The 115,343-nt window shown below is 53.7% G+C and carries 82 protein-coding genes, 7 tRNA genes and 3 pseudogenes (1 of these 92 cut by a window edge); 73 read left to right on the forward strand and 19 right to left on the reverse strand.

Features of this window, described 5'->3' with window-relative positions; translation table 11 throughout:
* On the forward strand, window positions 1–353 hold a 353-nt coding region (locus tag AC6RNO_RS01315), incomplete at its 5' end, for a hypothetical protein (protein ID WP_497104284.1).
* Between the two features lie 145 nt (window positions 354–498).
* Here the strand turns inward: AC6RNO_RS01315 and AC6RNO_RS01320 are convergent.
* Window positions 499–1,392 (reverse strand): LysR family transcriptional regulator, encoded by an 894-nt coding sequence (locus AC6RNO_RS01320; RefSeq protein ID WP_474680859.1) that lies wholly within the window; start codon window positions 1,390–1,392, stop codon window positions 499–501.
* A gap of 158 nt (window positions 1,393–1,550) precedes the next feature.
* On the opposite strand from AC6RNO_RS01320, the gene AC6RNO_RS01325 reads away from it, so the two are divergent.
* From AC6RNO_RS01325 to AC6RNO_RS01345, 5 genes are all read left to right on the forward strand, one after another.
* Window positions 1,551–2,423, forward strand: coding sequence for an EamA family transporter (locus AC6RNO_RS01325; RefSeq protein ID WP_497104285.1), 873 nt, complete (start codon window positions 1,551–1,553; stop codon window positions 2,421–2,423).
* 142 nt (window positions 2,424–2,565) lie between these two features.
* Window positions 2,566–3,369, forward strand: coding sequence for a prolipoprotein diacylglyceryl transferase (gene lgt / locus AC6RNO_RS01330; protein WP_497104286.1), 804 nt, complete (start codon window positions 2,566–2,568; stop codon window positions 3,367–3,369).
* A 171-nt stretch (window positions 3,370–3,540) separates the two neighbouring features.
* Window positions 3,541–3,969, forward strand: a complete 429-nt coding sequence (locus tag AC6RNO_RS01335; protein WP_488438663.1) for a hypothetical protein — start codon at window positions 3,541–3,543, stop codon at window positions 3,967–3,969.
* 169 nt (window positions 3,970–4,138) lie between these two features.
* Window positions 4,139–7,564: an S-layer homology domain-containing protein gene (locus AC6RNO_RS01340; RefSeq protein ID WP_497104287.1), complete on the forward strand. Its 3,426-nt coding sequence runs from the start codon at window positions 4,139–4,141 to the stop codon at window positions 7,562–7,564.
* A 1,056-nt stretch (window positions 7,565–8,620) separates the two neighbouring features.
* Complete coding sequence (locus tag AC6RNO_RS01345) at window positions 8,621–9,226, forward strand: VTT domain-containing protein (RefSeq protein WP_497104288.1); 606 nt, start codon at window positions 8,621–8,623, stop codon at window positions 9,224–9,226.
* A 69-nt stretch (window positions 9,227–9,295) separates the two neighbouring features.
* On the opposite strand, the gene AC6RNO_RS01350 is transcribed toward AC6RNO_RS01345, so the two are convergent.
* Window positions 9,296–13,477, reverse strand: a complete 4,182-nt coding sequence (locus AC6RNO_RS01350) for a sulfite reductase subunit alpha (protein ID WP_497104289.1) — start codon at window positions 13,475–13,477, stop codon at window positions 9,296–9,298.
* A gap of 294 nt (window positions 13,478–13,771) precedes the next feature.
* Between AC6RNO_RS01350 and AC6RNO_RS01355 the strand changes: the two genes are divergently transcribed.
* A complete protein-coding gene (locus tag AC6RNO_RS01355) occupies window positions 13,772–14,167 on the forward strand; it encodes a MarR family winged helix-turn-helix transcriptional regulator (RefSeq protein ID WP_474680867.1) in 396 nt (131 codons plus the stop codon).
* A 75-nt stretch (window positions 14,168–14,242) separates the two neighbouring features.
* A complete protein-coding gene (locus tag AC6RNO_RS01360) occupies window positions 14,243–14,884 on the forward strand; it encodes a 4'-phosphopantetheinyl transferase superfamily protein (RefSeq protein WP_497104290.1) in 642 nt (213 codons plus the stop codon).
* A 79-nt stretch (window positions 14,885–14,963) separates the two neighbouring features.
* Here the strand turns inward: AC6RNO_RS01360 and AC6RNO_RS01365 are convergent, their stop codons facing one another.
* Together AC6RNO_RS01365 and AC6RNO_RS01370 are read right to left on the reverse strand one after the other, a co-directional pair.
* Entirely contained in the window at window positions 14,964–16,541 is a 1,578-nt protein-coding gene (locus tag AC6RNO_RS01365) for an esterase/lipase family protein (RefSeq protein ID WP_488438659.1), read from the reverse strand.
* A gap of 258 nt (window positions 16,542–16,799) precedes the next feature.
* Window positions 16,800–17,153, reverse strand: coding sequence for a VOC family protein (locus tag AC6RNO_RS01370; protein WP_497104291.1), 354 nt, complete (start codon window positions 17,151–17,153; stop codon window positions 16,800–16,802).
* A gap of 190 nt (window positions 17,154–17,343) precedes the next feature.
* On the opposite strand from AC6RNO_RS01370, the gene AC6RNO_RS01375 reads away from it, so the two are divergent.
* The 3 genes from AC6RNO_RS01375 (at window position 17,344) to AC6RNO_RS01385 (ending at window position 20,811) form a co-directional block, all read left to right on the forward strand.
* Window positions 17,344–18,207 carry a pentapeptide repeat-containing protein gene (locus AC6RNO_RS01375; RefSeq protein ID WP_497104292.1) on the forward strand — a complete coding sequence of 288 codons (864 nt, stop codon included), beginning with the start codon at window positions 17,344–17,346 and terminating at the stop codon, window positions 18,205–18,207.
* A gap of 363 nt (window positions 18,208–18,570) precedes the next feature.
* Window positions 18,571–19,596: a hypothetical protein gene (locus AC6RNO_RS01380; protein ID WP_497104293.1), complete on the forward strand. Its 1,026-nt coding sequence runs from the start codon at window positions 18,571–18,573 to the stop codon at window positions 19,594–19,596.
* A 282-nt stretch (window positions 19,597–19,878) separates the two neighbouring features.
* A complete protein-coding gene (locus AC6RNO_RS01385) occupies window positions 19,879–20,811 on the forward strand; it encodes a phosphotransferase (RefSeq protein WP_497104621.1) in 933 nt (310 codons plus the stop codon).
* A gap of 72 nt (window positions 20,812–20,883) precedes the next feature.
* Here the strand turns inward: AC6RNO_RS01385 and AC6RNO_RS01390 are convergent, their stop codons facing one another.
* The 4 genes from AC6RNO_RS01390 to AC6RNO_RS01405 are packed head-to-tail and all read right to left on the reverse strand — an operon-like array spanning window position 20,884 to window position 23,609.
* Window positions 20,884–21,696 carry an SPL family radical SAM protein gene (locus AC6RNO_RS01390; protein WP_488438655.1) on the reverse strand — a complete coding sequence of 271 codons (813 nt, stop codon included), beginning with the start codon at window positions 21,694–21,696 and terminating at the stop codon, window positions 20,884–20,886.
* A 12-nt stretch (window positions 21,697–21,708) separates the two neighbouring features.
* Window positions 21,709–22,422 carry a 2OG-Fe(II) oxygenase gene (locus AC6RNO_RS01395; protein ID WP_488438654.1) on the reverse strand — a complete coding sequence of 238 codons (714 nt, stop codon included), beginning with the start codon at window positions 22,420–22,422 and terminating at the stop codon, window positions 21,709–21,711.
* Window positions 22,415–22,963, reverse strand: coding sequence for a methylated-DNA--[protein]-cysteine S-methyltransferase (locus AC6RNO_RS01400; protein WP_488438653.1), 549 nt, complete (start codon window positions 22,961–22,963; stop codon window positions 22,415–22,417). The genes AC6RNO_RS01395 and AC6RNO_RS01400 overlap by 8 nt, the downstream gene beginning before the upstream one ends.
* Window positions 22,947–23,609, reverse strand: coding sequence for a bifunctional transcriptional activator/DNA repair enzyme AdaA (locus tag AC6RNO_RS01405; RefSeq protein WP_474680876.1), 663 nt, complete (start codon window positions 23,607–23,609; stop codon window positions 22,947–22,949). Before AC6RNO_RS01405 ends, AC6RNO_RS01400 begins: the two co-directional genes overlap by 17 nt.
* Window positions 23,610–23,876: 267 nt before the next feature.
* On the opposite strand from AC6RNO_RS01405, the gene AC6RNO_RS01410 reads away from it, so the two are divergent.
* Window positions 23,877–24,596 carry a YebC/PmpR family DNA-binding transcriptional regulator gene (locus tag AC6RNO_RS01410; RefSeq protein WP_474680877.1) on the forward strand — a complete coding sequence of 240 codons (720 nt, stop codon included), beginning with the start codon at window positions 23,877–23,879 and terminating at the stop codon, window positions 24,594–24,596.
* Between the two features lie 51 nt (window positions 24,597–24,647).
* Here the strand turns inward: AC6RNO_RS01410 and AC6RNO_RS01415 are convergent, their stop codons facing one another.
* Complete coding sequence (locus AC6RNO_RS01415; RefSeq protein WP_497104294.1) at window positions 24,648–25,256, reverse strand: TetR family transcriptional regulator C-terminal domain-containing protein; 609 nt, start codon at window positions 25,254–25,256, stop codon at window positions 24,648–24,650.
* Window positions 25,257–25,393: 137 nt separating this feature from the next.
* Between AC6RNO_RS01415 and AC6RNO_RS01420 the strand changes: the two genes are divergently transcribed.
* The 11 genes and pseudogenes from AC6RNO_RS01420 (at window position 25,394) to AC6RNO_RS01470 (ending at window position 36,246) form a co-directional block, all read left to right on the forward strand.
* Window positions 25,394–26,050, forward strand: a complete 657-nt coding sequence (locus AC6RNO_RS01420; RefSeq protein ID WP_497104295.1) for a DUF2306 domain-containing protein — start codon at window positions 25,394–25,396, stop codon at window positions 26,048–26,050.
* A 63-nt stretch (window positions 26,051–26,113) separates the two neighbouring features.
* Window positions 26,114–26,497 (forward strand): annotated as a pseudogene (locus AC6RNO_RS01425) (DJ-1/PfpI family protein); the annotation flags it as partial.
* A gap of 1,577 nt (window positions 26,498–28,074) precedes the next feature.
* Window positions 28,075–28,785, forward strand: a complete 711-nt coding sequence (locus tag AC6RNO_RS01430) for an HAD-IA family hydrolase (protein WP_497104296.1) — start codon at window positions 28,075–28,077, stop codon at window positions 28,783–28,785.
* Between the two features lie 20 nt (window positions 28,786–28,805).
* The gene (locus tag AC6RNO_RS01435; protein ID WP_497104297.1) at window positions 28,806–29,672 is read left to right on the forward strand and encodes an SIS domain-containing protein; all 867 of its coding nucleotides are present in this window, start codon (window positions 28,806–28,808) and stop codon (window positions 29,670–29,672) included.
* Window positions 29,673–29,690: 18 nt separating this feature from the next.
* A complete protein-coding gene (locus AC6RNO_RS01440) occupies window positions 29,691–31,271 on the forward strand; it encodes an ABC transporter substrate-binding protein (RefSeq protein WP_497104298.1) in 1,581 nt (526 codons plus the stop codon).
* Between the two features lie 13 nt (window positions 31,272–31,284).
* Complete coding sequence (locus tag AC6RNO_RS01445) at window positions 31,285–32,229, forward strand: ABC transporter permease (RefSeq protein WP_474680883.1); 945 nt, start codon at window positions 31,285–31,287, stop codon at window positions 32,227–32,229.
* 4 nt (window positions 32,230–32,233) lie between these two features.
* Window positions 32,234–33,052, forward strand: coding sequence for an ABC transporter permease (locus tag AC6RNO_RS01450; protein WP_474680884.1), 819 nt, complete (start codon window positions 32,234–32,236; stop codon window positions 33,050–33,052).
* Window positions 33,053–33,068: 16 nt separating this feature from the next.
* Window positions 33,069–34,049, forward strand: a complete 981-nt coding sequence (locus tag AC6RNO_RS01455; RefSeq protein WP_497104299.1) for an oligopeptide/dipeptide ABC transporter ATP-binding protein — start codon at window positions 33,069–33,071, stop codon at window positions 34,047–34,049.
* Complete coding sequence (locus AC6RNO_RS01460) at window positions 34,046–35,017, forward strand: ABC transporter ATP-binding protein (RefSeq protein WP_488438509.1); 972 nt, start codon at window positions 34,046–34,048, stop codon at window positions 35,015–35,017. Before AC6RNO_RS01455 ends, AC6RNO_RS01460 begins: the two co-directional genes overlap by 4 nt.
* A gap of 23 nt (window positions 35,018–35,040) precedes the next feature.
* Window positions 35,041–35,850: a metallophosphoesterase gene (locus AC6RNO_RS01465; RefSeq protein WP_497104300.1), complete on the forward strand. Its 810-nt coding sequence runs from the start codon at window positions 35,041–35,043 to the stop codon at window positions 35,848–35,850.
* A gap of 114 nt (window positions 35,851–35,964) precedes the next feature.
* Window positions 35,965–36,246 carry a hypothetical protein gene (locus AC6RNO_RS01470; RefSeq protein ID WP_497104301.1) on the forward strand — a complete coding sequence of 94 codons (282 nt, stop codon included), beginning with the start codon at window positions 35,965–35,967 and terminating at the stop codon, window positions 36,244–36,246.
* Between the two features lie 221 nt (window positions 36,247–36,467).
* On the opposite strand, the gene AC6RNO_RS01475 is transcribed toward AC6RNO_RS01470, so the two are convergent.
* Window positions 36,468–37,367 carry an amidoligase family protein gene (locus AC6RNO_RS01475; protein ID WP_497104302.1) on the reverse strand — a complete coding sequence of 300 codons (900 nt, stop codon included), beginning with the start codon at window positions 37,365–37,367 and terminating at the stop codon, window positions 36,468–36,470.
* Window positions 37,368–37,499: 132 nt separating this feature from the next.
* Complete coding sequence (locus AC6RNO_RS01480; RefSeq protein ID WP_497104303.1) at window positions 37,500–37,862, reverse strand: hypothetical protein; 363 nt, start codon at window positions 37,860–37,862, stop codon at window positions 37,500–37,502.
* A 396-nt stretch (window positions 37,863–38,258) separates the two neighbouring features.
* Between AC6RNO_RS01480 and AC6RNO_RS01485 the strand changes: the two genes are divergently transcribed.
* The 11 genes from AC6RNO_RS01485 (at window position 38,259) to AC6RNO_RS01535 (ending at window position 51,576) form a co-directional block, all read left to right on the forward strand.
* Complete coding sequence (locus tag AC6RNO_RS01485; RefSeq protein WP_497104304.1) at window positions 38,259–38,816, forward strand: 4'-phosphopantetheinyl transferase superfamily protein; 558 nt, start codon at window positions 38,259–38,261, stop codon at window positions 38,814–38,816.
* A gap of 172 nt (window positions 38,817–38,988) precedes the next feature.
* A complete protein-coding gene (locus tag AC6RNO_RS01490) occupies window positions 38,989–40,134 on the forward strand; it encodes a thioesterase domain-containing protein (RefSeq protein WP_497104305.1) in 1,146 nt (381 codons plus the stop codon).
* The gene (locus AC6RNO_RS01495; RefSeq protein WP_497104306.1) at window positions 40,109–40,621 is read left to right on the forward strand and encodes a hypothetical protein; all 513 of its coding nucleotides are present in this window, start codon (window positions 40,109–40,111) and stop codon (window positions 40,619–40,621) included. The genes AC6RNO_RS01490 and AC6RNO_RS01495 overlap by 26 nt, the downstream gene beginning before the upstream one ends.
* Before the next feature lie 338 nt (window positions 40,622–40,959).
* Complete coding sequence (locus AC6RNO_RS01500) at window positions 40,960–41,922, forward strand: acyltransferase domain-containing protein (protein ID WP_497104307.1); 963 nt, start codon at window positions 40,960–40,962, stop codon at window positions 41,920–41,922.
* Window positions 41,923–42,143: 221 nt separating this feature from the next.
* Complete coding sequence (locus AC6RNO_RS01505; RefSeq protein ID WP_497104308.1) at window positions 42,144–45,263, forward strand: ATP-binding protein; 3,120 nt, start codon at window positions 42,144–42,146, stop codon at window positions 45,261–45,263.
* Window positions 45,256–46,368 carry a response regulator gene (locus AC6RNO_RS01510; protein ID WP_497104309.1) on the forward strand — a complete coding sequence of 371 codons (1,113 nt, stop codon included), beginning with the start codon at window positions 45,256–45,258 and terminating at the stop codon, window positions 46,366–46,368. Before AC6RNO_RS01505 ends, AC6RNO_RS01510 begins: the two co-directional genes overlap by 8 nt.
* 560 nt (window positions 46,369–46,928) lie before the next feature.
* The gene (locus AC6RNO_RS01515) at window positions 46,929–47,636 is read left to right on the forward strand and encodes a glutamine amidotransferase-related protein (RefSeq protein ID WP_497104310.1); all 708 of its coding nucleotides are present in this window, start codon (window positions 46,929–46,931) and stop codon (window positions 47,634–47,636) included.
* A 12-nt stretch (window positions 47,637–47,648) separates the two neighbouring features.
* A complete protein-coding gene (locus AC6RNO_RS01520; protein ID WP_474680898.1) occupies window positions 47,649–48,668 on the forward strand; it encodes a FecCD family ABC transporter permease in 1,020 nt (339 codons plus the stop codon).
* Entirely contained in the window at window positions 48,668–49,480 is an 813-nt protein-coding gene (locus tag AC6RNO_RS01525) for an ATP-binding cassette domain-containing protein (protein ID WP_497104311.1), read from the forward strand. The genes AC6RNO_RS01520 and AC6RNO_RS01525 overlap by 1 nt, the downstream gene beginning before the upstream one ends.
* A 6-nt stretch (window positions 49,481–49,486) precedes the next feature.
* Window positions 49,487–50,473, forward strand: a complete 987-nt coding sequence (locus AC6RNO_RS01530) for an LLM class flavin-dependent oxidoreductase (protein ID WP_497104312.1) — start codon at window positions 49,487–49,489, stop codon at window positions 50,471–50,473.
* 23 nt (window positions 50,474–50,496) lie between these two features.
* Window positions 50,497–51,576, forward strand: coding sequence for an ABC transporter substrate-binding protein (locus AC6RNO_RS01535; protein WP_497104313.1), 1,080 nt, complete (start codon window positions 50,497–50,499; stop codon window positions 51,574–51,576).
* Between the two features lie 896 nt (window positions 51,577–52,472).
* Here AC6RNO_RS01535 and AC6RNO_RS01540 read toward each other — a convergent pair.
* Complete coding sequence (locus AC6RNO_RS01540) at window positions 52,473–53,867, reverse strand: phospholipase D-like domain-containing protein (protein WP_488438493.1); 1,395 nt, start codon at window positions 53,865–53,867, stop codon at window positions 52,473–52,475.
* Window positions 53,868–54,841: 974 nt separating this feature from the next.
* Here AC6RNO_RS01540 and AC6RNO_RS01545 point away from each other — a divergent pair.
* The 11 genes from AC6RNO_RS01545 to AC6RNO_RS01595 all read left to right on the forward strand — a co-directional run bounded on the left by AC6RNO_RS01545 (window position 54,842) and on the right by AC6RNO_RS01595 (window position 66,780).
* Window positions 54,842–55,654 carry an ABC transporter ATP-binding protein gene (locus AC6RNO_RS01545; protein ID WP_488438492.1) on the forward strand — a complete coding sequence of 271 codons (813 nt, stop codon included), beginning with the start codon at window positions 54,842–54,844 and terminating at the stop codon, window positions 55,652–55,654.
* Window positions 55,626–56,450, forward strand: coding sequence for an ABC transporter permease subunit (locus AC6RNO_RS01550; RefSeq protein WP_497104314.1), 825 nt, complete (start codon window positions 55,626–55,628; stop codon window positions 56,448–56,450). The genes AC6RNO_RS01545 and AC6RNO_RS01550 overlap by 29 nt, the downstream gene beginning before the upstream one ends.
* Entirely contained in the window at window positions 56,447–57,313 is an 867-nt protein-coding gene (locus AC6RNO_RS01555; RefSeq protein ID WP_488438490.1) for an ABC transporter permease, read from the forward strand. Before AC6RNO_RS01550 ends, AC6RNO_RS01555 begins: the two co-directional genes overlap by 4 nt.
* 34 nt (window positions 57,314–57,347) lie before the next feature.
* Window positions 57,348–58,436, forward strand: coding sequence for an ABC transporter substrate-binding protein (locus AC6RNO_RS01560; RefSeq protein ID WP_497104315.1), 1,089 nt, complete (start codon window positions 57,348–57,350; stop codon window positions 58,434–58,436).
* Between the two features lie 31 nt (window positions 58,437–58,467).
* Entirely contained in the window at window positions 58,468–59,841 is a 1,374-nt protein-coding gene (locus AC6RNO_RS01565; protein ID WP_497104316.1) for an aminotransferase, read from the forward strand.
* Window positions 59,842–59,847: 6 nt separating this feature from the next.
* Window positions 59,848–61,113: a hydantoinase/carbamoylase family amidase gene (locus AC6RNO_RS01570; RefSeq protein WP_497104317.1), complete on the forward strand. Its 1,266-nt coding sequence runs from the start codon at window positions 59,848–59,850 to the stop codon at window positions 61,111–61,113.
* Window positions 61,114–61,115: 2 nt separating this feature from the next.
* Entirely contained in the window at window positions 61,116–61,997 is an 882-nt protein-coding gene (locus AC6RNO_RS01575; protein ID WP_497104318.1) for a nitrilase-related carbon-nitrogen hydrolase, read from the forward strand.
* A gap of 16 nt (window positions 61,998–62,013) precedes the next feature.
* Window positions 62,014–63,378, forward strand: a complete 1,365-nt coding sequence (locus AC6RNO_RS01580) for an FAD-dependent oxidoreductase (RefSeq protein ID WP_497104319.1) — start codon at window positions 62,014–62,016, stop codon at window positions 63,376–63,378.
* 67 nt (window positions 63,379–63,445) lie between these two features.
* Window positions 63,446–64,741, forward strand: coding sequence for an NAD-dependent dihydropyrimidine dehydrogenase subunit PreA (preA, locus tag AC6RNO_RS01585; RefSeq protein ID WP_497104320.1), 1,296 nt, complete (start codon window positions 63,446–63,448; stop codon window positions 64,739–64,741).
* A 3-nt stretch (window positions 64,742–64,744) separates the two neighbouring features.
* On the forward strand, window positions 64,745–66,172 hold the full coding sequence (gene hydA / locus AC6RNO_RS01590; RefSeq protein WP_497104321.1) for a dihydropyrimidinase: 1,428 nt from the start codon (window positions 64,745–64,747) through the stop codon (window positions 66,170–66,172).
* 377 nt (window positions 66,173–66,549) lie between these two features.
* On the forward strand, window positions 66,550–66,780 hold the full coding sequence (locus tag AC6RNO_RS01595; RefSeq protein ID WP_497104322.1) for a hypothetical protein: 231 nt from the start codon (window positions 66,550–66,552) through the stop codon (window positions 66,778–66,780).
* 12 nt (window positions 66,781–66,792) lie between these two features.
* Here AC6RNO_RS01595 and AC6RNO_RS01600 read toward each other — a convergent pair whose 3' ends face one another.
* Window positions 66,793–67,149, reverse strand: coding sequence for a hypothetical protein (locus AC6RNO_RS01600; RefSeq protein ID WP_474680914.1), 357 nt, complete (start codon window positions 67,147–67,149; stop codon window positions 66,793–66,795).
* Here AC6RNO_RS01600 and AC6RNO_RS01605 point away from each other — a divergent pair.
* Window positions 67,148–67,366, forward strand: a complete 219-nt coding sequence (locus tag AC6RNO_RS01605; RefSeq protein WP_474680915.1) for a hypothetical protein — start codon at window positions 67,148–67,150, stop codon at window positions 67,364–67,366. The genes AC6RNO_RS01600 and AC6RNO_RS01605 overlap by 2 nt on opposite strands.
* Here the strand turns inward: AC6RNO_RS01605 and AC6RNO_RS01610 are convergent.
* Window positions 67,363–68,976, reverse strand: a complete 1,614-nt coding sequence (locus tag AC6RNO_RS01610; RefSeq protein ID WP_497104323.1) for a PucR family transcriptional regulator ligand-binding domain-containing protein — start codon at window positions 68,974–68,976, stop codon at window positions 67,363–67,365. The genes AC6RNO_RS01605 and AC6RNO_RS01610 overlap by 4 nt on opposite strands.
* 182 nt (window positions 68,977–69,158) lie before the next feature.
* Here AC6RNO_RS01610 and ald point away from each other — a divergent pair, with 182 nt between their 5' ends.
* Window positions 69,159–70,286: an alanine dehydrogenase gene (gene ald, locus AC6RNO_RS01615; protein ID WP_497104324.1), complete on the forward strand. Its 1,128-nt coding sequence runs from the start codon at window positions 69,159–69,161 to the stop codon at window positions 70,284–70,286.
* Between the two features lie 535 nt (window positions 70,287–70,821).
* Here ald and AC6RNO_RS01620 read toward each other — a convergent pair.
* Window positions 70,822–71,541 carry a CTP synthase C-terminal region-related (seleno)protein gene (locus AC6RNO_RS01620; RefSeq protein ID WP_474680918.1) on the reverse strand — a complete coding sequence of 240 codons (720 nt, stop codon included), beginning with the start codon at window positions 71,539–71,541 and terminating at the stop codon, window positions 70,822–70,824.
* A 226-nt stretch (window positions 71,542–71,767) separates the two neighbouring features.
* Between AC6RNO_RS01620 and AC6RNO_RS01625 the strand changes: the two genes are divergently transcribed.
* From AC6RNO_RS01625 to AC6RNO_RS01635, 3 genes are read left to right on the forward strand one after another with little or no spacing between them, the layout of a single operon-like run.
* Window positions 71,768–72,772, forward strand: a complete 1,005-nt coding sequence (locus AC6RNO_RS01625) for an NAD-dependent epimerase/dehydratase family protein (RefSeq protein ID WP_497104325.1) — start codon at window positions 71,768–71,770, stop codon at window positions 72,770–72,772.
* Between the two features lie 38 nt (window positions 72,773–72,810).
* Window positions 72,811–74,583: an ATP-binding cassette domain-containing protein gene (locus AC6RNO_RS01630; RefSeq protein WP_497104326.1), complete on the forward strand. Its 1,773-nt coding sequence runs from the start codon at window positions 72,811–72,813 to the stop codon at window positions 74,581–74,583.
* A 2-nt stretch (window positions 74,584–74,585) separates the two neighbouring features.
* Window positions 74,586–76,421: an ATP-binding cassette domain-containing protein gene (locus AC6RNO_RS01635; protein WP_497104327.1), complete on the forward strand. Its 1,836-nt coding sequence runs from the start codon at window positions 74,586–74,588 to the stop codon at window positions 76,419–76,421.
* Here AC6RNO_RS01635 and AC6RNO_RS01640 read toward each other — a convergent pair.
* Window positions 76,418–76,900, reverse strand: a complete 483-nt coding sequence (locus tag AC6RNO_RS01640; RefSeq protein WP_474680922.1) for a free L-methionine (R)-S-oxide reductase MsrC — start codon at window positions 76,898–76,900, stop codon at window positions 76,418–76,420. The two genes, AC6RNO_RS01635 and AC6RNO_RS01640, sit on opposite strands and share 4 nt — an antisense overlap.
* A gap of 182 nt (window positions 76,901–77,082) precedes the next feature.
* Between AC6RNO_RS01640 and msrA the strand changes: the two genes are divergently transcribed.
* From msrA to AC6RNO_RS01730, 18 genes and pseudogenes are all read left to right on the forward strand, one after another.
* Entirely contained in the window at window positions 77,083–78,057 is a 975-nt protein-coding gene (msrA, locus tag AC6RNO_RS01645) for a peptide-methionine (S)-S-oxide reductase MsrA (RefSeq protein ID WP_474680923.1), read from the forward strand.
* A gap of 286 nt (window positions 78,058–78,343) precedes the next feature.
* Entirely contained in the window at window positions 78,344–78,568 is a 225-nt protein-coding gene (locus tag AC6RNO_RS01650; RefSeq protein ID WP_474680924.1) for a hypothetical protein, read from the forward strand.
* A gap of 606 nt (window positions 78,569–79,174) precedes the next feature.
* A complete protein-coding gene (locus tag AC6RNO_RS01655; protein ID WP_474680925.1) occupies window positions 79,175–79,405 on the forward strand; it encodes a hypothetical protein in 231 nt (76 codons plus the stop codon).
* A 339-nt stretch (window positions 79,406–79,744) separates the two neighbouring features.
* Window positions 79,745–79,822: transfer RNA gene (locus AC6RNO_RS01660), tRNA-Glu, on the forward strand.
* Window positions 79,823–79,903: 81 nt separating this feature from the next.
* Window positions 79,904–79,978, forward strand: a tRNA-Gln gene (locus AC6RNO_RS01665).
* Between the two features lies 1 nt (window position 79,979).
* A tRNA-Leu gene (locus AC6RNO_RS01670) sits at window positions 79,980–80,068 on the forward strand.
* 139 nt (window positions 80,069–80,207) lie between these two features.
* Window positions 80,208–80,283 (forward strand) — tRNA-Lys (locus AC6RNO_RS01675).
* A gap of 4 nt (window positions 80,284–80,287) precedes the next feature.
* Window positions 80,288–80,373, forward strand: a tRNA-Tyr gene (locus AC6RNO_RS01680).
* Between the two features lies 1 nt (window position 80,374).
* Window positions 80,375–80,451: transfer RNA gene (locus tag AC6RNO_RS01685), tRNA-Pro, on the forward strand.
* 3 nt (window positions 80,452–80,454) lie between these two features.
* Window positions 80,455–80,531, forward strand: a tRNA-Glu gene (locus tag AC6RNO_RS01690).
* Window positions 80,532–81,856: 1,325 nt separating this feature from the next.
* Window positions 81,857–82,768, forward strand: a pseudogene (locus tag AC6RNO_RS01695) (YVTN family beta-propeller repeat protein); the annotation flags it as partial.
* A gap of 21 nt (window positions 82,769–82,789) precedes the next feature.
* Entirely contained in the window at window positions 82,790–86,629 is a 3,840-nt protein-coding gene (locus AC6RNO_RS01700; RefSeq protein WP_497104623.1) for an S-layer homology domain-containing protein, read from the forward strand.
* A 120-nt stretch (window positions 86,630–86,749) separates the two neighbouring features.
* Window positions 86,750–87,106: a response regulator gene (locus AC6RNO_RS01705; RefSeq protein ID WP_474680927.1), complete on the forward strand. Its 357-nt coding sequence runs from the start codon at window positions 86,750–86,752 to the stop codon at window positions 87,104–87,106.
* Window positions 87,107–87,119: 13 nt separating this feature from the next.
* Complete coding sequence (locus AC6RNO_RS01710) at window positions 87,120–87,386, forward strand: response regulator (protein ID WP_474680928.1); 267 nt, start codon at window positions 87,120–87,122, stop codon at window positions 87,384–87,386.
* Between the two features lie 324 nt (window positions 87,387–87,710).
* Window positions 87,711–87,830 carry a YjcZ family sporulation protein gene (locus AC6RNO_RS01715; protein WP_474680929.1) on the forward strand — a complete coding sequence of 40 codons (120 nt, stop codon included), beginning with the start codon at window positions 87,711–87,713 and terminating at the stop codon, window positions 87,828–87,830.
* A gap of 261 nt (window positions 87,831–88,091) precedes the next feature.
* On the forward strand, window positions 88,092–89,783 hold the full coding sequence (locus tag AC6RNO_RS01720) for a bacteriocin maturation protein (RefSeq protein ID WP_497104328.1): 1,692 nt from the start codon (window positions 88,092–88,094) through the stop codon (window positions 89,781–89,783).
* A complete protein-coding gene (locus AC6RNO_RS01725; protein WP_497104329.1) occupies window positions 89,783–91,726 on the forward strand; it encodes a TOMM precursor leader peptide-binding protein in 1,944 nt (647 codons plus the stop codon). Before AC6RNO_RS01720 ends, AC6RNO_RS01725 begins: the two co-directional genes overlap by 1 nt.
* 261 nt (window positions 91,727–91,987) lie before the next feature.
* Entirely contained in the window at window positions 91,988–93,610 is a 1,623-nt protein-coding gene (locus AC6RNO_RS01730; protein WP_474681043.1) for a sensor domain-containing diguanylate cyclase, read from the forward strand.
* A gap of 177 nt (window positions 93,611–93,787) precedes the next feature.
* Here AC6RNO_RS01730 and AC6RNO_RS01735 read toward each other — a convergent pair whose 3' ends face one another.
* Both AC6RNO_RS01735 and AC6RNO_RS01740 read right to left on the reverse strand, forming a co-directional pair.
* A complete protein-coding gene (locus AC6RNO_RS01735; RefSeq protein WP_497104330.1) occupies window positions 93,788–94,051 on the reverse strand; it encodes a DUF3973 domain-containing protein in 264 nt (87 codons plus the stop codon).
* Between the two features lie 45 nt (window positions 94,052–94,096).
* Window positions 94,097–94,372 (reverse strand): hypothetical protein, encoded by a 276-nt coding sequence (locus tag AC6RNO_RS01740; RefSeq protein WP_474680933.1) that lies wholly within the window; start codon window positions 94,370–94,372, stop codon window positions 94,097–94,099.
* A gap of 227 nt (window positions 94,373–94,599) precedes the next feature.
* On the opposite strand from AC6RNO_RS01740, the pseudogene AC6RNO_RS01745 reads away from it, so the two are divergent.
* Both AC6RNO_RS01745 and AC6RNO_RS01750 read left to right on the forward strand, forming a co-directional pair.
* A pseudogene (locus AC6RNO_RS01745) lies at window positions 94,600–94,734 on the forward strand (DUF1232 domain-containing protein); the annotation flags it as partial.
* A 34-nt stretch (window positions 94,735–94,768) separates the two neighbouring features.
* Window positions 94,769–96,085 (forward strand): divalent metal cation transporter, encoded by a 1,317-nt coding sequence (locus tag AC6RNO_RS01750; protein WP_497104331.1) that lies wholly within the window; start codon window positions 94,769–94,771, stop codon window positions 96,083–96,085.
* 12 nt (window positions 96,086–96,097) lie between these two features.
* Here AC6RNO_RS01750 and AC6RNO_RS01755 read toward each other — a convergent pair whose 3' ends face one another.
* Window positions 96,098–96,334, reverse strand: coding sequence for a hypothetical protein (locus AC6RNO_RS01755; protein ID WP_497104332.1), 237 nt, complete (start codon window positions 96,332–96,334; stop codon window positions 96,098–96,100).
* Window positions 96,335–96,573: 239 nt separating this feature from the next.
* Between AC6RNO_RS01755 and AC6RNO_RS01760 the strand changes: the two genes are divergently transcribed.
* The 3 genes in view from AC6RNO_RS01760 to AC6RNO_RS01770 are tightly spaced (at most 46 nt apart) and all read left to right on the forward strand, a layout consistent with a single transcriptional unit that may run on beyond the window.
* Window positions 96,574–104,412: a SpvB/TcaC N-terminal domain-containing protein gene (locus AC6RNO_RS01760; protein WP_497104333.1), complete on the forward strand. Its 7,839-nt coding sequence runs from the start codon at window positions 96,574–96,576 to the stop codon at window positions 104,410–104,412.
* A gap of 46 nt (window positions 104,413–104,458) precedes the next feature.
* The gene (locus AC6RNO_RS01765; RefSeq protein ID WP_497104334.1) at window positions 104,459–111,985 is read left to right on the forward strand and encodes a neuraminidase-like domain-containing protein; all 7,527 of its coding nucleotides are present in this window, start codon (window positions 104,459–104,461) and stop codon (window positions 111,983–111,985) included.
* 15 nt (window positions 111,986–112,000) lie between these two features.
* Window positions 112,001–115,343, forward strand: the 5' portion of a protein-coding gene (locus tag AC6RNO_RS01770) for a Tc toxin subunit A-related protein (RefSeq protein WP_497104335.1). 422 nt of this gene lie beyond the right edge of the window; the window shows 3,343 of its 3,765 coding nt (coding positions 1–3,343); its start codon is at window positions 112,001–112,003; its stop codon lies beyond the right edge, outside the window.

Consider the following 115,343-nt stretch of genomic DNA (forward strand, 5'->3'; position numbering starts at 1 on the left):
CTGTTGACTCCCCTGCTAGGGAGGCGTATCTGCTTGGTAACGTGGGGAAAAGCTGCGAAAAAAGTCTGTTGACCCCCGCCAGGGAGGCGCATCTGCTTGGCGAGTCGGGGAAAACCTGCAAAAGTGCAGTTTTTTGCTCGCTGGTATGCCAGCAGCGGAATATTCCTGCAAATGTGCAGGCTTTTGCGCGAATATACGAGCTGAGGCTCATATTGAGAAAAAGCCTGCACTTTTGCAGGCTTTCAGCTTGCCAAGCCGCCGCACGAATGGCGGCCCCCAGCCCTTTTCGCGCCGCGCGCAGCTCCCAGTGCGCGGTGCTGCGCCGCATGCCGGCGGTCGGTCGCTGCCCCTAACAGGGCGTCGCGACTTTCTCGGGCGGCCCCGCACTCCAATAAAGTGCCGGCTTCTTGCGCAGCCGGGCGATTATTCCAACGCGTTTGCCGAGCCCGAAGGCAGGGCCTAATTGACGTCATGCCCATCGTCAGCAAAAATACCATTTCAAGTAAGTTTCTTTCGCTCTTGAGCGCTGTCAGCCGCGGCGGCGCCCGGCAGCATGCCTATAAAAGCGCGCAGGGCACTGCTGATAAAGGAATCTTTGCGCATAATGAATTCGGTTTTCATAAGGCTGAACGACTCGGGGATCTCATGAATGTTCAGCGTGCCTTCCACTTCGTGCTTGCGAATTACGGTTCTGGATATTAGCGACATGCCGAGCCCTGCCGATACGCAGCCGATAATCGCTTCAAGCGTGCCGAATTCCATAATGACCGGCTGCGTCAATCCGCTGAACCGCAGCCATTGCTCCAAAATTTCGCGGTAAGAGCAGCCCGAGGTGAGCGTAAGGATCGGCTTTGTTACCGCTTCTTTCAAATCGGAGACAGACGGAGCGGATATGATCACGAGCTCTTCGTCGAAAGCGGGAACGGACTGAAGCTCCGGATGATCGCACTGGTCCCCGATAAAAGCGCCTTCCAACTCATAATGCAGCACTTTCTCGATTAAAAATTGCGTATTTCCCGTCGTCAGCGACAGCAAAACGTTCGGATGCCGCTCGTAATACGCGGCAAGCAGCTTGGGCAGCCGAACGGCGGCGGCGGTTTGAGTCGACCCGATCATGAGAGGGCCGCTGGGCTCGGACGTGGAGGAGAGGGCTAATGACGCTTCCTCCAGCAGACCGACGATTTTATCCGCGTAGGCGAGCAGCGTTTTGCCGCTTGAAGAGAGCGTCATGCCCCGGTTGTGGCGAAAAAACAGCACCGTGCCGAGCTCCGACTCCAGCTGTTGAATCCGGGCAGTCACATTGGACTGCACGTATCCAAGCCGCAAGGCGGCTTTTGTAATCGAGCCTTCGCGCGCGACCATTTGAAATACCCGCAAATCTGCGCTTTCCATAATGACTGAACCTCCGTCCTGGCCGTAAAATATATACTTTGCACTCGTTTCAGTTTGCTATCATAAAAAATGATAATTGATATCTTTAACAATCATTATACATAATTCCGAAGCTCGCTTACAATAGGGTCAAAACCAGCGAGATGGAGGATTCAGTGATGAATAAATACAAATATGTCAGTCTTGTGCTTCTAACGACGCTTATTATGGGCATTGCTTTTCCGGTCGGCAAAATCGGCCTTTCCTACGCGCCGCCGTTCTTTTTGACAGGCATCCGCTTCGTGCTGGCCGGTGCCTTGCTTGCTATTATCGTGGCCAAAAAGCCCCGGCCCCGCGGCGGGAAGCAGTGGCTGCAGATCGCCACGATCGGTCTGGTGCAATCCGCCGGCGTTATGGGCTGCTGCTATTACAGCATGCGGTGGATTACTTCCGGCGAATCTTCGATCATTACGTGCACGAATCCGCTGCTCGTCATCGTGCTGGGGACGCTGTTTGCCGGAGCGGTGTACCGCGGCCGTCAATGGCTCGGCGTAGCCGTCGGTCTAGTCGGCGTCGTTTTTACTTTCGGCTTTCACATGGGTCTGTCGCCGGGCACTTTTATCGGCTTTGCGGGCGCGCTCAGCTTTGCGACGGCCACTCTGCTCATCAAGCGATGGGGAGCCGCGTTCGATATGACCGTGCTCGCGGCCTATCAGATGCTGGCCGGCGGACTCGCGCTGCTCATTCTGTGCGCATTTGCGGAGCATCCGGCTTTTACATTCACCGGCACATCGGTGACGGTTGTGCTGTGGCTGGCGATCGTCTGCTCGATTGTGCAGTTTTCGCTCTGGTTTTACTTGCTCCGGAACGGCGATCCCGCCAAAACGAGCGCATTTCTGTTCCTGGTGCCGCTGTTCGGCGTCTTTTTCAGCTGGCTGCTGCTTGGCGAGCAGGTAAAATGGTATATGGGCGCGGGCGGAGCGCTCATCTGCATCGGCATCTTTTTGGTTAATTGGGAGGGGAAGCCCGCAGCGCGCACGCGTCCGGCGTAACCGGCCATGACGCCTGCGTTGGGCCCGTCTTTTTAAAGTAAGTCCTCTGTGGTATGATCATCTTTGGGAACAAAGGGGAGCAGCGGCTGACCGGCCTTTTTGCGACTTCTTAATTCAAGCCAGCGGCTTCCGGAGGTTAAAGATGCTTCAATTTTTAGGCCACATAGGCGCATTTCCAATACGCTCGTACAGTTTGCTTTTTATGTTGGCATTTGGTTTGGGTGTGGGCGTAACCGTTACATTAGCCAAATTGCAAAAGAAAACCGAGCTGGCCGAACATTTTCTGAACATGGCCGTACCGATGTTTCTGTGTGCGATCGTCGGCTCCCGTTTTTGGCAAGTTTTCTTTTTCGATTGGGAATTTTATTCGCAGCATCCGGGAGAAATTATTGCCATTTGGCACGGCGGTTTATCCATTCAAGGCGGCATCGTCGGCGCGCTTTTGTACGGATTGTGGTATGTTCGAAAGCACCGGATATCGTTTTGGGAGCTGGCCGATTTATGCGCGCCCGGCCTCATACTGGGACAAAGCATCGGCCGGGATGCGAATTTAATGAACGGAGACGCGTTCGGCGATCCGACCGGCGGCAACTGGGGGATATTGTATCCCGAAGGCACCAACGCCCGCGCGACGTTCGGGGACAAGCCTCTGTATCCGGCGGAAGTATGGGAAGGGCAGATGGACGTCATTATTTTTGCGATAGTGATGATCCTTTTGCCGCGGAGATTAAAACGGGGTTATTTGTTTTTGCTGACGAATACGCTGTACAATACCGGACGGTTTCTTTTGGAAATGCTGCGGGGAGATTCGCCCAAATTTTTGTTCGGCTGGACGGCGGCGCAGTGGACTTCGGTCAGCATCATTGTCCTTTGTTTCGCTGCAGCGATCGTTATTTATCTCAAAGATAAACATACGGCGGCCCCGGAGCCGACAACAAGCCAATAAGGCAAGCGGCTTTGCATGGAAGACAGTTTCCGCATACGGAAGCTGTCTTTCTTTTTTTGCGCGAAGGCATTCTCTGGAAGTATTTTCTGGTAGTATAATAGAAGAAATACTTTTGTCGTGTTGTATGGGCCATACGTCGGCAAAACATTCAATAGGATCGCGAGGAAACATATGATGCAAGCTATGCGCAGCAATGGAACGAAATTAGGCGGTTTGATTTTCATCGTTTTGCTGGTTTCGGCTTTTATTTTCTTTTTAGCGGCAGGGCTGGCCGGGACCCGTCTGGAACATAAAGAAATTCACAAAGTGATCGAATCGATGGGCGGCGAGGTCAAAACTATTAGTAAAACGAAATTGGAAGACAGTCCTTTCGCAGGCACGATGGCAAGCAGAGACGGGAAGCGAGCGCAGTACCCGAATACGTTTTATAAAATCGTTTATGTAAAAAGCGGGGAGACCCATGCCGCATGGTATAGAACAGCCGGCGGAATTTTTACTATAAAAGGAAAAACAATCGATATGTACAATAAGCCGGTGGAAGAAACGCCGGAAAACAAACATGTGATCAAATCGTACGGCGAGAAATGGATTTTTGAATAGAGCTGTTGCTACGAAATCGGGCTTTTCACTTGGCGATAAAACCAACCTCTACACGCGGTCGCTCATCATCGAGGGCCTCGGTAGAGGTTTTCTTATTTTTTAACCCAGTTTTAAACTTGGGCTGGTAGATTGATAGAGCGACTTTCAAATTCATAGAGGGAGGACATCCATGTTTTCAGCAAGACTGTACAAAAGTTTGACTCGTTTTCGCATCGTTATGAACGCAACGCTCGCGGTTGCACTTCTGGTTCTGGCCTGGGGCATTCCTCAGCGAGCGGAGGGGGCCGGTATAAACGGCAGCGCATTCAGCGATTTTAGCGCGATCCCCGAGAGCACGGTGTATTTTAGCGGTTATTATTTGGGCTCGGGGAATTATACCAAAGAGACACCTGCTTTTCATTTCGTATTTACTCCTGCCGACAATCTGCAAGCGGGGGAAACTATTCAAATCGTGTTGCCTCCTCAATACAATTTCGTAGGAAACACCGCTTTCTTTTGGTCGGCTAATACATCCGTGCCTGCCGCGAGCTTAAGCACCAAAGTCGATGCGGCGCCAAGCAGCCTGTTTGATACTGTGACAACCCAGTTAAGTCCCGAGTGGCAACCTATGCTGTCTTTCCACTTGTCTGCGGGAATATCCGCCGGGGCGTTTGTGGACATCCGGGTGGCGAATTTCCTGATCACGCCCGATTACCATTACAAGACCGCCGGACTGAAGCAGTATGCGATCAGCACATTGTCCAATACGACGCGGGCGACCTCAAACAGCCCGATGTACGCTCGCAGTGTTGCGAACTATTACCCTGACGCGGATTCTTATGCGGCATCGGCAGTGACCGGCTACCATTTTAAATTCATGGTCATGCAGCAGCTACCGGCCGAAACGAGCAGCATCAACATCACGTTTCCGGCGGAAATGACGCTGCCTTCATCGGTCGATCGGGCCCATGTGAAAATCAATGGAGCAGCAGCCGGTTCAGCAACCGTTTCAGGCAATCAGCTGATTGTTGAGCCGTCGTCGACGTTGTCCAGCTTTTCGGATGCCGTCGTTGATATCGACTCGGCAGCGCAAATCGCCAATCCTTCAGCGCCCGGATATTACAGCTTCTTGCTGGGCACGAGCGTAGATCCGCTGCAGGCGACTCGACGCATCGGCATTATTTCGGCGGCAGGCGCTTCTTTGGCGGATAATCCGTCTCACGATAGCGGGTATGTTTCTCCGGAGAGTGATGGGACCTTGAGGTTCAGACTCGCAAGTCCGACGATTTTGAAAGGCGGAGACACGGTTACGGTTTCAAGTCCGCCGGGAACGATGTTGACCGATCCGTCCATATCTCCAAGCGACGTTAGGGTGGATCTGGTGATAGACGGCCCGTCTATGGATTCCGCGCCTGCGTCGATGACCCGTCTGGCCGATAACAAGCTGCAATTCGTGCTGCCTTCGGATTATTATTTGGATCCGGATTATAGTCTGGTTTTCAAAATACCGAATCTTTTCAAAGATCATTACGGGGTATACGACTTGCAGGTCTCTACTTCGAAGACGGTCATTCCAAGCACAGTCCCGCTTATAATTGCGCCGGATACGATCCAGAACTTCACGGCGACAGCCGGAACCATTGCGCCCGGGGCTTCCAATGTGCCTTACACGTTCCGCTTTCAGACGAACTTACCGTTGTCTGCGGACAATGCGGATTCCATAACGATCCGGTTTCCGGCCGGATTAACGGTGCCCAATTCGATAAACGCGAGCTCTATCACTATGAACGGGCTGCCTGTGCCGTATATCTACTACAGCAGCTTTGACCGCTCGCTTTCGATACGTGTACCGGAAAATATTCCTTTGCTTGGCACGGTCGAAGTGGGGATTAGCGGGGATGCGGGTTTGACGAACCCGGGACTCGGAACATACACGTTCCGCGCTTACCCGGGCGGGGACAGCAGCATGTTGGGCGAAGCGTCGATTGAATATAAGACTGTGACCGGTATAATCGCATCGCCTAAGCCTGTACTGCTGCAACTGGGCAGCACCGTCAGCCGTCAGCTCGCAGTCGTGGAACAAATGTCCGACAGTTCGATCCGGGATGTAACTTCAGCGACATACGGGACTACATACAGCAGCAGCAATGCGCAGGTAGCGACGGTGACCGCGAACGGTCTGGTCGAAGCGAAGCAGGCGGGAGCGGCGGTGATTACCGTCACGAACAATGGGTTTGCGGATACGGTGAACGTGATGGTCGCAGAGGCCCAATCGCCGCCTCCGGTTGTTCGCATGACCGGCATAGCCGCATCGCCTAAGCCGGTGCTGCTGCAGCTTGGCGGCACCGTCAGCCGTCAGCTCGCAGTGACGGCACAAATGTCCGACAGCACGACCCAGGATGTAACTTCAGCGACATACGGGACGATTTACAGCAGCAGCAATGCGGCGGTGGCGACGGTAACAGTGAACGGTCTGATCGAAGCGAAGCAGGCGGGAGCGGCGGTGATTACCGTCACGAACAATGTCTATGCCGATACGGTGAACGTGACGGTAAGCGCTGCGAGTGAAGGTAGCGGAAACAGCGGGGGGAGCGGAAGCAGCACGTCTTCGACTGGTTCGAGCAATTCGGGTACCTCAACGACACCTGCGCAAACTCCGGAAACAGAGAGTATCGAGCAATTCGTCATCGCTTCCGAAGGAGGCACAGTGGAACTTCCTCGCAGAGGTTCCATAATGATTCCCGCCGGCGCGCTGCCAAGCGACGGGAAGATCCGGATTTCAGTCCTGCATGCGGATCAAGCGCCTCCGGCTTCGGAAATCAAGAGCCTTAGCCCTGTGGTGGAATTCGCAAGCAGTACGGGTTCGAACCTGAATAAACCGATGAAGCTGAGTTTGCAGTTTGACGCTTCGCAGGTTGGAGCAGGCTTGAAGCCTGCGGTGTACTATTATAATAAGGTGCAGGAACGGTGGCTGTATATCGGCGGCAGCGTGTCCGGCAGCGGAACCATTTCCGTGGAAACGAATCATTTTGGCTCGTTCGCCGTACTTGCCGTCAATTTGAAAAGCTTCACCGATATGAAAAACCATTGGGCGGCGGTTTACGTCGACCGTCTGGTCGGCAGGGGGATTATTCAAGGGTTTGAGGATCACACTTTCCGGCCGGAAGAAGCGGTAACACGGGCTCAATTGGTGAAAATGATCGCGGATGCCCTAGCCTTGAAAAAAGCCGCAGCTCCGTCCGTATTCACAGACCGCGATGCCTTGCCCGATTGGGCAAAGGATTCGATCGCGAGCGCCGTGCAAGCCGGTGTGATTCAAGGCTACGAAGAGAAGGGCGCACCAATCTTTAAACCGGATCAGCCGGTTACGCGTGCCGAAATGGCCGTCATTATGAGCAGGGTGCTGAAATGGTATTCCATCGGCGCAACCAAGAGCAGCGCCGTGTACGCCGATCAGCGCGACATTCCGGACTGGGCCCAATCGGGTATACAGACGATTTCCGGACAAAAAATCGCGAGCGGCTACCCCGACGGTTCGTTCCGCCCGGGAGGCAAACTAACAAGAGCCGAAGCGGCAAAAATGATTTCTATGCTGCTGGAAGCTTTGCATATTTAGCGCAGCGATACAATGCATACCAACATAACAGGCGTCTATGGAGCCGGTATGTTGGTATGCATTTTTTGCATTCTTTGCAGCTGCGCACCTAAGAGTCTGTCCGATGAACCACGTAGAAAGTATATATGCAAAATGACCGTAATTATGCGGCGCGAGCGGCAATATATGCAGTCATTATTCTCCCGGTATGCACAAAAGTAACTCGTTCGGACAGACTCCTAGCTTTATGGCGTTACTTAGCCGGAACAACCAGTGCCAACTGGCCTACTGGCTGAGGAAGCAGTCAGTAGGCGGTTGCGACTGCCGAAAAACACGCCCGCCGGGGGTCGAGTATCGCACTCGAGCAGGCAGCGCAGAGAAAACCTGCAAAAGTGCATCTTTTTGCTCGTTATGACGCTCATCGCGAAATATTCCTGCAAATGTGCAGGCTTTCGAGCGGATACACAGGCTCAGAGCCATCGTAAGCAAAAATTCCTGCACAATCGCAGGCTTTTCCTCCAAACGAGCCACTTTCACAAATAAAGCCTGCACTTTTGCAGGCTTTTCGCCGTGCCAAGCCGCTTTGCTCACGCCAGCGCCGCGAGCAAAAGTCGACCGGATTTGCGGGCGTCGATTTTCTCAAGGCTGCGGATAGCGCGGATGAAGAAGGTGAGCGGTACAGCGCCTATACCCGCTGGGAGTCGAAGAGCTGTCCCGGTCCTGGACCCTTAAGCGGAGCCTACCGCGAATCCGCCTGCGGCGGGTTGCCGGATTTTGCCCTGCGGCACAAGGTCGCGTTTTGCGGACTGGTTGCGAGTAAGCAGCCCCGGGCGCAGCGCTCACAGCCTCCCGGAAGTCTTTTCAGCGAGGCTGTGAGCATGCGCTAATCGGCGGAGCCACGCGACGATTGCTTAACCGCTTTCGCCAGAGCCAGAGCAGTTAACCCCGGCGTAACATTTAAGCACAGTTCAGGCTTAATTGTGATGCCGTTTATCGTTGCTTTTGGTTTCTTATGGGTTATCGGATTATACTATAATGGTAGGGACTGATAATCTACTGATCATGAGGAGCAGAAATATGAATGTTATCGACTTGGTGGAGCGTTTGTTCGGGCAATACGGATATTTCGTGCTGCTCCTCGGGCTGCCTTTGGATTTTATCGCCTCACCGATTCCGCCCGGCAACAGCACGCTGACCTATACCGGATATTTGGCGTTCAGAGGCGTGCTCGGCACGATGCCGGCTTTTTTGGCCGCTTTGACCGGGGCGGTAGCAGGAGTCACGATTACGTACTGGATCGGCTACAAGCTGGGGATGCCGCTGATCGAAAAGTACGGCAAATGGCTGCTGATAAAGCCGTCGATGGTACGGAAAACGCGTCACTATTATGACAAATACGGGGACAAGCTGCTGCTCGTCTGCTTCTTCATTCCCGGTATCCGCCAGTTTGTCGGTTATTTCATCGGAATTATTCGCGTTCCGTACAAAACTGTAGCGCTTTATGCGTATACGGGGACTTGCTTGTGGGTAGCCGTTTTTTTCATGCTGGGCTACGGTTTCGGGGAACAATGGCAGCAAGTGTTCGGCGTAGTGGAGCGGTATTTGAAACTGTTTTTTATCGGCGTGGGATGTCTTGTTGCCGGATTGCTTCTGAGAAAATGGCTTTTGCGCCGCGCGGGTTAGCAGCCCGTTCCTGCAAACGAAAACTGGGACCCTTTCCAAATAAAGGAATCCCGGTTTTTCTGTGATGATTTAATATACGTCGCGGGCGTATCTCTTGCTTTGCGTCATCTCTTTGACGTAAGCTTCCGCGTCGGCGGCGCTCATGCCGCCGTGCTGCTGAACGATCTTTTTGAGCGTCGAATCGACTTCTTTGGCCATCCGGCTGGCGTCGCCGCAAATGTAGAAGTGAGCGCCCTCCTGGAGCCATTTCCACATTTCGGCGCCATGTTCCATCATACGGTGCTGGACATAAATTTTTTCGGGCTGATCGCGGGAAAAGGCGGTATCCAGGCGGTGCAGGACGCCGTTTTTCTGCATTTCCTCCAACTCTTCCTTAAAATAAAAATCGCTGTCGGCCCGCTGTTCGCCGAACAGAAGCCAGTTCTTTCCTCTCGCTCCGGTCGCCTGCCGCTCCTGAAGGAAGCCGCGGAACGGCCCTACGCCGGTGCCGGGCCCGACCATGATCATCGGCACATCCGGGTTGGCGGGGGGACGGAAATGCGCGGCTTTTTGAACGAAAACCGGAATTTCGCCGTTGGCATCGGAGCGGTCCGCGAGGAAGGAGGAGCAGACGCCTTTTCTCGATTTACCGCCGCAGGAGTAGCGTACGGTCGAAACTGTAATATGAACTTCGCCGGGGTTCGCTTTCGGGCTGGAGGAAATGGAATAAAGCCGCGGCTGCATGGGCTTCAGCATTCCGATAAAATCATCCGCGCCGGCGGTCAACGGAAATTGCTGCAGCAGATCGGCGAGCTGCCGTCCCCACAGCCACTTTTTCAGCTGGGCTTTATTTTCGCTCTTCAGCAGGTCGGCGAGCATGCCGCTGCCCGAGCGCTCCTGCACGAACTGGAGCATGCCCGGCGTTATGCGGGCAATTTCAAAGTGCCGGAGCAGCGCCTCGGCGAGCGGCATCTCTCCGCGGTCTTTCACCGTCACCGGTGCGGACGGACCCAGCTTGACCGCCGTTATAATCTCCTCGACGAGTTCCGGACAATTGGTCGGCCATACGCCAAGTGCGTCCCCGGCCTCGTACTGCAGCCCCTTATCCGCCAGGTCGAAAATATAATGGCGCGTCTCCTTCTCGGAGTCCTCCCGGTTCAGACGCCGGTTGGCAATGACGCGTGTGCGCAGCGGATGATTGCGGTCATATTGCTTTTTTACCGCGATCTCCGGTGCTGCGGCCGATTCCGCATGTTCCAGCGCTTTTTCGATCGCATTCATCCACGCTTCGGCCTGCTCCTGGAAATCCGTATCGCAATCGACGCGGTTCATGAGCCGCTGCGCGCCAAGTTGTTCCAGGCGGGCGTCCAGATTGCGCCCGAATCCGCAAAACAGATCGTAGCTGGAATCGCCGAACGCGAGCACGGCATAACGCAGATCGGGCAGGCGGGGCGCATCGCCTGATTCCAGCTGCTTCCAGAAGGTTTCGCCATTATCCGGCGGATCGCCCGTGCCGAATGTGCTCGCCACGAACAAAACAAATCGTTCTGCGGACAAATCCGCTGCGGATAGGGCATTCATGTTGACAAGCCGCACGCTGTAACCGGAGCTTTGCAGCTTTTTGGCGCAGTCGCTCGCCGCGCCTTCCGCATTGCCGGTTTGCGATGCCCAAACTACGGCGACGCGAGGCTTGCCGGCTTTTTCAGGCTCCGCCTCCGGCGAAGACGAAGATGAAGCGGTAATCTCCGCTACAGCCGGCGGCGCGTGATTTGGAGCGAGCCCGGCCTCGGGAAGGTACGTCCGGGAAAACATTCCTGCGAGCAGACCGTCGAGCCAAAAACGTTTGACTGGCTCAAGCGGAGCGGTGGGGGGCAGCACCGGAATACCGGGAGCAGGCCGCGTTTCTTCGGCGCGCAGGCTCGTTATGAATCCGGCGATATACATTTTCTCGTGATTATCCAGCGTGATCGTCGATGAGGATTGAATGCCGAGCATATTTGCGAGCGTATCGATTTGCGTCATATACACGTCCTCCTTCTGATTGGCTGCCGCTTCGCTTGCATAGGCGTAAGCTTGATTTTCATCGCCCTGAGGCATGGACCGGTCCTGTGCGGAATGCTCTGCGGCACGGACCAGCGAGACGGCGCAATATTTAAATTCCGGCTGAAACGATATTGGATCGATCGCGTCGTTGGTGACGTCGTTAATCGCAAGTTGGTCGCCGAACACATCGTTCCAATGAAAGGGGGCAAAGCAATTGCCCGGCCGCACCCTGTCGGTAACGACAGCCGGCAAAACAGCCAGACCGCGCCGCGAGCGGATTTCTACGCGCTCCTGATCGGCAATGCCGAGCGCCGCCGCGTCTTCGGGATGAATTTCGATAAAAGGCCCCGGATTCAGCTTGTTCAGCGTCGGAATTTTGCCGGTTTTGGTCATGGTGTGCCATTGATGCTGCAGCCGACCGGTGTTCAGAACGAAAGGAAAGTCGCTGTCCGGCATCTCGGCAGGGGGCAAATAGGGCCGCGCCAAAAAGATGCCTTTGCCGCTTTCCGTCGGAAATACGAGCCGCGGGCGGCCGCCGTCGGCATGCTCTTTCAGCGTTTGACTGGTTCCGTCGTTCAAATAGCGGATCGGGTTCCGGCTGCTTTCGCTGTCCGGGGCGCAGGGCCACTGTACGGGCTCTTTGCGCAGCCGTTCGATAGCGGCGCCGCGGATGTCATAGCCGGTTTTGGGGTTCCATGCCCGTTGAATTTCTTTGTAGATATCGGCCGCAGAGTCGTAGGGAAATGCCTCGGCATAGCCCATTTCGCAGGCGACCCGGGCGATAATTTGCCAATCGGGCATCGCTTCTCCGGGCGGTTCGACCGCTTTTTGCATCAACGTCAAGTTCCGTTCGGAGTTGATCATCACACCCTCGGCCTCCGACCATAATGCGCCGGGAAGCAGTATATCCGCATAGCGGTTCGTCTCGGTATCGAAAAACGCATCCTGCGTAATGACCAATTCGGCCGCCTGCAGGCCGGCGATGACGTTTTTGCGGTTGGGCACGGTGGCGACGGGGTTCGTGCAAATGATCCAGCACGCCTTGATGTCGCCGGCCTGCATGCTTTGGAACATCGATACCGTTCCGGTGCCGACTTCGGTTCTGAGCGTGCCCCGCGGCACGTTCCACATATTCTCGATAAAATGCCGCTCGTGCTCGACGAGCACGGAACGCTGCCCCGGCAAGCCGGGTCCCATATAGCCCATCTCCCGGCCGCCCATCGCATTCGGCTGGCCGGTCAGCGAGAAGGGGCCGCTGCCGGGGCGGCATATGGCGCCGGTCGCCAGGTGCAGGTTGCAGATGGCGTTCGTATGCCAGGTGCCGTGCGTGCTCTGATTGAGCCCCATCGTCCAGCAGCTCATCCACTCGGGCGATTCGCCGATCCATGCTGCCGCCCGGCGGATATCCGCTTCGGGAATGCCGGTTATGTCCGCTACTTTGTCCGGCGTGTACGCTTCGAGGAAGTCCGGCATCTGCTCCCAACCGGATGTGAATTCGGCGATAAAGGCCGGATCGGTATGACCGTTTTTGACGATCAAATGGAGGAGGCCGTTCAACAGCGCAAGATCCGTACCGGGCTTGATTTGCATAAAAAGCGTTGCTTTATCTGCGGTCGCGTTGCGCCGCGGATCGACGACGATCAGCTTGGCGCCCGCCTTGACCCGATCCATAACCCGCAGAAAAAGTATCGGATGGCAGTCGGCCATATTCGCTCCGATAACGAAAAACAAGTCCGTGCGGTCCATGTCCTGATAAGAGCCGGGAGGACCGTCCGCTCCGAGCGACAATTTATAGCCGCTGCCAGCGCTGGCCATACATAAGCGTGAATTGGATTCGATGTTGTTGGTGCGGATGAAACCTTTGGCCAGCTTGTTGATGAGATATTGCGATTCCAGCGACATTTGACCCGATACGTAAAAGGAAAGCGCGTCAGGGCCGTGCCGGTCAAGAATCGCACGCAGCCGCGCAGCCGTATCGCGGATCGCTTCATCGATACCGGTTTGAACCGGTTGATCGGTACGGGTCGAACGCCGGTAGGCATATTCCATTCGCCCGGATTCGGCGATTGCCTGAGCGCAGGTGTTGCCCTTCGTGCACAGTCGGCCGAAATTGGTCGGATGTTCTTTATCGCCTGTAACTTTAACGACGCGGTCCCCGGACACTTCGAGCACAATGCCGCAGCCGACGCCGCAATACGGGCAGACGCTTTTCACTTTTTTGGTTGTCATGTTTATTCACCAGCGTTAACGTGCGTGGCACGGACAGATTTCATGATACGAAATATAACTGGATATAACTATTTACGCTCAATATATATCGTATAACGATTTAAGTCAAGATTTTATGTTATAAAATATTACATATAAATATGTTTTTTTGTTCACAAATCATATTTTCATTAATTATATGTAAGGTATTATGACTTTGATCAAACAGACTGAGCTGTTTTCATTTCTTCAGCTTGTTCCTCTTAAGCGAATGCTGTACAGTAAATATATTCCGGTTGAAGCGAGGTGTTGGATATGAATAAGGAACGATTGCCTAAACATGTGTACGAGCAGCTCGCTTTGTTCCGATATCGCATACGCAAATTTATCCGGTTCAGCGAGGAGGCCGCGCGGAGAAAAGGGCTCACCCCGCAGTACCATCAACTTATGCTGTCTATAATGGGTTTTCCCGACCGTGACTATGCGACGCCAAAAGAGCTGGCCGAGCGCCTGCAAATTACTCCTCATGCATGCGTGGAGCTGATTAAACGCTGCGAAGAACTGGAGCTGGTGCAGCGCTTTCCGAACCCGGATGACAAACGCAGTATTTTTATAAGGTTAACCGCAACCGGATTGGGCCTCCTTGAAGAGTTGTCCGAAATTCATATGGACGAATTAATGAGAGCGGGACTGCTTGAGTTTAACGATTAATGAGCCGATTTGAAAAGAAGAGAGGGATCTGCTTTGCTCAAACCGCAAATTTTTGCTGTGCGGGTGTCGGAAAGTATGGATCGATTGAAGCTTGAGCGGATGACGGAACAGTTAACTCCGGAAAAACAGAACAAAGTCCGGCGCATGCTGAGAATCGAAGACGCGGTTCGCTCGGCGATCGGGGAGCTGCTTGCCAAGCATGCGATCGGGCTTGCGGCCAAACTGCCTCGCCATGAGATTCGTTTCAGCTTGAGTGCGTACGGCAAGCCGCAGCTTGACGGTGCGGATGGCGTCTGTTTCAACATTTCCCATTCCGGGGACTGGGTCGTCTGTGCGGTCGATTCGAACCCGATAGGCGTAGATGTTGAGAAAATTCAACCGATAGATCTGCAGATAGCCAGGCATTTTTTTTCCGCAGCCGAGTGCGCATGGATTATGGACATGCCCGGCGAGCATCGGTTGGCCGGTTTTTTTGACATTTGGACGTTAAAAGAAAGCTATATCAAAGCCGATGGAAGAGGGCTCAGTCTGGCTTTGGATTCATTCAGCATCCTCAAGCAGGGGGACGACATCCGTCTGACCGCCGAAAACGATTTGCGGAGCTTCTATTTTAAGCAGTATGAAATCGACCCGGCTTATAAATTATCGTTATGCGCCGCATCGCCCTTTATGCCGGAACACCCTATTCAAGTCGATGCAGACTCGCTGTATGCATAAGCTTCAATAGTTGCGCAATGCGGCAAAAAAAACGGCCCTTTTCGCAAGCTGTGCGAAAGAGCCGTTTTTTCATGGCGTCTTAGTGTCTGTTGCCTTTCTCGTCAATGTAGACGGAACGAAGCAGCGTTCTTTCGAATGGAGCGCCTTTTGCAGTTTGTCCTTTGACGACGAATGAAGCTTGGTAAACGCCTTTGCTGCTTGTGTCAGACAAATTGACATCGCTGTCCGAATCGATGGATTCGAGTTTGGTCATTTTGCGGGTTTGCTTTTTGCCGGCATTGCCGTCTTCGGGAGTGAAATCCACCTGATATTGGATTTTCAGCTTGTCCGCTTTCAGGGAAGCTTTATTCCGCTGAACGTGCATTTTCGTTTTATCGTTGTTGAGCTGCAACTGAATAGACTTGTCCAGTTCCGAGTCGAAACGAACGGTCATCATGTAGCCGCCGGGATTGCCGGATTGCGTTTTGACGGTCCATTCGCCTTGTTTCGGCTGGTTCACTACGGCAACATGATGCCAGGCATTTTTGAACACTTGCTCGTCCTGATAAGATTTGACTTCTACGCCCACTTGCTCGCCTGTAGGTGAAACAAGCTCGACCCGGTTCGCTTTTTGATCGGAAATCCAGTCAAGCGTAATGCTTTTAACGTCGTTTTCTACAGGGAAGCTTTCGCTTGCGGTTCCGTTATGGCTGCCGCCCCGGACTAATACATTTTTGCCGGCAGCGTCGGCATCCTGGGCCGAAGCGGAGGCGGGCGATGCAATGGTGACAAGGTCGTCTTGGCCTGATTGCCCGGCGGAAACTTTGGTTGCAGCAGTCAAATAAGGCTTGAACAATGAGAACGTCTGGGAGCCTTGACGGATCGTATTGTGGTCCCAAGTGCCGACTTTGACCATCGTACCTTTCGGCACATTTGCGCTGCTCACCGTAACGACGCCGTCATTGCTGTCGAAAAGCGACAGGAATATGCCGCCGGCGACATAAGAGCCTTTTGACGAATCCGACCAGCCTGTGCCGGCGAAGGTGTAAAATTTGTTGTAAGCGGTATTCGGGTTCGCGTCGATTACGGAACGGAAGTAGTTCATGTAGGACGTTTGCATGGAATAAGTGCCGTCGTTTTTGTAACCGATGAGGTCTGCCAGCCATCCCGCCCAACTCGTATAAGCCAGATCGGCCAGTTGGGAACCGTGATGCGGGGAGCCCAGCGTGATCACGTTAGTCACGTAAGGGTATGCGTTATACTGAACAAGGGCGGTTTGCGTGTCCACGCCTCCCTTGCTGTGCGCGACGATGACGATTTTTTTGTTGAAATAGCTGGAGATGTCGGCGATTTTTTGGGCCAGCATTTGGCCGTTGTCCCACATACTTTTGGGAGTTCCGCCGGAATCGTTCAACTCGACGAAAGCGGTTTGATACCCATTGTTGTACGCGGTCTGATACATATCATTGGTTTCATACCAAGATCCGGCGTAGCTGTCAAGGCCCTGTACGAACAAAATGACCGGCAGCTTGGGATCGAGGTTGGCGGGCGTTGCTCCGGGCGCCCATGTTCCCGGAACTCGGGACAGGTTGGGATTGCTGACTGAAGCGCTTGCAGGGGTGACTACGAAGCTTACTGTGAGTAAAAATGCCAGGATGAGGGTGTAAAACTTCTTCATAATTTCATTCCTTTCAAAAAATGGATTTTTTTGTTACTCTACTAGTATCTCATTTTTTCCATATATTTGCATTTAAAATGTTTGTGAATATTTCATTTCATCTATTTTTGCATAATATAGTAGGAATTAAGTTTTTCAGGTTTTATTTAACAATTTGAACATATCATCTTAAGGAATTCGCAAAATTCCCCGGGAAAGCAGCAAAAAAACCTCCAAAGCCACTTGACGTGGGGTTGGAGGTTTGCGCGTTGGTTCCGATTATGCCGGCGGTTGATCTTTAACGATGCCAATAATGTTGTTTTCCGGGTCCGTGAAAAGCGCCATCGTCACCGTGCCGGGAATTTCGGTAATCGGCATAATGATTTTGCCGCCCAACTCGACGGCCTTGTCCAAAGTCGCCTGCATGTCAGGGACCGCAACATAAATCGTCACATGCCCCGGGTACTCCGAACCGCCGATGCCTCCGTTAATTCCGCCGCTTTTTGTATCGACCAAACCGTAGTTCATCGGGTTGTCGGCGCTAATCTCCCATTGAAACAGACCTCTGTAATAGCTTTGCAGTTTCGCTCCGTCTTTTCCAAGGATTTCAAAATGTACGACCGGATTTGGCATAAGTGTCATCCCTTCATGATTGGATTGGCAGATACGCTATGAATATATCATAAAAGCAGGATTCAATCGTTTGTTCGTTTTGTAAAAGATAGCGGCACCCATGCTCTTGCTGGCGAAAAAACTGTTTTACTGGGAAAATATCTGTTAAACTACGATATGAAAATAAGATGAAGCGGAGAGAAATCACGCTATGACTGAGAATCACGAATACCACCACATGCAAGCCGATTGCGGAAACTGCTTCGGTTTGTGCTGCGTCGCGCTGCCCTTTGCGGCTTCGGCGGACTTCGCGGCTGACAAAAGCGCCGGACAGCCTTGCCGAAACTTGCAGCCGGACTTCCGCTGCGGCGTTCACGACAATCTCAGACAGTTGGGTTTCCGCGGCTGCACGGTTTACGACTGTTTTGGCACGGGACAGAAGGTGTCGCAAGTGACCTTCAAGGGACGCGACTGGCGGCAGGCTCCGGAGTCCGCGAAGCTTATGTTTGAGGTGTTCCCGATCATGAAGCAGCTTCATGAGCTGCTCTGGTATTTGACCGAAGCGCTGACGCTGCAGCCCGCCCGGCCGATCCATAGCGCGCTCCGAGCGGCGCTTGACGAAACGCTGCGCCTCACGCAGCTCAGTCCCGAGTCCCTCGTGGAACTGGACGTGGCGGCACACCGGGCGGATGTCAATGTATGGCTGCTGCAAACGAGCGAACTCGTGCGTGATGAAGCCCGCCGCCGGCAAAAGGGGCGCACCGGGCGCCAAAAAACTTACGGCCGGGGAGCCGACCTCATCGGCGCGAATCTCCGAGGCGCCGACCTTCGGTGCGCCAACCTGAGAGGGGCGTACCTGATCGCCGCCGACCTCAGGGGAGCGGATTTGAGAGCGGCCGATCTGATCGGGGCCGATTTCCGGGACGCCGACCTGGGAGGAGCGGACCTTACCGGGAGCATTTTTCTCACCCAAGCGCAGCTTAACGCAGCGAAGGGAGACGGTGATACGAAGCTGCCGCCGTCACTCACCCGTCCGCCGCACTGGTTGGCCGCGGGTGGACAATTCCCTGTATAGGAAGTGCAGGGAACCATTTTATGGAACCGCGATGTCCGAGGCGCGTTGAGAGGGGCGCTCTGTTAGCGCGGCCAGAGGGGGAGCGGCTTGGCAAGCCGCAAAACCTGCGAAAGTGCAGTTTTTTCCGCGAAAGTGGCTCGTTTTGGTGAAAAACCTGCAAAAGTGCAGGAATTTTCGCTGAAAGTGAGTATAAGCCTATGTGTTCGGTGAAAAGCCTGCACTTTTGCAGGAATTGCTCATGGCCAGCGATCAAGGACGCAAATTCATGTATGTTTGCAGGTTTTCTTCGCACTGCCAGTCGGATGGGCCGCTCTGGCTGCAACGTGCGAGTTTTTCGACAATCTGAAAATATGAGGTGCTGCAATGACGTCAACCAAACTGTTCTATACGCTCTGGGATGATTGGGAGAAGTTGGATTTGGGGGATTCCGGGGCGCGTCCGGCCGAATTCCTGGGCAGCAAAGCTTTATTGCTTGAAAAGCCGAACTCCGCAGTTTTTCTTCGCGACGAGATCCGTTTCCAGGCTTTTCGCATTCAAGCCGAAGTGGCCATCCCCGGAGAAGTGGGATTCGTCGGATTTGTTTTCGGAGCGAGAGATGCCGAGAATTATGAGCTCGTTTATTTGGCTCCGGTCGAAATTCAATACGATCCTGTCATGAACGGTTCCATGACTTGGCAAATTTATAACGGACCGGCCTATCAAAAGGCGCTGCCCGACACTACCGGCGCATGGCAGCAATTGGCCCTGGAGGTTCAGCCGAACGGGGCGGCGGTGTATTTCGGCGACGATCCTGAGCCGCAGCTTGTCATTTCCAACCTGCAGCACGGCGGTTCCGCGGGAAAAATCGGCTTCTGGAGCTTTTTGCCAAGCTGCATCCGCAATCTTACCGTCGAAGAAATCGAACCGTCGCCGATTGCCGGAAGAAACAGCGATATCAACGCTCTTCAATCAGAATCGTTTGTGACGGAATGGCTTGTTTCGCAGCCGTACCTGCCGGGCGAACAGCCCGCTGCTTTCGAACACAATTGGAGGAAAGCTATCGTGGAAGAGAACGGCACGCTGAACCTCAATCGACTGTTTAAGGCTGAACCGGGCGTCGCAGTCGAAGCGAAGAGCCTGTTTACGATTGCGGAGGAACAAGAGACGGTGCTTACTCTCGGCTTCAGCGACCATATTCGGCTCTGGGTGAATGAACAGGAAGTTTACCGGGGCGACTGGAAATGGAATCCTCCTGCCTCCGACGGGCGCATCAGGCCAAACTTCGCCAGCGTTCCGGTCAAATGGAAAGCAGGGCTGAACACCGTCCGCGCGCAAGTATCGCAAAACGAAAGTTTTGGATGGGGACTGGCGGTCAGAACGGGTTTGTCGAATGTGTCATACAGCCAATAACATGCACGCATTATCGGGAGGATGCAAAGGTCTTCATGGACGTTGCAGTCTTCCTTTTTCATTTGGATATGAAAAAAAGCCTTTGGAATCGGATCCAGAGGCTTTTTGTATGGCTATTTTTTTCGAGACCTTATTCAACATCATAACAATTCATAAAGAAAAAGTCTATACTTTTTGATGGATTATATTTACTATTGGGTTGCCGGCAAAACTTATAAAATGGAGTGTAGATGTTCAATGGACATGACTTGCCACCTCGATCAAGCTGATCTGCAGGAGTATGTGAGAAAGGTTTTAGGTGTCGGTTATTTAGTTGTTAACGTATCAAAAATGCGCGGCGGCGCACAAAAGGTAGTGTACAAGATCGACTGCAGCAATGGATTTTCCTGCGTTTTGTACGTGTGGGATCTTTCCATGAATTATTTTAAAGAAGAAATAGCAAACATGGATACGTGCGAGCGATCCTATGGAAGCGATCATTTTGAAATAAACAACAAGTTTTTAACGCAGCGTGGAATTCGAACCCCCTTTCTTTATGACCTGAATAAGGAAAGAAACCGTTACCCTTTTGATTATGCCCTCGTTGAATACGTAGACGGACAGATGGCGGAACATTATTTCCATCATTCCGATTCAAAAGCTCGAGATAAACTATTCCAGCGGTTGGGGGATATGCTTACCGGCATGCATGCCAACGAAAGACATTTTTTTGGCAAGCCGAATTATAGCGGAATCACCCATACAGAACATTGTCATCTCATACAAATGGAAAATGCTAAAATGCAGTTATCTTATGCCTCCGGCCATATTGATAGCATCAAGTCCAATCAAAGCAAGCTGCTCGATTCTTTGTATGAGCTTGAATCAAGGATTAAACCTAGAACGCAGTACGGATTTATTCACGGGGAACTGGGTCCTGATCATGTTCTGGTTAATGATAAACTGGTACCCTTTTTAATCGATATCGAAGGGGCTGCGTACTTTGATATTGAACATGAGCACAGTTTTTTGGAGCTGCGGTTTGGGGACTTCTACCGGTATTTAAAGAACGATACTCTCGATCCTGACAGGATGTTATTTTATCGATTCCACCACCACATATCGTTAACCTCGGGAGGGTTGAAGCTGCTTCATAGAGGATTTCCGGATCAACAATTTGCAAAAAATCTGGCCGCTCATCATTCCCAATGCGCATTGCGATTTATTGAAAGTTGAAACAAACTATAACCCTGGACATGCCGGGTTGGTCGACCGACCGTCGTCATGCAGCGCCCGCAAGAAACGGCTTTAAGGCTCGAATCCTTTTTGGCTCACATAAATTTGATCCTCGGGAAAAACCTGCTTCAAGCGCTCGTAGACGATGCGATAGGCGGCAGGGTCGTACCAATTTTCCAAGCCCAGCGGCTTGTACAAAGCCTGAAGGCCCAAGCGGCGCGAGCGTTTTCCTTCGCTGCCGTCCCCCATAAAATAATCGTCCACACATACGCGATTGACGAGCGGGCGCAGCAGGGCAGGGAAGTTTTTGCTGCTCGGCAGCATCGGCGCGATCGCCGCTTGGGTTGGCACGCCGGCGTCGGCCAGCAGTCGGAGCGTTTTTAACCTCGCGTTGATAGGAGGGGCCTGCGGCGAAAAATGCTTCCGGATATCATCCCGGTCGGTTTCGACTGTCATGCTGACACGCACCTTATCTCCGAGCCGCACAAGCAGATCGATATCTCTGCGAACAAGCGGACTGCGGGTCTGCACGAATAAAAAATCAGGGGGATCGCAGGCCATAATTTCCAGCAAGGATCGGGTGATTTGCTCCTTATATTCGACGGGCTGATACGGATCGGTACTCGATGACATGAAGATGGTGACGGGCCCTTTGGCTTTCGCTTTTTGGAACTCTTTGCGGAAAACGCCTGCCGCCGTTTGTTTGATATCGACCCACGTTCCCCACGGCGCGTCCCGGAAAGTGGAGACGGGCATTTGCCGCACATAGCAGTAAGAACAGCCGAACGAACAGCCGGTATAAGGGTTCAGCGAATGACTGTAGCCGCGCAAAAAGCCGGTCCCTTTATTCAGAATCGTTTTGGGGTGTTTGTATAAATATTCCATTCATACCTGCCTTTACTTGGCGTCGTGGAAAATAATGCCGAGACTATATCTCGTCCCTGACGTAATTGTGCTTACGCCGTGCCGCAGCGTCGTTCTGTAATAGCCGCGCGATCCCGATACGGGCCGATGATGGGTCGGGAAAATGAGCCCTTCGCCTTGCTCCAGGGCGATGACGTGGCCCCGGCTTTGCGCCCGCGGCCGCTGTTCCACAAGCAGAAATTCCCCGCCGGTGTAATCTTGGCCTTTTTGATTCAGCGCGAAAACGACCTGAAAAGGGAAGAATACTTTTCCATACAAATCCTGATGCAGGCAGTTGTAGCCCCCGGCTTCGTATTTCAAAATCAGCGGGGTGGAACGGGTCTGCCCCTCTTCATGGCATTGCTCCAGAAATTCCGCCAGCGTCTGCGGATAAACGGCCTCGCGGCCCAATTGCTCAAGCCAGCGATTGGCCGTCTTTGACAGCTGCGGATATAATCCGCAGCGCAGCTGCTGCAGCAGAGCGGGGAGGGGAGCGTCGTAATATTTGTACTCGCCGATGCCAAAACGGTATCTGGCCATGTCGATGGTGCTGCGGAAATGCTCTTGCTCCCCGTAGGTGCCGATAATGTCCGTGCACGCCGCCGGATCGAGCAGGGAAGGGAGCTTCGCGTACCCGTCCCTGTCCAGCGACTGCTGCAGCGACTCCCAGTCCAGAGCGGCCATGCGCGCAGCGAGGCGGTCAGGCATGCTGCAAGCCTCCTTCGACCGGAGCGCCGCTGCGTTCCAATTGCAGCAGCTTCGTTTTCATATCCAGGCCGCCGCGGTAGCCGGTGAGCGCGCCGTTTTTGCCGATGACCCGGTGGCAGGGCACCGTTATTAAAACGGGATTCGCCCCAATGGCTGCACCGACAGCCCGTACCGAAGCCGGTTTCCGTATTTGCTCAGCGATATCCGAGTAAGAAAAAGTTTGCCCATAGGGAATGGCGCAGAGCGCGTTCCATACGGCCATTTGAAAGGGCGTCCCGCGCAGGTCGAAAGGAACGGAAAAACTCGTGCGCGTCCCTTGCAAATATTCGGTAAGCTCGGCCGCATAGGGCAGCAGCTTGTCATCGTCCCGAACGAACGCGCTGCCGGGGAACCGGATGCGGGCCCAGTCGGCCAATTCCTCGAAAGGGCGGTTTTGCGACCCTACGAAACAAAGCCCTGCCGCCGTAGCTGCGATATGAATATTCCACTCGTCATGCGCGAGTGCCGACCAATAAATCGGCGAATTAGTTTTGCTGCTCATGTTCAGTTGCCTCCTTTATCATTTGGTGCCGCATTTGGCGAAAGCCTGCCGGCGTATAGCCCGTTTTCTTTTTGAACAAAGTTATAAAATAGGGCGTATTTGACAAACCTACGCTCCGGCCAACCTCGGCAATCGCTTTATCCGTCGAAGCAAGCTGCTCCTTGGCCTGCTCGATCCGCCTCTGCTGGATGTACTCGACCGGCGTGATGCCCGTCACCTTTTTGAACGTCCGATGCAGATGATACGGGCTGCCATGTCCGATATCCGCGAGCATGCCGAGCGTTAAATTTTCCATGTAATGTTTGTCCATGTATGCCGTGACCAGAGCTACCCATTCGTCATCCGGCAGCCGCTCGCCGGTAGGCTTGCATCGCTTGCAGGGGCGAAATTTGGCGGACAGCGCCAGCTCCGCGGTTCGAAACAAGCCGATATTTTCTTTTTTCGGCGGTCTGGATTTGCAGGATGGGCGGCAAAAAATGCCGGTAGTTTTGACCGCATAATAAAAATGACCGTCATACGAAGCATCGTTGCCGATGATCGCTTGCCATTGCTCGTCCGTCAGCGGCTCCATGGTTGCCGGGCCGGCCGCGCCGCCGTCAAAGCTGCGATGAACGATTTTCGGTTCCTGCTTCTTTTGGTTCGTCATTTTCGCTCACCTCCCACGAACAGTATAACCCCAAAAAGGATCGTTTGTACGCATTTTCGAATGTAATAGCAAGATAACGAAATTGCGGGAAATCCGCTCGGCAAGCTCGTCGGCCGTTACAGGCCGCACTTTGTTAGCGGCGTTTTTCATGTGTAATCCGAAATTATAAACTTGTTCAAGTATGGCGCTAAGAGATATAATAGATTGGGTATTAACATGTCCGTTACCGTTAACGAAGATCAAGTAAAATAAGAAAGTGGGATCAGCATGGGTCGTAAGTGGAACAATATCAAGGAAAAAAAAGCCTCGAAGGATGTAAATACGAGCCGCATTTATTCGAAGTTCGGACTTGAAATATATGTGGCGGCAAGGAAGGGCGAGCCGGACCCCGAATCCAACCGAGCGTTAAAAGTCGTGCTTGAGCGCGCAAAAACGTACAACGTGCCCAAAGCGATCATCGACCGTGCGATCGAAAAAGCTAAAGGCAGTTCGGAAGAAACTTATGAAGAGCTTCGCTATGAAGGCTTCGGACCGAACGGTTCCATGCTCATCGTAGATGCATTGACAAATAACGTGAACCGCACAGCTTCGACAGTGCGCTCCGCGTTCAATAAAAATGGCGGCAGCATGGGGGTAAGCGGATCGGTAGCGTATATGTTCAATCCGACAGCGATCATCGGTCTCGCCGGCAAAACGGTGGATGAAGTCATTGAACTGCTGCTGGAAGCGGATGTGGACGTACGCGACGTCGAGGAAGAAGACGATTCCGTCGTTGTATACGCCGAACCTGAACAATTCCATGCCGTACAGGAAGCGTTCAAGAACGCCGGCATAACGGAATTTACAGTTGCCGAATTGACTTTGCTTGCGCAAAACTTCGTAACGCTCCCGGAAGATGCGCAGGCGCAATTCGAAAAAATGATCGACGCCCTGGAAGACCTGGAAGACGTTCAGCAAGTGTATCATAATGTGGAATTTGAAGAGTAATCCCTAATCGGGAAAAGAGGAAAAGCCGCACAGACGCGGCTTTTTATCGTTTTATTCAGCGTTTTGACGCACCGGTTTAAAGCTGTTCAGCAGCCGTTCGATGTTGATTCTGGCGTGGCCGACATGCTTGTTGTCCCGGGTCAGCCGGCTTGCCATAATTCCTCCTTCGATGGAAGAGAAAATGAAAGAGGCGATAGATTCGATATCCATATCGGCGCTGAATTCCCCGTCGGCGACACCTTGCCGCAAAATGTCTTGAATGAATGAGGACATGCCTTCGTAAGCTTCCAGGGCGCGTTCCCGCAGCACGGGGAAGGAGTGGTCGCTTTCGACCGCTGTATTAAGAAAAGGGCATCCGCCCTTAATTGGCGGGTTGTGGACCGTATCGCTGTAAACGTCGCACATGGCGATCACTTTGCCGATTGAGGTAGAAGCGTTTTCGATGGCCGCGGAGAAATGCCCCCATAAAACTTGGCCCGCATACGCGAAAGCTTCCAAAGCGATCTCGTCTTTGTTCGCGAAGTTCCGGTAGATTCCCCCTTTGGTCAAACCGGTCGCATCCATAATATCCTGTATCGTCGAACCCGCATATCCTTTATCGTTAAAAAGCTCCGCAGATTTCATAATGATATGCAGCTTTGTTTTGTCGCTTTTGCGCATGTGCAGCTTCCTCTCACCTGTGGCTTGGACTCTCTCATAATATTGTAACATTTCATAAGTGAATTATAATGCAGTTTGTTGTACAATAAAAGAGACCGGACGGTTCGGTTTCAAAATGAGGAGGGGATGTCTTTTTTATGGGAAAAACGAAATTCAAGTACTTATACCCGCTGATGTTGGCGTCATTGGTTGTTTACATTATTTATGTTGCGTTTATGAATTTGTATCACGACCCGCAGGCCGCCGCATTTTTGGGGCAAAAAATCAATCTGAGACGGGCTCTCAATGTTCCGGTTTGGTTGAGCGTGATGCATATCCACGTCGTTGCCGCTTGTCTGGCTATGTTGGCCGGAGTTCTGAATTTTTCCACGCAGATTTTGCGAAAATATCGGAAATTCCATAGAATCAACGGCTATTTGTACGTTATTTTCGTCCTGATCGTATGTATAACTTCCGGTTATATGGCGCCCTATTCGACAGGCGGGAGGGTTACGAGCATTGCCTTCAATCTGTTGAGCATGGTCTGGTTCGCCATGACGATCGCCGCGATTGTTCAAATTAAACGCAAGCAGGTCGCCAAACATCGCAAATGGATGGTTCGAAGCTTCGTATTTTGTTTTACGAACCTGTTTATTCATCTGATTACCTTTATTCTGCATAACGGGTTAGCAATGAAGTATGAGCTAAGCTACATAATCGGCGTATACGGATCGATACTTGTTAACTTCATCCTCGCGGAGATCGTGATTCGTTTTGTGTATACGAAGGAGCCGAACATAAAAGCTGTTGAATAAGAAAGGAGGGTTGCGATGCACGTATAAATTGTTTTGTTTGACGGTTTTGATCTGCTGGATGCTTTGGCGCCCTATGAAGTGTTCTGCGCGGCTGAAATGTGCTCGGGCGGCGGGAAACTCGATCCGGAACGAGCCGGACTCATTGTTGTACCCGGAGCGTCCGGAGAAGTAAGCGGAGATGGGCTGGATTCCGTCCCGGCCATTCTCAAGAGAGCGATGGAAACACAGTTGACGGATTTGATGAGAGAAGCTTTTCAGCGACCCGATATAACTGTGTCTACGGTTTGCGGAGGCTCTCTTTTGCTTGCGATGGGCGGGCTGTTGGAAGGCCGTCATGCCGTCACGAACCATCTTGGAATGGATGTTCTGGGAGCGACGGGCGCGGTTCCGGTGGCGGCGAGAGTCGTCGATGACGGCAATCTGATAACCGGCGGCGAGCGGACTGCGGAGGCAAGTCGATGGCCGGTGGCGAGCGGATCGCGGCGGCAAGACGATGGTCGGCGGGGAGCGGATCGCGGCGGCAAGACGATGGCCGGCGGCGAGCGGATCGTAGCGGCAAGACGATGGCCGGCGGCGAGCGGATCGTAGCGGCAAGACGATGACCGGCGGCGAGCGGATCGTAGCGGGAAGTCGATAACCGGCGGAGAGCGGATTGCGGCGGCAAGACGATGGCCGGCGGAGAGCGGATCGTAGCGGGAAGTCGATAACCGGCGGAGAGCGGATTGCGGCGGCAAGACGATGGCCGGCGGAGAGCGGGTCGCGGCGGCATGTCAATTACTGGCGGTCGGCGATTTCATCGATGAAAAGGTCATGGCACACTTTTTGTGTGCCGTGGCCTTAATTTTTGTCGACTAAAGCCGCCGCGGATATGTAACAGTGCTTCTCAAGCGCTAATGTTATGCCAAATCAGGTCCTATCAAGACGAATCCGGTTGTCCGATCCACTATTGTTTGCACAACAGCCATGCTTTGCCCGAAAACCTGCGAAAATACAGGAATTTTCGCCGGGAGAGGCTAGTTTGGAGAAAAAGCCTGCAATTGTGCAGGAATTTTCGCTCGTGAGGGGCGGAGCGCTAGATTTATGCGGAAAAGCCTGCAGATTTGCAGGAATTTTCCGGAAACAAGGGCTACGAGGGTCAAAAGCCTGCACTTTTGCAGGCTTTGTGCACACGTCGCTGCCGGCTCACTAGCTCGAGCGGCCCGGGCTATTCAAGCAACGGTCTGCCCTGCCCGAAAACCTGCGAAAATACAGGAATTTTCGCAGGAACCGGCCGGTTTGAAGGAAAAGCCTGCGATTGTGCAGGAATTTCCGCACATAAGGGGGCTGGGCCCTAGGTTTGGACGGAAAAGCCTGCAGATTTGCAGGAATTTTCCGGAAACAAGGGCTACGAGGGTCAAAAGCCTGCACTTTTGCAGGCTTTGTGCACACACGCCGCCGGCGCACTAGCTCGAGCGGCCCGGGCTGTTCTAGCAACGGCCGGCCTTGCCCGAAAACCTGCGAAAATACAGGAATTTTCGCAGGAACCGGCCAGTTTGAAGGAAAAGCCTGCGATTGTGCAGGAATTTCCGTGCATGAGGGGGCGGGGCCCTAGGTTTGGACGGAAAAGCCTGCAGATTTGCAGGAATTTTCCGGAAACAAGGGCTACGAGGGTCAAAAGCCTGCACTTTTGCAGGCTTTGTGCACACGCCGCTGCCGGCGCACTAGCTCAAGCGGCCCGGGCTGTTCAAGCAACGGCCGGCCTTGCCTGAAAACCTGCGAAAATACAGAAATTTTCGCAGGAAGAGGCCGGTTTGAAGGAAATGCCCGCGATAGCGCAGGAATCTCCGCCCATAAGGGCGGAGCCCTAGCCGCCACGGCGCAAAGCTGCAACAAGCATGGATGCCGGATCCATGCTATTTTTTCACCTTAATAAACAATTCATTTTATTCTGACATTCCATTTACACAAGGCAAGTACAATGGCAGTGAGGCAAATCATTCAAAATAAAAAAAATGTAGCAAATGCTTCATTTGGGAGGCGGCAGAGTGGCTTTAACATTCGTATGGTTCGATTTGGGGTATACGCTGGTGGATCGTTACATAGGACGTTTGTATCAAAACATTCTTTCCAGCGAATACCAGATTCAGAAAACGGTTCGCGAAGTCGAATTGGCGTTTCACTGCACGGACAAGCTGTTCATGCGGGAGTACCCGGGAGTGCTGAGCCAAAAAAGCTCAACGTACTTTTTGTGGTATATCGGGGTCGTCAATCATTTTCTCGGCATCGCGATTGATTTGGAAAACGTTGTGGCGCATTTCAGGCAAAATAATTATTTCAGCGTCGATATTTGGAAAGCTTATCCGCACACGAGGGATACGCTTTTGAATCTGAAGCGGGAAGGTTACGGCGTAGGCCTGATTTCCAACTGGGATTTATCGGCCAGACAAGTTCTGCAGGACAACCTCCTTGATGATTTGTTCGACGAAGTGGTCGTCTCTGCCGAGGTCGGCGTGGAAAAGCCCAGTTCGAAAATATTTAAAATCGCCCTCGACAAGCAAAAATTGAAATCGGAGGAGTGCCTATACGTTGGAGACAACTATTACGATGATGTCATCGGATCGCGCAAAGTCGGGATGGATTGCCTGCTCATCAATCGGTTCGGAACGACGGGCATCGAAGAATTATCGTTCCAGGCCGTTATCGAAGATGTAACGGGCGTGCTGCCGTGGTGCCAACGTAAACAGGCGCTGCAGTAAATATCCAGGGGGTAACAAAGTTGAAAATAACAGAGAGAATAGATTTGCATTTCGATTCACTAAGCACCAGCCAAAAAAAAGCGGCGCACTACATTGCTTCGAATTTGGTTGAAATTGTGACGCTGTCTGCACGCAAAATCGCCGAACTGGCGAACGTCAGCGAAGCGACGCTGCACCGGCTGGCGCAAGCTTTGGATTACGCGAACTACAAAGACATGCATGGAGCGATTAAGGAAGCCGTATTCAAGCAAAGAGCGATTTCGAGGCTGCAGCAGACCGCCGACATTTCGGACAGCAGTTGGGTGGACACGCATTACGATGCGGAAATTCATAATATCGAGGCGACGCGCCGGCTCAATGACTACACCGATTTGCAAAAAGCGGCCGACATGCTGCTTCAGGCGAACAAAATTTGGGTGGCTGGATGGCGGATGGGGCTGGCGGTTACGTCATTTTCGGGGTTTATTTTCAAATATTTGTTGGGCAATGCCGAGCTCATCCCGCAGGGGCAAACCGCAGAATACGCGACCTATTTGGATAAGCGGGATGTGATGTTCATCAGCGGTTTTCCGAGATATTGCAGAAGGACGCTGAAGCTTGCGGAGATTGCCAGGCAGCGCGGGCTTCGCGTCATTGTGCTGACCGATTCGAAAATGTCGCCGTTCGTGAAGTATGGGGACGTCAATTTGTACGCCTTGACGAAATCGGTCAGTTTTCTGGACTCTTATACGGCTCCGCTCGCGCTTGTCAACGCGATTTTGCGGGAAATGTCGATTCACGACAAAAACCGCATGCAGGAAAGCATGAAAACGATGGAGCACATGTTCGAAGCTTTTGAAGAAAGTTTCAGTTGGTCGATTGTCGGGAAAACGGATAAAGAACAATAACCAGGAGGAAGAGAAACCATGAAAAAGAAAATAAGCAAACAACCGGTTGTTTTTGTATGCTGCGTTTTGATGCTCGTCCTTATTCTAGCTGCGTGCAGTCCGCAGAAGTCCGGCCAGGACACAGCCGCCGGCAGTCCCCAGCAGAGTCCGAAAGCGGAAACGGCCGCAGCGGCCAAGCAAGGGGGAACGGTCAGACTGCCGATTGCTACGGAGCCTGATAATCTGGACCCGTATTTATCCTCAGCGACGGATACGGCTTCCATGATGGACAATGTGTTCGACGGTTTGCTCGGAAATGACGACAAAGGGAGTATGGAACCCGCAATCGCCGAGTCCTATCAAATTACCGACAACGGGCTTACATACACGTTTAAGCTGCGGCAAAATGTCAAGTTTCATAACGGCCAGCCGCTAACTTCTCAGGATGTGAAATATTCGTATTCCCGTTTGGCCGGTCTTAACGGCGACAAGCCGCTGTCGTCTAAATTCGAGATGGTGAAAAGCGTCGATACGCCTGACGACTATACGGCGGTCATTCATTTGAAAGTGAGCGATTCGTCGTTTATTTCCCGGACGACTACGGCTATTTTGCCCAAAGATTATAAAGATCAAAGCAAGCAGCCGATTGGCGCAGGACCATTCAAATTTGTGGAATACAAACCCGGGCAGTCGCTCGTTCTGGAGAAAAATAAAGATTTCTACAATCCCGATAAAGCCGCCAAATTGGATCGGGTGGAGTTTAAATTCATGACCGATGCCAACGCAACTTTGCTGGCGTTAAAATCCGGCGCCATCGACATGATCCCGTCGGTTTCGGCGCAAGGGCTGCAGCAGTTGGGAGATGGCTTCAATTACGTCAAAGGTCCGCAAAATATGGTGCAGTTAATGGCATTAAATAATAAAGTGAAGCCGCTGGACGACCTCAAAGTAAGACAAGCCATCAATTATGCGATCGATGGGGATGCGATTATTAAAACGATTGTGGACGGAAATGGCACAAAGCTCGGCTCCAATATGAGCCCGGCGATGGCGAGCTTCTACGAACCGGGTCTTGACACGATGTACAACGTGAATGTAGAAAAGGCCAAAGCTTTGCTTGCCGAGTCGGGTTATCCGAACGGCTTCGACCTGGAAGTGACCGTTCCGTCCAACTACAAAACCCATGTGGACACCGCCCAGGTCATCGCCGATCAGTTGAAGGCGGTCGGCATCAAAGTGCAGATCAAACAGATCGAATGGAGCAAATGGCTGGATGATGTGTACACGAAACGCAATTACGTATCTACTGTAATCAGCTTTACAGGCAAGCTGGACCCTTATGATGTGCTAATCCGGTACGACAGTTCTTACGGCAAAAATTTTATTAACTACTCCAATCCGAAATATGATGAGCTTATGAAGCAGGGGACGCTGGAATCGGATACCGCCAAACGGATCGAAATTTATAAGAAAGCGCAGCGTTTGCTGACGGAAGAAGCGGCATCCGTCTATATTATGGACATGAACCAAACCGCAGCGATGAAAAAAGGATTGAACGGATTCAAAATTTATCCGAACCAATTGCTGAATATGGCGGATTTGTACTACACCCAATCCTGATGGAGGGTATACAGTGACCGTTTTTGCCCGAAAAATCGCAACTTTGCTATCTACGGTACTATTCGTATCCGTGATTACCTTTTTCGTATTTCAAATCCTTCCCGGAAACCCGGTGCTCATTATGTTAGGCGTTGACGCCGATCCGAGGCAGGTCGAAGTTCTGGAACAGCAGATGGGGCTGGATCAGCCGGCCATTGTCCGCTACGCCGAATGGATTCAAGCGGCTCTCCACGGCGATCTGGGGATGTCTGTCCGCTATCAGCTTCCCGTCTTTCAGCTTCTGGGCGACCGTCTGCCGGTCACGTTGTCTTTGACTTTCATTTCCATGGGGTTGATCGTGCTGATCGGTCTCCCCCTGGGCATTTTCATCGCAACCCGCAATGGAAAACCCGTGGCCTATCTGTTATCTTTTATCACGCAATTAGGGCTGGCGATTCCTTCCTTTTGGCTGGGCATCGTTTTGATTTTTATATTTTCGGTCGTGCTGCGCTGGCTGCCTTCCGGGGAATATGTGAGCTGGAGCGAAGATCCGTGGAAAGCGTTCAGATCGCTGCTGCTGCCCTCGACGGCGCTTGCGATTCACAATACGGCAGTCCTCATCCGCTATATCCGAAACACCGTCATGGACCAAATGAAACAGGATTATGTGAGGACGGCCAGGAGCAAGGGATTGAATGCGGCCGCCATTTTATACGGACATGTCATCCGCAATGCTTTTGTTCCGGTATTGACCGTGCTCGGTTTGATCGTGGCGGAAACTTTGGGCGGCAGCATTATTGTGGAAAATGTGTTCAGTCTGCCCGGTTTGGGCAGCTTGCTCGTGACGTCCATCAACAGCAGAGATTTGCCGCTCGTTCAAGGAATGGTTCTCTACATCGGCATCACCGTCGTCATGATTAATTTCATCGTGGACATTTTGTATAAAGCAGTCGATCCAAGAATCGGTAGAAAGGGCTAATTTGATGAAGTTGAGCAGATTTTATAAGAACGTCCATCTCATGATCGGCGCCTTCTTGTTCGCTATCCTGTTTATCGTCTTTTTGGTCGGCTTGTTTTACACGCCTTATGCCACGGAGGCGATGAACACGGGACAGCGCCTGGCCCACCCGAGCGCAGCCCACTGGTTCGGCACCGACAATTTCGGGCGGGACATCCTGAGCCGGATTATGGAGGGCTCGCGGATCGTGTTTTATGTCGGCAGCTTATCTGTTACGATCGGATTGACCGGAGGCCTGCTGATCGGTGCGACGGCCGGTTATTTCGGAGGCTGGATCGATGAGTTGGCTATGCGGGTTATGGACGGTATGATGGCGTTCCCGGGCATTTTGTTCGCGCTCATGCTCGTCACAGTGTTCGGGCCGGGGCTGGGCAATACGATTATCGCGCTGGGCATTATGAGCATTCCCGGATTTTCGCGCATCATTAGGAGCGGAGTCATCCAATACAAGGAGTTTGAATTTATCAAGGCGGCCAAAGTGCGCGGTGCGGGTCCGCTCCGCATTATTTTTCGCCACATTTTGCCGAACATGACCTCGCCGCTGATCGTGGCGGCGGCGCTCGCGGGTGCGGGATCGGTTTTGGCGGAAGCCGGGCTCAGCTATTTGGGTCTGGGGGTTCAGCCGCCGCTGGCCAGTTGGGGGAGAATGCTGAACGAGGCGCAGGTATACGTGATGTCGGCTCCCTGGTACACGATTATTACGGGAAGCTTCATTACGCTGATGGTACTCAGCTTGAATTTTTTGGCAGACGGCTTAAGAGATTTGGCCGATAAACGGAAGTAACGGAAGAGGAGGGCGTATGGCTAACGAATTACTTCGCATCGATCGTTTAAATGTCCGCTTTTCTACGGACAAGGGCGAATTCAGGGCGATCAAGGACGTATCTTTTCATATTCGCGAAAACGAAGTGGTCGGCTTGGTCGGGGAGTCCGGCTGCGGCAAAAGCGTCACTTCGCTGGCGTTAATGGGGCTCTTGCCGGCGAACGCGCGCAGCGTGTCCGAACAAATGCGGTTTCAGGGCAGCGATCTGTCCGGACTGGATGAAAAGGGCTGGATGAACGTTCGCGGCAACCGGATATCGATGATTTTTCAAGAGCCCATGACTTCACTCAACCCGCTTATTCCCGTGGGCAGGCAGGTTGCGGAAGGATTAATCCGGCATCGCGGATTGTCGGCAAAGCAGGCCAAAGCAAAAGCGCTTGAAGTGATGCATCAGGTGGAGCTCCCGCGAGCCGAACAGCTGTACGACAATTACCCGCATCAGCTCTCCGGCGGAATGCGCCAGCGCGTCGTCATTGCCATGGCGCTCGTCTGCGGCCCGCAGTTGCTGATCGCCGATGAGCCTACAACCGCGCTGGACGTGACGGTGCAGGCCCAGATTCTGGCCCTCCTGAAAACCATTCATTCCAGGCAAAATACGTCCATCTTGTTTATTTCGCATGATTTGGGCGTTATCTTTAATTTGTGCCAGCGCATTATCGTCATGTACGCGGGCCATATCGTGGAGGAAGCGGATAAGGCCAGTTTGAGCCGACGGCAGCTGCATCCTTATACGAAAGGGCTGATCGAGTCTTTGCCGACCGCCGAGAAAAAAGGCAAGCCGCTCTACACGATGCCGGGCTTCGTTCCCTCCATTCAAGAGGAACAAAAAGGGTGCCCTTTTGCGCCGAGGTGCCCTAAAGCGGACAAGCGCTGCCATGAAGAGCTGCCGCAGTTGGAAGAGAAGGCGCCCGGCCATCAAGTGCGCTGCCATTTCCCGAACATGGAGGCTATCGTATGAGCGAACCGCTTGTTGAAGTCAACGGACTGCACAAATATTTTCCGGTTCCACGCAAACATATGCTGGAGAAGCGCTCGCACGTCAAAGCGGTCAACGGCGTATCGTTCGAAATCCGCAAAGGCGAAATTTTCGGACTCGTCGGCGAGAGCGGGTGCGGCAAATCGACATTAGGCCAAATGCTGGTGCGGCTTTTGCCGATGACAGAGGGGACCTTGGCTTTTCGCGGCCAGGACATTACGAATGTCAAAGGGAAAGAGCAGCAGGAATTGCGCAGGCACATTCAAATGATTTTCCAGGACCCGTACTCGTCGCTAAATCCGAAAATGAAGGTGCAAGCGATCCTGGAAGAACCGCTGATCATTCATCGGATGGGGGACCGTGAGGCCCGCCGGCAAGCCGTCGTACAAATGCTGCGGCACGTAGGTCTGGACGAAACCTATCTGGACCGCTATCCGCACGAATTGAGCGGAGGCCAGCGGCAAAGAGTGGGCATCGCCTGCGCGCTCATCCTGAACCCGGAATTTATCGTTGCCGATGAAGCCGTCTCCGCGCTGGACGTTTCCGTTCAAGCCCAAATTTTGAACCTGCTTCGAGAGTTGCAGCAGCGCTTTGATTTAACGCTGCTGTTTATTTCCCACGATTTGAATGTGATTCAATATATAAGCAACCGCGTCGGTGTCATGTATATGGGGGAAATGGTGGAGATTGCGGACGCGGACTTGATCGGGAGCAAGCCCATGCATCCGTATTCGCAAGCTTTATTTTATGCGGTGCCTGATTTGAACCGGCAGGATGAGGACAGCAATCCATTCCTTGTTCAATCCGGCGCCCCCGCGTCCGGTTATGTGCCTGACGGTTGCTCGTTTCACGGCAGATGTCCTTTTGCGCAGCCGCAGTGCACGCAGATCAAGCCGCAGCTAAGGCAAATTGCGGACAAACATTTTGTAAGGTGCCATTTGTACGAATAAAAAAGCCGAGAGGGGAAAGTCCGATGAAAACAGGCGTAATTTCCGATTTGCATCTGGATATCAATAAGGAGAAGGCGGTTTTGCCCGCTTTATGCGATGCCGTCAAACAGAATGAGTTACAATTGCTGATTATCGCCGGCGATCTGTCGAATGATTACTTGAAAAGCATAGAGGCCGTACGGGAAATCGAAAAGCTTACGGGGATTAAAGTATTGTTCGTTCCGGGCAATCACGATTATTGGTCGGTGAACGGCGAGGTGCAGAATACTTGGGAGACTTACAAAAAATTCCAAGGAGCGCCGGGCTGCCTGAGCGGGGAACCTTATTACCCGAACGACAACTGTGTCATTATCGGGGACTCGGGGTGGTATGACTATTCGTTTGGCGATCCGCGCTATTCGGTTGAGCAGTTTGACCGGATGATGACTGCGGACAGAACGTGGGGGGACAGCTTGCACGTACGATGGGGAAAGAGCAACAAGGAGATGACCGAATTTTTTTACGACAAATTGAAAAACGAGCTGGCGCAGCACAAGGGCAAAAAAGTCGTGCTGGTTACGCACATGCTGACGCATCCTTTTTTCAAAGTGCCGGCGGACCGCGAACCATGGGACTATTTCAACGGTTTTTTGGGCAGCGAAAAGTACGCCGAGCTGTATGAAGACCCCCTTGTCAAATTCGGCATTATGGGACATGTCCATTACAGAAAATCAACTGCCTATGCGCATACGCAGCTGATTTGCGCCTGTCTCGGATACGCCAGCGAATGGAAACGGCCTGACAACGTAGCCGTTGAGATTCATGATGCGCTGAAGGTGATTGATTTGGACTAGCCGGCTACTAGAAACGCGACTTGGAGGAGGCGCCCGCAGGGAAGCGCTGCTAGAGTCTGGCGGGAAATCGGGTGGCCATGCGCAGAAAGCCTACAAGAGTGCAGTTTTTGAAGGATGAGAAACCCACATGCCAGAGCCGACCGCACCATCAGCCTGGTCGCGCGAAGAAAACCTGCAAAAGTGCAGTTTTTGCTCGATGGATACGCTGGCCACGACAAATTCCTGCAATTGTGCAGGCTTTTCGCTGCGAACATGGGCTACGGTTCATTTTCAGCAAAAATTCCTGCACAATTGCAGGCTTTTCGCGAAAATGAACCTTTTTTACGGAAAAAACCTGCACTTTCGCAGGTTTTTCCGTGCCAAGTAGCCTTGCCGCCCACCTCAGCCCCGCAGTGAAGGAGAGGTGAGGCTCACTTCAGCCCTACAACCCCTGAGAGGTCTATTCTAGCTCCGCAACCCAAGCAGGAGAGGCCTTCTACAACCCGTACAGTCGAGGTGGGCCCACCACAGGTCTGCGCAGGAGAGGCGAGAAGGCCCACTGCACCTCCGCACCCCGTATAGGCGAGGCCCACGGCGGGGGACTCTGCGAATATCGCGGCAGCGGCGGAAGGTTCAAATTATTGCTGACGCACTAGAGTCCAGCCTGCGGAAGGGGGTTGGACAACATAGTTGAACAACTGTCCGTCAGCGTCTTCTATGACAATCTTAATGCCGTCCGAGACAGGCAGAATGTGGAGAATTTCACCGTCTTGCACAAGCTCAGCCGCAAGATCGGTTACAGCCGGAAAAAGGGATTCCTCGAGCCAAATTCTTTCCTGATACCAGCGGGGAATCGGCACTGGCACCGGATAGCCTGTGGCGGGAGCTTCCAGTTCCGCCGCAAGGCTTTGCGGGTCGCACGAAAGCTTGCGGCCGGCGCCGATCGCCGCTACGAACCGCAGACAAAGCTCGATCGTATTGAGCACCTCATCGTAGTCCAAGGTGCCGTTCGCATAGCGAATTTCCACGGTGCCGATATCATACCAGGCCCCGACATTGATTCCGCAGCGATGGGATTGAGGGCGTCCCCGATGATGGACTGCGTCCGGACCCGGATCAGAAATAAAGCGGCTCCGCATCTCTCGAGTGAAAGGAGGGCAAAATATAAGCCGATGCTCGCTCGTCTGTAACAGCGCCCGGATCGTATGTTGATACAGTAGCGCTGCATCAATCAGCGGAAGCACGATATCTTGCCCCCACGATTCCAAACCGATATGAACATGGAGTCCGCAGCTCCAATTTACAGATGCTCCCTGCACATGCAGCCGGTTCAACATGACTCGTATTTGTTCCCGGTCTTCCCACAAGATCGGGGGCGTTTTAAGCTCGCTGCCCGAATCTGCGCCCGTCTCGTCAATCTGCAGCTCATCCAATGAAATAACCCATTCGGGCAGCAGCTCCAAATTTTCCGCATCGCCGCCGATAAACTCAATTTCAACACCGAATCTCAAGTCTTTCCAATCAACTGATTTAACCAACACACTCATCCTCTCATTGTCGAATTGAATGGGATAGAAAGCGCAATGAGAGGGGGGACCGCGAGATTACCGGGGGATTTTTTCTCTTGGCACAGCGACTCCTCCTTTTATTTGATGATGATATAAATGATATCACATATCCGTTCGTTCATTCGAGTGAATGATCTCAATGCCAAAATCGATTAACTGTTCGGCTCCCATCATGGTCATTTTCACTTTGGCCCGTTTTTTATGCTTGTCGATTTTTTTGATCGAGCTTTCCATTCCTTTTAACGGACCTGCCTGAACGATTATACGCGATTCCTTGAAATAGACTTGGGAATATTCGATAGTTTCGCTGTGATGAATAAGCTTCAGCACTACGAGTATTTCCTCTTCGGGCACTTTTCTTTTAGGAATCACACAATGCAACACGCTGCTATCAAATTTCAGATCAAGCCACTTCTTGGTTTTCAATTGTGATCCTGATTTTACGAATAGCACGTACCATGACATGAGGTGAAACTCCTTTTTGTTTTTTTTATGGGTATAATACCAAAAAACTATAGAGAAAATGTCGAATCATAGTTTCTATGCGAAGAAACCGATATTATTTTCTTGCAGAACTAGTAGTTTACTGATATAAAAAAATATAGTATTATATGGGTAATTCATTACTTTATGTAACATTAACTTACGTAAACTTAATCGACGTTTCGGCGCGTTAGGTGCGTGTAAGGGCCATAGTCATGCACATGGTGCTGCGTAATGCTTGCGAAGCCTCCCTGCCAGGGGAGGATCCGCAGGCATTTTTATGTTTTCTTTTCCGGCAGGGAGGACTTTTACGGTTGATGGAGCGTCAGATTGAGAATCTGCTGTTCTCTCAAGTTTGAACGGAGAATCAAAAGTTATTTGGCAGGCAGGTACGCAGCCAAGAGAACCGTCTCTCTTCACTTGAAGGAGAACGATTTGCAGCAAATTTGCATTGATCAAGGCATCTTTACCCAGCCGATTGTCGCTCATCGGCCCAATGTTCAGGTCAGCATCACCCACTGCGAGAACCTGGCTGCCGCCGTCGCTTTTTCGGAAAAGCAGCCTTTGGGCATCGATATCGAGCTCATCCGGCCGGATAAGCTGGATATTTTGGAAAGTCAAGCGACTCCATGGGAACTCAAGCTCATTCACTCGCTGCCGTATTCGTTCGAAAGTATGCTGACCGTGTTATGGTCGGTAAAAGAAACGCTGTCCAAAGTGCTCAAGACCGGATTGATGGTGCCGCTTCGCATCTTTGAACTGAATCGGATTGAAATCGGGGAACATGGTTGCATAAGCCGGTATGAAAACTTTTATCAATATGAAGCCGCTTCTTTTTTTCTTCATCCGTTCGTCTGTTCGATTGTTTACCCCAAAGGGGTGGAGTTGGACGCCGATGCGGTCAAAAAGAGCTTAAACATACCTATTCGAATCTAACTGGGAGGATGGTAGAAGCTTATGGTAACTTATGTTTTTCCGGGGCAGGGAGCCCAAAGAAAAGGAATGGGAGCCTGGAGGCATCCGCCCGACAGATGCTTGCATTTGCAGAGCGCGAGCCATCATTTTCTTTGGCGGATTTACCTTTACGCTGCAAGTAGGGAGAGAGCCGATGGAATGCCGCCTCGCATTCGTGGCCGGGAGCAGGGGGGAGCTGATCGACGGTTTCAAATCGTTCCTTTCGGCGGAAGCGTCGACGATACCTATTTTTACGGGAGGCTCCGACCCGGATGACAGGAGCATGGTTTTCGGGCAGCCGGGAGATGATGCTTGGCAAGCGCTTTTGGCGGAAAATAATTTGCAGAAAATGGAATCGCATTGGGCAAATGGAGGCAAAATTCCGTGGGAATCGCTTCATGAAGGCGAAAACCCGCGGAGAATGTCGCTGCCTACGTATCCGTTCGAGAAAAGACGGTGTTGGCCGGAGCCTCATAAACCGGAATCCAATGCAGGACCGGTCAAGCTACCGGTCACAATCAGCAGCCGGGCTGCGGCTGGCGGCATCCCGTCCGACAGCCGCGTTCTTGATATCGCATCCCGCATATTGGGCATGGAACCTGCCGAGATAAATCCGGACATACCATTGGTTCAGTATGGGCTTGACTCCATTGTGCTGATGCAGCTGCAGCAGCAATTGCAAAATCAGGTGAATCCGGAGGTCGACACGGTCCAATTGCAGACGTGCAGGACGCTGCAGGAAATGATCCGCCTCGTCGAGCTTCACGAAGATAATAAGCCGCAGTTGTTCCAACAGCGAGCCAAGACCCCGGTTGCGGCCGGCTGGCCGCAGTTTCCCGAGCTTATTTTGCTGAACAAAGGCCAGGAGGGACTGCCTGTATTTTGGTTCCACGGCGGTCTTGGCGGAGTGGAAATGTATCAATCGCTTGCCCAAAAAAGCAAACGTCCGTTTTACGGAATCCAGGCAAGAGGATGGATGACCGACCGGTCTCCGCTGCAAGGAGTCGGGGCAATGGCGGCCTATTATGCGCACATTATTCAATCCGTCCAACCGGAAGGACCGTATGATTTGGGAGGATATTCGCTGGGCGGAGTGCTGGCCTATGAAGTCATACGTCAATTGCAGGAATTGGGAAGAACCATCAGTTCGGTTGTAATGTTGGATTCGCCTTTCGGCATAGAGTTCCAGCAAGGGGAAATTTCCAGAAAATCGGCGGTATTGCAGGCGGTGAACCTGGCGCTCGCGTCAAAAAATTTCCAAGAGCCGGAGAAATTTGCGCAAACCCTTATTCAGGGATGAATTGGATTTGAACGCGGAGGAAGAACAACTGCTGAAACAGCTTATCGAGCTTGGAAACGAACGCAGGCTCACCAAAACCGAAAGTCAAATCCATTCCATGATAGAAGCAAATATTAAAATCCAGCACGCTTACCAGTTCGACCGTTTTTCCGTTATGCCGCTTTCCGACGCCAAGGCGGTAACCTGCTACTATTTCCGCAATAAGCGCGGTCTTATTTTCGGGGAATTGGAGCCCTATTTTTCAACGACCGAAGACTCGTCCGCTTTGAACAGTGCCCAATATTGGGAGGAATGGGAGCGTCAATTTGCGAATCTGCACATCATCGATATCGATTCACCCAATCATATGGTGATGCTGTCCGAGCCCAAAGTGTATGAAACGATTTTTGAATTTTGCGAAAAGCTGTATGCCGGAAAAGGAGTAACGGGCAAATTTCTCCAGGCTTTTAAAACGAAGGCGAAGCAGCTGCACGGAAGCAAGGTTTGAACGGTTCCGTTCCGATGAGCGCGATTCAGCTATGAGAGTTTACCGGCCGGGGTACGCGAAACCGCGCTTGGCCGGAAGCTTTCTCATGCTCAAAAACGAGCTGGAGGGTCTATGGCAAATTACGAAGTGTTTCCATTGCGAACGGTTTCACACCCGTTTATTAATTCCTGCTTCAGGATTGCATATTTACGGGAGATACCGTTTTTATCGAAGGCTGCGGAAGCTGTGAGTTCAAAGGAAGTTTCAAATCGATTTTTTGCAGCACTTTGTTCATTTTAGAATGAGACCGAACCAGCGCAAAGCGTACAATTTTCAATAGACCTGGGGGTGAAAAAACAATGGGGAAAGCGATCGTGTTTTTGTTTTCCGGGCAAGGCTCGCAATATTATCACATGGGCAGAGAGCTGTACCGCCATCAGCCCGTGTTCCGCCATTGGATGCTGAAGCTGGACAAAATCGTCTGCGACATTTGCGGCAAATCAGTGGTGAGCGAATTGTACGATGAGGCTCGTCGCAGCAGCGACACATTTGATCGTTTGCACTACACGCACCCTGCCATATTTATGACTGAGTACGCCTTGGCGCAAGTTTTTATCGAAAATCGGATCTATCCCGACTATGTGCTGGGCACGAGCTTGGGAGAGTTTGCGTCCTGTGCGGTTGCGGGCTCGGTTGACTGCGATTCGGCACTGGAATCCTTGGTTGTCCAAGCCGAATGCATCCGAAATCAGTGCGAACCTGGGGGCATGACGGCCATTCTTGAGCGCAGCTCGCTATTTGATGCCGAGCCTTCGCTGAACCGGAACAGCGAACTTGCATCCGTTAACTATGACTCTCATTTTGTTGTTTCCGGGGGCGAAGAGGGACTATCGGAAGTGGAAGCGTTTGTAAAGAAAAACAACATCCTCTATCTAAGGCTGCCGGTTTCCTACGGGTTTCATTCCAGGTGGATCGATGCGGCCGGTCCGTCTTACCGGCAATATTTAAGCTCGGTTTCCTTCAAGTCCCCGCAGACTGCGGTTATATCCAGCCTCATGGGAGGGCCCTGTACCAACTTTGAAGCGGAGTTTTTCTGGAATGTCGTCAGGGAACGATTCGATTTCCGCGGCGCCTTGAGCCATGTGAGACCCGAGGAAAATACAATTTTTATCGATCTTGGACCGTCAGGCACGCTTGCGAATTTCGTCAAACGCAATTTGCACGATTTGGAAGGAGGGGCTGTACATACTGTGCTGTCTCCTTTCCATAAAGATATGTCCAGGCTGGAACAAGTCATCGACGCGATAACAACCAGCCGCTGAGCACGCCTAACGGTGTCACGAGCGGGCGGCCGGTCACAGCATGGCGAATCCGTCACCTTCAAAAGCAGTTCGATTCCGGCTTAGGCCCGGTTCGGACTGCTTTTTTTGTTGCCCGGAAGTCATCCCTTACTTGCGCCTATCTTGTGAGTTTTTTGTGAGTGTGCAATGATAGAATGACAAGATCAAGGTCGTGTGGTCGTATTCCGGAAGGGGACTATGTTTTGAAAAGGGGTCATTACCGCAAAATCATCGGAATCAGCTTGATTTTTGCGCTCTCTGTTGCGCTGTTCGCGGCAATTTATTCGCAAACGATACCGAATCGGGACATGCCGCCTGCAAAGCGCGGGGTGCTCGATTTGTCGAATTGGGACTTTCACAAGCAGGGATGGGTCAATCTCGATGGAGAGTGGGAGTTTTACGAAGGCGAGCTGCTGGAGCCTGCCGATTTTCGCGAAGGAACGCGGGCGGAAGTTTCATATTTATCCGCACCCGGCACTTGGCGGGGAAAATCAGCGAATGGCGGCATGAACAGCAAAGGCTACGGAACGTACCGGCTGAAAGTGTTGGTTAAAGATGCGAATGAAGTTTACGGTCTGAAAATAAGGAGCATCCGCATTTCCCACCGGTTGTTCGTCAACGACAAGCTGGAAGGCAAGAGCGGGCGTCCTTCGGCCGGTCTGGAGACGAATCAACCAGGCAATACGCCTTATACTGCGTTTTTTTACACGAACGACAAAGAAATCGATATTGTCATTCAAGTGTCCAACTACGTATTTGTCACCGGAGGCATCGTTAACTCGATCCCGTTCGGATTGGAAAGAGACATGACGAAGCTAAACGGGATACAACTCGGAACGGATATCGGGATTATGTTGATTTTGGGCATGTTCGGCGCGTATCATCTCAGCTTCTATTTCCTCGGGCGGCGAGAGAAAACGTATTGGCTCAGCGGGCTGTATTTGCTGATCCTGATGCTTGAAAAAGTGCTTTACGGCGAGAAAATTTTGCAGCGGGCGCTTCCCGGACTCCCTTTTGACATAGCCTACAAGCTGCTGGATATAAGCGAAGTTGTAAGCGCGGCAGTGATCATCGTGTTTTTCTGTTCCGTCGAGGCACGGCTAATGACGGCCCGGATCATGAAGTGGATACTTGCTCTGCCTGTCCTCTATATTGCGGCGGTTGTCGTGCTGCCTTACCGTATCCATATCTCTGCCAAATATGTTCTCATGCTTTACTTAGGCATAGTTACTCTATACATGATTGGCAGAATGTCGTATTTGTATAGTCAAAGCCAAAGAGGATCGTCCGAGCGGAAGGAATTGATGCTGTTTATTGGCGGATGCGTTTCGCTGGCGATCTTCCTGGTGGACGGGAGCCTCTACGCGGAAAATGTCGTCCCGACCGACCTGGCTGGCAAATTCGGGGTCATTTGCTTCATTATTTTTATCAATATTTTGCTCGCCGTCAGGTTCTCGAACGCTTATGAAAAGACGGAAATCTTATCGCATCAGTTGTCTGCTTCCATTCAGCTCAAAGACGAATTTTTGATGAACACGTCCCACGAGCTCAAGACTCCGCTGCACGGCATCCTGAATTTGACTTCCCATCTGCTGGATGACGAGGCCAACAATTTATCGTCGAAGCAAAAACAAAATCTTTGGCTTATCAAAGATACGTCCGTCAAACTGTCCATGCTGATTCATGATTTGATCGATGTCTCCCGCTTGAAGCATGGCGAGCTGCTCCTGCACCCGACGGTCGTGGATGTACGGGTGGCGGCGCAAATTGTGTTCGATGTGCTGCAATTTGAACTTGCGGGCAAAGCCGTGCGGCTGGACAATCAAGTCGGTTCCGACGTCTGGGTTCTCGCGGATGAGAATCGGCTGCGTCAAATTTTGTACAACCTTGTGAGCAATGCCATCAAGCATACGGACGCAGGGGTGATCAAAGTGATGTCTGGCGTCCGCGGGGATGCCGTAACGATTTCTGTGGAAGATACCGGAACCGGAATTGCGAAGGAAAGGCATGAAGCCGTTTTTGAATATTTTGAGCAGCTCGACGGGCCGCTGCCGAAGGACGGATATACAGGAATGGGGGTTGGTTTGTACATCAGCCGAAAGCTGGTCGAGCGGATGGGCGGACAAATTCGGGTGGATTGGTCGGAGGTCGGCCATGGCACGAGATTGACCTTTACGCTGCCGGCCGCAATCGAGCTGCCGGTTCATCGCGAAACGGCGTACGCCTGGGAAGAGCAGCAGCGGCATACCGGTAAAGAGCAGGATCTGGACAATTGGGAGGGGCACGAACATACGGTCATGATCGTTGACGATGAAGCTTCCAATATCCGTACTTTGCTGAATATTTTAGAGCGGCATCGCTACAATGTCGTCACCGCTTTCTCGGCGAAGGAAGCATTGGAGAAAATCGAAGAGTACCCGCAAATCGATCTCGTCATTCTCGATGTGATGATGCCGGGAATTTCGGGCATCGAGCTGTGCCGGAGACTGCGGAGCAGCCATTCCATACTTGATCTGCCCATTTTGTTCGCGACAGTCAAGGACACGCCGCAGGATATCGCGCTCGGTTTCGGGGCCGGGGCGAACGATTATTTGACCAAGCCGTTCGATGCCGAAACGCTTATTGCCAGAATCCGCACCTTGATCGCCGTGAAAACGTCGCTCCAGGAAGCGATTCGCAATGAACAGGCGTTTCATCACGCGCAGATCAAACCGCATTTTCTCTACAACGCCTTGAGCAGCGTCATTTCTTTTTGCTATACGGACGGGGAAAAAGCGGCGTATTTGCTGTCCATGCTCAGTCAATATTTGCGCTACATTCTGGATATGGATCGCTCCACGCTATTCGTCCCTCTTTATCAGGAAATGGAGCTGATTCATGCGTACGTCGAAATCGAGAAAGCACGTTTCGGGGAGCGCTTCGACTACGAATTTCATTACGACGAACGGATCGGGCATGTGGAAATTCCCTCTTTATGCATCCAGCCTTTTGTTGAGAACGCGATCCGGCACGGTTTGTTCGAGAAGGACGGCCACGGCAAGGTGACGCTGGCGATCAGCGAGGGCGACGGTTATATCCGGGTGGTCGTCGAAGACAATGGCGTCGGCATACCGGATGATCTGCTGTATCGCATGTCCAGAGGGGAGCTGAAGGACAGCGGCATCGGCATCCGCAATATCCGCAAACGTCTGGATTCTTTGCCGGGGGCGACTTTGACCGTCAGCTCCGAGATGGGAAGCGGAACGAAAATAACGATGTATTTGCCTGTAAGGAATAACGATATCGCCGGCTCAGGCGGGCGAGGGAGGGATAAGATTGTTTAATGCGGTCATTGTTGAGGACGAAATACCGATTTTGAATTTAATGAAATATGTCATCGGGCAAAACCCGCACTTCACGATCACAGGCGCGTTCACAAGTTCGCTTGAGGCGCTGGCCAGCCTGCCTGAGCTTCAGCCGGATGTCGCTTTCCTCGATGTGGAAATGCCAAGGATGAACGGGCTGGAACTGGCGGAAAAGATCGCTGAAGTGTCGGAGCATACGAAAATCATCTTCACGACAGCTTACAAGCAATACGCGCTGGATGCGTTCAAGGTGTATGCCTCCGATTATATTTTGAAACCTGTGACGCCCGCCGCGATCGAGCGGGTTGCGAATCGGCTCGTCAAGCTGCATCGCCCGGCCTCCGACGCCAAGCAGCAGGCGAGGCTTGCCTCGATCCAGTGCTTCGGGAGATTCGAAGTCCGAAATCGCGAAGGCTCGCTAATCCGGTTTCCGACACGCAAGACCGAGGAGCTGTTCGCATTTTTCCTCTGCCATCCGGATCAGGATATAAACAAATGGCAATTGGCGGACTTGCTATGGCCGGAAATGAGCGAGGACCGCGCGTCGCACAATTTGCACAACACGATGTATCGCTTGAAAAAACTGTTGAAAGAGCAAGAAATCGGCATGGACATTCAAAAAATGAACGAAGGGTACATACTGAAACCAGCCGATCAAGTGTACGATGTGTTGAAATACGAGCAGTACGGCTTTACCCCTGCGGAAGAGCTGAAGGATACGGCGAATGCGGAACATGTGTGTTCATTGTACAAAGGCCCCCTGTTGGACAGAAAAGATTACATCTGGAAAACTCCGCTTGAGGAAGGGTATTTCAAACAGTACACAGCGCTGATACGCAGTTTGATCCGGCACGATCTTGCAGGACAGGATTGGAAAAGGGCGGAGCAGCGGCTTGAAACGTATTTGACTCTGTATCCGCTGCATGAGGAAATGAATCAGATGCTGCTGGATATTTATGCAAGCACCGGGAACACGGAGCAGCTCGCCAAACAATACGCAAGGTACGAAGCCTCTTACCGCCGGGAAATGGGTCTGGAGCCGCCGCAGGAGATACGGAACCGGGTCGCGTTCTATCTAAAGTAAAGTTGGATCTAACGGTCTCTTCCTTGAGGAAGGGGCCTTTTTTTGCATGTATAGATGTTATAGTGCTGCACCTGCGAAATGCAGTTTTTTTCTCTGAATTTGGACTATTTTGGTGAAAAGCCTGCAAAAGTGCAGGAATTTTCGCTGAAAGTGAATCTGAGCCCCTGTGCGGGGCAAAAAGCCTGCACAAATGCAGGAATATTTCGTTTTCAGCGCATGAACAGGCGAAAACCTGCACTTTTGCAGGCTTTCTCGCGCTGCTGCTAGGCAACCTGGCGGTTAGGCATCCGGGCGAACCGGTCTGTGCGCGCGTTCCGTAACTGCCTGACTTTGCAACGTGCAGGGCAAATCTTTGTTATTTTACATAACACAAAATATCGATTATTCACAGAAACTTAACAAATCTTTCCGCTTTTCGTCATTTTATGTGATGAAAAATGACGCAAATATATCAAACCTGCATTGAAATAAATCGTAGAACGATATATATTGATAATAATTAGTTTGGTTTAGATATAATTAGTTTTATTACCGGATTGGATAAGGAGAGGATGAACAGGATGCGAATTCAATGTGTGCAGCATGTCTTTTTTGAAAACCCGGGAGCAATTACGGATTGGGCCCATGAAAGAGGGCACGAGTGTTCTGTCAGCCGATTATACGCCGGAGAAGAACTTCCGCCGATGGATTCATGGGACTGGATGTTCGTTCTGGGCGGACCGATGAGCGTGCATGACGAGCGTGAATACCCGTGGCTTCTTGGCGAAAAGCGTTACATTGCCGAAGCGGTCCGCAGAAACAAAACCATCATCGGCATTTGCCTGGGCGCACAATTGATTGCGGATGCGCTGGGTGCGATGGTATATCCGAACGAACAAAAAGAAATCGGATGGTTTCCGCTTCAATGGACGAAAGCGGGGCTGAATATGCCTGTTTTTCAGTCTTTTCCCGAGGCACCGATTGTGTTTCATTGGCATGGCGAGACGTTCGATTTGCCGGAAGGCGCGACATTGCTCGCGTCAAGCGCTGCGTGCCGCAATCAGGCATTCGCTTTTGGCCGGTCCGTGTACGGTTTTCAGTTTCATCTGGAAATGATGCAGGATAATGTCCGGTTGATCGTCGAGAACTGCGGTGACGAAATTGGCGATGCGATGTTTGTTCAGACAGCGGAGGAGATGCTGGACGCCGGGCCGCAGATGAAACAATCCGTCGCGCTGCTGGAAAGCTTTTTGAATCGGCTCGAACAAGCCGGCCAGTCAAGCGATTGAGGTGATCCCGGTATGCGGTCCATAAGCCCGATCCGCGACAGATGGGTATTTCTCGTATTATTAGCCGGGCTGGCGGCGCTTGTGCTTTTGTCTTTTATGGTCGGGAGGTTTTCCATTTCCCCCTGGCAGGTGGTCGATGCCTTGTTTTCCCGATTCGGCGCAACCCGTGAAACCTCCGATATTATGAATACGGTCGTTTGGGACATTCGGCTGCCCCGCATCGTTGCCGCAATCGCGTCCGGGGGAGCTCTTGCGGTGTCCGGAAGCGTCTACCAGCGTTTATTTAAAAACCCGTTGGTATCGCCCGATATACTGGGCGTCTCCGCCGGGGCCGGATTCGGCGCGTCGCTCGCCCTTTTGCTGTTATTGCCCTGGACGGTGCTTCCACTGCTTGCTTTTGCATTCGGCCTGGCTGCAGTTGCCTGTTCGCTTTTCGTATCCAGATTAGCATGGAACGGTTCGAATATGATGATCATTTTGAGCGGTATTGTCGTGGCTGCCATTTTCCAGGCTCTGATTTCCATCGTGAAATATGTGGCCGATCCGGACAATACGCTGCCGAGCATCGTGTTTTGGTTGATGGGCGGCTTTGCGAGTGTGAAAAGCAGCCAAGTTTGGATAACGCTCGTGCCAATCGCAATCGCACTGCTTGTTTTACTCGGATTACGCTGGCCGCTGCAGGTCATCTCGTCCGGTGAAGACGAGGCCCGCTCGCTCGGCGTCCCGGTCGCCCGGATCCGGCTCATTGTCATTTTATGCGCGACACTGTTGACGGCCGCCGCCACAAGCTTGGGCGGAATCGTAGGGTGGGTCGGGCTGCTCGTTCCACACATGGCGAGAATGCTGGCTGGAGAAAATATCGTGCGTTCGCTCCCGGTGACATTCATGGCCGGCGCCATGCTGCTGCTCGCTGTTGATACGGCTGCGCGTTCCATCGGTTCGACGGAAATACCGCTCGGAATTATTACTGCGCTGCTGGGCGCGCCGTTCTTTTTATTCCTGCTCATTCAAAAAGGGAGGAGGGATCGGTGATGCTTGACGTACATAATCTTCGTTTTCATTATTCGCCCGACCGCCCTTTGCTTCGCGGGCTTTCATTTTCGCTCCGGCCGGGAGATGTTTTCTGCATTCTCGGTGCGAACGGAACCGGCAAAACGACGCTGATCAAGTGCCTCCTTGGCTTTGTGAAATCTGCGCCCGGAACGATTCGGGTCGGAGGGGCCGATGTGGCCTCTTTGAAGCCCGGAGAGCTTGCCCGGCGCATATCGTACGTTCCGCAGGCGGCGCTGGCCGACATGGACCAGACCGTCTTTGATGTCGTCATGATGGGGAGGAATCCTTACATCAAAATGCTGTCATCGCCATCCGGAGAGGATGAACGAATCGTGCATGACGCGATGGTTCAGCTTGGCATAGCCGGACTAGCCGGCACGCGCTTTTCGCAGCTGAGCGGCGGGCAGAGGCAAATGGCGCTCATTGCAAGAGCGCTGGCCCAGCAGGCGCCTGTCATGGTGCTGGACGAGCCGACCGCGAGTCTGGATTACGGCAATCAGCTTAAAATTCTTCAAGTTATAAAAGATTTGGGCGCGAGAGGCCGTACGGTCATTATGACTACGCACGTCCCGGACCATGCGCACTGGGTTTGCAATATGGCCGCATTCATGAAGGATGGGATCTTCATTGCCCAAGGCGCGCCGGATCGGATTTTGACATCCGCTTTGCTCAGCGAGCTTTACGAAGCCGATATCCGCACGGCGAAGGCGCAGCTGGACGATTCGCCGGACCGGACCGTGCGCGTTGTAATACCCGTAATGGCCGAGAGCGGCATGATAAAAGGGAGGTAATCAACGATGAAATTCGGAATATCGGGAAGCAGCGGAGGGCTTGAATCGCTGCCGCAGGCCCGCATGAAAGCATTCATACCTTTACTCGAGAAAATGGGCTTTACGTCGATATGGATCAATGAGGAACATTTTCAACGAAACGCTGCGGCGCCGGATCGGCACGGTTATTCGCCGCTTATATTGGCGGCTGCTGCAGCGGCATTGTCGTCCCGGCTCCGCATCGGCTTCTCGGCGCTGCTGCTTCCGCTGCATCATCCGCTGCGGCTGGCGGAAGAGATCGCAACCTTGGACCGGCTATCCGACGGCCGAATCGATTTCGGCATTTCTCGCGGGCACGCCGGCCGTTATTTTGAAGCATACGGCGCCGATCCCGAGCAAAGAACGGCACAATTTCGCAACGTGCTGGAAGAAATCATCCGCTACTGGCGCAACGGCATCGTCTCTTTGGCGGATGAAGAGGTTCTTTTTGCGCCACTGCCGGTTCAGGCGCCTCATCCTCCTGTCTATGTGGCTGCGTATTCGGATGAATCCGTCGAATGGATCGCCCGGTCCGGGTATCGGCTTATCCAGCACGGCATTCAGTCCATAGACAGCCTTCGCCGCTGCCTCCACGTGTACAAGGAGTCCGGAGGCGATTCGGAAGCATTGCCTGTAGGGCGGTTCGTTTATGTAGGAGAAAGCGACGAAGAAGCAAGAAGGGACATTTGGCCGACCGTATGCCGGTTAACGGACCTGTTGAAACGGATTCGCACCGAACGGTTCTCGCTTATACACGATGAAGACGATTTGGAGCCGGAACGGTTTTACGATAGTCTCGCCATTATCGGAAGTCCGGAAACGTGCAGCGGCAAGCTAAGGCAGCTTCGCGAAGAACTCGGCGTGAACGATATCAATCTGCTGCCGTCTTTTTTCGGATTGCTTCCTGCCGAGCTGCTGGAAAAATCTTTGGAGCGCTTTTCAACCCGGGTCATGCCTGAGTTAGCCAACTTATAACACCAGAGAAGGGGAGCGACTATATGTTTGAAACAATCAAAAAGCGCGCTGCGACGCGAAGTGTAATGGCTGCGGTGCTGCTGCTGGCGCTGCTGCTGTCCGGGTGCGGCTTAGGGAAAAACGCGGATCCGGCATCGACATCGGGTAACACGCAGACGGATATGGCGGGCAGGCCGGTAGCCGTGCCAAGCAAAATCGAACGCGTGTCAGCGCTGCATCCAATCCCGTCCTACTTGCTTTGGCGGCTTGCCCCGAAAAAGATGGTGAGCAAAGACATGGTTTTTGTATCCCAGTATTTGGCGGAGAACAGCCCGAAGTTGTTTGCCGAGCAAGATTCCGCCATGCTGAAAGCTTTGCCGACGACGGGCGTATTTTTTAAAGGGCTCGATCCTGAGCAATTGCTGCAGGTACGGCCGGACATCGTCATCACGATGACGAAAGATCCGCAAAAGGATCAGTTGGCCGAAAAAATCAAACTTCCGGTTTACGCGATATCCAAAGATACGTTGACCGACTATGAACAATCGATTCGCTTGATCGGGAAGCTGGTCGGCAACGAATCCGAAGCGGCGAAGCTGGCCGATTATTGGAAAAACGCGATCGAAGAAGTCGCAGGCGAAAGCAAGCGCATTCCCGACAGCCAGCGGTTGAAAGTTTATTATGCGAATTCGGAATTGCTTGCAACCCCTGGCAAAGATACGATAATGGCTTCAGTTATCGAGCTTGCCGGAGGCGTGAACGTGGCGAGCGGTTTGTCCGGCAATTCGACGGACGAGAACCTTCCGGTCAAAATGGAACAAGTACTGGAGTGGAATCCGCAGGTCATAATCGTCAAATCGCTCGCGCAAAAAGAACAGATTCTGAAAAGCCCGGAATGGCAAGGTATCGATGCCGTCAAAAAGCAGCGGATTGCGGTGCAGCCCCGCTATGCGATTATGGACGGAATGATGGCCATCATGGGCTTGAAATGGGCGAACGGCGTCATGTATCATCAAGACGACCAAGCTTTCCAGCAGCAGTTCCGGCAAAAATGGACCGAGTTCTACTCGCTGTTCTTTCATTACAATATTACGCCTGAGCAAATGCAGGAACTGTCAAAATAAAGCGGTCGCTTTTGTATTCGCACATTTTGACAGTATGTTCGTCAGGAAATCTCGCCCAACCTAATTCCATGGTGTGATAACTGAAATTTAAAGGCTGCTCCCCCAATTGGAGGAGTAGCCTTTTCTATCTTCACTTACCAATAACCTCTGTGTTCCTCGCCACTTAATTTTCTATGCACTTCTTTGATTAGATAAAACTGTTTAGTGGAACCAATTTTTACGTGCGGATTGATCGTATTAATAATAGCAAGTACTATAGAAATCATTGTAATTACAATACAAGGACGAAGAAGCAAATGAGAGGATAAATGCGAAAGAATTGCATGAATTGCGGCTGGAGGGAAGCTGGAGTAATAGCGCCATCCTCGGCGCGAAGTGGCTCGGGTACAGTGAGGAGCAGACAAAGGAGTTTGTTCAGCCGCCGGATCGCCAACTACTCCCAAAGGAGGTACCTTCGTGCTGCGCCTTCATCCGCTGATCGATGCGTTCCAGATGGCCGCACAGCTCACTAAGCTGCGTTACTTTGGTAACAACTAAATCGGTGACTTTATTTGTAGCTTGTACCTTGTCCAACCTCGAAACGCCATATCAACTTGCGTAGGCTGCGAGCTGTTTGGCCGGCAGCACCGTCTTGTCCCAGTTGCGTCCGCGCACGAACCGGTTCGGCATCAACTTAGCTAATTATTGCGACGCAAAATACATCCCAAAACGAAAGAAGGAACTGTCCCAAAAAAGCTCGCATAGTATGAGAACGGCGCGAAAATCGAGCAAAAGGACCTCAAATTCCACTGCCAAGTGGAGAGTGAGGTCCTTTGGATTTAGGCTAGCAGCTTAGCTTGGTTCAAAATGAAAAAGCTCTGTAAGCGCGGAACTGCCGTCTAGCCTGTAGATTGCCGCTATTCACCGTAAGTCGCCGGGTCCAGGCTATATGCAAGACCTTGCCAGTCGAAGTCTCCGCACGCTTTTCTAAGGCGGTTTTCACCGGCGACGTTGCGGTAGAGCCGAAGGGCTTCGCGGTCGTCCAACTGCACGGTGTCCTGCCCCAGGTGCTCGGACAGAAGTTGACGGCGCAGTGCGCGCACCACTTTTGCATCCCATATCGCTGCGTTCATCTCCGTATGGCCGAATAGTGAATTCGAGTGGAGATTGCAGGACCCGATTGTCGCCCACGTGTCGTCTACAAGCATGATTTTCGCATGTACATATATATCGCTGCGTCCGCCTTGAGCAGTTGGACCGGCAATGCCGACAAGCGTAAAATTGCCGTATCGGCCGAGCGCTTCGATGTGATCGAAAAAGCCCTTGCGGTCCGGGTTCCGGCGGGCTGCGCGCACGTATTCCTCGGGTTCGGCCGGAACGAGGAGAACGACATCGACGCCGCGTTTCAGGGCGTCCTCAAGCCTGGCCGCTATTTCCGGTACCGGGAGCGCCTGATTTTCGATATAGATCGAGCGTCGCGCGGCATCGATCGCCTGTTTGTACTGCTCCAAGACGGAACGCTCGCCAGCGGCAATATCGAAGGAAGAACCCCCGGGAGTCGGGTGGCTATTGCTGTAGCGGCCGGCGTACACGTTCCTTTGGATCTGCACGAGGCTATCGCCCCGCGGCTCGGTGACGCGCACCGGAAAGGGCAGTTCGTCGTCGCCGTCATGGCCCCATACGCCGTTTTCCGCCGTTTTTTCGCTGGCCTCGTTCCACCTCTGGACGAAATTGTGATGCACGTCGGTTGCGGACGGTCCGGTCACTTCGACATAGACATCGTGGCGGTGGCCTTCTCCCGCGTGGCCGGGTTCAAAAGCCTTGAAAGTCGGATTAATCCCGCCGACAAATGCCGTTTCGGACGGTTCGCCTGCATCGATAAGCCAAATTTTTTGGTGTTGGCAGTAGTAGCCGTAAGCACGATCCCAACGTGCGCGGAAACGCGAACCGCGTGCGCCGAGCAGTTCAAAGTCGGCGTGCGATCCGGCAAATGCTTGGCCGTAGCCACTGCTTTCCGGATTGGGACGCCAGAAAATGATCCGCACATCCAAGCCCCGCTCAACCGCGCGGTCCAGCACATCGAAGATCGTGCCCCGGCCGTCCGGCATTTGGAAATCCGGCGCCAGGAAAGTGACCGCAAGCCAGACGCTGTGCCGCGCGGCATCGATCGCTTCGCAAATACGCCGGAAGGTGGGGGCGCTATCCACAAGCGGCCGCACCGCATTGCCGGGGCGGATGGGGTAGGAGGCGGATACAAGGAAAGGCACTTGCGGCTCGGAGCCTGGAACGGCTAAAACTTCGGATGGGATCATCGAATAAACCTCCAATAATCATAGTAACGTAAGCCAACTGCAAAGGTTGATAGAACGGTACGTAGTACAAGTCGTCTGCCGGAACTAACGTATCATGCTGCGCTAAAAACCCGCAAAAGTCAGACAGCTGCCCAGAAACCCACACGCTAGAGCCAACGGCAATTCGCGCGCTAGAGCCACCAGCAATTCGCACGCCAGAGCCAACGGCAATTCGCACGCCAGAGCCATCACTTCATCTACATCTGCCTGGCCCGCGAAGAAAGCCTGCAAAAGTGCATCTTTTTACCCGTTGATACGCTGGCTGCGGAATTATTCCTGCAAAAGTGCAGGCTTTTCGTCGCGAACATGGCTTAGACTCATTTTTATCGAAAATTCCTGCACAATCGCAGGCTTTTTGCCAAAATGACCTATGATTACGGAAAAAGCCTGCACTTTCGCAGGTTTTTGTGCGTTGTCACTGCTTAAGCCGATTGCAAAACGGTTGCGCCGCATTTGACGGCAAAGTCATACTTTTGCTTGGCCGAAAAGGGAAGCCTTCCGCTTGTCCCAACAAGGTGCGGAAACTTATGCGGCGTTTTGATAGACACGGTTTGTCTCTTTAATTTTAATGTATCGGAAATATCATGTATAGGGCAATCACATTCTCGACTACATGCTGCCGAAGCTCGAAGGGGCGTCTGCCCAATGTTCCTATCCTTATACAGACGGCCATCAAGAACGAAAGTGAAGCGAAGGTTCCCGGTTACGCCAATATAGTTTACATAACAAAAATTATGTAAAAAAATCTGCTCACCCTTCAGGACTTCGTTTTCTTTTTTTTACTTCTCACACCATGTTACAGAATGTAAAGTGGAGCAACTGATTTCGAAACACTTTGTATAATGTCATTTTGTAATTATGTTATATAATATAACATATATAGTAATTGAAGTTGACCGTGAATTCACATTTGAAAGTGGATGAGGAGGGGCTTCATGCAATCAGACGGTTTCGGCAAAAAAGTGGAGATTTCGGTGGACGGCGTTTCGATGGTTTTTGGCAAAAAGGGGCGTCAAGTGACCGCGCTTCAAGACACCAGCTTCGAGGTGTATCACAATGAATTCGTCTCCCTGCTCGGTCCGTCGGGCTGCGGCAAATCGACGCTGCTCAGGCTGATGGCCGACCTGCTGCAGCCGACAGGCGGAACCATCTCCGTCCGGAAGGAGCATCCGAGAGAAATTCGTCTCCGCCGTAAGTTCGGCATCGTTTTTCAAAGCCCCACATTGTTTGAATGGCGGACCGTCAGGGAGAACATCGAGCTTCCGCTCGAAGTGCTCGGCCAGACGAAGCGCGAAGCGGCCGGCATCGTCGACGGGCTGCTCGACATTGTCGGACTGACCAAGTTTAAGGAGCATTACCCTTGGCAGCTGAGCGGGGGCATGCAGCAGCGGGTCGCCATAGCCAGAGCGCTCTCGCTGGACCCGCCGATCCTGTTCATGGATGAGCCGTTCTCTGCGCTCGACGAGTTTACGAAAGAAAAGCTTCAGCTGGAGCTGCTTGAAATCAAGAAGAAGACGAACAAAACGATCGTTTTTGTCACCCACAGCATTCCGGAAGCCGTGTTTTTGTCCGACAGAGTCATTGTGTTGTCCCCGCATCCGGGCCGCGTCCATTCCATTTTCGATATCCCGCTCGGCGGCAGCAGGACGGCTCTGATCCGCGAATCGGAGACGTTCCACGCGTGGACGGCCGCCGTTCGGAACTGCTTCTACAAGGAGCGTGAATCCCTTGACGAGCAAATTATTTAGAACATGGAGCCAAGGGACGTCAATCGCCGTCTGGGCCGCAGCCTTGATCATTTTGTGGGAGGCGCTCGCATGGCTTCTGCATCATGGCATTCCGCTCAAGTCCCCCGATTCGAAACTGCCTTACCTTCACCAAATCGTGCTGTCGATGACTGCGAATCTGCCGGCTCTGACGGAGCAAGGGGCGATCACCTTCGGCAACTCCATGCTCGGCTTTCTCATCGGCTCTGTTGCCGGAAGCGGATTGGCAATCGCCATGAGCCTTTCCAAAACGGTCGAAAATACGCTGTCACCCTACATGGTCGCTTCGCAAATGGTGCCGATCATCGGCCTTGCTCCCATCGTCTACGGCATCCTTCATGACCCGGGCATTTCCCGGATCGTCATGTCAGGATACGTTACATTCTTTCCGGTCACGATTCATACGCTGCGCGGTTTGAAAAGCGTTTCGTCCGAGCATCTGGAGCTCATGCGCTCCTATGCCGCTAGTCCATGGCAAAGCTATATGAAGCTGAAGCTCCCCGCTGCGCTGCCGGGCGTATTTGCAGGCCTGAAGCTGGCTGCGCCGCTGGCGATTACGGCCTCGATCATCGTCGAGTTGATGGGCGCGCCCGACGGCATAGGCGTATTGATGGTCAGCTCACTATATTACGGCACAGCGCAAGTCTATATGTTTTGGAGTACGGTGCTGGTCAGCATGGCAATCGGATTCGCATCTTTTCTGGCGCTTTTGTTGGCGGAACGGCTGTTGACGCCATGGCAGCCCGAATTTCGGCAAGCGGGGAGGGATGGCCAATGAAGGAGATGGCGATCGGCGCGGAGCAGACCAGTCCCGCGAAGCCGGCGGAAGCCCCACTCAAACTCAAACGCCCGAAGCCGGCCGCTGCGGCAAAAGCGCGTTCCTGGCCGGCGAAGCTGCTGCCTTCCGCGTTCGGCGTTTTGTTCCTCGTCCTGTGGCAGACGGAGGCGTTTCATAAGCTGTTTCATCTGGAGAGGTACCAGCTGCCGATACCGTACGACATTGCCGCCGCAATCCGGGACAACAGCGATACTTTGGCGCTCTATGCGCTCTACAGCGGCATCGAAATGGTCGGAGGCTGCCTGATCGGCTCTTTCCTCGGGTGGCTGGCGGCCGTGGCCGCGTCCTTTTATCCGAATGCGGGGAAAGGCGCCGTCTCGATCATGGCTTCGCTGAACGCACTGCCCATCGTGGCGCTCGCGCCGATCATGAACAACTGGCTGGGCGACGGCATCGCTTCGCGCATCGGGATCGTGTCCGTCATGACGATGGCGACGATGGCGGTCAGCGCGTACAAAGGATTTCGATCCATCGATCCGGCGTATTTGGAGCTGATGGAGTCCTATGCGGCCGGGAAGCGGCAAACTTTTTTTAAGCTGAGGCTTCCCAAAGCGCTCCCGTCCATGTTCGCCGCCCTCAAGATCAACATGTCGACCGGCATTATCGGGGCGATCGTCGGCGAGTTTTTCATCTCGTCCAGGGGGCTCGGTTATTTGCTATCCGATCAAATCAGGCTGGCCAACATGCCGCTTGCCTGGGCCTGCATCGCAATAGCCGCCGCGCTCGGCATCGCCCTTTACAACATCGTGCAGCTCATTGAAAAACTGTCCGTTCCATGGTCCGCTCAGGACCGGACTTCCTAGAAAAGAACATTATTTTCGGAGAGGGTTGGTCTGAATGTTGAAGGGAGTATCTGCTGTCCGCTTTGCCCTGCTGAGCTGCATATCGTCCGCGCTTGTGATCATGTCCGCCTGCGCTTCCGGTCCGGCTGCCTCGCCGGCGGCCCCGGCTCCTGCCGCTGCAGGATCGTCGCCGTCCGCGCAAGCGCCGTCCTCCGGACCGCTGAAAAAAGTGAAAATTCAGCTGAAATGGGTGCCGCAAGCGCAATTCGCCGGCATTTATGCAGCCAAAGAGAAAGGCTTTTACAAAGATGAAGGCCTCGATGTGGAAATCATCCCCGGCGGACCTGACGTCGTCATCGAACAGCAGGTCGTGAACGGCGCTGCGGATCTTGGCGTGTCGAGCTTCGACAGCCTCCTCGTGAACCGCGATAACGGCTTGCCGCTCGTGTCATTGGCGCAAATCACGCAAAAAAGCTCCTACCGGCTGCTCGCCAAAAAGGCCACAGGCATCGATGCCCCGGCCAAAATGAAAGGCAAAAAAGTCGGCACATGGATGGGCAGCCAGCAGTTCCAGGTGCTTGCTTTTATGGAGAAGAACGGATTGGACCCGAAAAAAGATATTCAGCTCGTCAAGCAGGGCTTTACGATGGACCAATTTTTCAATGATCAGCTCGACGTGGCGACGGCTACGATTTATAACGAGTACTATGTCGTTCTGGAAAGCGGCGTGAAAGAATCCGATCTGAACGTATTCAACTTTGACGATGCGGGCGTTGCCATGCTGGAGGATACGCTGATCGCCAAGAAGGATTGGGTGGACAAAAACCATGATCTCGCCGTCAAAGCGGTGCGGGCCACATTGAAAGGCTGGAAATACGCGATCGATCACCAGGACGAAGCGGTCGACATCGTGATGAAAAGCGTGACGCAGGGCAGCACGACGAAGCAGCACCAAGTGACGATGCTCAAAGAGATGGCAAAGCTCGTGAAGCCGGAAGGTTTCAAGGATGAGCAGGTCGGCGCGTTCGTCGACGAATCCGTAAAACGGACGGCAGATATCGCATTGCAGTACGGATTGATCAAAAAACCGGCCGATTTGGCGGCTTCCATCGACAAAACGGTTCTGGAAGGCGCCGCCAAGTAGGCAGAGGTAGAGGCAGAGAGGGGAGAACGAGATGAACGTCAATCAAGTGAAGGATGCGGCGGTCAAAGACGAACTGCTGGACAAAGACCGCAAATATGTATGGCACCATATGTCTCCCCATAACGACAATCCGATGATTGTCGAATCCGGCGAAGGCAGCTGGATTACGGACATCGAGGGCAACCGCTATTTGGACGGCATGTCAGGGCTGTGGTGCGTCAACGTCGGACACGGGAGAGCGGAAATAGCCGAGGCGGCCGCAGGGCAAATGACCAAAATCGCCTACGCCACGCTAGTCCAGTCCCATGTGCAGGCGATTGAGCTTGCTGCGAAGCTGAACGAATGGCTGGACGGGGAATACCGGATCTTTTTTTCCAACTCGGGTTCGGACGCGAATGAGGTCGCTTTTAAAATCGCCAGACAATATCATCATCAAAACGGCAAGCCGACCAAGCACAAATTTATTTCCCGGCACCGCGCCTATCACGGCAATTCGATGGGGGCGCTCGGGGCGACGGGCCAAGCGCAGCGCAAGCTGAAGTACGAGCCGCTCGGCGTCGGCTTCCAGCACGTTCCGCCGCCTTACTGCTACCGCTGCCCGTTCGGGCAAGCCCCAGGCTCCTGCAAGCTGGAATGCGCCAAAGCCTACGAAGACGCGATCCGGTGGGAAGGGCCCGATTCCGTGGCGGGCGTCATTTTGGAGCCCGTCATCACCGGTGGGGGGATGATCGTCCCTCCGGATGACTATTTGCCGGAAGTTCGACGTATTTGCGACCGCTACGACGTTCTGCTGATCGTCGATGAAGTCATTTGCGGCTTCGGCAGATCGGGCGAAAAGTTCGGCCATCACAATTACGGGGTCAAGCCCGATATCGTCACGATGGCCAAAGGGCTGACAAGCGCGTATTCTCCGCTGTCGGCGACGGCGGTTGCGGCGGAGTTGTACGCTCCTTTTCAGGATAAGCAGGCGGACAGCCACTTCCGGCACGTGAATACGTTCGGCGGCAATCCGGTATCCTGCGCCGTTGCGCTGAAAAACCTGGAGATTATGGAGCGGGAAAATCTCGTCGCCCGTTCCGCCTATATCGGCGGCAAGCTGAAGACCGGCCTCGCACCGCTGCTCGGCCATCCGAATGTCGGGGAGATCCGCGCATTCGGCTCCGCGCTCGGCATCGAGCTGGTGGAGGATCGAAGCTCGAAGACGCCGGCTTCGCCCGAACGGGTGGCGGCGATTTTGAACGGCTGCAAGCAGAAGGGGCTGCTGATCGGAAAAAACGGCGATACGGTTCCGGGTTATACGAACATTTTGACGTTAAGCCCGCCGTTTACGACGACCGATGACGATCTTGCATTCATCATAAGCACGCTGCTTGACGTATTTGATGCCAATCGGGAGAAAGGATGATGCCGTATGAAGACGATACCTGCTCTTCGTATTAATGCTTCGAGGCTGCAGCGGCGTATTGCGGAGCTGGCCCAAATCGGGTGCATCGGCGATACCGGCGTATGCAGGCTGGCGCTGTCCCGGGAAGACCGGGAGGCCGTGGAACTGGTCAAATCGTGGATGGAAGAAGCGGGCATGAGTGCGTCGATCGACCCGTTCGCCAATTTGATCGGGGTCAAGCAGGGCAGCGATCCGGGGGCTCCCGTGCTGATGCTGGGCTCGCACATCGATTCGCAGCCTTACGGCGGCCGGTATGACGGCGTAATCGGCGTGCTTGGCGCTATTGAAGCCGTGCAAACGATGGCGGAGGAAGGCATTGTGCCGGCATGCACGATTGAAGTCGTCGCTTTTTGCGATGAGGAGGGCTGCCGGTTCAACAAAGGCTTGTTCGGCGTCCGGGGAATGACCGGGAGGCTCGAAGAAGGAGAGCTGGAGCGAACGGATAAAAACGGCGTGACCCGCAGGCAGGCGTTGACCGAATTCGGCTGCGATCCGGCGGGATTTGCGGATTACCGGTTCCAAGACGGCCGGATCGGCGCTTTTTTGGAGCTGCACATCGAGCAGGGCCCTGTGCTGGAAGCGCTGGAAGCGCCGATCGGGATCGTCAGCGGCATCTCCGGTCCCTTGTGGCTGACGGTGGAGATGACCGGCTTCGCCGGACACGCGGGATCGGTGCCGATGCCGCTGCGCCGGGATGCGCTGGTCGGCTGCGCGAAAGTGATCGTAGCGCTGAACGAGCTGGCGCAGCGGGAGCCGGGAGCGCCGACGGTCGGCACGGTCGGCTCGCTTACGGTGTTTCCGGATTCGCGCAACATCATCCCGGAGAAGGTGTCCTTCACCGTCGATCTTCGCGATATCGACCTGCAGCGCCGCAACGCGCTGGAATCCGAGCTGCTCAGCGTGATCGAACACGCCGCACAGGAGCACGGGCTCACCTACACGATCCGCGAGGATACGAACAGCGAGCCGCGCTACTGCGCCGACTGGATCAAGCGAACGCTGCGGCAGGAGGCGGCCGCCATGGGCCTGGCTCCGCCGGAGCTGATGAGCGGGCCGTTTCATGATTCGCTGACGATGTCGCACGTATGCGATTACGGCATGATTTTCGTCCGCTGCAAGCAGGGGATCAGCCATAACCCCGAGGAGTTTGCCGCCGGGGAAGATATCGCGCTGGGCGCGGAACTGCTGTACCGGGCGGCGCTGCAAATTTGTTCCGGCAAAGGAGGGCAATAAACGTGAGTATCGTGAAAATCGGGCTTATTCAGGCGGCCAATGACATTCACGGCGATGAGCCGGTTGAAGTCCACAAGAGCCGGGCGATTGAGAAGCATATCCGGCTGATCCGGGATGCGGCGCAGCAGGGCGCGCAAATCGTCTCGCTGCAGGAAATCTTTTACGGGCCGTACTTTTGCTCGGAGCAGACGACCAAATGGTATGATGCCGCCGAGGAAATTCCGAACGGCCCGACGACGAAGCTGTTTCAGGAACTGGCCAAAGAGCTTGGCGTCGTCATCGTCCTCCCGATCTATGAAAGAGAAGGGATCGCGACTTACTACAACACGGCGGCCGTAATCGATGCGGACGGCGCGTATTTGGGCAAATACCGCAAGCACCACATTCCGCACGTTGCCGCCGGCGGCGGTTCCTGCGGCTTTTGGGAAAAATATTACTTTAAGCCGGGCAACCTGGGCTATCCCGTTTTCGATACGGCTTATGCCAAGGTCGGCGTATACATTTGCTATGACAGGCATTTTCCGGAAGGAGCCCGGGCACTTGGGCTGAACGGCGCGGAAATCGTGTTTAATCCGTCGGCTACCGTCGCCGGAACGTCTGAATATTTATGGAAGCTGGAACAGCCGGCCCATGCCGTCGCCAACGGCTATTACGTGGCCGCCATCAACCGAGTCGGCGTGGAAGCCCCGTGGAACATGGGCGAATTTTACGGCCAATCGTATTTGGTCGATCCGCGGGGCACGATTGTAGCCATCGGCAGCAGAGACAGCGACGAGGTTGTCATCGGCGAGATGAACAAAGAGCTGATCCGCGAAGTGCGCAATGTGTGGCAGTTTTACCGCGACCGCAGGCCGGAAACTTACGATCAAATCGTCAGCTTGTAACGGGAGGAGGCTATCTATGAGCAGCACATTTATTTCCATCGAACAGTTGAAACGAAATTTCGCCGAAGTGAAGGCCGGCATGCGGCCGAAGGAAGCGATCGAGGAATCCAACCGCTGCCTGTACTGCTATGACGCCCCGTGCGTGAACGCCTGTCCTACGGGCATCGATATTCCGTCCTTCATTAAAAAGATCGCCTCCGGCAATATGAAAGGCTCGGCGCGCACGATTATGGAGGCCAACCCGGTCGGAGCGAGTTGCTCGCGCGTCTGCCCGACTGAAGAGCTGTGCGAAGGCGCATGCGTGCTGAACCGCTCGTCCAAGCCGATCCTGATCGGCGATCTTCAGCGGTATGCGACCGATTGGGCGATGCGTAACGAGCAGAACCTGTTCCAGCCGGGTCTGCCGAACGGCAAAGCCGTTGCCGTGATCGGCGCCGGGCCGGCGGGATTGTCTGCGGCGCGCGAGCTGGCGCGGTTCGGCTTTGCCGTTACGGTGTTCGACGCCAAGCCGCAGGCGGGCGGCCTGAATACGTACGGCATCGTATCGTTCCGGCTGCCGCAGGATGTGGCGCTGTGGGAAGTGGAACAGGTGCGGAAGCTCGGCGTCGAATTTCGCATGAATACGGTCGTCGGCCGGGATATTCGCCCCGAGGAGCTGCTGCGGGACTATGACGCGGTCGTGCTGGCCGCAGGCATGTCGAAAGTTCCGATGCTCGGCATCGAAGGCGAGCGGCTCGCAGGCGTGCATGACGCCATCGAGTTCGTCGAATCGACGAAGACGGACATCGACGGCCGCATGGCCGGCCAGCGCGTAGCCGTCATCGGCGCCGGAAATACGGCCATCGATGCCGCAACGTGTTCCGTGCGCATGGGTGCGGAGCAGGTGCGGATTATATACAGGCGCACGCAGGAAGAGATGACCGCTTACGACTTCGAGTTCGAATTCGCCAAGCAGGACGGCGTCCGTTTCCAATGGCTGACCGCTCCGAAACGGATCATCGGCAACGAACGCGGAGAAGTGACCGGCATCGAATGCGTCCGTATGCGGCTGGAGGAAACCGAGGGCGGCACAGGGCGCAAACGCCCGGTTCCGGTGGAAGGCTCCGACTTTGTAATCGAAGCCGATGCCGTTATCAAAGCGATCGGACAGACGAAGCATGTTGGGCTTATCGAGGCGCTCGGCCTGGAGCATTACCGCGGTACGGTTAAAGTGAATCCGCAGACGGGCGAAACGTCCGATCCGCGCATTTTTGCCGCCGGAGATGTGACGTTCGGCGACGGGCAAGGGGAAGCGATGGTCGTGAGCGCTGCACAGCAAGGCAAGCAGGCCGCCTTTGCCATTTACAACAAGCTGATCAAGCTTCGCCACGAAACGGCGTAAGAGCGCTGGTTCGCTGTTTGGGCGCCAGGCTTATTCATTTTATCAATCGGAACAGGAGGGATCTCTAATGGCTGATTTACGTATTAATTTGGCAGGCATTTCATCCCCGAATCCTTTTTGGCTGGCCTCCGCGCCGCCGACGAACACGGGCTACCAGGTGCAGCGCGCTTTTGAAGCCGGATGGGGCGGGGCGGTATGGAAGACGCTGGGGGACCCGATCATCAACACTTCTTCGCGCTTTGCGGCGGTGCATTTTAACGGCATGCGGGTAGCGGGCTTCAACAATATCGAACTGATCACCGACCGGCCGCTGGAGGTCAATCTGAAAGAAATTTACGAGACGAAAAAGCGGTTCCCGAACCATGCCGTAGTCGCTTCCCTGATGGTGGAGCCGAAGCGCGAGAAATGGCATGAAATTGTCAAAAAAGTGGAAGCCGTCGGCGTTGACGGGCTCGAACTGAACTTTGGCTGTCCGCACGGGATGGCGGAGCGCGGAATGGGGGCCGCTTCCGGGCAGCAGCCGGATCTGGTCGAAGCGCAGACGATGTGGGCCAAAGAAGCGGCGCAAACGCCGGTCATCGTCAAGCTGACGCCGAACATTACGGACATTACGGCGACGGCCAAAGCGGCCGTGCGTGGAGGCGCCGACGCGATCTCGCTGATCAACACGATCAACTCGCTCGCCGGCGTCGATCTGGATACGTGGAATACGATTCCCCACGTCGGAGGCAAAGGCGCCCATGGCGGCTACTGCGGCCCGGCCGTCAAGCCGATTGCGCTGAACATGGTCGCGGAATGTGCCATGGGCGCCGCTATCGGCGTGCCGATCTCGGGAATCGGCGGCATTTCCAACTGGCAGGATGCGGTCGAGTTTTTGCTTATGGGAGCGACGGGCGTGCAGGTATGCACCGCTGCGATGCATCACGGCTTCCGGATCGTCGAGGATATGATCGACGGCCTGAACAATTACCTCGACGGCAAAGGGCTTGCCAGCGTCACCGAGCTCGTCGGCAAAACCGTAACCCGCTATTCGGATTGGGGCAACCTTGACTTGAACTACCAAGTCGTCGCCCGGATCGATGCGGAGACGTGCATCAACTGCAACAAGTGCCATATCGCCTGCGAAGATACTTCGCACCAGTGCATCGAACGCGTCACGGATGCAAGCGGTGCGCCGATCCTGCAAGTCCGGGAGGAAGACTGCGTAGGCTGCAATTTGTGCTCGATCGTGTGCCCTGTAGACAGGGCGATTACCATGGTGGAAGTTCCTTCCGGGCTCGCGCCCATGACGTGGAACGAAAGACAGGAAGCGATAGCCGGCATGCGAACCGACAAAGAGAATACGACCAAGGAGGCTGTGTAGCCGATGGCCAAACTCATTAAGAACGGCACGATCGTCACCGCCACAGACAGCTATCAGGCGGACGTCTACATCGATAACGGCGTTATTGTGAAAGTGGGAATCGGATTGGAAGCGGAAGGAGCTGAGGTCATCGATGCGGCAGGGCTCTATGTGTTTCCCGGCGGGGTCGACCCCCATACGCATCTGGATATGCCTTTTGGCGGTACGGTTACGGCGGACGATTGGGAGACAGGTACAAAGGCGGCTGCGTTTGGCGGTACGACGACGATTATTGATTTTTGTCTGACGAACAAAGGAGTTCCGCTGCGGCACTCCGTGCAATCGTGGCATCAAAAGGTGCAGGGCAAAGCCGTCATTGACTACGGTTTTCATCTGATGATCGCCGAAATGAGCGATGCCGTGCTGGAGGAGCTCCCGGCGATGATCCACGACGAAGGGATTACATCGCTGAAAGTGTTCATGGCCTACAAAAACGTGTTTCAGGCCGACGACGGCACCTTGTTCCGCACGCTGCTGGAAGCCAAGGAGCACGGGGCGCTTGTGATGGTTCACGCGGAAAACGGCGACGTCATCGAATATTTGGTCAAAAAGGCGCTGGACGCCGGGCAGACGGAGCCGATCTATCACGCTTTGACCCGGCCTTCGGCGATCGAGGGAGAGGCTACGGGCCGGGCGGCCAAGCTGACCGCGCTAGCCGATTCCCAGCTGTACGTCGTGCACGTTACCTGCGAGGAAGCCGTCCGGCAAATCGCGGAAGCCCGCAACCAGGGGCTGGCCGTATGGGGAGAGACGTGTCCGCAGTATTTGGTTTTGGACCGGTCCGCCCTCGAAAAGCCCGATTTTGAAGGGGCGAAATACGTCTGGTCGCCGCCGCTCCGCGAGAAATTTCATCAGGAAGTGCTGTGGAATGCGCTGAAAAACGGGCAGCTGCAAACGCTCGGTTCCGACCACTGCTCGTTCAACTTCAACGGGCAAAAAGATTTGGGCATCGGCGATTTCAGCAAAATCCCGAACGGCGGCCCGATCATCGAAGACCGGTTCTCGCTGCTGTATTCGGAAGGTGTGGCAAAAGGCCGGATCACGATCCATCAGTTCGTCGATATCGTGTCGACCCGCAGCGCCAAGCTGTTCGGGCTTTTCCCGAAAAAAGGCACCATCGCCGTAGGCGCGGACGCAGATATCGTGCTGTTCGATCCGAACGTGCAGCGGACGATTTCGGCCGAGACGCATCATATGAACGTCGACTACAATCCGTTCGAAGGCATGACGGTGACGGGGGAGCCGGTATCTGTGCTGTCCAGGGGCGAGTTCGTTGTCAAGAACAAGCAGTTCGCCGGCACCCCGGGCGCAGGACAATTCGTGAAGCGCGCCGCTTACTATACGCCGTATACGGAGAAGGGGACGCCGGCCAAAGAGCCCGTTCAACTGTAAGCGAGGCGGGAGGACGGAAGGGCGGAAGCCGCAGAATGTGCAGACTCCGGCCAGATCAGGCCTCCGGTCCATCGCCGGCGGGGAGTTCCTGTACCATTGCAGGCTTTTCCGCCAAACGTGCCGGTTCCATCGAAAAAGCCTTCACTGAAGCCGCTGCCCCCTTGCCTACGCGCAGAAAGCCTGCAAAAATCAGGCTGTTGAGAAAACGTATATTGGATAGGCGAATCTCTATAAACGCGTAGACAACCAGCAAAAATCAGATTGTTGATAAAGTGACGGTTTAGAGGAATCAGAGGGGCAGGGGCACCGCCGTTCTTCCGTAATTCATGTCTCTCCTGTATGGGGCGCGGAATTGAAGTAGGGGAAGACAAGGCGGCTTGGCGGAAAAACCTGCGAAAGTGCAGGCTTTTTCCGTAAAAATGGTTCATTTTGGCGAAAAGCCTGCGATTGTGCAGGAATTTTTGATGAAAATGAACCTGAGCCCCTGTTCGCGGCAAAAAACCTGCACCATTGCAGGAATTTTTCGTGGCCAGCGTATCAACCGAGCAAAAACTGTACTTTTGCAGGCTTTCCTCGCGCAAACAAGCAGATTATGCGACTGGCTCTAGCACGTAGGGTTCTCAACAGCCCGACTTTTTCGAAACCAGACCATCAAGAAGCAAAAGGATGCATTTTTGCAGGCTTTCTGCGCGTTGCCAAGCAGATAAACTAGCTCTTGTGAGCGGTTTTTCTCGACAGTCTGGCTTTTTCGGTTTTTTACACGCGATGTTATTGGAGTCGCCCCAGCTCTTACGAGCGGATTTCTCGACAGTCTGCAAACATACAGTTTTATTGCGCTGTAATACACGCACTTCGAATAATTCCTGCATCGGCTCATCACTGGCAGGGAATTTCTTCACCATTGCAGGTTTGACAAGCTGCTGTGCCGCTTTCGAAGCCGGTTTTGCTTCGCAAAACTCTAAGGAGGTTTTTCCCATGTCCGATTTTGAGCTAGCCATGCTTGAAAAACAAAAACTTGACGGGTTTGTCGCCCGTCAATTTAAAATCGTCGCCGTCAAGGAAGATTTGAGCGGTTCCTGGCTCGATCTGGAGCATCCCGGCGGCGAGCAGGCGACGCTGCATTTGCAAACGGCCGAGGCCCGCAAATATTTCGGCGGCGTACTGATCCGGCAGCGGCGCAGCACGCTTTCCTAACGTATCGCGCCGTGAACGTATTCATAGGCATGCAGGGCGAGCTCAATGGAGACTCGCTTCTGCGGCTGCATGAAATCGCCGCCGAGCAGCTGCGCGATTTTGTCCAGCCGGTGGTAGAGCGTCTGCCTGGCGACAAACAGCTCTTTGGCCGTTTCCTGCTTGGAGCCGCACAAAGCCAAATACATCTTGAGCGTTTTCAGCAATTGGCCGTTTTTTTCCTGATCAAAGCTGATGACGGGCCCGATGTACGCTGCGATGAAGCTGTGCAGCATCCCTGACTTTTTCATCATGTACACGATTTTGTGCACGTGCAGGTCGTCATAGAACGGCTCCTCCAGCGCTCCGGCGTCTTTTTGGATCAGGATCGTTTCCTGAGCCGTTTCGTAGCTCTCTTTCGCGAGGGTGAAATCGGTCGTCACCTTGCCGATGCCCAGAAGCGAGGAGAACAGCGCAAGCTCCTGCCGGGCTTCGGTTTTTTGCAGCCTGCGGATCGCTCTCAGTATTCGCTCCTTGAAGCCGGGAGCCTGCAGCTGATCCAGCAGGACGAAAACGATCTGCTCCTGAAGCTGAGCCGGCAGCAAATACATGCCTTCCGCTTCGAAAATCGCGCGGGCGACCATATTTTTCTGGATGAGCAAAGATTCCCAGTCTTTAAAAACGGCGATATCCGCCTGGATGTCGAACACGCATACGGCTAGCCGGCTCAGCTTTGCGGTCGGTTTGATCGAGCCGATCGTCTCGCGAATATTCGGCAGCGAGTGCTTGCCGCCAAGCCATTCGATGACCCACAGATCCTCTTTGTAGCGCCTTTTTTCTTCGATATACTTCGTGCGCATCATCTCCTGGGCGACCGCCGTGGCACAACGGTCCAGCGCCAGAACGTGGAACTCGCTGAGCTCCTGTTCGGAATAAAGCAGCAAATCCGCAAACAGATGATCGAGGGCGAGGATCGGGCGATGCGCCAGCCTGCTTTTGATTTCGGGGGCGTCGAACATTTCGCCGTAGATCCATTTTTGGTAAAAAGCATCCGCTTTGGGCTTCGGCATGAACGGCATGAAGTGCGCTTCCGCGCCAAGCGGGAAAAAGGCAACCTGCGCCCCCGTCGTCTGATGCAGCAGCTTCAGCAGCGGCTTCAAGCCTTTGCCGGAAAGCAGCAGCTGATTGAGCTCCGTGGATAAAGATTCCAGCTCGGATACCATACGGTGATGCTGATTGATGAAATATGCGTGTAAATCCTGAGTAATATCGATATAGCGGACTTCTTCGTGGAAAAAAATGAGGGGAAAGTGCTCGCGCCTCGCAAGCTCTTTCATTTTCTCCAGCGGCTGTCTGGTATACGTGCCCAGCTCGATGCACAGACCGGAGGCGCCGCAATCAATAAGCTGCTGCAGGAAGGAGACGCTTAAATCCTCATCGTCGTGCCATGCGATGCCTGTCGATAAAATGAGCTCGCTGCCGTTAAGCAGATGCCCGACATGGGTGACCTCCATAATATGGACCCAGCGGACTGTGCGGCTGAGCGCTTCTTCGTCGGCGATAGCTTCCGCTTTGCGGAACAAGGGGCGTTGAAGAATGTCTCGCACTGTAAGTTGAAGCCATGTCTGCACCATGAAACACACCGCCTTTATGTCAGGTAAACTAACACAAAAATGAATGAAAAACAGTTTTTCTCATTATACAATGTGTCCAATGGAAGTGGTATACATTTCTTTCGCCCCTATCAGGGATCTTTACGCTATGGCAGAAGAAGGGAATTTGTCGTACTTATTTTTGAGCGAGGAGGGGAGCATGTATGGAAATCGGAATCCCTAAAGAAATCAAACGCAATGAAAACCGCGTGGCGATGACGCCGACAGGCGTACATGAGCTTAAGCGGCATGGGCATCAAGTATTTGTAGAATCCTGCGCGGGGATTGGTTCGGGATTCGCCGACGAGCAGTATGCCGCCGCAGGCGCCGTTATCGTGGCGACCGCCGAGGAGGCGTGGTCCAAACCGATGGTCATGAAAGTCAAGGAGCCGCTTGCCGAAGAGTTCCGGTTTTTTCGCGACGATCTGCTCCTTTTCACGTATTTGCATCTGGCGGCCGAACCTAAGCTGACTTATGCGCTGGCCGAGCAAAAAGTGACGGCTGTGGCTTACGAAACCGTACAGCTTGCCGGCGGGCAGCTTCCGCTGCTCACGCCGATGAGCGAGATCGCCGGCCGCATGTCCGTGCAGATCGGAGCACAGTTTTTGGAGAAATCGCGCGGCGGAAAAGGAATTTTGCTCGGCGGCGTACCCGGCGTCAGGCGCGGGAAAGTGACGATCGTCGGAGGAGGCGTCGTCGGCACGAGCGCAGCGCACATTGCGCTGGGGCTGGGGGCGGACGTAACGATTTTCGATACCGACTTGAACCGGCTGCGCCAACTGGATGAGCTGTTCGACCATCGCGTGCATACGATCATGTCCAGCGCTTCGGCCGTAGCGGCAGCCGTGGCCGAGTCGGACCTGGCCGTCGGAGCTGTGCTCATCCCCGGAGCCAAAGCCCCCAAGCTGGTCGGCGAATCCGCGGTACACGCCATGGACGGCGGCTCCGTCATCGTCGATGTCGCGATTGACCAGGGCGGCATTTTCGAAACGATCGACCGCCTCACGACGCATGACGAACCCGTGTTCGAAAAACACGGCGTCCTGCACTATGCGGTCGCCAATATGCCGGGCTCGGTTCCCCGCACGTCAACCCTTGCGTTGACGAACGCAACGCTTCCGTACGCGCTGGAAATCGCGAACAAGGGCATCTATGAAGCGGCTTTGGGCAGCCCCCCTCTGCGCAAAGGAATCAATGTAATCGGCGGCTGCATTACGCACGAAGCGGTCGCCGAGGCGCACCACCTGGCCTACATGGAGCCAGGCTCGCTATTGCGCGCAGCTTCCGCGTGATTGCGCAGCGGCCAAAACAAAACGGCAGTCCGAACCCGAAGGGTTCAGCTGCCGTTTTGTTTTGACGACCGGCCGCCGTCATGCAGCGCGACACCGCGCGCTGGGAGCTGTGCGCGGTGCGAAAGTCGTCCAATCTACCCGACTGCGCGAAGAAAGCCTGCAAAAGTGCAGTTTTTTGCTCCTTTATGCGCATGCTTCGCGAAATTCCTGCAATTGTGCAGGCTTTTCCTCGGCACAGGGGCTCAACTTTCCATTTTGTCAAAAATTCCTGTACTTTCGCAGGCTTTTCGCCAAAACGAGCTATTTTCACAGAAAATTCCTGCACTTTTGCAGGTTTTCCCGTCGGCCCAGCCAGCCAAGTGCCTCATGCCACCTCGCCGAAATGCAACCGTTCCTGCCCAACACGCGCCTAGCCCGACTCGGGTAGCGACGCCGTAACGAACGCAGCTCCCAGCCGCGCGGTGCGCTCGACCGCCGCCGTCATGCGACGCCGTCAGCCCACAGTGCACAGCTCCCAGCACCCGGTGCGCCCTAATTAAGCGTCCCCTCTAGCTCCACCTGTTTGGATGGCTTTGCGAAGAAAGGCTGCGATCAATGGATGACTGACATGTTTCAAAGCCGAACGCTCAGGTTGAAATAACGTCCCCATAAAGAAAGGATGCTGATCGAGCTCCATGATGCGAACTTCACCATCAAGATCTGTTCCGGCAATGCGCAAGCCCGCTTTTTCTAACATAGGGCCAAATTCGGGGTTCAAGCCGTAATTGCAAATCCCATACTGTTCAACAATCTCATGGGTTCCATAAATATTTGCCGCTTTTGAACCGGGGCTCAGCTTAAACGTATGTATCTTTTCACTGACCGAGCATGTGAGAGGAGCAACCAGTATCAAAGAAGCGGAAGGATTTTCCTCGGCGTGATCGGCTTCAGCAAGTCCCAGGACATTTCTGGCAAACTCAATTATCATATGTTGAAAACCGCCGCACGTGCCTAAAAAGGGAATCCGGCGCTCGCGGGCAAACCGGATGCCATTGAGGGCGCCTTGCATACTGCGGTAAGGGCTGGCAGGAACTACCCAAAGCGCATGATACTTGGCAAGCTTCCGCTCGCAATCCTGATCCAGCGAAGGGGTGGGAACCCATTCAAAATGGATGGAGACACCCAGATCATTTGCCGCCAATTGGATCGCTTGAGGTATCGCTGCATGTGCCGTGACTTCCGCATCGTAATCGCCAATTAATCCGATTTGATACACGCTTACACATCCTCTCCAATTTTACTCGAAAAATTAATTATAAAAGCTGCATATCTTTAAAATCAATAGTTGAATTTCTGAAAGTAATCGATGAGGAACGTCAAGTTTCCCCGGTTTCTCCAGGCTTGTCCGATGAATACCGCATTGTCGGCAGAAGCTTAATCTAGTATCATTGAGGGTACTGCATATTTAGGAATGAACTAGAAATTTTGGGAGGGAAATAGGTATGAAAATATTGTTCATCGGCGGTACCGGACTCATTAGCGAAGCTGTCTCCAAGTTAGCAGTGGAGAAGGGGCATGAGCTGTATTTATTCAATCGGGGAGGGCGCAGCAGCTTTGTTCCCGAAGGAGCGCACATCATTACGGGCGACATTCGCGATGCCGCGGCCGCTTCGCGGACTTTGCAGCCCTACGATTTTGACGTTGTCGTGGATTGGATCGCCTTTACCCCCGACCATGTGCAAACGGATATCGAGCTGTTTCAAGGAAAGACCAAGCAGTACATTTTCATCAGCTCCGCCTCCGCATACCAAAAGCCGCTCCAGCACTATCTCGTCACGGAGCAAACGCCGCTGGACAATCCGTTCTGGCAATATTCGCGCGACAAAATCGCCTGCGAAACGCTGCTCATGGAAGCGTACGGGCGGAACGGGTTCCCTGTGACCATCGTGCGGCCGTCCCATACGTACGGCAATACGATGATTCCGTCGGCGCTGAACAGCCGGCAGCATCCGTGGTCGCTCATAGACCGCATGCGCAGCGGCAAAAAAATCATCGTGCACGGAGACGGCTCATCCCTGTGGACGATGACGCATAACAGTGATTTTGCCAAAGGTCTGGTCGGTTTGCTGGGCAATGAGGCGGCCATCGGGGAGGCGTTTCACATTACTTCCGATGAGGTTCTGTCCTGGAATCAGATCTACGGCTTGATTGGCCGGGCGGCAGGCATGGAGCCCGAACTTATACATATTTCATCCGATTTTCTGTGCGCGCGTTCCCCGGAGCTGGCCGGTGGGCTGTATGGCGACAAAGCGGTCAGCAGCGTATTCGACAACAGCAAAATCAAACGGTACGTGCCGGAGTATGCGGCGACTGTCCCGTTTGCCGAAGGGATTCAGCGCACGATCCGCTGGTTCGAAGCGGACCCGCACCGCTGTATGGTGGATGACGCCTGGAATATGTGGATGGACGGCATGATTCAAGCTTTTGAAACGGGCATACGCTCATAACGCCGGAATTATTTTTTTCGATATTCAGGAGGATTCGCATGCAGCAATCGAAAAGCGTAAATTCGCTTCATCAATATTCCAACATGCTGCAAAAATACTTGCTCCCGCAGCGGAAAGCTTTGACCGTTCTTGCTCTGCTGCTTTTTGTTTCCATCGGCATGCAGCTTGTCAATCCGCAAATTATCCGATTTTTTATCGATACGGCGCAATCCCAGGGGGAAATGACGCCGCTGTACACTGCCGCGGGCTTATTTATCGCGTTTTCTCTCGCGCATCAGCTGATTTCCGTCGCAGTTACGTATTTTAGCGAAAATATCGGGTGGAAAACGACCAATACGCTCCGCGTGGATCTGGCCGCACACTGCCTGTCTCTGGATATGTCTTTCCATAAATCGCATACGCCGGGGGCGCTGATCGAGCGGGTTGACGGCGATGTGAATGCGCTGGCCAACTTTTTTTCCAGCATGATGATTCATCTGGTCGGCAATTTGCTTTTAATGATCGGGATTGTTGTCCTGCTGTTCCGGGAAAATTGGATGATCGGCGCGGGGATGGCGCTGTTCGTGCTTTTTGCGTTTGTTATCATTCAGCGGATCCGCAAATTCGCCGTCCCCGTATGGTCGGGGTGGAGGCAGGCGAACGCCGAGTTTTACGGGTTTATCGGGGAGCATCTGGAAGGCACCGAAGATATTCGGGCCAACGGGGCCGCCGGATTTGTGATGGGACGCTTTTATGCGATGCTTCGCCGGATGCTGCCGCTGCGCATCAAAGCGTTCCTCGGATTTTGCGCGATGTGGAACACGTCGATTCTCGTGTTTGCTCTCGGGAATGCGCTTGCATTCGGCATTAGCGCTTACTTGTGGCACACCGAGCATATTTCGCTTGGCACCGTGTATTTGATTTTCTTCTACACCGAGCTGCTGGCAAAGCCGATTGAAAAAATCAGGACGCAAATGGAAGATTTGCAAAAAGCCGACGCCAGCATCAGCCGCATCCGCGAGCTCTTTGAGACGCGCTCGCGGATCGCGGACGGTCCCGGCGTGCCGCTGCCGCAAGGGCCGCTGGGCGTGGCGTTTCGCGATGTGACTTTCAGCTACGAGAGCGACAGCGACGCCGGAGCGCCGACGATTGAGGAGCTGAACGTGACGCTGCGTCCGGGAGAAGTGCTGGGCCTGCTCGGGCGGACGGGGAGCGGGAAGACGACGCTGGCGCGGCTATTGCACCGCTTTTACGATCCGCAGCACGGCTCCATCGAGCTTGGCGGCGTCGACATTCGCAGCTGCACGCTCAACGACTTGAGGCAACGCGTGGCGATGGTCACGCAAAATATCGAAATTATGCAGGGATCGGTCAGAGACAACCTGACCTTTTACGACGATACCGTGCCTGACGGGCGGATTGTCGAAGTGCTGCGCGACCTCGGCCTGGAAGCGTGGTACGAGTCGCTGCCGGAAGGGCTGGAGACGCAGCTTGCTTCCGGGGGCGGAAGCCTTTCGGCAGGCGAAGCGCAGCTGCTCGCTTTTGCCCGGGTGTTTCTGACGGACCCGGGGCTGGTCATTATGGACGAAGCTTCGTCAAGGCTCGATCCGCTAACGGAGCAGCGCATCGAGAAAGCGATCGGCAAGCTGCTGGCAGGCCGTTCCTGCATGATGATCGCGCATCGGCTCGCTACGGTGCAGCGGGCGGACCAGATCGTCATTTTGGAAAACGGCCGGATTCTGGAGTCGGGCAGGCGCGAGCAGTTGGCTGCGGACCCGTCATCCCGGTTCAGCCGGCTGCTTGCCACCGGCCTTGAGGAGGTGCTCGCTTAGCGATGAAGACGCATCAATATTTGTGGCGGTTAATTATGTACCGTCCCGTTCTATATTGGATAAATGCGGCGGCATGGACGGTCATTTATTTGGCTCCGATCGCGCCCGGACTTGTGACCAAGGAGTTTTTTGACTTTTTGGCCGGCCAATCGGCTGCGGGGTTCGGCGTATGGGGCATTATCGCGCTTCTGCTGGGCGCTGCGCTCGGCCGGATGATGCTGATCCTGATGGGCTTTATTACGGATGTAAACTTCCGCTTCCGCATGGGCATGCTGCTGCGGCGCAACTTGCTGGAGCATGTGCTCAAGCAGCCGGGAGCGCGGGCGATTCCGGTTTCTCCGGGGGAGGCGATCAGCCATTTCCGCGATGACGTCGACCATTCGGAAGAAGCGGCGAGCTGGTCGGTGGACGTGTTCGGGATGACCTGCTTCGCTGCCGTATCCAGCTGGATTCTTATTCGCATCGATGCGCAGATGACGCTGCTTGTCTTTTTGCCTTTGGTGCTTGTCGTATCGGCAGCCCAACTGGCCACCGCGCGATTGCAAAAATACCGCGCAGCCAGCCGGGAGGCGACGTCCCGCGTGACCGGCGAGATCAGCGAGATGTTCGGGAACGTGCAGGCGATTCAGGTGGCCGGCGCCGAGCGGCGGGTCATCGGCCGTTTTGCCCGTTCGGGCGATGAACGGAGAAAGGCGATGATCAAGGACCGCCTGATGAGCGAACTGCTCGATTCGGTCTTTTCCAACTCGGTCAACCTCGGCACGGGGCTGATCTTGCTGTTGGCAGGGCAAAAAATGCGCGCAGGCACTTTTTCCGTCGGCGATTTTGCGCTGTTCGTCTATTATTTGACGTTCGTCACGCAGTTTATTTCCAATGTCGGCAAATTTTTGACTTATTTCAAGCAGATGAGCGTCGCCCTGGAACGGCTCACTTTGCTGCTGCAGGGGGCTTCCGCCAAAGTACTGACGATGGTCAGGCCGCTGCATCTCCGTAAAAGCGGCGGATTCGCCGCGGCAAGCCGGGGAATGGCTGCGGACGGCGGTGAAAGCATCGACCCGGATGCGACGGACGAGCGCTCCGTGAACGCCGGCGCCCTGCGGCGTCTTAGCGTAAAAGGGCTGTCGTACCGCTACGCGGATACGGGGAGGGGTATTGCGGACGTGGCATTCAGCCTCGAGCGGGGATCGTTCACCGTCGTCACGGGAGCGATCGGCTCCGGCAAAACGACGCTCGTCCGCACGCTGCTCGGCCTGCTGCCGAAGGCGGACGGCACGGTGGAATGGAACGGCATGGAGGTCGAAGATGCGGGATCGTTCTTCGTCCCGCCGCGCAGCGCCTACACGGCGCAGGTTCCCCGGTTGTACAGCGATACGCTGCGGAACAACATTTTGTTAGGGCAGGCCGGCGGCGAGGACAGCTTGAAGCGGGCGGTCTACGCCGCGGTGATGGAGGAGGACGTCGCTCATTTGCAGGACGGGCTCGAGACGGTCATCGGCCCGCGCGGGGTCAAGCTGTCCGGCGGCCAGGCGCAGCGGACGGCGGCAGCCCGCATGCTCGTGCGCGACGCCGAGCTGTACGTGTTTGACGATCTGTCGAGCGCGCTTGACGTCGAGACGGAGCAAAAGCTTTGGGAGCGGCTGTTCAGGCTGAGGGGCGATGCCACCTGCCTGGTCGTCTCGCACCGCAAAGCGGCTCTCAGCCGGGCCGACCGCATCATCGTGATGAAGGACGGGCGAATTGAAGCGGAAGGGACTTCCGCAGAGCTTTTGCAGGGCAGCGCCACCTTCCGCGAATTGTGGTACGGCGATGACAGAGGCTCGTCAGGGACAGCCGGCTAACCGATAAAACGAATTAGCTCGCCGACGAATTTTTCCAAATACTTTTGGTCGATTGCATCGAATCTGTCCTTGACGGGGCTGTCGATATCGAGAACGCCGATCAGCTCGTTATGCTTGATCAGCGGGATGACGATCTCCGATTGCGAAGCGGCGTCACACGCAATGTGGCCGGGAAATTGATGGACATCGGCGACCCGGACGGTTTGTCTTTGGAGAGCGGATGTCCCGCACACGCCTTTGCCGAGAGGAATTCGCACGCAGGCGGGGAGGCCTTGGAAGGGACCGAGCACAAGCTCGTTGTTTTTCAGCAAATAAAAGCCCGCCCAATTCACTTCCTGAAGAAAAGAGCGAAGCAGGGCCGACGCGTTGGCCAGATTGGCGGTTTGGTCCGATTCGCCTTCCAATAAAGAGGTCAGCTGTTTGATAAGCGTTTCGTAGTTTTCCTCTCTCGATCCGGTATAGCTGGCAGATTGGAACATGGGAAATCCTCCGTTTTCGTAAGGTGATGGCAGTTTCTTTCTTCAAATAACCTTAGCGCGCCGGAGGCGCCAAGTCAACAGAGCGCGAATACGGAATGCCGCATATTTTTGGCAAGTTCCGCTTTCTTTGTTATCATAGGTCATAGGTACAATATCCAATTAAAGAAAGCGGTGAAAAGTGGATGACAGAGCATACGCATGAAACCGGCGGATATGAGCTGGCGACATTTGCAGGAGGATGCTTTTGGTGCATGGTAACCCCCTTTGAGGAGATGCCGGGCATCGTGAAGGTCGTTTCGGGATATACCGGAGGACACACGGTGAACCCAACGTACGAAGAAGTTTGTTCGGAAACGACCGGGCACGCGGAAGCGGTGCAAATCACGTTTGATCCGAAGCTGTTCCCTTACGAGAAGCTGCTGGACATTTTTTGGCGGCAAATTGATCCGACAGATGCCGGCGGTCAGTTTTATGACAGAGGCTCGTCGTATCGCAGCGCGATCTTTTACCATAGCGAGGAGCAGCGGGAGCAGGCGGAAGCGTCCAAGCTGGCGCTAGAACAAAGCGGACGGTTTGATCGCCCGGTCGCGACGGAAATCGTGGCGGCAGGCGTATTTTATCCGGCGGAAGAGTACCATCAGGATTATCACCATAAAAATCCGCTCCGTTACAAAATGTACCGGAAAGGCTCCGGCCGTGACGCTTTTATCGAAAATCACTGGAACACTGACAGAGACAAGGAAGCGCGCAGGGGCAACTTGACGAAGCTTCAATATGAAGTTACGCAAAATAGCGCGACCGAGCCGCCGTTTCAAAATGAGTTTTGGGACCATCACGAAGAAGGCATTTACGTCGATATCGTCTCAGGGGAACCGCTGTTCAGCTCGCGGGACAAATTTGATTCGGGCTGCGGCTGGCCGAGCTTTACCCAACCTTTGTATGCCGGCACGATCAAAGAGAAGCAGGATTTAAGCCATTTCATGGTGCGCACCGAAGTGAGGAGCCAGGAGGCCGACTCGCATCTCGGACACGTGTTTAACGACGGGCCTGGGCCGACCGGACTGCGCTATTGCATCAATTCCGCCGCACTGCGCTTCATCCCGGTTGACGATCTTGAAAAAGAAGGCTACGGAGCATACCGCCGACTTTTTGATTAATGCAAAAGCTGCAATTCCTCCATCTCAGCATGGAGGGGGCGCGGCTTTTTTGCCTATATAATCGATGAACGTCGGTGATCCGGCGTCATAATTCTCCAACGCGGTCAGGGCTTTGCCGCCCAAAGACGGCGGTGCTGGTGATCGCGCAGCGGCTCTTTTCTCATGCGCGCCTCTCCCGGCGCGGGCTGCAGCGCTGCACGGCGGGCGGTCACGCGCCGGAGAGGCAGTACCGCGCGCAGCTCCAAGCACGCGGTGTTGCGCCGCATGACGGGGGCCGGTCGGCCACATGGCCGGCTTGGGGAGAAAACCTGCGAAAGTGCAGGTTTTTTCTGAGAAAGCGATTCATTTTGGCAAAAAGCCTGCAAAAGTGCAGGAATTTTCGCTGAAAATGAATCTGAGCCCCTGTGCGTGGCGAAAAGCCTGCACAAATGCAGGAATGTTTCGTTTTCAGCGTATGAACGAGCAAAAGCCTGCACTTTTGCAGGCTTTCTCCGCGCGCTCAGGCAATTAGGCGGCCGGGCTCAATACGAATCGGCCGAAGCGCTCCCAAAAGTGCTGGAAATGAGGATGTAGCAAGTGCTTTGTTTGCTCGTACAGTAACGGGACCATCAATAAGTATCGGGTGACAAGAACATGATCTCATTCTTTTTCGCGATTAATCATACTTCTGCTTGACACTGGAGTTGTTATTGATTTATTATGAGGAAAATTTAGGTATGTAGGAAGGAGCGTGAGCGAGGATGAAAAAGGCATTTGGATATGAGCGCATTCAACTGTGGAGCCCATCGGAAGGCGACCATTTATTTATAAACGCCCCAAAGCCTTATACCTCGCCACGCGGCCTTTTTTCGATATCCCTATCTCCCTGACGACAGGGAGGAATTGCAGGCAAAATTGCGTCATTTTTGACGCATTTGTCCGGATATGAAAAGACCGCTGGAGTCCAGCGGTCTTTTTGTTTTATAAGGCGATGGGGGAATAATAAAAAAAGGGTTGACAGCAAAAAAAACCCGTGATAAGATCATAATCAGTAAAGCGGTAAAACATTAAAGTGATAAAGCGCGAAAGCAAAAAAGTGTAACATTGTAAAAACTACGAAGAAAGGAAGGGATAGGCCATGAGAAAGCCATTATTTATGAATCCATGCGAGCAGTCTAATCAGCAACAGCCATTTGGCTATCATGAGATATCGATCATTCATGAGCATGCCGATATTTGGCGCGAGAGCGGCAGTAAAGGGGCATTTAGCAACTTTCTTAAAGCCTATATCCAGCCAATCAAAAGTAGTTTTTACGTGCCACGTTTGGGCCGTGCAATCCTAAAAAGAGGAGGAACGGCGCTAACGTGATCATGAATCGCGGACCGTTCTGAATCTGAATCCGTTGATCCATAGATTTGTACGTAAAAGGCTACTTGCACCCTTGGCGAGTGGTCCATTTGTGTTTGTCGTAATTCCGGACTACCGGGTTAGGCGAAACGATACAAGTGGAACCGCAATGGGCGAGTAGCCTTTTTCACACCGTTATAACGAACATATGTTATATAGGGTGGTAGAGTTCGGTTATTGCACTCGTTTTGAAAACGAGCGCCTCCAAGGGTTCAAAAGACCAAAGGTGAAGCCGGCTAACTCGGCAATCAGCAAAATCGTCGATCACAGGACAAATCCTGCTCGACCCTCCAAATACTTGGCGCATTAGGCAAGCGGTCTAAGCCACAGGACTTTCAATCCTGCATTCGCTCGGTTCGAATCCGGCATGCGTCACCAAAATGCGGAATTAGTTTAACGGAAGAACGGGTGCCTCCCAAGCATTCGGTATGGGTTCGATTCCGGTTGATCTCCCTATATTGCCTCTTAGCCAAGTTGGTAAGGCAGCGGCCTTTGAAGCCGCGATCCCAGGTTCGAGCCCTGGAGGGGCAGCCATGCGGCTGTGATGGAATGGCAGACATACGAGCCTCAGATGCTCGTGCAGCGAAAGCTCACCTGTGGGTTCAAGTCCCACTTGCCGCACCAAAAAGTACATAAATGAACGGTTCGCAGAGTGTGAGTCGACCATGAGTTGGGTTCAGAGTTGTGGTTGAACGAAACACAAGCTGTAAAAAAATCTGTGGGAGACTAACCCGCTCCAAGCAAGGATTTACCGTGTCCACAAGCTGGCGTAGCTCAATTGGCAGAGCAACTGACTTTTAATCAGTAGGTCAAAGGTTCAAATCCTTTCGCCGGCACCAATATGGGAGAGTAGCGAAGAGGCTAAACGCAGCTGACTGTAAATCAGCTTCCTTCGGGGTTCGGCGGTTCGAATCCGTCCTTTCCCACCATCGGGATGTAGTTCAGCTTGGTAGAACGCTAGTTTCGGGTACTAGAGGTCATCGGTTCAAGTCCGGTCATCCCGACCATATGACGTAGTGGTGAAGCGGCATAACACACCTGTCTTTCGAACAGGGATTCGCGGGTTCGAATCCCGTCTACGTCTCCAATTCGGTTCCATAAACGCACTGTTAATGTATGTAATGCAGGTTCGAGTCCTTTCGATTCCACCAATTATGTAGGGGTCCATGTTCCTCGGCCGGCGAGTCTGCCTCCAAAGCAGACTGTGGTGGGTTCGATGCCCACGCCCCCTGCCAATCTTCGGGGTATAGAATGGCGGTGTGAGAGTTAAACCAAAACTTTGCCGCCGCGGCAAGTATTTGCTTTAATAAACTCGCGGCAAACATTTGCTTTAATTGCTGGACCTGTATGCAAGTCGTGGGAACAGGGAGCAATTCAACAGGCATTATGCGAGGTACGAAGCCTTCTATCACCGGGAAATGGGTCTGCAACCGCCTCAGGAGATAAGAAGCCGTATGGCGTCCTATTTGGGATGAAGCGACTAATAGGCATAAAGACTTAAAGCAGAGAGCAATTCTCTCTGCTTTTTTTGTGTTTTTTGACAGAAATCGCGGTTTTGTGAGAATTTTGTGAGAACCGTTTGATAAAATGTGGATGAAGTTGAGCGGGAGTCGTCGATTCCATGGCTAAAGCAAGTTCGATTTGTATACGGAATTTCAGCATCTGCTCTTGCAGGACATACCTTTGTCACAGGTCCCGGAAATTGGAACATCAACGTTTCATTATGGGAGGGAGAGATAGGGAGGGGATGTCGGGAACACGTCCATATTCACACCGATTTCCGAAACCACGGTAATGGCGGAAAACAGGTTTTTCATGGACGGAACAGTCAAGATCAAGTTGATTTCATCTAGGTAGGACTCGGCAAGGGAAAGCTTCAGTTCAGGAAGTTTCTCCTTCATGGAGCTGTGAATGAGTGGTTCGATATCAAAAGAAGTATCGGACGATTGTCCAAGAGCTTGTCAATGATGTTCATGGAGGAGCTTTTGCTGAAGGTATCCGAAACCACATTTCCAAGCTGAATGTTAGCACTACAACGTAGTCTAAAAACGCTGGACATCAACAACAAAGTTGGTGGAAGCGATGCAGGCCACAATAAAGGTTTTGTAGACGTTGATTCCGCAACAGACAGGGTGCGTGCTCGAAGCGACACTTATTTATGCTTGGAAAGGCAATCTACACATATAACCATGCGGTCACTCCGTAAAAAGAGGCGGCCCACTCACCTCCACGTGATTTGTAGTGTACTGATATCCCTGTAACTCAAGAATACAGAAAAATCGCTCACGGCGAACGGATTTCATTCCGTTTTGTGCCTTGAGCGAAGCGAAAGGAATGGATATAACCATGAAAGCAAGAAAGCAGCATTTGAAACTAAAAAGACTTGTTTTTGCAGGGGCACTGATACTCAGTATGATTATTCAACTGCTGTCTGTGCCGCCGGCGGCGGTTCATGCAGCCGGCAGCGCCGCATTTACCAAAGCCTACATAACAAGCTATAATACCGGCGTGGTGGATGTGGTGGACTTGACCACCAACACGGTACAAAAGGCCAAAATAACAGTAGGGACCCAACCTAATAGTGCAGGGTTTAACCCCAACGGCACCCAAGTCTTTGTTACCAACAGGGGCAGCAACACCGTTTCGGTGATTGACCCGGCTACTGATACGGTGGTTAGAACAATACCAGTCGGTTCCGCGCCTTTTGGTGTAGCCTTTAACGCAGATGGCAGCAAGGCCTACGTGGCAAACAATGGTAGCAACACACTCTCTGTGATCGATACAAATACCCTTGCTGTTACCAAAACGATACAGGTATCCCTTGGTCCAGCTGCCATGGTAGTGGTTAATGGGAAGCTTTATGTCACTTGTAGTTCAAATAGTGTTTTTATTGTGGATGTCGCTAGTGATACCGTCATCGCACCTACAATTATGGTGGGTACTCACCCTTTTGGTCTATCGGCTAATCCTGCCGGCACCAAGATTTATGTGGCAAACCAAACCAGCAATACTGTGTCGGTCATCAATGTTGCTAACAATGCTGTGGAAGCAACAATTAATATAAGTAATCAACCCAGCGCAACGGAAGTCACCCCCGATGGCAGTAAGGTTTATGTGGCAAGTAGCAATAGCAATAATATTTCTGTCATTGATACCGCTACGAACACTGTGACAGCTACCATTATAGTTGGCAACTTGCCTTTTGTTGTGGGTATCTCAAAAGATGGAAGCCGTGCCTATTCGGTTAATTACCTCTCCAATAGCATGAGCGTGATTGATACCTCCAATAATACCGTGATTCAGACGATAGGTTTGAGTTCAGGTCCATTTATGGTGGGAACCTTCATGGTTCCTACGGCGGTGGCCTTGGCCGCCGCAACGCCAGCGCCAGTGCTGACAGCCGCGCCAGGGCCGGGAACGGCGCCGGGGACAACAGTGGTTGCAGCGACCGCAGGAGTAGGCAGCCGACTGGTGGTGAAAGTATCGTCCAGCAGCATCGCTATCCCCGATGCGGGAGACGCTGCGCCGACAGGAACGGGAGTGACAGATCCGTATACGCCCGGAGCAGATATTAGCGGAGCGGATGCGACAACGAACAAGTATGTGGGCGTGTATGAAGTGAACAGCAGCAACCAGATCGTAAGCTTCAAACTTATTACGCTGACGGCGGCAAATATCAACAATCCCGCTCCAGTGCTGGCAACCGTGCCAGGGCCGGGAACGGCGCCGGGGACAACAGAGGTTGCAGCAACCGCAGGAGCAGGCAACCGTCTGGTCGTGAAAGTATCGTCTAGCAGCATCGCTACCCCCAATGCGGGAGACGCAGTGCCAACAGGAACGGGAGTGATCGATCCGTATACGCAGGGAGCAGATATTAGCGGAGCGGATGCGACAACGAACAAGTATGTGGGCGTGTATGAAGTGAACAGCAGCAACCAGATCGTAAGCTTCAAACTTATTACGCTGACGGCGGCAAATATCAACAATCCCGCTCCAGTGCTGGCAACCGTGCCAGGGCCGGGAACGGCGCCGGGGACAACAGAGGTTGCAGCAACCGCAGGAGCAGGCAACCGTCTGGTCGTGAAAGTATCGTCTAGCAGCATCGCTACCCCCAATGCGGGAGACGCAGTGCCAACAGGAACGGGAGTGATCGATCCGTATACGCAGGGAGCAGATATTAGCGGAGCGGATGCGACAACGAACAAGTATGTGGGCGTGTATGAAGTGAACAGCAGCAACCAGATCGTAAGCTTCAAACTTATTACGCTGACGGCGGCAAATATCAACAATCCCGCTCCAGTGCTGGCAACCGTGCCAGGGCCGGGAACGGCGCCGGGGACAACAGAGGTTGCAGCAACCGCAGGAGCAGGCAACCGTCTGGTCGTGAAAGTATCGTCTAGCAGCATCGCTACCCCCAATGCGGGAGACGCAGTGCCAACAGGAACGGGAGTGATCGATCCGTATACGCAGGGAGCAGATATTAGCGGAGCGGATGCGACAACGAACAAGTATGTGGGCGTGTATGAAGTGAACAGCAGCAACCAGATCGTAAGCTTCAAACTTATTACGCTGACGGCGGCAAATATCAACAATCCCGCTCCAGTGCTGACAGCCGCGCTAGGGCCGGGAACGGCGCCGGGGACAACAGAGGTTGCAGCAACCGCAGGAGCAGGCAACCGTCTGGTCGTGAAAGTATCGTCCAGCAGCATCGCTACCCCCAATGTGGGAGACGCAGCGCCGACAGGAACGGGAGTGACAGATCCGTATACGCCGGGAACAGATATTAGCGGAGCGGATCCGACAACGAACAAGTATGTTGGCGTGTATGAAGTGAACAGCAACAATCAGATCGTAAGCTTCAAGCCTATTACGCTGACAGCGGCTAATATCAACAATCCTACTCCAGTGCTGACAGCCGTGCCAGGGCAGGGAGCGGCGCCGGGAACGACGGTAGTTTCTGCGATTTATGGAAACGACAACCATCTGGCCGTAAAAGTATCGTCCAGCAGCATTGCTGCACCGAATGCGGGAGACGCAGTGCCGACAGGAGCAGGGGTCATCAATCCATACGTTCCGGGCTCTAACATTTCTGGCGTCGATGCGACAACGAACAAATACGTTGGCGTGTATGAAGTCAACGCAAACAACCAAATTGTAAACTTCAAGCAGATCATCCTGGGAGCAGGCGATGTAAATAGCAATAGCGCGCCAACGCCGGTAGTTACAGCTTCGGCCGCACCGGGTGGCGCATCTGGAACGACGGTAGTTTCCGCAGTTTACGGAAACGGCAATCACCTAGTCGTGAAAGTATCGCCCATCAGTATTGCTACTCCAAATGTAGGAGATGCTGCACCTAATGGTGCAGGAGTCACCAATCCGTACATTTCGGGTACAGACATTCCCGGTGTAGATGCGGCAAGCAACAAATTTGTTGACGTATATGAGGTCAATGCAAACAACCAGATCGTCGGCTTCAAACAGATTGTTCTTACAACAAGCACCGTCAATAATAAACAAGCAGCCGTACTGGCAGCAACAATAACACCGGGAACAACTTCAGGAACAACGGCAGTTGCAGCCGCGCCAGAGGCAGGCAACCATCTGGTGGTTATCGTATCGTCCGGCAGCATCGCCACTCCGAATGAAGGAGATGCTGTGCCGACAGGAGCGGGGGTCACCAATCCATACATTCCGGGCACAAACATTTCTGGCATCGATGCGGCAACCAATAAATATGTCGGGGTGTACGAAGTCAACGCCAATAATCAAGTTGTACGCTACAAACTCATTACGCTAACCTCTGCGGATATTAAACAAAATTCCTCAGGTGGAAGTGATAGTGGAAGTGGTAACGGTAGCGGAAACAATAACGGAAGCGGCACCACGACTACACAGCCTGCCACTCCCTCAGCGGGGAATACAAGCGTGGATATTTTTGTGAACGGCAAGGTTGAAAGTGCTGGAACTTCTGTGACAACGAACGAAGGAAATAAGTCGGTAACAACAATCACAGTGGATCCGCAAAAACTGAATCAAAGGCTGGAAAGTGAAGGGAATCATGCGATCGTTACAATACCGATGAACACGAAGGCTGATATTGTTATCGGAGAATTGAACGGGCAGATGGTGAAAGCTATGGAGAATAAGCAGGCGGTAGTCGAAGTAAAGACGGAGACTGCTACTTATACTCTACCTGCGCAGCAAATCAACATCGACTCCATATCCGCTCAGATCGGCAAGTCTGTAGCGTTGCAGGACATCAAGGTGCAAATCGAAATCGCGACTCCGACAGCGGATACGTTGAAAGTTGTTGAAAATGCAGCAGCCAAAGGAACGTTTACGCTTGTCGCACCGCCGCTGAACTTTACGGTGAGAGGCACCTACGGAGAAAAAACCATCGAAGTATCGAAGTTCAACACCATTGTGAAACGCACCCTTGCGATACCGGACGGCGTTGACCAGAACAAGATCACTACAGGCGTTGTCGTCGAGCCTGATGGAACCGTACGCCATGTGCCGACCAAAGTTGTTGCGATCGATGGCAAGTATTATGCGAACATCAATAGCTTGACCAACAGCACCTATGCCTTGATATGGCACCCGATGACGTTTGCGGATGTAGAAGGGCACTGGTCGAAAGACGCGGTGAACGATATGGCTTCGCGCCTTGTGGTAAACGGTATCGATGCAACGCATTACAATCCTGACATGGCGATCACTCGTGCCGAGTTCACAGCGATTATCGTTCGCGCGTTGGGACTGGCCGATAACGGGAAAATCTCTCCATTCGGCGATGTGATGGCTGGTGAATGGTACGTCGGCGCGGTGGCGAAAGCGCAGGAATACGGCATCATTGAAGGATATGAGGACGGAACGTTTGGTCCGAACAAAACAATCACCCGCGAAGAAGCAATGGCGATGATCGCGCGGGCGATGAAGTGGACGGGACTTAACGCAAGCGTCAGCGGCGCGGAAGCGGAATCAATGCTCTCCACGTTTGTGGATGGTGCGTCGGTAGATGCATGGGCGAAACAAGCAGTTGCAGCGACCGTGAAGAGCGGGTTAGTTCAAGGCAGAGATGCCGGAGTCAACCCGACGAGCGACATCACGAGAGCGGAAACGGCGGCTATCGTTCAGCGGATGCTGGAAAAGGCTAAATTGATCGACAACCGTAATTCCAAGTAATAGATAGCTCTGAGAAGCGGGGCCGTCCAAAAGCGGATATGAAGCTGAGGGACGGCCCTTGCTTTAGATGTTAGAAGATTACGGAATACACCGACATCGATTACTGAAGGAGGATGCTTCATGACAAAAGTGCTGGTCGTTGACGATGCGGTATTTATGAGGACAATAATCAAAGACATTATTCTCAGTATGGGGCATGAAATCGCAGGCGAGGCATCCGACGGCCACGAAGCCGTAAAGCTATATGCTTTGATGCGCCCGGACCTCGTGACTATGGACATCACAATGCCGGATATGGACGGCGTAGCTGCTGTCAGAGAAATACGGAAGATCGACCCGAAAGCCAAAATCATCATGTGCTCGGCCATGGGTCAGCAGGCGATGGTTCTCGACGCTATTACTGCCGGTGCCAAGGACTTCATCGTAAAGCCGATCCAAAAAGAAAGGGTTATCGAGGCGATCAACAAGGCGTTATAGGAGGCATGAGAACGTGATTAATGTAATGGCTGTCAGTGGTGATCCATTCGCCTTACGTCATGCTGAAACCGTGCTGCGTGCGTTAGAAATTGTGTGGATTTGCTCTCTTTTCACGAATCCCCGAGAGCTTCTGGAGCAGTTGCCCAGAGCATCCGTCGATCTTGTGCTAATTGATTTGGACATGAATAGATCCGGCATTCATGGTCTACAGTTGGCAAATGTCATCCAGTCTTCCAGACCTGACATTTCTATTGCTTTCGTGGCTTCAAACAGCGATTAAGTCTTCGAAGCGTTTGATATGGGGGTACTGGACTATATCGTGAAGCCGCTAACGGAGGAGCTGACCGCGAAACGAAAAAACCATTTCGGTTACGAGTTGCTTCTACTTAGATGAATATCTAACGGATTCGATGATCTCGTGGTTCCCGATTATTGTCAAACAGGGCCGAACCCGGATAAATGATTACATAATTATTATTATGTAACCAATTGGCAAATTTTTTGGGTCTAGGTATTTGCAAGTAGTCATACGTCCAAACAACCCACCCGCCCGGGACATATAATGCCATTGCAAGTGATTCATTAGCAGAAGGAGGTGTTTGGTATGGGCGCGTACGGAGCTGGCATGGGCAGCTGCGCAGGTTACGGTATGGGAACTAGCACTGCTGCTATTTTGGTTCTTTTCATCCTTCTGGTTATTATTTCGGTGACTTTTGCTTGGTAATACTGACAACAACCTAAATGAGACTCTTTCGGATAAAAAATATGGCTGCGTCCCGACAATCGATGCCGGGGTGGTTTGGCAGAAATGCAAGGGAACTTCACGTTCCCTGTTACATAAGATCGCGACGATAACCGCGCGGGAGTATCCCCGCCTGGGGCTATCGTCTTTTTTGCTTTTCCGGGCACAAAATACAACGTACCGGAGGGAACGATCGCGTCTCCCGTTACATAATTTAAACATATAAATGAAGGAGGGAACGGCATGGCAGAGGAATGGGAAGTCGGCACGGCGGCCAAAGCCGGGACGAACAGGCTGCAATTATGCCCGCCGCAAGCCAAAATATTGGCAATCGGGGCCGGTTCTATTTTGCTCTCGCTGGTCGCGTCGCTGCTCGAATCCGGAATGACCCATGTGCATGTGCGGATGACGGACCCGGCGCCGGCCGACCGGCAGCGGTTAAGGAATATGGCGGAACGCGTCCGCCGGACGGATCCCGGGGCCGTCATCGAAGAGATCGTCCCTGAACAGGAAGGAACGGATAGTTGGCGGGAACTCGTTCGGCCGTTTCATTGGATATTGTATGTATCTCAGGAAAACCGTGTGGAACAATTGCGCGCTCTTCACTCAGTTTGCCGGGAGGAAAAGAAGCTTTTTTTGCCGGCCGTATGCATCCGGCAGACAGGTTTGGCAGGCCCGCTCATACATCCGGACTCCGAAATTTGCTGGGAAACGGCGTGGCGCCGGATTCACCGATCGGTGTTTGACACACAGCCGTCCGCACAAGCTTGCTCTTCTGCCGCAGTTGCGATGCTTGCGAATGCGCTTGTATTTGCAATGCTGCAATCGTCCGATCAAGCTTCCGGGCACATTTATATACTGAATCTGGCAACATTGGAGGGGGAAGTACACTTGTTGTTCCCCCATCCGCTTGTGAGCGGCCGCCCGGCGGGCGTACAAGTCCAACATAGAGAGCAGCGGCTGCAGCAAAACTCGGTCATCCGGGGCGAGCCTTCCCCGTGGTTTTCTTATTTTAAGCGATTGACTTCGGCGGTAACCGGCATTTTTCATACGTGGGAGGAAGGGGACTTGAGGCAGCTTCCGCTTGCCCAATGCCGGGTGCGGGTGGCGGACCCGCTGTCGGTAGGGCCGGCCGAGCTGCTGCCGGACATTGCGTGTGCCGGCTTTACCCATGAGGAAGCGCGCAGGGAAGCCGGTTTGGCCGGAATGGAAGCTTACGCGTCGCGAATGTCCGATTGGATCGCGCTGCCGTCGCCTGCCGGGAACGGCAGCAGGAACGAGCAGGACCGGCGGCAGGAGTTTATCGGCTTCGGAGCCGGCGTGACGTTTGCCGAAGGCGTTTGCCGCGCATTGCGAACGTGTTTGGCGCATGAACTGGGCAAGCGCTCTGCGCACCAAAGCCTGGCTATCCGGGAAGTCAGGCTGCATAAAATCGAAGACCACCGCTGCCGCTTTTATTTAACGTCATTAACTATTTTGCAAGGAACGCCGACCGTCGGCTTGGGAGAGAATCTGTCCGGTTTCCCCGTCGTGTGGGTCGGGACAGACGGGGGCTGGCATGGATGCGCCGGCTTAACTACGACCTTGGCGCTGCGTGCCGCTCTGCTGCAGGCGCTGCAGCAAGCGCAAGTTGCTGCAGCAGGGGGTGCTGCACAGGCTGAAGCTGAGGAGAAGAACGTGCGGGAAGCGCTGGAGTCGTGCAAAGCGCCCACGGATCAAGCGAAGCCTCTTTTCGCGGAAGGCCTGGCGCCGCTCGTCCTTGACATTCCCTCGATGGAAGAGGCGGGGGAGGCGGATATTTTACGGTCAGCCATGCAAATTTTGGAACTGAACCGCAAGCGGCTTTTCATTTACGACATCGGACTTGAGCCCTTCGGGAATGATGAGCCGGTACAACTGTTCGCCACGCTGCTGCGAGAGGAGGAGCTATCCTGATGAAAGCTGTAGTAGCCGTTGTCGGAGAAGGTTTATTGGCGGACTTCGTCTGCGGGGAACTCTCCGACCACTATACAATAGTTCGACAACCCGGTTTCACAACAGGGATCCCGCAGGCGGCGGAACTTGTTTTGGCTGCGGACGATAACGGGCATTCCTGCGATTATTTCGAGATTGAGGAACGGATGCGGCCGACCGGCATTCCGTGGCTTCGCGGCTTCCTTTTATCGGACGAAGGTGTGGTTGGGCCCTTGATTCGTCCGGGTTTGCCGGGATGTTCCCAATGCGCCGACAACCGGCGCTTCATTGCAGGACACGGCAGCGGGGAGACGCCGGATTGGCTCACAGCCGAACCCGAGGGGGCGGCCCCCAAGGCGGCTTCATTGCGTCCGGGAATTCGGCAGACGGCACATCTGCTGGCGGCGGAGACGCACCTGGCGCTGCAAGGCGGACGGCCGTATACCGAAGAACACGTCTACCTGATAAACCTGAAAACGCTGAAAAGCTCCGCTCATCATTTTTTGCCTGATCCGTTGTGCCCGGTATGCGGGTGTCTGCCCGACGATTCAAGAGAAGCGGCCCGTATATCCTTGCAGCCCAGACCCAAGCTCAGCGCCGGCAATTACCGCTCCCGTTCGCTCATCGGCTTGCGGGAAGTTTTGCTTCAAGATTACCGGGATGCCCGAACAGGGCTTTTTAACGCACACATGTACGACCTTGTTTCGCCGTTTGCCGCCGTCGGCATGAATATGCCGTCGTTCGCGACCGGTGACGTGGTGACAGCAGGGCGCAGCCATTCTTATGCGGAAAGCGAATTGACCGCGATTTTGGAAGGATTGGAACGGCGCTGCGGCATGGCCCCTCAAGGCAGACGCACCGTGGTTCGCGACAGCTACAACCGTCTGGCCGGGCAAGCGCTGAATCCGGTTCAGGCGGGGTTATATGCGAAGGAGCAGTACGAGCTGCCGGATTTTCCGTGCGAGCCGTTTGATCCCGACTGTGACGTCGATTGGGTGTGGGGCTATTCTTTGCTGCAGGAGCGGCCGATTCTCGTTCCGGAAAGCCTCGTTTATTACAGCTCCGGCGGCGGGGACGGTTTAGTTCAGGAGGGCTCCAACGGCTGTGCGTTGGGCGGGAGCCTGGAGGAAGCCGTTTTATACGGGATTTTGGAAGTGGCGGAGCGCGATGCGTTCCTGATGACCTGGTGTGCGCAGCTGCCTGTCCCGCGGCTGGATCCATTTTCCGCCGATGACCGGGAATTGGAGTTAATGGTGGAGAGGCTGCGGCAGGTTGCCGGATACGATGTCCATTTGTTCAATATAACGATGGAGAATGGGATACCAAGCATTTGGGCGCTGGCCAAAAACGGCGGGGGTCCGGGAAAAATGAATCTGCTCTGCGCAGCGGGAGCCCATTTGGACCCCGTGAAGGCGGCGAAAAGCGCCATACACGAATTGGCCGGCATGATGTTCATACTGCAAGACAAGTTTCTGGCGGAGCAGGAGAATTTGGAGGCCATGCTTCGCGATCCGTTCAAGGTGCTGCAAATGGAAGATCATGTCATGCTCTACGGGCTGCCCCAAGCGGAGGAGCGGCTGCAGTTTTTGCTGGATGCCCGGCGTCCGCTGCGAACGTTCAGCCAAGAATTCCAACCTCAGGCAAGGCATATGGATTTGACCGACGATCTAAAGGAGCTCATTCAAACGTTTCGCCGCTTGAACCTCGATATGATCGTCGTGGATCAAACGATGACGGAAATTTCGCGCAACGGTCTGTATTGCGTCAAAGTGCTCATCCCCGGCATGCTGCCGATGACGTTCGGGCATCATCTGACCCGCTTGACGGGCCTGGATCGGCTGTTTAACGTACCGGCGGAATTGGGCTATGCGGCGCAGCCGCTGACGGCCGAACAGCTCAACCCGCATCCGCATCCGTTTCCATGATTCAAATAAACACTCCGCGGTTGCGCAGGAAAGACTGGGAAGCGTGCCGCCAGAACAAGGCATGGCAGGACGAGGGGAATCCGCAGCTGCGTGAGCCGCGAGTTCGTGTGCTTAATCAGGGAGCGGCGGGCTCACGGGTAAAGAGGGGCGTCTTCTAGAAAGGCGCCTTTTCGGCATTTTATTTTCGTTCCCCATTTTTGGGGCTTTTGGTTTATAATAAAGGAGGAATTTTACCGAATTTTGTCGAAAAGAGGGCATCCGATGTCTCCGCCGCGCAACAAAACCGTATTTCAATGCAGCAAAATCAGCCTCGCCACCCTTTTTACAGGCCTTGTTTCACTATCCGTGCTTTTGACCGTGACCATTCTTCTTTTCGCCTCTTACCAGTCGAACAAGCAAACGCTAATCGATACGACACTCACTTTAAATCGTACGAACGCCGAGAAAATGAGCCAGACCATCGATTCTTTGTTCAAATCTATGCGGAGCAGCTTGCATTATGCTTCAGGCATCTTTTCAAATATGAACGCCATGAGCGCGGAGCAGATAAATGCCGATCTCGAATTAGTCCGTCACAGCAGCAATTATTTTAATTCCATCGCGATTGTCGATGAAACGGGAATCGTGCGGAATGTGTCCCCGGCATCGATCGGCACAGCCGGAAAAGCGATTACGACGGAAGCTTCCAAGACGGCTTTGGCATCGAAAAAGCCCTACGTCTCCCAGCCCTACGTTTCGCCGACAGGCCGCCTCATTGTGTTCATGAGCGAGCCTATATTCGATAAGGAAGGCGTATACCGGGGATATATCGGAGGCACTCTTTATCTTCAGGAGAACAACATCTTCAACTCGATCTTCGGGAGCAATCTTGCCGATGAAATAGGCTCCTACTTTTACATCGTCGGGTCCAACGGCCATTTGCTGTACCACCGCGATACAAACCGGATCGGCGAAGATATCAGCGCCAACCAGATTGTCAAAAAGCTGATCCAGGGCCAAACCGGACAAGAACAGTCGGTCAACCTGAAGGGGGAATCCTTGCTGGCGGGATATGTCAAAGTTCCGGAAAACGGCTGGGGCGTAGTCGTCGTATCGCCGATCAGCGTCATCTACGAACAGCTGAACAGTCATATCCGTTCAATTCTGCTGCATATGCTGCCTTCGTTTGCGGCATTGCTGCTCGTAGTCATATGGCTTGCGCACAAATTGGCGCGGCCTTTCGTCACCCTTGCCGACCTGGTCAGCAAAATCGGCAGAGAAAAAGTCGAGCTCCCTGCAGGGAAGCAGCACTGGAACCGGGAGGCCGACTTATTGACGCAAGCGATCGGCTACGCCTTGACGGATATTCGAAAACAGACGGATCAACTGACGCATGATGCGATGACCGATCCGTTGACCGGTTTAACTAACCGGAGAACGCTTGAGACCATTATGCATAAATGGATTGCGGAGCCGATCCCTTTTTCCGTCATTATTATGGACATCGACAGATTCAAATCGATCAACGACACGTACGGTCATCAGGCCGGTGACGAAGTGCTCAAGCATTTCGCGAATATCATCGTTTCATCCGTCCGTCCGGGCGATGTGTGCTGCCGTTACGGAGGCGAAGAATTCATTGCGCTTATCGCTCGCGCGTCCGCCGAGGAAGCTTATTTGGCAGCCGAGCGAATCCGTACCGCCCTGGAAAATAGCGACAACCTCGTCGGGCAGCCGATCACCGTGTCGCAGGGCATCGCGCATTTTTCCCAACACGCCGATTCAGCCGAAGAACTGATCCATATGGCCGACCTGGCCTTGTATAAAGCCAAAGAGTTGGGAAGAAACCGGACCATGATCGCGGAAATGAGCGTAAAATCGCCTGCTGGAGCTGACGGATCATGAGCGATCCATTTGGGAAGCATTATCGGTATGCTTTTCGCGATGTTCTATGCGCTGGCTCGTTGAAGCTGGTTGTAGTGCACGTTCCCGCAGTTCCCCAAGCTTACCGAAAAAGAACGCTCTGGCCAGAGCGTTCTTGGCTTCAGGCTTCACCTAGCGGCAGCCAATTTGCTTTCAGTTTTAAGTGTTCACTCTATTGACAAAGGTCCTGACTCTATCGAGTTTCTTAATAAAATCGTGAGAGGGTAGATAATTGAGAATAGTTTCTTTAACGTTTGTTCGTTGTATAGGATCACAAATCTGTCTTTGATCCTCTTCATCAATACACATTCCTAGATGGATCCTTGCGCCGGTTCCCGGTTCAATATAAACCCCCTTTTCAAAAACCTTGCCACGGATGTTACTTTCATTGTGTAGTCTTGAACAAACAATGCAATAGTACATACTAAATCACCTCTTTTTAGAATTAAATTCAACGTGTGCTCTGTGTCAGATTGGGTGTCTTGATCTTGATTTCCGCTTGCGCTGCTTGATTCTGGTCATTTGCCAGTGCTGCTTGATCCTGATCGTCAGATTGGGTAACGTGATCTTGATTATCCCTTGTGCCGCTTGATTCCGGTCATCTGCCTGAGCCGCTCGGTCCTGACCGTCAGATTGGGTAACTTGAACGGTAGCCGATTGCATTTCTTTTACTTCATAGGCAATTGCTACACAACCACTAATAAGAAAGAAAAGAGATAAGCACTTCATAACTTTTTTCAACATTCGATATCCACTCCATGTCTTCTTATTTTTCCAAGTTACAACAAATGATGGTTGTTTGAAGCTCTTTTTTTGATTTCCATTTGCACCACCCAACCTATTTTTAATCCAGCATATGGTAAAATGTTGAGATGAGTGCAAGTCCGTTGAGATTGTGTTGACAAAAATGCAACTCCTGTTGATAAATATCATATGGAGAATGATGAGCACGATGCAAATCCGTTGAATATGTTGACATTATCCCTGATTATGTTTTTCCAATCGGATATTTAGATGATGCTAAAGTGTTGAGAAGAGTTTCTTTTTTTTCAACATGTATTGAAGATCATGCACATTTTTCAACACCCCGTAATACACTACGATGAATTTGAAAATTTCGTATGGGGTGTGAGTACGTACATGAGTAAATTGGAATCAGTATTGACCTCTCCGGATGTAAATCAATCCAAGTTTAGTGAAATGGTTACAAATCGCAAGAAGGGATGGAGACGTTACATTTGGCTCATTTGGGTCCTTATGGGACCAGGTTTACTTGCTGCAATTGCTAATAATGATGCAGGCGGGGTGATTTCATACACGGTAACAGGGGCGAAATTTGGCATCGGTCTATTTGTTCCCTTGGTGCTATGCCTTGCGCCTTTGACGTTTACGATTCAGGAGATGAGCATGCGCCTTGGCGCGGTAACGCAAGAAGGTTTTGCAAGATTGGCTTTGCGACGTTATGGTAAGTTTTGGGGGTACTATCACATCTCGACCCTTGCTTTTGAGAATCTGCTGACACTGATTACGGAATTCATCGGCATGACGGCAGGCCTCGTCCTCTTGGGCCTTCCTCTGTGGATCAGCTCCATCCTTTGTTTATTGCTTGTCGTTGGTTTCGTCCTCTTTACTGGATATTGGACAAAAGAGCGAATCGCTCTATTGTTGGGTGCGCTCAACGTTATCTTTTTAGTAGTGGCGGGCATGACACACCCGAGTATGGCTGCAATCAGAAATGCTTTTGCAACGTGGAATGTTCCGTTAGAATTGCAAGACGGTGTGATTTGGTTCGTGATCGCTACCATCGGCAATGCTGTCGCTCCATGGATGATCTTCTTTCAAGGAAGCGGTACGGTTGATAAAGGTGTTACGGCAAAAGAACTGCGTCTGGGCCGAATTGATACTGCATTAGGCATCATTATCCAGGTAATCATTGCAGCAGGCGTCATTATCGGTGGTGCGGCACTCTTTGGCAATATACAAAATATTAGCGACGCAGGCCCGGCCGACCTGATTGGCGCATTTTCTGACGTTGCAGGCAGATGGCCGGCAATCCTTTTTGGACTCGGGTTGTTCAATGCCGGCTTCCTGGCATCCATAACCGTTTCTTTATCTTCTTCTTGGAGCATTGCGGAATTGTTTGGCTGGTCGAAAAGTCTAAATGACAAGATAACGGAGGCGCCGAAGTTTTACGCAGTCTATATCGGCAGCCTGGTCCTTGCGGCACTTGCCATCTTGATACCGAATTTGCCATTAAATCTCATCTCCATTATCACACAAATCATTGGTGGTATTCTGATGCTGCCTCTGCTTATTTTCATGGTATTGATGACGAGCGATAAGAAGTTAATGGGAGAACACAGAACCAAGCTGCTTGGCAAAATATGGGGTTGGGGAATGATTACTCTGCTTCTCGGATTGACATTAGCCTCTTTTTGGAATACTTTCTTCCAATGAAAGAAGAAAAGTTCAGAGGCTGTTGTTCGCGTAAAAATCTCCTGCTAGAGCTGACGGATCATGAGTAGTGATCAGAAAAACCTGCAAAAATGCATCTTTTTGCCCTTTAAAACGCTCGCAGCGAAATATTCCTGCAATTGTGCAGGCTTTTCGCTGCGAACGTAGGCTGAGATGCGCTCCCATCGAAAATTCCTGCACTTTCGCAGGATTTTCGCCAAAATGAACCGTTTTTTCGGAAAAAACCTGCACTTTCGCAGGTTTTCTCCCTATTAATCCACTTTTCCGCCATCTCTTCAGCACCGAAATCCGTGCGGGAGAGGCGCAGGTAGGGGAGGAGTGGCTGGGGAGTGGCTGTGCCCCTCTGGTTGCCGTTCTAACGAGACGCGAAGAGAAATGATTTCACAGGTCGACAAGAAACTACAGACTTTTCCGAATCGGTATACTATAGTTTTTTTGAGATGCAAAAAAACGAGTGGAAGGTGCTCCCTATGACCCTTTCGGACATACCAAACGTTTCAAGCAAAGACGAGCATATCTTAAAGACTCCGTCCATATCGCTGCCCAAGGGAGGCGGAGCCATCCGGGGGATCGGCGAGAAGTTCGCCGCGAACCCGGTCACGGGCACAGGCTCCATGAGCGTCCCTATTCCAACCAGCCCTGGCCGCGCCGGCTTCGGCCCCCAGCTTTCGCTCTCGTATGACTCCGGGGCAGGCAACGGTCCGTTTGGAATGGGGTGGAATCTGGCCTTGCCTGCAATCACGCGTAAAACGGACAAAGGGCTGCCGCGCTATCTGGATGACGAAGAATCGGATGTGTTCATCCTGTCCGGCGCCGAAGATCTTGTGCCCACGCTCCAGCAGCAGGCGGAGGGGCATTGGATACGCGAGGAAACGCAGCCAAGAACGGTAAATGGAACGATCTATTTTATTCACCGCTATCGACCACGCATCGAAGGTTTGTTCGCCCGCATCGAGCGGTGGACGAACGCCGCCAAGCCGGATGATATGTTCTGGCGCACGATCTCCAAAGACAATATCACAACATGGTACGGAAGAGACAAAAACTCGCGTATATACGACCCCACTGCCACCGACCTTAACCCTGCAAATCCCGAAAGCACTCCGCGCATATTCAGTTGGCTCATCTGTCTGAGCCATGATGACAAAGGAAACGCCGTTTCTTACCGATATAAAGCCGAAAACGCCGATCAAGTAGATCTTTCGCAAGCTCACGAGCAAAATCGCGGCGATATGACGGCCGCGCACCGTTCCGCCAACCGCTATTTAAAGCGCATACAATACGGCAATCACGCTCCTTTTTTTCCTAAACTTGAAGCTGACCGGCCATGGCCTGAGCCGCCTGACGGCGACAGCTGGCACTTCGAAGCGGTGTTCGACTACGGCGAGCACGACCGCGAACACCCCACGCCACAGGAGGCGGGTGAGTGGGCGTCCCGGCCGGACCCGTTTTCCTCCTATCGGGCAGCATTTGAGGTGCGTACATATCGCCTGTGCCGGCGAGTGCTGATGTTCCACCATATCCCTGACGATCCGAACGGCGGGCAAAAAGGCTATAACGGCCTTGTCCGCTCGACCGATTTCACCTACGAATACGAGAAGGGTGCCGCAAGCACTCGGACGCCGTTGTTTTCCAAGCTGGTTGAGGTCTCGCAGCGCGGTTATCAGCTTACACCGAACGGGAGCTGCATCTCCCGGCAGCTCCCGCCGCTTGCGTTCGCCTATAGCGATGCCGTCATCCAGTCCGAAGTGTGCGAGCTGCGCGATGAGGACGGTTTAGTAAATTTACCGGCCGGCATCGGCATCGGCGGCGCAAGGTTTCAGTGGATTGACCTGGAAGGCGAAGGGCTAGCGGGTGTATTGACCGAGCAGGCCGGCGCATGGTTTTACAAATCCAACCTCAGCCCGATTCATGCGGTTAATCGCGATGGGCGGTTGCGCAGCGAAGCCAAGTTTGGGCCGGCGGAGCTCGTTGCGCCTAAGCCCGCCGCAGCGCTGGCCGATCGTGCGCAGTTTCTCGATCTGTCGGGCAACGGGCGGCCCGATCTGGTGCAATTCGCGGGTCCGAATCCGGGTTTTTACGAGCGGACCCCGGATGGCCGGTGGACTCCGTTCACGCCGCTGGCTGCTCTGCCGAATGTGAATTGGGACGATTCCAATCTCAAGTTTATAGACATTGACGGCGACGGCCACGCTGACATTTTGATTAGTGAACACGATGCTTTTGTGTGGTATCGCTCGCTGGGAGAGGCCGGTTTTGATTCGGCGCAGCGCGTCCACAAACACTGGGATGAAGAAAAAGGGCCGCATATCGTCTTTGCGGACGGCGAAGAGTCCATTTATTTGTCGGATATGTCCGGCGACGGCCTGACCGACATCGTCCGAATTCGCAGCAGCGGCGAAATATGCTATTGGCCGAATCTCGGCTATGGCCGTTTTGGCGCCAAAGTCACGATGGATTGCGCGCCGCAGTTTGACTATGCCGACCAATTCGACCACCGCCGTATTCGGCTTGCGGATATCGACGGCACCGGCACGACGGACCTCCTATATTTGACCAGGGAAGGCGTCCGTGTGTTTTTCAACCAATCCGGCAACAGTTGGAGCGAAGCGACGATAATTTCTTGCTTCCCGGCCTTCGATAACGCCGTTGACGTCCAGGTACTGGATCTATTGGGCAATGGCACGGCCTGTTTGGTCTGGTCCTCACCGCTGCCGGGCGATGCCCGCCGTCCGCTGCGTTACCTGGATCTGATGGGCGGGCAGAAGCCCCATTTGCTGATCCAAACGTCCAACAATCTGGGTGCGGAAACGACGATTGCGTATGCGCCCTCAACCAAGTTCTATTTGCAGGACAAGCAGGCGGGAAAGCCTTGGATCACCAAGCTGCCCTTCCCGGTGCACTGTGTGGAGAAGGTAACGGTGCACGATCGTTGGCGCAAAACCGCCTTTTCAACCGCTTACAGCTATCATCATGGTTACTTCGATGGGCCGGAGCGCGAGTTTCGCGGTTTTGGGCGCGTAGAGCAGATCGATGTGGAAGATTACGGTTCCTTCGCATCGGGGAACATAAGCAGCCCCTACATGACCGACGACCATACGCTGTTTCAACCGCCAGTCAAAACCGTGACCTGGTATCATACGGGCGATTTTCTTAACCGCAAAGCGGCTCTGGAGCGGTTTAAGGACGAATATTTTCCGAACGCGCTGAAAGCGGGGAGGCCGGGCTTGCAAGTGCCGGGCGGTTTTGCGGAAAATGAGCTGCCCGAGCCTGACCTCGAGGCATCGGACCTTACTGCGGACGAGTGGCGCGAGGCGCTGCGCGCGTGCAAAAGCATGATGCTGCGCCAGGAAGTGTACGAGCTCGATGTGGATGCGCTGAGAGACGGCAGGCACGTGCCGGTCAAGCTTTTTTCGGCTGCGTATCACAACTGCCGCATTCGCCGTATACAGCCGCAAGCGGCCAACCTCCATGCGGTTTTTCACGTTACCGAGAGCGAGGCGGTCACTTATCATTACGAACTGGATCTGCGTCCGGATTCGCTGAATCCCGATCCGCGCATCGTGCACGCGCTTCATCTGAACGTCGATGAGTACGGCAACGTCCGGCAGTCCGTCACTGCGGTGTACCCCCGCTTGGGCAAATATGCCGACGCCACGCTAAAGGAAGACGCGCAGGAGCTGATCCGGCAGCTTCAGGACGAGCTCCGGATGTCCTACACCGAGACGCGCTATACCAACGACTTGCCGGATTCCGCTAACCCCGATCCGGACAACTATCGCTTGCGCATGCCATGCGAGGTCATGATTTATGAGCTGACAGGCATACTCCGTGACGCCGATTCGGTGAATCGTCACTATACTTTGGCGGATCTGCGCGCCTATCGGTTGAGCGACAAGTATCAAAGCAGCGGCATGGCCGTAAAAGAAATCGCTTACCATCTGCAGCCTGACCGCAGTTCGCCTCAAAAACGGCTCATGGAACATACGCGCACGCTGTTTTTCGATAAAACGTTGGATAAGCCGCTGACGCTGGGCCAACTGAATGCTTTGGCATTGCCGTATGAAAGTTACAAATTGGCGCTGACGGATGACATTCTGGATCGGATCTTCGCGGACAAAATCACTCCGGATGTTCGGACCGCGCTTGCAGATCAGCGTAAAAGCGGCTGCATGGCAGGCGCCGATCTGGCTTTGCGTTTTGGGCCCGACTCTGCGGGACAATACTGGATGTGTTCCGGCGTTGCCGGTTTTAACGCGGACGCGGCACCGGCAGCTCATTTTTATTTGCCCGAACGGTATACGGACCCTTTTGGCAGCCTGACTGCACTGGCTTACGACCCGCACGGTCTCTACATCGCGTCCTGCACCGATGCGCTCGGCAACCGCACCGAGGTGACGGAGTTCGATTTTCATGCGCTGGCTCCGCGTCAAATCAAAGATATGAACGACAATTTGCTGGAAGCGCGATTCGATGCGCTGGGCAGGCCAACCGCCGCCGCCATGCTCGGTAAAGGTACGGAAGCCGACAGCCTCAGCGGCTTTGATCCTGGCGAGGCGCTGCTGAATCCGAATCCGGATGCGCTGCAAAAGTTTTTCATCCTGGAGGACTATGATGCGGCCGAGGCCAAAAGCTGGCTAAGCGGAGCCAGCATAAGGTATCTGTATTATTCGGGCGAAACCGCGGATGAAGCGGGCGGCACAGTGTGGGGGCAGCATCCCGCATGCGCTTGCAGCATCGAGCGGGAGCGGCACTTGGCCGACGAAGCGGATAGCCCGGTACGGTGCGCTTTTGAGTATTCGGACGGGGCGGGCAGCGTGCTCGTGAAGAAGACGCAGGCCGAGCCGGAGCAGGCCGGGGGGCCTTTGCGATGGATTGCGAGCGGCAAAGTCATCCTGAACAACAAGGGCAAACCGGTCAAGCAGTATGAGCCGTATTTCAGTCCGGCGGCAGCCGGGCATCGCTGCGAAGAACCGGTTGAAGCAGGCGTAACGCCGGTCATGTTTTATGACGCGGTCGGGCGGATCGGGCACACCGAGTCGCCGGACGGATCGTACAGCCGGGTCGATTTTTCGGCGTGGGATGCGGTGCACTACGATGCGAACGATACGGTGCTGGAAGCGGACAATGCCTGGTTTAAAGCAAAAAGCGCGCCGACGGCATCGGCGGAAGACCGGCGCGCGGCCCGGCTTGCTGCGGAACATGCGGACACGCCGTCGGTGACGGTGCTCGACAGCCTCGGGCGCGAAGTCGTCACGATCGCTCACAACCGCGTAGGACCCGCTGACTCGGCGGCGGACGAGCGGTATGTTACGTTTACCCGGCTCGATGCGGAGGGCAAGCCGCTGTGGGTGCAAGATTCACGCGGCAACCGCGTGATGCAGTACATCATGCCGCCGCTGCCGGAAGGCGGTCATCCGTTCGACGATGCCGGCAATTTGGCGCCGGGCGGGTTTGTACCCTGTTACGACATCGCAGGGAATTTGCTTTTTCAGCACAGCATGGACGCCGGCGACCGCTGGATGTTGAACGACGCGGCAGGCAAGCCGATGTTCGCCTGGAACAGCCGCTCGTTCGCGACGAGGATAACCTACGATGAGCTGCGTCGTCCGACCGGCTCTTTCGTCACCGGCGTTCATCCGGCCGATCCTGCGCGCGAGATTCAATTCGAGAAGCTGATTTATGGCGAAGGGCAGGCTGACGGCAAGCAGTACAATCTCCGCGGCAAATTGTATCAGCATATGGACACCGCGGGCATCGCGACCAGCGAAGCTTATGATTTCAAGGGCAACCCGCTGCGTACGATACGCCAACTGGCAGCCGATTACAAGGTCGTTCCCGACTGGTCGCAAATTCCGGCTCTGGAAGATGAGCGCTATGCCGCCGGTATCTGTTACGACGCGCTGAACCGGCCGGTCCAAATCGTCGCACCCCATAACTTGGCGAATCATACGCAGCGCGTCACGGTCACCCAACCTGCATACAACGAAGCCGGTTTGTTGGAGCGGGTGGATGTATGGTTCGGCCAATCCGTCGAACCGGCGGCGCTGCTTGCTGCCGATTCGGCAAGCCGGCATGTCGTGAGCCGTATTGATTATAACGCCAAAGGGCAGCGTTTGCTGCTGCAATACGGCAATGGAGCGGAAACGTCGTACGATTACGATCCATACACTTTTCGGCTGAACCGGTTGAAAACTGCGAGGGCAAGCGACGGGGCGGTGCTGCAAGACTTGCGCTACACGTACGATCCGGCGGGCAATATTACCCAAATCGTCGACGAGGCTCAGGATCACGTGTTTCACGGCAATCAACACGTGCTGCCGGGCGCGGAGTATCGCTATGACGCGCTGTATCGACTGATCGCGGCCAGCGGGCGCGAGCACAAGGGCACAGGCGAGCCGTATGACGGGAACGACCGTCCGAGATATATGACGACCTTGCCAAATGACGGTCAGGCGCTCCGGAACTATGTCGAGACGTATCGCTACGACGAGGTTGGCAATATCATGCAGCTGGTGCATCATGCCGGCCGCAATCCGGAGCAGCCGGGTCAGGCGCTTTGGGACCGGCGCTATCAATACGCGATGGACAGCAATCGTTTGCTGGCCACGAGTTTGCCCGGCGATCCCGACGCTTTGCCGGATTATGCCGCCGCACCCGGTTACAGCGTGAGCTACGCGTACGATGTGCACGGCAATATGACAGCGATGCCGCACTTGCCGCAGATGAAATGGGATTTCAAAGACCAATTACTCGCAGCTGCGGGGACGGTTATAAATAGCAGCCCGCCGCCGGACACTGTTCCTGCGACGACATACTATGTGTACGATGCGGCAGGACAACGCGTGCGCAAAGTGACCGAAACCCAGTCGGGGGCAATCGGTACGCAGCGCATTTATCTCGGCGGATATGAGGTGTATCGCGAATACGGAAGCGGCGGAGCAGTCGCAATGGAGCGCGAGTCACTGCACGTGATGGACGACAAGCAGCTTGTGGCGCTGGTGGAGACGCAGACGATCCGGGAGCAAACACCGGTCGTTGATCCTCCGCCGATTGTGCGCTATCAACTGGGCAACCACCTCGGTTCGGTCAGCCTGGAACTGGACGATAACGCTGCGGTGATCACGTATGAGGAATATACGCCATATGGCAGCACAGCTTATTGCGCCGGACGCAGCGCCGCCGAAGTGAGCCTGAAGCGATACCGCTATACGGGCAAAGAGCGCGATGAGGAGACGGGGTTCACCTATCACGGGGCGCGGTATTACGCGCCGTGGCTGGGGAGGTGGTGCAGCTGCGATCCGGCGGGACTGGCGGATGGGCCTAATTTGTATGCATATACAAATAATAGGCCTACTGTATTGTCTGATCTGCAAGGATACGAAGGAGAGCCCCCGGACGACCAGGTCGAGGATAAGCCGGGTAAATACGCACAGGAATTTGCCCGAAATGCTGCTGAACAAAATAAAAAATTTAACGACAGAGTAAAAGCGATAGATGCCATTAAGAAAAATGCGGCAGCGATCCTGGATTCTGCAACCGGATCGGACGCCGCCGTAAGTTTAGACCCGTCCGTCCGTTCGCAATTAGAATCGCTCAAGAAATTAACTTATACAGACAAGCAATGGAGGGGCACTGAGCTGCAAGAATTGAATATTCTCCAGCCATTGTCGGTCCTCACGGCAAAAGCTAAGGATTATCAGAAGAAAGATCAGCTGATTACTTTTTCCATCGATAGTTTATTCAGAAGCGGTCAAGGGCTGCATGGTTCTCTTCTTGCAGTTGATATTAGCAGATATGCCGGACACTTTATTAGTCAAGGCAGCGAAAATGCATGGAAGGAAACACAAAAGGCGTTAATTAAATTAATAGGCGATTTGCCCGCCGGAGAATATGCTTTTGGGCTGCCGCGGAATCCCGCGACCTTTTTGGATAACCCTAAAATCGAGAGCGATTCAAAGCATAAAGCTTTTGAGAATGATTACAACAGCTCCTTGTCCTCCAGCGAACAGGCAACGCCTGCTGTCATTGAGCCAAACGGCAAAATTAAAAATTTGACGCCTTCGCCTTACAGACCGGAGGGCGGCCAAAGTATTCTTCCGCGAGTTTACAAGGATTATAAAGGAACCATTCATACAACGGGAGACGCGGGTTTCAGCCGGATCGTGAATCCTGCGGCCAAAAAGGAATTAGAAACTGCAAGAGATGAAGCTGCTAAACGAAGCGTCTTTATTCAAGCGTTATTCATCGATCAGTTTTTCCATATTCACTTATCAACCGGCAGAGGTGCAAGCTTCAATAGATGGTAAATACGCAGCAATCGAAGGAGAACATGATTTTACGAGGAGGATCATCATGAACCCAATCATCTTCCCCCTGCAACCGGGAAAACAAGGCCCTGAAGTGGCCGATTTGCAAGATGCGCTGCAATGGATGCTCGACCGGGGCAAAATTTTGCCCGGCGATGAGGCGGTCCGCCGGGAGCTTGGCGCCGAGCTGCAGCGCGAACGCGCCGCGCAAGTCTATAAGGATGCCACCCGTAAACTGGTCAGCATCTTTCAGGAGGAGCGGCGCATGGAAGGCGGGGGTGCGGTCGACGAACGGACCGCCGGCGCGATCAACGCCATGCTGCGCGAGTCCGGATTGCTCGGCGACGGCGGCTGGGCGCAAGTAGTCGAGGCGCTGAATGCGCAGAGCCAAACGTTAACCGCTATTAACCGCGGTACGGATTATTTGGCGAAGATCGACGAGAAGCTCGGCACATGCGGCCAAACGCCGGCGCCGGCGCCGACGCTTTCGTTGGGCATGCGCGGCGAAGCCGTAAAAGACTTGCATGCGCAGTTGGCCCGCGCAGGCGCTATTTTGCCGGAGAGCGAGCTGGCGGAGAGCATCTTCGGCGTAGGGACTCGCGATGCGCTGCTGCAGCTGCAAGCGAAATACGATCTTGCCCGCACCGGGGCGTTTGACGACGCAACGCGCAGCGCTCTTGCCATCACTTCGGGCAATGCCGCCCATCCCAGACGGGTCGAAGGCCGTATCGTCCTGGATAACGGGCTGCCGGGCGCGAAAATCAAGCTGCGTATCGTCAACAAAGGCTTCGGCGAAGATGAGGCGCTGCTGGGCGAGATTGAGACTGACGAGCGCGGGTTTTATGCGCTGCCGTACGAGATAAACGGAGCGGCAGCCAATATCGAGGTGCGTACGTGGGATAGGCAAGACAACGAGGTGCGCCTCTCCAATCCTAAATTTAATGCCGACCGAAGCGAAGTGCTGAACCTCGTCGCGCCGTCCGCGGTCAAATCCCTGGCCAACGAATTTTCGCTGCTGGCGACCGATTTGGAAACGTTCGCGGGTGCGGACTTGAGCAAGCTCGCCCAAGCTGCGGAGGGCGAAGACCGGCAGGATTTGACCATGCTGTATCAATCCACGGATTGGGATGCCCGCTTGATCGCCAGAGCTTCCTCGGCCGTCCAAATGAACGCCATAACAGGCATTCCGCAAGAAGCGCTGTATGGCGCTTTTCGCGCCGGATTGCCCGACGATCCGGAAGCGTTAGCATTGGTGAGCCCGGATGCGTTCGCGACGGCATTGACCCGCGCCAATGAGGCGGGCGTCATTGCCTTCGACAATGAGCGGCTGGCTGCAGCCGGCAAACAGTTCGCGGACTATGCCCTGAGAACGAGGCGCAATCTGATCGTCCCCGGCACGTTGTCCAGCGTGGGAGAGCTGCTGGACCGGGCGCGCATCGAGCCGGCGCATAAAGCGGTTTTTGAAAAGCTGGTGCTTATGCACGACGGAGAAGACGAGGACCTCTGGAAGGAAGCCAAGACGAGCGGAATCCCGGGCGAACAAATCGCCGATCTGCAGCTGCAGGGGAAATTGGCTTACTTGACATTGAACAACGCGCCGCTGATCGAGTCCTTGCAAAATGAGATCGGCTCGCAAGACAATTTGGTGCAATTGGCCGAGAAAGATTTGTACAAAAAAGAAGCATGGATCACCCGGCTCAAGGGCTTGGCGACCGATAGCGGCGTTCTGGATTGGGATCGGTTAGCGAAGCTGATTCCGACAGGCTATACCCAAAGCGAAGCCGCTGACCGCCTTGATGCGTATGCAAGCGACATGGCGCACAAAGTACGGCAAAGTTACCCCACCCAAGTCATCGGCCGGATGTTGGAAAATGAAGACCTCACGCTTGGCGCGCAGCGTGAAGCGATGAACTTGCCGGTGCAATCGTTTTTGAAACGTGCTGCGAATAAAGGGTTTCAACTTGGGCAAACGCCGGTGGATTCGTTTTTGAAGCAGCATGGAGATGTGTTGGAAGGTCTCTCCGAGGAAAACAAACAATTTGCCGTGGACGGCGCCAAGCTGTTGACCCGGGTTTACCAGATGACCCCCGGCGACGAAACGATGGCGAAGCTGCTCACGCTCGGTTTTACGTCGGCCAGCCAGATCGCCTCCATTCCGAAAGCGGATTTTGTAAGAATATACGGGAAGGAGTTCGCCACGCGCACGGAAACGGAAGTCGTCTGGGATAAAAGCATGCAAATTTATTCCTCCACGTTCAACATCTATACGCTGGCGAAAAAAATAGACAGCACCCCGCCGGTGATGGCGCTTTCCGGCACTCTCGAACGGCATCAAAAAACGAAAGAAGATTTGAAAACGCTGCTGAAAGAGTATCCGTCGATGGAATCGCTTTTCGGTTCCATGGATTACTGCGAATGCGAGCATTGCCGCTCGGTGCTGAGCCCGGCCGCATATATGGTCGATTTGCTGCGTTTTATCGATCCGGCGGAACAAGACTGGGAACATATAATGAAGGACTGGAAAGAGAGGCACAATCAGCGGGAGTACACAGGGCCCGAATATAACTTCCTCAAACCGTATGACGCGCTCCTTCTCCGCCGCCCGGATTTGCCGCATCTGCCGTTGACCTGCGAAAATACGAACACGGCGCTGCCTTACATCGATCTTGTGAACGAAATTTTGGAATATTACGTCGCCCATCATCGTATGGACGAAAACGCCGTGTACAACACGGGCGAAGCCCCGTCGGCCGAGCTTATCGCCGAACCGCACCATATCATCCCTCAGGCATACGATACGTTAAAAAACGCGGTATATCCTCTAACTTTGCCGTTTGATTTGTGGTTGGAAACCGTTCGCCGTTTCTGCGACTATTTTGACATGCCGTTCTGGAAAGTGCTGGACTCGTTCCGGACCGGCGATGATGTTTTCGCACCGATCGATTCGGGTGCGGAAGCCTATTACCGCGAGCATGTTTTTGCGGAGTATCTCGGCATTTCCCCTAACGAATACGTCATTTACACGACACCCAGGATTGCGGAATGGCCGAAGCTATACGGCTATGACAAAGAAAACGACACCGCAGAAGCAGCGATCGAGGCGTTACTATCTGCCAAAACGCTTTCGCATCGGTTAGGCGTGACTTACAAAGAACTCGTCCGGTTGTTAGAGACGGAATTCGTAAATCCGCATCTGAGCGCTTTGGAAACGCTGCGTAAGCTCGGTTTGGAAGTAAGCCAGGTGTTCAGCTACAAAAAACACGAAGGTTACGAACCGCTCTCCCCGGAAGATGAGGCTGAATTGAAGAAGAAGCTTGATTTGCTGACCGGGCAGTTCCAGCCGCAATTCGATGCCGCAAGTTGGCTGAATAGTGCGTGGGACGATGGCAAATTCGAGCGCATTTTGCTGCTCAAGGACTCGGGATCGGGAGGCAATTTCGACGATACGAAGTTAAGCTATGCGAATCCGAATGAAGTCGTAAAGCCGATAGATTTGATGAAGCTGAATATGTTCGTTCGGCTATGGAAACGGCTCGGCTGGTCGATCGAGGAGACGGATCGCACTCTGAAAGCTTTCTTTTTCTTGCCCGACAACGAGGTCGTAAGCGACCAATCGTTAGGAAATGCGATGAGGACGGCAGTCGTCCATCTTGCACAGCTTAAAGAGCTCGAAGCGCTTATCGGCATTGGCAAAATCAAGCTTCTGACGCTGTGGGGCGACTTGCCGGTCAAGGGCAAAAACTCGTTGTATGCGCAATTATTTTTAACGCGCAGCATTCTGAAAGACGACGATGTTTTCGACGATCCATCAGGAAATTACCTTGGCAGCTCCAATGTGCCGCTTATCGATCACCTGCCTGCTCTGCAAGCTGCGCTGAATCTAACCGCCGGCGAGATTGCGCAAATTTTGCAGGACGGCAATGTTGGCGGCGAGGGCGATGTCGGCCATGCGGCGCTCACGCTCGCCAATGTTTCCTTGTTATACCGTTACGGGCTTTTGGCAAAAGCATTAAAGTTGTCCATCGGCGAATTGATTGCATTGAAAACGTTAAGCGGCGTGAACCCGTTTGTCCGTATAAGCGCGGATGCGCGGAACGAATATCCGATCATGCATACGATTGAATTCGTACAGCGTGCACAGCAGTTAAAAACGAGTGCATTCTCGATTCCGGATCTCGAGTACGTATTCCGGCACAAAGCCGATCCCCTCAGCAAATACGGGGCTGACAATGGCGCCAACGGGGCATGGCTCAGAACTTTGGCAGCGGAGCTGCGGACGATTGCCGGCGATTTTGCCGTGCCTGGCGGCGGGAACGACATAAGCGATGATGCGCTGCGGCAAAAGTTGGCCATGGCGTTTGCGCCCGATGTCGTGGAGAAGCTGCTGGATAAAGTCGTATTTACCGCAACAAAGGAAAACGTACTTCCGGAGAATCGTCTCGACCCTGCGGAATTCGGTCAAAATGGAGTAACCGTCTCTTATGACGATACGCGCGAGCTGCAAAAAGCAGCATATACGGGCGTGCTAACCGCAGCGGCGAAAAAAGCGCTCTTGGACCAATTGCCGCCACCGGCGCCTGATGATCAGGCCGCCACCGCTGCACATGCATTGTTTGCGGAGCTGCTCGATAACATCGCGACGAAGTCGATCGACCAATACAAGGCGTTCTTTGACCAACATTTTGATGACGAGCTGTTAAAGTTTGACGATTTTTTTGGCGGGGAAGCGGTTGTTACGCGGGAAGAGAGACGCAGCGGGTTAGTGAAAAAGATTTTGCCGTTCTTGCAAGCGAAGCTGACGCATCAGGCTATCATCCGGGCTTTGGCGCTGCAAACCGGCGCCGACCCGGCGCTCGTCGAAACCTTGATGACAAACAGCGAGTTTCTCGCTTTGCCCGAATCGGGCAACGAGCCGCTTATAGCGCGGTTTGAAGAGCTCGGAGCGAGCGGATTCTCCGCGAATTTCACGCCGTCCGCTCCCGGGCAGCCGCACATTGACGGCCTGTTCGAAATCCGGGCAGCCGACAAATGCACAGAAGCCCGGTGGCAGGGCGCTATCGAAGTTCCTTCGGACGGCGCTTACCGGTTCTACGCCATGCTGGGCAAGAAAGGCGCAGCAGTCGAAATGCGTTTAGACACGGCCGATGAACCGATTTTGTCCGGTACGGCGGAAAAAGACGGCGCTGAGCTAAGCGGCTTTGTTGACTTGAAGTCAGGTGTGCTATACAGAGTGACGCTGCAAGCAAGCAGCTTGCAAGAAGGAGCGTTTCGATTGCGAATCAAAGGGGAGACGACGGCCAAAGTGCCCCTCAACCAGCTCGTGGCTATGATTCCTCAAACCGGGCTGGACGGGGCATTGCGCTCGCAAACTATGCTGGCCAAAGCGCTGCAGCTTGCGCAAGGGCTTAACCTCAGCGAGCGGGAGGTTCGTCATATGTTGTCGCACCCGTCGGATTGCGGGGGCGCGGACTGGCGATTGCTGCCGACGCAGGCCGATGAGAGCGCTGATTCTGCCGCCATGCTTTTCGCCGGATTAATGGGGTTGCTGGATTACGATGCGCTCAAGCAGGAGATGGCCGGCGGGGGCGACGACCTGATTGCCGTTTTCGAGGCCGCGCATCGTTCAACGGCGGATATTGCCGCGGGCATACAGGATTTGTGCCAAAAAATAGCGGATATGACGCGGCGGAGGCTTGACGCAGTTCAAGCGGCAGCGGCCATGTTGAAGATGACGGAAGCCGCCGATTTTGCCGGCGTCGTACGTTTGAAAAGTTTGTGGCATGCTCTGCAAATATTGGAGCGGTTCGGCGTGTCGGCCGCAGCGTTGAAGCGATGGCTGACCCCGCGTCCGGACGCGCCCGTCGCCATGAATGTGCGCAATGCGGTCAAGGCCCGCTTTGAACCGGAGGCTTGGCAGCGTATCGCCAAATCCGTCTTTGATCCTTTGCGGCAGCGGCAGCGGGATGCGCTCGTCGCGCGCATCATGCATATGAACGAAGAGCTGGACAGCGTGGAGAAGCTGTTCGAATATTTTCTGATCGATCCCGGTACCGAACCTGTCGTGCAAACTTCCCGCCTGCGACTGGCGATCTCTTCGCTGCAAACGTTCATTCAACGCTGCTTTTTAAATTTGGAGAAGCAAGTGCATCCTTCCGTACTGAACGCGCAGCACTGGAGCTGGATGAAACGGTATCGGGTGTGGGAGGCGAACCGCAAAATATTTCTGTTTCCCGAAAATTGGCTGGAGACGGAATGGCGCGATGACAAAACGCATTTATTCCAGGAACTGGAGAGTAGTTTGCTGCAGGGCGATGTGACCAATCAGCTCGCCGAGGATGCGCTGTACGTATACCTGCAAAAGCTGGACCAATTGGCGCGGCTGGAAATCGTGACGATGTATGCCGAAGAGAAACCGCTCAGCCCGCCGGTCATGCATGTCATCGGGCGCACTTATTTGTCGCCGCATCAATATTTTTACCGCCGCTACGCCCATCAGATGTGGACTCCGTGGGAGCCCGTGACGGCCGAAATAGACGGAGATCATCTCGTAGCGGTCATGTGGCGCGAGCGACTGCATGTATTTTGGTTGACGTTCATGGAGAAAATGGAAGAAACAGGGAAGGGGCCGCAGATGACGGAACAAGGTGCACTCGGTGGCTTGCATTTCGACAAACTGGTCACGGCGGCGACGGCGATTTCGCAGGGGGTGACGGCTCGAAAGCTGTCCATCCAGCTGAATTGGTCCGAATACTTTCAAGGCAGTTGGACCGTGCGCGAATCGAGCGGGCTTGACTATACCGTTTCTTTATCCTCGCCGTTCGACCCAAGCCAAATATTTATGACTGCGTCCAAGGAAAAGAATCCGGATTCGGATTTGGAAGGCGCCATCCGGATCCATTTGAATGCGGACAAGCTCAACTTGAAATTATACTTCCGCGTCATTAGCAAAAACAGCCTCCCCCAGCTTAAAGGAGAACCAAGAATGCCCGGTCCGGTTTCCCCTTATGCCAAAGAGAAGCTGTATAACCGCTATACGGGAACGGGTTCTTTGGCGGTAACGTACGTGCAAAAAATGGAAACGACGGATGGCGTCACAAAAGCCGATCCGCCTGCACCGCAACCCATTTTGTCGAACATCGGCGATTATACGCTGCTGCCGAGCGGCAACCGCATGGCTTTTCCCAATGCGGAGTTCGTGCCGCTCATTAGCCCGGTGTTTTATGCCGACGACCTGCATACTTTTTTTGTCGAGCCTTCGCTGACGGAGACAAGAATCGACTTGTGGCAAGGTTACAGCCATACCCGAAAATCGCAGCGTCCGAAGTGGAAGGACTTTATCGAGCACCCGCCGCAACAGCTCGTACCGATCATTCCGCCCAAATACAAGCTGCCTGCTCTGATTGACCCGACGGCGCTGCATGCGATCAAGCCGAACCGGGATATGCTCGCCCAGCCCGACACTGCGGTTATGTTCGGCAGTACGGTCGTAGGACGCGCAGGCCGGCTGCAAAATCCCGATCCGAATACCCGCATCATCACCAGTGTTAACGGCAGCTTTAATTTGAGAATGTAAAGGAGCAGAATGCATATGAATAGTGCCAAAAACAATGTGACGACTCCTTTTCACGGGGTGATGGATTCCATTGCCCGGAGGTATTTGAATGCCGCCGAGGATGTCGTCGTGACCGAAATAGGCGAACGCAACATCATCACCTTGACCCGCACGCTGCGTTACCGCTTCTATTCGCACTTACACCCTTACGTAGGTGAGCTGGTCAAGCGGCTGAACGAGCAATCGGTACCGGGATTGCAGGTTGCCGACACCGAATACAAAGCGAACGACGACGGCACCTTTCAGACGCTGCCGTTCAGCTATCGGATCGCGCTGCCTATCGGACTTGCGCTGACGATACCCAAACCCGCCCGGCCGACCGAATCGGAGGCGATTACACTCCAGGGCAGCGTCGCGGTAACGCTGCCGGACAGCGTCAAAATCAAGCTTGCAGGCGGCAATCAGGCTGTCCTGCCCGGCAGCGTCATTGCCCACGATTCGCAGCATGGCACGCGCGTATTGCAAAATGACGGCACAACCGCCGATCTCGACATCGGTGAGATCGTTTCGTTGTTGGACGCCGCAAAAGTAACCTTGCCCGAAGCGGTCGTTATCATTGGCGAAGACGGCAAGCTGCGCCGGCTTACAGAGCCAAGCGTCGTGGAAGTGCCGATCGGGACCGATGTACAGCTGCTGGGAGGCAAGCCGCGTCCTGTTTTGTACCGGGATATATTTACCGAAACGCAATATACTCCGACCGAAGCGGTTCAACAGCCGTATCCGGTGCGCGATCTTGATTTCACGTCCGGCGGAGCCTATTCCATCTATAATTGGGAATTGTTTTATCATGTGCCGATGGCAGTAGCCGTTCATTTAAGCAAAAACCAGCGCTACGAGGACGCCCAGCGTTGGTTCCATTTCATTTTCGATCCGACGGACAGCAGCGACGGGGCGGTTCCCGAGCGATACTGGAAGGTGAAGCCGTTTCAATACACCGAAGTCAAGCAAATCGAAGACATCCTCATGAATTTGTCCTCGGGGGCCGATTCGCTTTTGAAACAAGATACGATCAACAGTATCGGCGCATGGAAGGATTCGCCGTTTCGCCCTCACCTCGTCGCGCGCTACCGCCAGACGGCGTATATGTACAAGGCCGTCATGGCTTATTTGGACAATCTCATCTCATGGGGGGACGATCTGTTCCGCCAGGATTCCGGCGAGTCGATTAACGAGGCGACGCAAATTTATGTGCTTGCTGCGCTGATTTTGGGCGAGCGTCCGCAAGCCGTGCCCAAAAAAGCTTCTTTGGCGCCGCTCACCTATGCTCGCGTGCGCGACAAATGGGATGAGCTCGGCAACACGCTGGTAAAAATGGAAAGCGAGATCCTGTTTGACCTGGCGCCGTTTCCCCAGGCGGGCGGTTCAAGCGACCAATTCGCGGCGTTAAGCAGCATCGGCACATCTCTCTATTTTTGCGTGCCGCATAACGACAAGTTGATGGGCTACTGGGATACGGTAGCGGACCGATTGTTCAAAATCCGCAACAGCTTGAACCTGCAAGGCATTTTCCGCCAGCTGCCGCTGTTCGAGCCGCCTATCGACCCGGCCTTGCTGGCGCGCGCGGCCGCCTCGGGCCTTGATGCGGGAGGCGTAGTCGCAGGGGTCAACCAGCCGCTGCCATTAGTGCGCTTTCAACTGCTCGTGCAAAAGGCAGCCGAGGTTTGCCAAGAGGTCAAATCGCTGGGCGGCAGCCTGCTGTCGGCGATGGAGAAAGAGGACAACGAGGCGCTGTCGATTTTGCGCGCCAAACACGAGAAAGAAATGATGGGTCTGATCCATCAAGTGAAGTACGCGCAATGGCAAGAGGCAATCAAAAGCCGCGAAGGGCTGGAAACTTCACTTGCCAATGCCGCCAATCGATTTATTTACTATGAGCGGATGCTCGGCAAACAGGAGAGCGAAATCGAAATTCCGGGTCTTGATCCGCTGGACACGAGCCTTTTGGACAAATTAAAGTTCAAAAGCGTCGAACCGGAATTGCAGCACCGCGCCGCAGACATCGACATTGCCCAAGACCTGGGCGATTCCGGCGGCAAAATCGTGAACAAATACGAGGCGGAAGAATTGGACAAATCGGATCAGGCGCGCGGCATCCAGGATGCGATCAAGCTTTTGAACCTTTCGGCACAAGGGCTGTCATTAATTCCCGATTTCAAAATTAATCTCCATTACTGGGGGCTTGGAGGATCTACCAACATCTCCGGCGGTTCCAAACTGTCGCAAGTGAGCCGGTTTGCGGCAAACGTCGCGCTCGCAATTTCCGACCGTTTGAGTTATGAAGCGGGGCGCGCCGCCAAAATAGGCGCTTACACCCGCCGGGAGCAGGACTGGGGGCAGCAGAGCAATGCCGCCGCCGGCGAAATCAACCAAATTTTCAAACAACTGCGCGCCGCGCAAATTCGCGAGAACATCGCCCAGCGCGAGTGGCTCAATCACCAGAAGCAAATGGAGCATTCGCAGGAAATCGAAAACTTTCTCACCAACGAAAAGCACGGCAAAAAAACAAACCAAGCCTTTTATACGTGGCTGAAGCGCGAAGTTCGCGGCATGTATGCGCAAGTATTCCAATTCGCCTTCGATATCGCGAAGAAAGCCGAACGGGCGCTGCAGCACGAGCTGGGAAAGCCGGATTTGACGTTTTTGCAATTCGGCTACATGTCCGGCAAAGAAGGATTGTTGGCCGGTGAAAAGCTCTATCTCGATTTGAAGCGGATGGAGATGGCCTATCACGAGCAGAACCAGCGCGAATACGAGCTTACGAAGCACGTTAGCCTTGTGCAATTGGACCCGATGGCGCTGCTGCAGCTTCGGACTGCAGGGACATGTACGGTATCGCTGCCTGAAGAGCTTTTTGATATGGATGGGCCTGGGCATTTTTTCCGCCGCATCAAAAACGTGGCCATCAGCATTCCTTGCGTGGCCGGTCCTTACACTTCGGTGAATTGCACCCTGAAGCTGAACAAAAGCTCGATTCGCAAAGACGCGGGCATGGGGGACAGCTATGCGCGCAATCGGGAAGGCGAGGACAACCGGTTCAGCGATTACTACGGGAGCATGCAGGCGATCGTTACGAGCACGGCCCAGAACGACAGCGGACTGTTCGAAACTAATCTTCGCGACGAGCGGTATTTGCCGTTCGAGAACTCCGGTGTCATCAGCGAATGGCAGTTGGAGCTGCCGAGCGATCATCGCCAGTTCGATTACAACTCGATTAGCGACGTCATCCTGCATATCCGCTACACGGCGCGCGAAGGCGGCGCCCGGTTACGCGATGATGCCGTCAAAAACTTGAAATCTTTGATTAAGGAAGCGCTCGCCC

It is taken from the genome of Paenibacillus sp. sgz302190 (assembly GCF_059820445.1).

Coding starts and splice junctions, on each gene's coding strand:
- AC6RNO_RS01320 (WP_474680859.1), bottom strand. CDS start 1,392: ATGGAAAGCGCAGATTTGCGGGTATTTCAAATGGTCGCGCGCGAAGGC.
- AC6RNO_RS01325 (WP_497104285.1), top strand. CDS start 1,551: ATGAATAAATACAAATATGTCAGTCTTGTGCTTCTAACGACGCTTATT.
- lgt (WP_497104286.1), top strand. CDS start 2,566: ATGCTTCAATTTTTAGGCCACATAGGCGCATTTCCAATACGCTCGTAC.
- AC6RNO_RS01335 (WP_488438663.1), top strand. CDS start 3,541: ATGATGCAAGCTATGCGCAGCAATGGAACGAAATTAGGCGGTTTGATT.
- AC6RNO_RS01340 (WP_497104287.1), top strand. CDS start 4,139: ATGTTTTCAGCAAGACTGTACAAAAGTTTGACTCGTTTTCGCATCGTT.
- AC6RNO_RS01345 (WP_497104288.1), top strand. CDS start 8,621: ATGAATGTTATCGACTTGGTGGAGCGTTTGTTCGGGCAATACGGATAT.
- AC6RNO_RS01350 (WP_497104289.1), bottom strand. CDS start 13,477: ATGACAACCAAAAAAGTGAAAAGCGTCTGCCCGTATTGCGGCGTCGGC.
- AC6RNO_RS01355 (WP_474680867.1), top strand. CDS start 13,772: ATGAATAAGGAACGATTGCCTAAACATGTGTACGAGCAGCTCGCTTTG.
- AC6RNO_RS01360 (WP_497104290.1), top strand. CDS start 14,243: ATGGATCGATTGAAGCTTGAGCGGATGACGGAACAGTTAACTCCGGAA.
- AC6RNO_RS01365 (WP_488438659.1), bottom strand. CDS start 16,541: ATGAAGAAGTTTTACACCCTCATCCTGGCATTTTTACTCACAGTAAGC.
- AC6RNO_RS01370 (WP_497104291.1), bottom strand. CDS start 17,153: ATGCCAAATCCGGTCGTACATTTTGAAATCCTTGGAAAAGACGGAGCG.
- AC6RNO_RS01375 (WP_497104292.1), top strand. CDS start 17,344: ATGACTGAGAATCACGAATACCACCACATGCAAGCCGATTGCGGAAAC.
- AC6RNO_RS01380 (WP_497104293.1), top strand. CDS start 18,571: ATGACGTCAACCAAACTGTTCTATACGCTCTGGGATGATTGGGAGAAG.
- AC6RNO_RS01390 (WP_488438655.1), bottom strand. CDS start 21,696: ATGGAATATTTATACAAACACCCCAAAACGATTCTGAATAAAGGGACC.
- AC6RNO_RS01395 (WP_488438654.1), bottom strand. CDS start 22,422: ATGCCTGACCGCCTCGCTGCGCGCATGGCCGCTCTGGACTGGGAGTCG.
- AC6RNO_RS01400 (WP_488438653.1), bottom strand. CDS start 22,963: ATGAGCAGCAAAACTAATTCGCCGATTTATTGGTCGGCACTCGCGCAT.
- AC6RNO_RS01405 (WP_474680876.1), bottom strand. CDS start 23,609: ATGACGAACCAAAAGAAGCAGGAACCGAAAATCGTTCATCGCAGCTTT.
- AC6RNO_RS01410 (WP_474680877.1), top strand. CDS start 23,877: ATGGGTCGTAAGTGGAACAATATCAAGGAAAAAAAAGCCTCGAAGGAT.
- AC6RNO_RS01415 (WP_497104294.1), bottom strand. CDS start 25,256: ATGCGCAAAAGCGACAAAACAAAGCTGCATATCATTATGAAATCTGCG.
- AC6RNO_RS01420 (WP_497104295.1), top strand. CDS start 25,394: ATGGGAAAAACGAAATTCAAGTACTTATACCCGCTGATGTTGGCGTCA.
- AC6RNO_RS01440 (WP_497104298.1), top strand. CDS start 29,691: ATGAAAAAGAAAATAAGCAAACAACCGGTTGTTTTTGTATGCTGCGTT.
- AC6RNO_RS01450 (WP_474680884.1), top strand. CDS start 32,234: ATGAAGTTGAGCAGATTTTATAAGAACGTCCATCTCATGATCGGCGCC.
- AC6RNO_RS01455 (WP_497104299.1), top strand. CDS start 33,069: ATGGCTAACGAATTACTTCGCATCGATCGTTTAAATGTCCGCTTTTCT.
- AC6RNO_RS01460 (WP_488438509.1), top strand. CDS start 34,046: ATGAGCGAACCGCTTGTTGAAGTCAACGGACTGCACAAATATTTTCCG.
- AC6RNO_RS01465 (WP_497104300.1), top strand. CDS start 35,041: ATGAAAACAGGCGTAATTTCCGATTTGCATCTGGATATCAATAAGGAG.
- AC6RNO_RS01470 (WP_497104301.1), top strand. CDS start 35,965: ATGAGAAACCCACATGCCAGAGCCGACCGCACCATCAGCCTGGTCGCG.
- AC6RNO_RS01480 (WP_497104303.1), bottom strand. CDS start 37,862: ATGTCATGGTACGTGCTATTCGTAAAATCAGGATCACAATTGAAAACC.
- AC6RNO_RS01490 (WP_497104305.1), top strand. CDS start 38,989: ATGGAATGCCGCCTCGCATTCGTGGCCGGGAGCAGGGGGGAGCTGATC.
- AC6RNO_RS01500 (WP_497104307.1), top strand. CDS start 40,960: ATGGGGAAAGCGATCGTGTTTTTGTTTTCCGGGCAAGGCTCGCAATAT.
- AC6RNO_RS01515 (WP_497104310.1), top strand. CDS start 46,929: ATGCGAATTCAATGTGTGCAGCATGTCTTTTTTGAAAACCCGGGAGCA.
- AC6RNO_RS01520 (WP_474680898.1), top strand. CDS start 47,649: ATGCGGTCCATAAGCCCGATCCGCGACAGATGGGTATTTCTCGTATTA.
- AC6RNO_RS01525 (WP_497104311.1), top strand. CDS start 48,668: ATGCTTGACGTACATAATCTTCGTTTTCATTATTCGCCCGACCGCCCT.
- AC6RNO_RS01530 (WP_497104312.1), top strand. CDS start 49,487: ATGAAATTCGGAATATCGGGAAGCAGCGGAGGGCTTGAATCGCTGCCG.
- AC6RNO_RS01535 (WP_497104313.1), top strand. CDS start 50,497: ATGTTTGAAACAATCAAAAAGCGCGCTGCGACGCGAAGTGTAATGGCT.
- AC6RNO_RS01540 (WP_488438493.1), bottom strand. CDS start 53,867: ATGATCCCATCCGAAGTTTTAGCCGTTCCAGGCTCCGAGCCGCAAGTG.
- AC6RNO_RS01545 (WP_488438492.1), top strand. CDS start 54,842: ATGCAATCAGACGGTTTCGGCAAAAAAGTGGAGATTTCGGTGGACGGC.
- AC6RNO_RS01555 (WP_488438490.1), top strand. CDS start 56,447: ATGAAGGAGATGGCGATCGGCGCGGAGCAGACCAGTCCCGCGAAGCCG.
- AC6RNO_RS01560 (WP_497104315.1), top strand. CDS start 57,348: ATGTTGAAGGGAGTATCTGCTGTCCGCTTTGCCCTGCTGAGCTGCATA.
- AC6RNO_RS01565 (WP_497104316.1), top strand. CDS start 58,468: ATGAACGTCAATCAAGTGAAGGATGCGGCGGTCAAAGACGAACTGCTG.
- AC6RNO_RS01570 (WP_497104317.1), top strand. CDS start 59,848: ATGAAGACGATACCTGCTCTTCGTATTAATGCTTCGAGGCTGCAGCGG.
- AC6RNO_RS01580 (WP_497104319.1), top strand. CDS start 62,014: ATGAGCAGCACATTTATTTCCATCGAACAGTTGAAACGAAATTTCGCC.
- preA (WP_497104320.1), top strand. CDS start 63,446: ATGGCTGATTTACGTATTAATTTGGCAGGCATTTCATCCCCGAATCCT.
- hydA (WP_497104321.1), top strand. CDS start 64,745: ATGGCCAAACTCATTAAGAACGGCACGATCGTCACCGCCACAGACAGC.
- AC6RNO_RS01605 (WP_474680915.1), top strand. CDS start 67,148: ATGTCCGATTTTGAGCTAGCCATGCTTGAAAAACAAAAACTTGACGGG.
- AC6RNO_RS01600 (WP_474680914.1), bottom strand. CDS start 67,149: ATGGGAAAAACCTCCTTAGAGTTTTGCGAAGCAAAACCGGCTTCGAAA.
- AC6RNO_RS01610 (WP_497104323.1), bottom strand. CDS start 68,976: ATGGTGCAGACATGGCTTCAACTTACAGTGCGAGACATTCTTCAACGC.
- ald (WP_497104324.1), top strand. CDS start 69,159: ATGGAAATCGGAATCCCTAAAGAAATCAAACGCAATGAAAACCGCGTG.
- AC6RNO_RS01625 (WP_497104325.1), top strand. CDS start 71,768: ATGAAAATATTGTTCATCGGCGGTACCGGACTCATTAGCGAAGCTGTC.
- AC6RNO_RS01630 (WP_497104326.1), top strand. CDS start 72,811: ATGCAGCAATCGAAAAGCGTAAATTCGCTTCATCAATATTCCAACATG.
- AC6RNO_RS01635 (WP_497104327.1), top strand. CDS start 74,586: ATGAAGACGCATCAATATTTGTGGCGGTTAATTATGTACCGTCCCGTT.
- AC6RNO_RS01640 (WP_474680922.1), bottom strand. CDS start 76,900: ATGTTCCAATCTGCCAGCTATACCGGATCGAGAGAGGAAAACTACGAA.
- msrA (WP_474680923.1), top strand. CDS start 77,083: ATGACAGAGCATACGCATGAAACCGGCGGATATGAGCTGGCGACATTT.
- AC6RNO_RS01650 (WP_474680924.1), top strand. CDS start 78,344: ATGGCCGGCTTGGGGAGAAAACCTGCGAAAGTGCAGGTTTTTTCTGAG.
- AC6RNO_RS01655 (WP_474680925.1), top strand. CDS start 79,175: ATGAGAAAGCCATTATTTATGAATCCATGCGAGCAGTCTAATCAGCAA.
- AC6RNO_RS01700 (WP_497104623.1), top strand. CDS start 82,790: ATGGTTCCTACGGCGGTGGCCTTGGCCGCCGCAACGCCAGCGCCAGTG.
- AC6RNO_RS01705 (WP_474680927.1), top strand. CDS start 86,750: ATGACAAAAGTGCTGGTCGTTGACGATGCGGTATTTATGAGGACAATA.
- AC6RNO_RS01715 (WP_474680929.1), top strand. CDS start 87,711: ATGGGCGCGTACGGAGCTGGCATGGGCAGCTGCGCAGGTTACGGTATG.
- AC6RNO_RS01720 (WP_497104328.1), top strand. CDS start 88,092: ATGGCAGAGGAATGGGAAGTCGGCACGGCGGCCAAAGCCGGGACGAAC.
- AC6RNO_RS01725 (WP_497104329.1), top strand. CDS start 89,783: ATGAAAGCTGTAGTAGCCGTTGTCGGAGAAGGTTTATTGGCGGACTTC.
- AC6RNO_RS01730 (WP_474681043.1), top strand. CDS start 91,988: ATGTCTCCGCCGCGCAACAAAACCGTATTTCAATGCAGCAAAATCAGC.
- AC6RNO_RS01735 (WP_497104330.1), bottom strand. CDS start 94,051: ATGTACTATTGCATTGTTTGTTCAAGACTACACAATGAAAGTAACATC.
- AC6RNO_RS01740 (WP_474680933.1), bottom strand. CDS start 94,372: ATGTTGAAAAAAGTTATGAAGTGCTTATCTCTTTTCTTTCTTATTAGT.
- AC6RNO_RS01750 (WP_497104331.1), top strand. CDS start 94,769: ATGAGTAAATTGGAATCAGTATTGACCTCTCCGGATGTAAATCAATCC.
- AC6RNO_RS01760 (WP_497104333.1), top strand. CDS start 96,574: ATGACCCTTTCGGACATACCAAACGTTTCAAGCAAAGACGAGCATATC.
- AC6RNO_RS01765 (WP_497104334.1), top strand. CDS start 104,459: ATGAACCCAATCATCTTCCCCCTGCAACCGGGAAAACAAGGCCCTGAA.